This window comes from Paenibacillus tundrae (genome assembly GCF_030812775.1).
Lineage (GTDB): Bacteria > Bacillota > Bacilli > Paenibacillales > Paenibacillaceae > Paenibacillus > Paenibacillus tundrae_A.
Genome location: NZ_JAUSTI010000002.1, coordinates 346027 through 461369, shown reverse-complemented (window position 1 = coordinate 461369; position 115343 = coordinate 346027). Strand labels below are relative to the sequence as shown.

The following is a 115343-nucleotide window of genomic DNA, read 5'->3' as shown; positions in this document are numbered from 1 at the left end:
TTAACTCGCGGAAACGTTTCAAATTCTTTTTAATTTTCCGAAATGACTGGGATTGGATCCTGAATCGCTGCTTGACCATCTAGTAACTGAGTGACCCAATTACACCATTCAAGGCCGGTTTGAGCGTTCATTAAACCCTTCTGCACGAGAATATAGCTCCCGAACTCTCGACTTCCCACACGCAAATTGTCCTGAGGGATGCGAGATTTCAAATCTTCAAAATAACGTATTCGCTCGTTAAACCAGTTTTTACGCTCATTCAGGATGCGTCTCATGCTTCCGTCTTCTGCAATACCGACACACAATATGCGAAGATTGAATTCATCGCGTGTAACGGGCGCAGTAACGGGTGTGATCATCCATCCAAGCAGTTTTTCAATACCTTTGTCCGTGACTGCGTACATTTTTTTGTCCGGTTTGTCAGACTGTTGCACCCAGCGGGAAGATAATAACTCTTCGTTTTCCATCTTGGACAGGAGGGGATAGATCTGACTATGCTTAGCCTGCCAGTGTGGCTGGATTTTAAGCATCAGATCATACCCTGAAGACTCCTCGCGGGTAAGCAGCCCGAGCAATCCGTAGGAAAGTATGTTCATGCACATGTCTCCTTAATATTAGGGCTGAGCCAGAGAAAACAATACAATTGTAATCTTTGACCGCTTTCATAAAAGTGTACACTGAAACTGTATGGTTTGACAACCTGACAGCTAAACTGCCTTAATTTAGACAAAAAAGAGTGCGAACCTAGAAGGTTCGCACCCAAAAGCATATGAGAGAGATGTCTACACGCTATACCCATCAGCGACAAGGTCAAGTTTACCCGTATGTGGGTCAATCACCAAGCCGTGGACAGGTGCGTTAGGTGGAAGTAGTGGATGTTTCTTAATCACTTCCACAGTATGTTTTACCCCTTCTTCAACACTGTCAAACCCGCGCAACCACTTGGTTAGACGGATGCCAGAGTTTTCAAGTGTAGACAATACTTCCTCTGATACGCCGCGCTCCAGCATGTGACCAATCATCGTTTCTGCATGTAGGGAAGCCATACCACATTCCTTATGACCAACAACCACAACTTCATCGGCTCCAAGCTCGTAGAGAGCGACAAGCACACTACGCATAACACTACCAAAAGGTTGGGAAATGATCGCGCCTGCATTTTTGATGATCTTTACATCGCCATTTTTCAAGTTCATGGCTTTGGGCAGCAGTTCAACCAACCGGGTATCCATACAAGTGATGATGACCATTTTTTTGGTTGGAAACTTACCAGCCGTATACTTTTCGTATTCTTTTGACTCGACAAATGTTTGGTTGTATTCCAGTATCTCTTGAATGTTGTTCATATCCATTGCCTCCTGTGATTAAATACGATGAGCACGGCCAATTTCATTACGTGTAGCTTGTCCTAACCTAAGCCGTATTGCTTCAATCATTGTACTACTAATACCGTCAGCATCTATCATTATGGCTTCATTAGGTTGTTCAAAAAGTCCGCTTTTGATTACATATGTATGCCTGGCGGCATGATTAGCATCGAATATGGAATTCACCCGAAATGTCCGTTGCTCACGTAGCTTGATCTACGCTCCGCTACTCCATTTCTAGCTTCATCCCATCTTCTCGGTACTGAAAACCAATCTTTTTGAACGAACACTTTAACAACCCTAATTCAATTTGCCTCTGTTAAAAGTTGATTATAGCCATTTCAAAAAGTATCATCAATAGGGAAAACTATTAAATTTGAAGAGGTGAGCGTAACAATGGATCAACAAACACTAGAACATTTGGAATCTTTTCGTCTTTTAGTTCGCAAAATCAAAAGTTATCATGAAGCCATTGGATTGCTTCACTGGGATTTGCGCACAGGTGCGCCTAAGAAAGGTGTTCCGACACGCTCCGAAACCCTTGGTATGTTGTCTACCGAAGCTTTCAAGCTGCAAACTTCTGCTGAAATGAAATCATACCTCGATACATTGACCCAGCCTGACGTATTACAACAGCTTGAGGATCTAGATCGACGCCAGGTGGAAGATTGCAAAAAGGAATACGATCGTAGTCAGTCCGTTCCTCCTGAGAAAGTTCAAGCTTACACTGTACTGACAGCTCAATCAGAAACGGCATGGGAAGATGCCAAGCATAACAGCGATTTTGCTGGATTTTCTCCATATCTGACTGACATTGTTAAACTCAAACAGGAGTTTATTGATTACTGGGGTGTCAAGGATACACGTTACGATACATTGCTGGATATGTACGAGCCTGATCTTACGGTAGAGAAGGTTGATGAAGTATTCGCTCGTCTTAAGGATCGCTTGGTTCCTTTACAGGAGAAGATCAATGCTTCGGATCACAAACCTGACACATCCTTCCTGAACCAGTTGTTTGATACCAAGCAACAAGAGAAGTTCAGTCTATTTATTTTGGAACAGATGGGATATGACTTTGAAGCGGGTCGCTTGGACGAGAGTGTTCATCCATTTGCTACAGGTCTTAACCCAGGTGATGTGCGGATCACAACGAACTATTTGCAGGATGATGTGGCGAGTGCGGTCTTCAGTTCATTGCATGAAGGTGGACATGCCTTGTATGAACAAAATATCGATGATAGCTTGGCAGGCACACTCCTTGCAGAAGGAACGTCGATGGGGATTCACGAATCTCAGTCCCGCCTTTGGGAGAATATGATTGGCCGCAGTCTTCCGTTCTGGTCTCGCTATTACAAGGATCTACAGCAACATTTCCCGCAGCTTAGCGAAGTTGAGCTGGAGGACTTCTATCGTGCAATTAACCGTGTAGAGAGTTCGTTAATTCGGATTGATGCAGATGAGCTGACTTATAACCTGCATATTATTATCCGGTATGAGATTGAGAAAATGCTGTTTAATGAAGGGCTTGAAGTGAAGGATCTACCGGAAACGTGGAATGAGAAATATAAGGAGTATCTTGGTATTACGCCGCCGAACGATGGTGAAGGCGTGCTTCAGGATGTTCACTGGTCCGGTGGAGATTTCGGTTATTTTGCATCGTATTCTCTCGGCAACATGTATGCGGCACAGATTCTACATACGTTGCGCAAAGAGATGCCCGAATTCGATGCCCATGTCGCTGAAGGCAATCTCATACCAATCAAGGAATGGTTGACGGACAAAATTTATCGTTATGGCAGAACACGTACACCTTCTGAATTGATCATGGCAGTAACTGGAGAAGAATTGAATCCAGATTATTTGGCTGATTATTTGGAAGAGAAATACGCTGAAATATATAAGTTGTAGTGCAGAGGCAACAATCACATATATCTGCAAGAGCGGGGCGAACGAGCCTCGCTCTTCTTTTGTGTGCAACTTCTTAACCTTTTGTTGGGCTTCCGCATATGGTTAGTAGAGAAACAATGGAAGCCCGAAAAGGAGGGGAATATGATGAAATACACGCCCTGGTTCATCCGAGCGATCGTTATTTTGCTCATTGTCATCGTTGCACTCACCAGCTGTAATCAAGAAAAAAATGAGTCCAAAATTACAATAGGTGAGGTTACACGTTCAGTCTTCTATGCACCAGAATATGTTGCTGTGGCTCAAGGTTTTTTTGAAGAGCAAGGGCTCGAGGTGGATATTCAAACGACAGCTGGCGGGGATAAAACGATGGCGGCATTACTCGCTGGTTCAGTTGATATCGCCTTGGTGGGAGCTGAAACATCCATCTATGTGTATCAGCAGGGTGCTGAGGATCGGGTCATTAACTTTGCACAGCTTACCCAGACCGATGGAACGTTTCTCTTTGCCCGGAATACAGCGGATACTTTTGACTGGGATCAATTAAGACAAAGCACGTTCTTAGGACAAAGAAAAGGCGGTATGCCACAAATGGCAGGAGAGTTTGCATTAAGCAAACATGGGATCAATGCACATCAGGATCTCGAACTGATACAAAATGTGGATTTTGCTAATATCGCGTCTGCCTTTGCATCGGGTACGGGAGATTACGTGCAGCTGTTTGAACCTCAGGCTTCTATCTTTGAACAAGAGGGACGCGGAAAAGTCGTAGCATCATTCGGAACGGAGAGTGGGAAGCTGCCCTATACTGTGTTCATGACGAAACAAAGCTTTATTAACGATAACCAAGAAGTGGTTCAGAAGTTTACCAATGGGTTGCACAAAGCACAGCTATGGGTTGATTCTCATACCGCAGAAGAGATTGCCGAGGTCATTCTTCCATTCTTCAAAGATATCGATCCAGCGATCCTGATCAGCAGTGTGAATCGGTACAAGGAACAAGGTACGTATGCGACTGATCCGATTATTGATGAGGATGAGTGGAACAATCTACTGGATGTGATGAGTGCGGCAGGCGAATTGAAGGAACGTGTGGATGCAGAAGTGATTGTGGATAATGCGTTTGCAGAACAAGCTGCGGCATCGAAGTAAGAAGGTGTTCAGGAAAGGAAGTGAACGTTAATGCCTGAATCCGAAACGGTAATCCGACTGGAAGGGATCTCGCAAGTGTATGTCAGTGAACGTGAAGCTTCCTTGGTAATTGAGAACCTAAGCCTTCATGTGAACCAAGGAGAATTTGTCAGCTTAGTCGGTCCAAGTGGATGTGGCAAAACGACCTTATTGTCGATCATCGCGGGGCTGCTTACGCCGACAGCAGGTGAGGTTAGTGTCAAAGGAAGATTGGTTGAAGGCCCGTCTTCCCAAGTAGGTTATATGCTGCAACAAGACTATCTGTTCCCCTGGCGAACTATTTTGGACAATGCCCTGATTGGACTTGAACTTACAGGCAGACTGGACGACCGGAGTCGAATTCGAACGCGTGAACTGCTGGCCGACATGGGGCTTGCGGGAACGGAGAATCAGTACCCTTCTGAATTGTCTGGTGGCATGCGGCAGAGAGTTGCTCTTATACGCACACTTGCGACTGACCCAGGAATATTGCTGTTGGATGAACCGTTCTCTGCGCTGGATTACCAGACCAAGCTGCAGTTGGAAGATCTGGTATCTGATATTCTGAAGGACTCTGGGAAAACGGCAGTGCTTGTAACCCATGATCTATCCGAAGCGATTGCTGTAAGTGATCGAATTATTGTGCTTGATCGGAATCCGGGTCGCATACGTAAGGAGTTTGTTGTTCCAACATCAATACGGGAGGCTCAGCCTTTTTTTGCTCGGGAGCAGGAAGGATTCAACGAACTTTTTCAAGCTTTATGGAGCGAGCTTGAACAGTCCGGAGGAGGTGAGAATATCGAGTGAATCAGGCAAAACGAAAGCAGGAAAACCGCGAGGTCTGGATGAAAGAGTTATATCAAAACCACATCCAGCAGGTAGCGAGATGGCGTCGTCAGGTGCTTGCGGTACAGTTATCCCTGCTGGTTGGTATGTTTCTTTTATGGGAACTTGCCGGAAGGATGCGTTGGATTGATGTATTGCTGTTTAGTTATCCGAGTAAAATATTCAGTCAAATCGGCAAGGATGTTGCGAGTGGAGAAATTTGGGTGCATGTTGGGGTTACTGTAGGGGAGACGGCAGTCGGTTTTTTGCTAGGGACACTCGTAGGAACATTACTTGCTGTCCTGATCTGGTGGTCTCCTTTTCTCTGTAAGGTGCTTGATCCGTATATGGTTGTGTTCAACAGTATGCCGAAGGTCGCGCTGGGTCCAATTTTTATTGTGATGTTTGGTGCTGGTTTTACAGCCATCGTGATGACGACGTTATCTATTACAGTCATTATTACGACGCTTGTCGTGTACAACAGCTTTAATGAGGTGGATCGCAATTATATTAAAGTGATTCGCACATTTGGTGGGGATCGCTCTGAAATTTTCACCAAAGTTGTGCTGCCTGCGTCGTTTCCTGCCATCGTGTCTACGCTCAAAGTGAATGTTGGCATGGCATGGGTTGGTGTAATCGTAGGTGAATTTTTGGTTGCAAAACAGGGTCTAGGTTATCTGATTATCTATGGATTCCAGGTGTTTAATTTCACGTTGGTACTCTCCAGCTTATTAATTATTGCTGTTGTCGCCACGGCCATGTACCAACTGGTGGTATACGTTGAACGTAAATTAATAGCAGGCCGCAGATCGATATAGTGTCGCTAAAACAGAATTTTTGGACTATGAAATGATATGTATACAATTTCACAAGAGGTGTCACGTTGCCCGAACAGACAAAATCAAGTACCATACAATTACGATATTCCGCGCAGTCCGGAATACAGATGACGATTGAAATAGAGAGCCTGATGGTTCCGTCGCATGGATTAGCCAGCGTCCTTTTGGGGGCGCATTGTTATGACCGGCATGCCTGTGCATGTCGGTTGATGTCGTTTGTCTTTCAATCATTTGTCTTTCAATCATAACCTTACCATGCATCATTCCTTGTTTTTATTTTTGGGAGAGCGATGGATTGCTGCAAGTTGTGTAATACTAGCATTATCGTTTGTAGCGTTATGCATGCCATCGGTGGGATCTGTTGTATCAGAGGATTGAACGTGTACCAGCGGACAAGCGTGCAAAGCGTTGAATTCCGGAGGGAGACGAGCTGGCTATGAATTTTTTACAGCTTAGAGGAGATGGAATGTTAAATGGGCTTTAGGGTAATAAAAACCGCAATCGCAGCACTAATGGCTGTACTGATTGCGGACTGGTGCGGACTACCTGGTCCGACATCGGCAGGATTGCTTGCCATCCTAGGTGTGGATGTAACCAGAAAAAAAAGTATTCGCACAATATCAGCGCGTTTCTTCGCGTCAGTCGTGGGACTACTGTTTGCCAGTGTGCTTTTTCATTTTCTCGGTTTTCATTATTGGGTGTTGGCAGTATACATATTAATTGCATTTCCGGTCATTGTTCGAGCCGGATTCAAAGAAGGCATTGTGACAGGGTCTGTCGTGGTGTTCCGTGTATTCAGCGGTGGAGAAATGGATGTGCACATTATCTTGGTGCAAGTCGCGCTGTTATTAATTGGTCTGGGTTCTGCGATGATCGTTAATCTGGCTTATATGCCTGCTGCAGATCCGCAGATGTTACGTATACGCAAAAGAATCGATGAACTGTTCTCAGTCATTTTCAAAGAATTTGCAGCTACACTTCGTAATCCGAATGAAGTATGGGCAGGTAAAGAGCTTATTGAAGCAGATAAAGCCGTTCTCGGTGGTATTGAAGCGGCGAAGCGCTCACTCGAAAATCAAGTGATCCATCCTAATGAGGAATGGAGCGTATATTTCTATATGCGAAAAACGCAGCTGGATTCGATCCAGCATATGATGCATCTTGTATCTCAGATATATCAGAAGATGCCTCACGCGGAGATGGTGTCAGAGCTGTTCGATCAGCTCAGTCAGGATGTGCTGACAGAGTCCTACACGGGACGAACCGAAAAACTTCTTGCAGATGTGCAAGAAGAATTCAGACGTATGGAGCTGCCAGATACAAGGGAAGAATTCGAGATTCGATCTGCAATTCTCCAGCTATGCCGCGAACTCGCGCTGTATCTTAAGATCGCGAAGAAGGACAAAGCGCCGTCACCGATTTCGGATCGTTCTCAATCTACAAATGAATAATAGAAAATAGTTGTCACCCTAGACGGATGCCCTGCATACACTTGTAGTGAATGATTGTATGGAGGAGGTTTAAAGATGTCATTGAGTCATAAACATCAATGTAGAGAGATCATCACGAAGGCGATCTGCGGCAAAGGTCGTAAGTTCTCTACCGTAACACATACCGTGACTCCGCCAAATGGTCCGACCAGTATTTTGGGGGCTTGGATTATCAACCACCAATATGAAGCCGTATCAGCGGGAGATGGGATTGAAGTTATTGGTACTTACGATATCAACATTTGGTATTCCTATGACAAAAACTCGCAGACAGATGTAGCCAAAGAAACGGTGTCGTATGTAGAACATGTGCCTCTGTCTTACCTGGATCCGAAGCACCGGGCTTCCACGGTAGAGGTATCTGCGGAATCAACGCAGGAACCAAGTTGTGTGGAAGCCACTGTATCAGCAGGTGGTGGCAGCGTAATTATCCGGGTGGAACGGGAATTCGCTGTTGAGCTGGTAGCTGAAACTAAGGTATGTGTGAAAGTGTGCACGGATGGTTGTGGAGATTATGAGGATAAGGACTACGACTACGGCAGCAGCGATGGAGATTATGATGATCTCGATCCCGATCTGCTGGATGATGAGCTGTAAGTTCATCGTACCTGTTGTTCAACTTTAAGAGGTAGTTCAAAAAGTCCGCTTTTGATTACGAAGGATGCCTGGCGGCATCTCAGCTTCGAATATGGGGTTCAGCCGAAATAAGTGGGATGCTTACGAAGTTTGTTTCCTTCGGAAACAATGTAGTTGCTCACGTAGCCTGATCTACGCTCCGCTACTCCATTTCTAGCTTCACCCCATCTTCTCGGTACTGAAAACCGACCTTTTGAACATTCGCTTTAAGGTATCATATGCGCCGGAAGCGGCAACGAAGAGGGCGTAAGCCCTCTTTTTTTTATTTTATTATGGAGCGCAGAATGAGATTAGGCGATGTGAGGTATGCGTTGTAAAACCAGTTGAAGGGAGGGGACAGGGTGAATGTGATGGAGGAAGCGGAAGAGGCTGTAAGGCGATATCAAGGGATGCTCTCTGGTGAACGGATCAGGCGGCTGGAGCAAGTAGGCGTTGAAGTGGCTTCATCACAGGAAAAGCTGAGGCTTAAGTCTGGACTGCGCGTTCGTTATGAGGTGGAGGTATGCTGTCTTCAGGCTATTAGAATCAAACGAAGAGATACAAGTGGTATGAACAGTACGCAGGAAAGTGTGCTTGATCGTGACGCAGCATCAACGCTGTTCAAACGAATCGAAAGATTAGCGGTCAAAACATTGTATACGCTTGGATTAGATCATGGTGCTGTAAGGCTCGAGGCCTCAGGTAAGACCGGCTGTGCGGTAATCTCGATTGATCCCCGGCCATGGAAAGGAATGACGGATCTGACAACGCTGTACCGTGCAGGTTGGAGCGAGCTTCAGACCGCGCTGGATGAAGAACGTCGTCATCAGGTGATTCCGGTGCTCGGGATGGATCCGGAATTCCTGCTTGTACAGATGCCAGAATCCAAAATCGTTCCTGCCTCCCGATTTCTTGAGCGCACAGGACTTGCTGGGTGTGATTCGGTGACAATCGGTGGTCGACGGATCTATCCTGTCGCGGAGCTGCGTCCATCTCCAAGCGCCGAGCCACGTGAATTGCTCACCCATTTGCTTCGTGCCTTTAATCTAGCCTCACGCAGCATAACGGATCACTCATTGATATGGCAGGCAGGAGGGATGCCACAGCGAGGTCTGCCACTTGGCGGGCATATCCACTTCAGCGGGGTTACGCTAAGCGGTCAGTTGTTACGCGCTCTGGATAATTACTTGGCGCTGCCGCTTGCCTTTTTACAGGATCCTCGGGGAGATGGGAGACGCCCGCGCTACGGCGTTCTTGGGGATTTTCGCGTAAAGTCCTACGGTGGATTCGAGTACCGCACACTTCCAAGTTTCTTGGTGTCTCCATTAGTTGCCAAAGGGGTCGTTGCGCTAGCCCGCCTCATCGCAGGTAACTTTTTGAATCTACGTCAGCGCCCCTTGGCACAAGCTCATGTTCACACGGCTTTTTACGAGGGGGACCGGGATGTGATGCAGAGGTATATTCCTACGCTTCTGGATGACCTGACAAGGCTATCTGGATACGAAAAGGTAGAACGTTACGCAGCGCCCCTCATTCGTCAGCTGAGAGAGGGCAACACATGGGATGAGAGTCGTGATATACGCAAACTCTGGAATATTCGAGCAAGTCATGAAGAATGAATACTTTTTTGTTATAATAAGATTCGATCAGGTTTGGATATAGTTACGGAAGATAGGCAGGCAAGCAACCTGCAGGGAAATGGCGCAAGCCATAACACGAGGCGGAGGCATGATTAGATGCTTTACCGCCTTATTGTTCCTTATAGAGGTCGTTCAAAAATGTGCCAAAAGAACGCGCTGTAAGGATTGATGCCACCCTGACAGTAAAAGCAAACGGATGGAGGATATTCATGGCTCAGTATACGCCAATGATTCAACAATACTTGCAAGTTAAAGCTGAAGCACAGGATGCTTTTCTTTTTTTTAGATTAGGTGATTTCTATGAAATGTTCTTCGATGATGCAATCAATGCAGCTCGTGAGCTTGAAATAACATTAACCGCGCGTAATGGCGGTACAGAAGATAAAATTCCGATGTGTGGTGTACCTTATCATTCGGCTGACAATTACATACAGCGCTTGATTGAAAAAGGATATAAAGTAGCGATCTGTGAACAAATGGAAGATCCAACGGTAACCAAAGGAATGGTTCGCCGTGAGATTGTGCGTGTCATTACTCCTGGTACAGTTATGGAAGGTAAAACTCTCGGAGATAAATCGAATAACTATATGGTGTGTTTAACGGGAAATGCCAATACACTGGCTTTGGCGGCGTGTGACTTGTCCACAGGAGAGTTGTATGTCACATCCGTTCCGTACTCTGCAGAGTGGCTTAAGGACGAGATCGGTATCTACGAACCATCAGAATTTGTGGGGGATGCTGCCTTGCTCGATGTCGTTGCAGCCCAATCGTCACCGATAGGTCGTCCGGTGGTATATACGCCATGGGTGAAGAGCAAGGGAGATCTGGTGCGACAGCAATTCGGTGAGGCGGTATGGGCACGGCTGGAGCCAGAGCGTCAAGAATGTATTGCACGCCTCTTCTCTTATCTAAGTGAAACGCAGAAGCGTTCTCTTGGTCAGCTTACTCAAATCTCGACGTATGAGCCAGAGCATTACATGATCCTCGATCCGTTCACTAGACGTAATCTGGAGCTGGTTGAAACGGTACGGGAACGATCCAAAAAGGGTTCCTTGCTATGGCTATTAGATCGAACGGAAACGTCGATGGGTGCGCGTATGTTACGTAGATGGGTTGATAAGCCCTTGCTGCAAAAAGGCAAAATTAATGAGCGTCTTGAAGCGGTTGATACGCTATACAATCAGTTTATTTTACGTGAAGACCTTCGTGCCGAGCTCAAGGATATCTATGATCTAGAGCGTCTAGTCGGGCGAATTGCATTTGGCAATGCCAACGGAAGAGATCTAAATGCACTGAAGCAGTCGCTGTACAAAATACCTCGCTTGCGCCAGCACTGTGCAGATTCGTCGTCTGCTACCCTTCAACAAATTGCACAGGTGATGGACAACTGTGAGGATCTGCGTGATATCATCGGGCAGGCCATTGTGGATGAGCCACCCGTATCCGTTCGAGACGGTGGATTAATTCGAGCAGGGTATCATGAACGGCTGGACGAGCTACGAGAAGCTTCTGTGAATGGCAAGCAATGGATTGCGGAATTGGAAGCGAGAGAGCGTGAGGCTACTGGTATTCGTTCACTTAAGATCGGATATAACAAGGTATTTGGCTATTATATTGAGATTACCAAATCGAATCTGGCTGCTCTTCCAGAGGGACGTTATGAGCGGAAGCAGACCCTCGCTAATGCGGAGCGTTATATCACACCAGAATTGAAAGAGAAAGAAACCTTAATCCTTGAAGCACAGGATAAAATGGTTGATATTGAGTATGCTCTATTTACGGAACTTCGGGACAAGCTGAATTTAGAAATTGCCAGATTGCAGAAGTTGGCTGAACAGGTCGCAGAGATTGATGTGTATCAATCGTTCGCAGCGATCAGTGCTGAACGTAGTTTCGTTAAGCCTACAATTACGGACGGATACAATCTTGTTGTTGAGCAAGGACGACATCCTGTGGTTGAAGCTGTTATGCGAGATGGGGCGTTTATCGCCAATCAAACTGCAATGAAGAAGGATGAGGCTCGGATTTTGTTGATCACCGGTCCTAATATGGCTGGTAAGAGTACGTATATGAGACAGGTGGCACTCATATCGATTCTAGCGCAGATTGGTTGCTTCGTTCCTGCTGGACAGGCAGAGGTACCGATTATGGATCGGATTTTCACTCGAATTGGTGCTGCTGATGATCTGATCGGTGGTCAGAGTACGTTCATGGTGGAAATGGCTGATATTCAGGTTATGACCGAAAAAGCTACACCACGGAGTTTGATTATTATTGACGAGTTGGGACGAGGCACATCCACGAGCGAAGGTATGGCCATTGCCCAATCCGTTATTGAATATGTACATGACGTGATTGGATGTAAGGCACTTGTGTCAACACACTTCCATGAACTTGCTCATCTGGAGGAGAGTTTAGACAAGCTGGCGAACTACTCCATGGCTGTTCAAGAAAGTGGCGACAAAGTCAACTTCCTGCGTAAACTCATTGCTGGTGCGGCAAGCAGCAGCTACGGAATCTATTGTGCACGTTTGGCAGGATTGCCGGATAGCATTATCGAGCGAGCCAATGGACTGCTGCATGGGTTTGAGCATGCTGCCGCCCAGGTGGCCGTAGGGAGTGAGACTGTAGTCAAACTCAGTGAGCGTGAAGTTTTCTCTAGAGAGGACACATCACGGATCGATACTTCTTCGATCATTCGTGAGGAAAACGTATCTTTGGAGCCAAACGAACCTATCGAGCGGTCTAATCAACGAACCGAGCAGGAGATCCGAAAAGGCAATAAGGCGCAATCAAGTCATAAGTCTCCCGAGGTTGTACAACTTTCTATTTTCGGGGATGAAGAACCGAGTGCAACTCAGGCTCCAGCTGTCCAGGAGATGGATCAATCGACGAAGGAATTCATTCACCATATGAAAGACATTGATGTGATGAATATGACGCCACTTCAGGCAATGCAAGTATTGAACGAGCTCAAATTAAAGGCGCAGCAGTTATCCTGAGAATACGGGAGGGGAGAAACCTGTGGCGAAAATACATGTACTAGACGAACATATTGCGAACCAGATAGCAGCAGGTGAGGTTGTTGAGCGCCCTGCATCTGTGGTGAAAGAGTTGCTAGAAAATGCGGTGGATGCTGGAGCTACCAAAATTGAGGTTGCAGTAGAGGAAGGTGGACTTCTCAGCATTCGCGTCAAGGATAATGGGTCAGGCATAGAACCTGATGATCTAGAGACTGCCTTCTACCGTCATGCTACAAGCAAAATCACCCATGGGCGTGATCTATTTCAGATTACCAGCCTAGGGTTCCGCGGTGAGGCTTTACCAAGTATCGCGGCTGTTTCTAAGGTTGATGTGCTCACTGCGAGTGGAGATGATGGTCGAGGACGTCGCATTATCATTGAGGGCGGAAAGCTCACTTCACATGAGGATGCGACATCACCACAAGGCACGGAATTTATTGTGAAGGAGCTATTTTATAACACACCGGCGCGATTAAAATATATGAAAACCATTCAGACTGAATTGGGGCATATTTCAGACGTGTTATATCGTATGGCGATGTCTCATCCTCATATCTCATTTACACTGCGGCACAATGCCAACGTGTTACTGCAAACGTTAGGTAATGGGGACCTGCTGCAGGTCGTTGCCGCCATTTATGGAACGAGTGCAGCCAAGGCAATGTTACCGATTGAAGGAGAGAATCTAGACTATCGCGTGAGTGGATTAATCAGTCTGCCGGAGTGGACTCGTGCTAATCGTGGTGGGATGTCAACAATAGTGAATGGTCGCTTCATTCGAAATTATGGTCTCAATCAGGCGATTCTTAAGGCGTACCATACCTTACTACCCATTAATCGTTTCCCACTCGTCGTTATTCAACTTGAGATGCATCCATCACTAGTGGATGTGAACGTTCATCCAGCCAAGCTTGAGGTACGCTTCAGTAAAGAAGCTGAGTTATACGAATTTGTAGAAGCGACGGTGCGTGGTATATTACGACAGGAAGTTCTTATTCCCCAGGTCAAGAAGCAACAGATCAGACGTGGAGATGATAGCTCATTTATTCAGGAACAGTTCCTTTTTCCAAGAGGACCAGTTAAGGAATATGGGGATTCTGAAGGGCATAAGCAGCAAGAAACCACAGGAGACATATCAGGAAACGAATTGAAGCAAGGATCGGGAGACGAATCGAAGTTTAGGTCAGGCAAAGGATCGGAGATCAGTTCAAAGCATACTTCGGGGTCAATCCTTCCTTCAGAGGAGGATGATCTAGATGCTCCTGCTGATGTTCAACCTGGTGAGGCTGCTGAACTCGTAAATCAGTTGGCTCCACTGCCTGAGGCACCACCTGAACATGAAGCTTCATATGACCCATTTGCTTCGTTGAGTCCAAATCGTATTAGTTTGAAGCAGGAGAGCGAACAGGACAAACGAGACAATGATTCTAGTTCACAACCATTACAACATGATAAATCGTCTGTTAATCAACATCGCTCTACAGATTATTCTGTTAGAGAAACGCGCTCATCCTACAGTCCGAGTAATACTGCAAAGGGAGAACGGAGCTGGAGAAGCTCCAGTCTGCCGGATACGGCGAAACTGGCTTCTGCCATTCAATCCAATGCGTCGATGCCTGCATTCCCCGATCTTAGTCTGATTGGGCAGCATCATGGTACGTATCTTATAGCGCAGAACGAAGATGGACTGTATCTGATCGATCAACACGCTGCACATGAACGAGTGAATTACGAGTATTATTATGAGAAATTTGGCAATCCAGCAACAGCTTCACAAGAGTTGTTGTTACCAATAACACTTGAGTTTACGCCATCGGAGACGGAAAAGCTGAAAACAAGACTAGCCTGGTTTGAACAGGCAGGTGTTTATTTAGAACACTTTGGCGGACAGACTTTTCGAGTACGCTCGTATCCTTTTTGGTTTCCTAAAGGGGATGAGAAGGACATCATTGAGGAAATGTCTGAATGGGTGCTTAGTGAGCGAAGCATTGATGTGGCGAAAATGAGGGAAGCTGCTTCAATTATGTGTTCGTGTAAAGCTTCCATTAAAGCGAATCAAAAGCTGACCAATCAGGAAGCGGAAGTCTTGATTCAGCGGTTGGGTTCGTGCAGGCAACCTTACACTTGTCCACATGGTAGACCGATTGTCGTTTCATTTTCAACTTATGATCTGGAAAAGCTATTTAAACGGGTGATGTAATCATTTAGGAGGAAGTTATGTATATTACAACCGGTGACACGGAGGCCACTTCTCTCGTGGAACGGGCACGAAAGCTTGCACAATCAACAGGCGGAACTTACGTGCCACGCAACAGAACATCGTTGACAAGAATGCTAGAACGGTACGGAGTCAATGAAATTCTTGTTGTACTGAAAGGTAGAGCTCGTTTATTTCGCAAGGACGCACCCCAACTGGAGTTTCATCCAAGTATGGGGTTTGTTCGTGCGAAGCGTGTGCTTAGAGGAGAGCCTGACCCTATGCTAGACGCAGGCTTAGTTTGCGAAGGAGATACCATCCTAGACTGCACAGCAGGCTTAGGTACGGATGCGATGGTTTTCTCTGTTGCTGCTGGCAAAAGTGGACAGGTGATTGCATGCGAAAGCTCACCAGCCCTTTACGCATTGTTAGTGGAAGGGATGTCTCATTATGAGAGTAACCAGCCTGCAGTAGATGAGGCATTCAGACGTATTGAGCTTCATCATGCCAATCATCTGGATTTACTGCGGTCACTACCTGACCGAAGCTGTGATACGATTTACTTTGATCCGATGTTTCGTGAGCCAATGATGGACTCCAGTGCCATCCAGCCTCTTCGAGGGTATGCGAACGCAAATGCTTTAGCGGAAGAGAGTATTGCTGAAGCGAAGCGAGTGGCACGCAAGCGGATCGTTATGAAGGAAAAGCGCGGCAGCGTTGAGTTTACGAGGCTTGGATTCGAGGTGCTGGATCGAGCGAATGCAAAAACACTGTACGGAGTGATTAATGTTGAAAGTGGAAAATAAGCCGAAATTGCTTGTATTGGTTGGACCAACAGCAGTAGGCAAAACAAGAATGAGCATTGAGCTTGCCAAAGCGTTCCATTGTGAGATTATTTCGGGAGATTCCATGCAGGTATATCGTGAAATGGATATTGGTACGGCTAAAATTACACGAGATGAGATGGAGGGGATCCCCCATCATCTGATTGATATACATGAACCGGAATATCCTTACTCTGTGGCGGAGTTTCAAGAGAGCGCTACACGTTTAATTGGAGAAATTCAAGAACGTGGTAAACTTCCGTTCATTGTAGGCGGAACCGGGCTGTACGTGGAATCGGTATGTTACGGATTTCAGTTCTCGGAGAGCGGCTCCGACGAAGTGTTTCGCGAAGAGCAATTTCGTTATGCGGAGCAACATGGGCCTCAGGCGCTTCACGATAAACTAAGAGCAGTCGATCCTGTGAGTGCAGATCGTTTGCACATGAATGACCAGCGAAGAATCGTACGGGCGTTGGAGATCCATCATTTAACGGGTGAGAAATGGTCAGATCAACTTGCAGCTCAAAAGAAAGAGTCTCCATACGACCTAAGCATCATTGGACTCACGATGGATCGTGCGAAGCTGTACAGCCGTGTGGAGGAACGAATCGACCTAATGATCGAGCAGGGCTTAGTGGATGAAGTGAAGTCTTTGTTAGATCGTGGTGTTGCCAGAGGGCATATTTCCATGCAAGGGCTTGGCTACAAGGAAATTGCTGCATATCTGCAAGGGGAAGTAAGCTGGGAAGCAGCAGTGGAATGGTTAAAAAGGGACACACGTCGATTCGCCAAACGCCAACTGTCCTGGTTCCGTCACATGAAAGATATCGAGTGGGTTGATGTGACAGATACTGAAAATTTTGCAGGTAATCTTGAGCAAGTATCTGGATTAGTTAGACAGAAATTTAGTTAATTTATAACGGAACACTCAGTGTTACAACTTGTGTACCTCTCTCTTTTGAATAAAAAGAGGGAGGTTTTATTATTATCATGGTTAATAAGTTGATATATAGATCTTGGGACATACGTAAAGCTACTCATTGATGATCGAAGAAAGCGAGAATACAGTTCACAGAATCAGCATGCAACAAATTTGAGAGAAGAACAGTGGAATCCAGAAGAAAAGCGTTAACAAACGAACGATTTGTCCCTCTTTTGCAAAACTGGTGAGCGGTGTATAATGGATAAGTCTTCTAGTTATTAATGTGCTTGTAACAAGGTGCAAAATAGCAGACAAGGGGTTTTTGTGGATTATATGAAACTGTTCATGATATAATAGCACGAAAGCTACTCAGCGATATTGAATATTACTTAATTACGAATTCAAATGAACCAATGGGGGTACGGCTAATGAACAAGTCCATCAACATCCAAGATACGTTCTTGAACCAACTGCGGAAAGAAAACATTCCTGCTACGGTCTATCTGACCAACGGCTTCCAAATCCGCGGAACGATCAAGGCATTTGACAATTTTACGATCGTCATTGACAGCGACGGACGCCAGCAAATGGTCTACAAGCACGCCATCTCCACGTTCACGCCGCAACGCAGCGTATCGCTGATGCAGCAAGACAACAACGGCGAAGCTTAAAAAATTACGAAACCTTTTTATCAACCATTTCGTCTACATGTATAGGAATTGAAGCAGAGCAACCTGAATAAGGGTTGTTCTTTTCATTCCGGGCAAAATAAGTTTAATATAAGCTTAGCCAACAGACGAATAGAAATTACGTAACCGAAAGGGAGTCAGGAGGTAACATGCCAAACGATCCGTTGTCGAGGTCTAATAATCGCAATAGCAATAATAAGTCAACCAAAAAAGCGAAACCAAAGACCTCTAAAAAGAAAAAAATTACGGGTAAAAGCGTTGGATGGACACTATTTTTCACAATGGCAATCGCCATTTTCTGTGCACTAGGTGGGTATTTGTTTATTATGGTGAGTGGGCAGAAGCTGCTCGACGCCAATATGGACAAAACTACGATTAATGAAACGTCCAAGGTGTATGACCGTAACGGTCAACTCATGGGCGAATTGTCCATCAAGAAATTAGAACCGGTGGATAGTGATGCTATTCCGAAGTTATTGAAAGAAGCCTTTGTTGCGACAGAGGATAAACGTTTCTATGAGCATCAGGGTGTAGATATCTGGTCGATCGGACGTGCCGCGGTAAAAGACGTCATGGCTCGTTCAATGGTTGAGGGCGGAAGTACGCTGACGCAACAACTGGCCAAAAATATGTTTTTGTCACGTGACAAAACATTTTTCCGGAAAGCAACGGAAGTATCCATCGCAATGGCGCTGGAGCGCAAATATACCAAAGACGAAATTTTAACGATGTACCTGAACCGAATTTTCTTCGGTCATCAGCGTTATGGCATCAAAGCAGCGTCAGAATTTTATTTTGGCAAAAAAGATTTGAATGATTTAGAATTGTGGCAAATTGCAACGCTGGCTGCAATGCCTAAAGGGCCTTCAGCGTACAATCCACTGAGTAACCCTAACGATTCCAAAGCGCGTCGTGCTGTTGTTCTGCAGCTCATGTATGAGCAAGGTTACATTAGTAAAGCTGAGATGGACAAAGCGAAGGCAGTCGATTACGACTATACGCCACCAGAGAAAGAGAAGAAGTATCAGCCATTCATCGACTACGTTCTTCGTGAAGCAGAGCGTGTAACTGGCAAAACAGAAGATGATCTCAATATTGGTGGATACAAAATTTACACAACGATGGATGCTCAGGCTCAAACCGCAATGGAAAAAGCCTTTGCAGATGATAGCTTATTTGAAGAAAGCAAAGACGATCAGAAGGTTCAAGGCTCAATGGTAATTATGAACCATGAAAATGGTAGTCTCGTTGCGCTTCTAGGTGGACGGGATTATCAGACTAAGGGGTATAGCCGGGTAACACAGAGCCGCAGGCAGCCAGGTTCAGCCTTTAAACCGATCGTTTCATATGCACCGGCGCTAGAGACAGGCGATTATAATGCTAACTCTGCTCTAAGTAATGCGAAGCAATGTTTCGGTAATTACTGTCCGAATAACCTACACGGATATTCTTCGACGATTAGTATGACGGATGCAATTACTAAATCAGAGAACATTCCGGCTGTATGGCTGTTGGACAAAATTGGTGTGAACACAGGCATAAACTTTGCCAAAAGTGTTGGTATTCAAATGGCAGATGAGGATAAGAACCTCGCGATCGCCTTAGGTGGTCTGAGCAAAGGTACGAATACACTGGAAATGGCTCAGGCATATAGCGCCTTTGCAAATCTGGGTGAGTACCAACAGGCTTATTCAATTAAAGAGGTCGTAGACAGCACGGATAAACCGATCTATAAGCATGACAAATCAGACACAACTCGTGTTATGAGTGAACAGAATGCGTATCAATTGACTCAAATGCTGCAAAATGTAGTTAATGATGGTACTGGACGTTCTGCACGCTTAGATCGACCGGTGGCGGGTAAAACAGGAACTGTTCAAAGTGGAATCGCTGGCAATAGTGCGAACCGTGACGTATGGTTTGTTGGATATACGCCAGAATGGACGGCCGCCGTGTGGATGGGTTACGACAACCCTGATGCGACGCACATGCTTAAGAACAGTAGTAAACTTTCAGCAGCTTTCTTCGCTAAAGTTATGAGTGATGCGTTAAAAGGTGTACCGGTTAAGGAGTTCAAGGCACCGGCAGGCGGTCAGACACCTATTCCGGAACCAGAACCGGAACAACCGCAACTGTCAGTGAGTGGTTTGAGCGGATCGTATGATCCTACAACGCAAATTGTATCACTCAACTGGACAGGAACAGGGGATTCGAATACACAGTATCGGATCTACCGGAAGGAAACATCTGAAGCACAGTTTACACATCTTATTGATTCCATTGGAGCAACCAGTACGCAGGATCTAAGTGCTCTTCCGGGACTAACCTACGAGTACTATGTGACTGCTTATGATTTGGCTACTGGTGTTGAAACTGCACCTACCAATACCATTTCTCTCATGATTGAAGCGCAGGAAGCGATACCAGATGAAACTGAGCCAGATCCGGATCCAGGATTGGATCCAGGCACAGAGCAACCGGGAGTAGATAATCCGGATGATGGATCAAATGGTAACGGCAATCCTGGGGACAACAATGGTAACGGTAATCCAAATGGTAACAACGGAAACAATGGAAATGGTAACAACGGTAATAACGGCAATAATGGCAATGGAAATGGTGGATCGGATCAAGGCGGCGGTCAACCAGGAGATGGAGGTACTCCTCCGGAACAAGGCACAACTGACCCTGGTAACACTGGTGATGATTCTACAGGTGGGACTGTTACGACGCCTGGTGAAGTAATGAGCCCTGATCCTGGTAGTGACGGCACAAACCAACAGCCTGATGCGCCAGCTAGTACTCAATCAGGAACAGATGGATAATTCGTTACGCTGATTCCAATCTTTCATGCATAAGAACCTACTTCCCGATTAACTCGGGAGGTAGGTTCTTTTTTTGATTTTCTCACAAATGAAAGATAACGATTGAGATGGGTTAAAGCTTAATTTTGAGTGTATAACTCAAATATGGTAAGCTGTAACTATTCGTAATACGCCTGCGCAAAGCCGAATAAGAGCTGGTTGCTCGAAGTTTGGTAAAGGGGCGTATGCATTGTTCACCAATAATAGAGCAGGTCATGACCTGTAGTCGGCAAAGAGGGGTTCGTATGAAACGGAAATTCGGGGATCGCGCAAACTGGCGCCGGATTACGAACCGACAATTTACATGCCGGTTTGTTCAATCCAAAATATTTACAGGATACATCACATTGTATACGATACAGGATCTAAAAGAACCTCTATGGAAAACCTATGGGGGAAGCACATTCTGTATCGCAGATAAAGGTTACTCTTGGTTACAGTATTATCCCAAAGGAGAACACTTTGTCGTCACAGCGATGTTTGATGACCAGGAGCGTATCGTAGAATGGTATATTGACACGTGCCGCAGTCAAGGCATAACGGATCAAGGGGTACCATGGTTTGATGATCTTTACTTGGATGTTGTTGTTTTAAAGGACGGAGAGGTGTTTCTGCTGGACGAGGATGAGCTTGAAGATGCATTGTCTCGCAAGCACATTACAACCGGAGACTACGACTTGGCAAATAAGACCGCTAAGGAACTGCTGCACGCAATTGATGCGCATGTATTTCCGTATTTTCAATTGTCATTGAAGCACCGACAAACGTTGTTCGAAAATGGAGAGTTTAGAAAGAACGTTCAGATTTAATGTTTAACAAGGCTTTATACCATGAAAGATGAGGGCGTGGTTTCATTTTAATGAAGCCATGCCTCTTTCGTATGCTTCTGAAAATGAAAATAAGCGTACAATCTTCCGTCAGATAACTTGGAATTGGTTGCATGAGGTAATCGAGTAATCGCATATACTGTCTTAACGAGGTGATTACTGTGGACGAGAGCGCCAGAAAAATAACTGTAAATGATTCTCGCATTAATATTGTTTTCAAAAGCCAGGATCTCTTAGAGATCACATCCGAGCAAGCGGAAGACATGGCATTAATCAGTAATCATTATGAATCGGCAGCAGATATATTTCGGGATATGCGAGAAATGATTGGGTTAGAAAAAGTTAAAGATCTGATATACGAAATCTACGCGCTGATTCAGGTGAAGAAATTTCGAGATGAGCAAGGACTCAAAAGTAGCAAGCAGGTTTATCATATGATTTTTAAAGGCAATCCAGGAACGGGTAAAACTACAGTTGCGCGAATCATTTCTAAGATGTTGAATCGGATGGGCGTCTTAAGTAAAGGGCATCTTGTTGAAGTGGAACGAGCAGATTTAGTCGGTGAATATATTGGGCATACTGCATTAAAAACAAGAGAATTAGTGAAAAAAGCTATGGGTGGCATTCTATTTATAGATGAGGCTTACAGTCTTGCTCGTGGCGGAGAGAAGGATTTTGGAAAAGAGGCCATTGATTGTCTTGTTAAGGTGATGGAAGATAAAAGTGAGGACCTAATTATTATTCTTGCGGGGTATCCGAATGAAATGGGGGATTTTTTAGAGATTAACACGGGTCTACCTTCAAGATTCCCTATACAAATTAGCTTTGATGATTATTCTACAGATGAACTGATGCTGATTGCGATGAAGATGGCTACGGAGAAGGACTACAATATTACGTCTGATGCCATGATCAAATTAAAAGAACTGATTCAATACGAAAAAGACATTCGTAATCATTTTAGCAATGCAAGATATGTTAGGAATGTGATTGAAAAGGCGATTAGGCTTCAAGCGGTTAGACTCATGGGCAGACCGGGTAACATTTCCAAACAAAATCTGATGGATCTATTAGCGAGAGATATCTCCTCCAAAACGATGGAAACGAGCTTGAACAATCATATTATTTTCCAATAATGCTGACTGGAATATTTGAAGTTTCTGCTAAAGTAAGCGATAATATAATTTTGGATCAGCCGACCGGTTTAACCGGTTCGGCTTAAAGTATGCGATACCAAAACGTTCTGTGAAAATGGGACGAGTTGATGTGGATATAAGGAGTGAGTTGACTAATGACAAGTGGAACACATGATACAGATCAAGTTAAAAAAGACCGCGCTATATTGGTTAGTTTAATTACGGATGAAGTTAAACGATCTGGAATCAATCCAGAGTATTCCTTGGAAGAGCTTGTAAAGCTCGCTGAGACAGCTGGAGTAGAAGTATTGAGTGTGCTCTCTCAAAATCGGGAGACACGGGATACAAAGTGGTTCATCGGTAAAGGGAAAGTGGAAGAGCTTCGTGCAGCAGCAGAGGAGCTAGGAGCTACCACGGCAATTTTTGACCAGGAGTTGTCTGGGGCTCAGGTTCGTAACCTGGAAGAAGCGTTGGATCTCAAAATTATTGACCGTACACAATTGATTCTAGACATATTCGCTCAACGTGCTAATACACGCGAAGGTATCATTCAAGTTGAATTGGCTCAGTTAAGTTATCTGTTACCTCGCTTATCGGGTCACGGTAAAAACTTATCACGGCTTGGTGGTGGAATCGGGACACGGGGACCAGGGGAGAGCAAGCTCGAGACGGATCGTCGTCATATTCGTGGTCGTATAGATGATCTCAAACGTCATCTGGAAGAAGTAACAAGGCACCGTAAATTGCACCGTGAGCGCCGTAAGAAGACAGGTATTGTGCAGGTTGCTCTTGTTGGCTATACCAATGCAGGGAAATCTACGTTGCTTAAACAACTAACGTCAGCTGATGTATATATTCAAGATCAATTGTTTGCTACCCTAGATCCTACATCTCGCACAATGGAACTGCCGAGCGGCAAAGAGATTGTACTTACCGATACTGTTGGATTTATTCAAAACCTTCCGCATGATCTGATTGCAGCATTCCGTGCAACGTTAGAAGAGGTCAATGAAGCAGATCTCATTCTTCATGTTGTAGATGCTTCCTCGGCAATGCGCGATGATCAGATGAGAACAGTAGCTGATATCTTACAACAGCTTGGTTCAGGGGACAAGCCTCAATTGGTTCTCTACAATAAAAAAGATGCATGTACACCTGAGCAACTAGAAATGTTACCTCTGGATAAGGATCACATCAAAGTGAGTGCGCTGGACGAAGCTGATCTTCTGAAAATACGTGAACGTATCCAAGAAGAATTAACGGGCGAAACCAAAAGATTCCGTATTCCTGCGGAACGTGGGGATCTTACCTCGGTGTTATATAAAGTCGGAGATGTAGTAGAAACTACATTTGAAGAGAATGATGTTATTTATCAGGTAGAGCTGCAAACTGGTGAATATGAGAAATACGGATATTTACTTGAAGATTTCATCGAGTCGTAATATTCGTGACACATTCATGTGATAAGTTGACACAATATATGCGATTAAGAGTCAGATTCGAGCAATGAAGGGGAATGAAGTACGATGGTAAGTTTTGATTCAACAATTGTTGAACTTCAACAACAAGTAGAAATTCAGATTGAGCAACAATTGAAAAAGATAGATCAAATTACGGATCATAATCAATGGAAAGTGATTGATGCTTTTCAACGTAGACAAGTAAGTGATTTTCACTTCGCAGGTTCTACAGGCTATGCCTATAATGATCGTGGTCGTGAAGTGTTGGACGAGGTATATGCGGACGTATTCGGCGCAGAAGCTGCGCTGGTACGTCCTCATTTTGCGTCAGGTACACATACCATTGCGACAGCTCTATTCGGTGTACTACGTCCGGGGGACGAACTGTTGTACATCACAGGTAAGCCTTATGATACATTGCATAAAGTTATTGGTAAGCCAGGTGATGGCACGGGTTCTCTTCGAGATTTTGGAATTGGATATCAAGAGACGGCATTGCTTGACGATGGTCGTGTCGATTGGGAAGCAGTAGAGAAGTGCATTACACCAGCGACAAAAGTAATCGGTATCCAACGTTCGCGTGGCTATGACTGGCGCTCTTCCTTCTGCATCGACGAGATCGCAGAGATGGTAGCAAGAGTGAAAGCGATCAAGGCAGATGTCATTGTATTTGTCGATAACTGTTACGGTGAATTCACGGAGCAGCTTGAACCCACGCAAGTGGGTGTAGACCTTATGGCAGGATCGTTGATCAAGAACCCTGGCGGAGGAATTGCTGAGACAGGTGGATACATATGTGGAAAAGAAGAATATGTTAAGCTTGCTGCATATCGTCTGACCGCACCTGGCATTGGTGGTGAAGTTGGTGCCATGTTGGGAACAACCCGGGCAATCTATCAGGGACTTTACATGGCGCCTACGATTGTTGGACAAGCCATTAAAGGAAGTACCTTTGCAGCAGCAATGTTTGCAGCATCTGGTTTCGTGACTAAGCCGGCATGGAATGAACCGCGTACAGATCTGATTCAGGCAGTACAATTCAGCTCTGCAGAGCATTTAATAGCTTTCGTACAAGGGATTCAGCGCGCTGCAGCAGTAGATAGTCATGTGGTACCGGAACCGTGGGATATGCCAGGATATGAACATCCTGTCATTATGGCGGCAGGTACATTTATTCAAGGTGGAAGCTTGGAATTATCAGCGGATGCACCAATTCGTGAGCCTTTTATTGGCTATATGCAAGGTGGATTAACCTACTCCCACGTTAAATATGGCGTTTTGATGGCATTACAAGCGATGAAAGATCGCAAATTATTGTGAGTTTATCTAACACGTCATTGACACTTAGTAACATCTAAATGTACAATAAGGTCAAGAATAGATGACTGGAAGGTTGATGAACATGGGTGACGAAATTCGCAGAAATATGGCCTTATTCCCGATAGGTATCGTAATGAAACTGACGGATCTGTCCGCACGGCAGATTCGTTATTATGAGCAGCACAGCTTGATTGTTCCTGCGAGAACATCAGGTAATCAGCGTTTATTCTCATTTAATGACGTTGAGCGTTTGCTCGAAATCAAGGCTCTGATTGAGAAAGGCGTTAACATTGCAGGTATCAAGCAAGTAATGAATCCAGTATCTAAAGAATCCGAAGAAGCGACTGTGATTACAGCCGATACGGAAGTGAAGCGCAGAGAGTTATCGGATACACAACTGCATCGTTTGTTAAAACAACAATTGGTGTCAGGTAAGAGACCTGGACAAGTATCTCTCATTCAGGGAGAGCTTTCCCGCTTTTTTAATAAATAGTAAGTTCGTATAACCGGGAGGGTAAGAGTAAATCATTCAATTGGCAAGCATGACGCCTTGACCCGTGGAACTTTCTAATGTACAAATATAACAAGCAAGCCAAATACGCAGATAAGAAAGGGAGAGGAATCATGAGTTATACAAAAGAAGACATTCTCCGCATCTCCAAAGAAGAAAACGTACGATTCGTTCGATTGCAATTCACCGACTTGCTGGGGGCGATCAAAAACGTTGAGATTCCTGTAAGCCAGTTGACGAAGGCTTTGGATAACAAAATGATGTTTGATGGTTCTTCCATCGAAGGTTATGTTCGTATCGAAGAATCCGACATGTACCTCTATCCGGATCTTGACTCTTGGCTTATTTTCCCATGGGTATCCGACAACCGCGTTGCGCGCTTAATCTGCGACGTATATCTACCAGATGGCAACCCATTCCCAGGTGATCCACGTGGTATCTTGAAACGCAACCTGAAGGAAGCCGAAGAAATGGGATTCACTTCCTTCAACGTTGGTCCTGAACCAGAATTCTTCTTGTTCAAGACGGATGAAAAAGGAAACCCAACGAACGAACTGAATGACCAAGGTGGGTATTTCGACCTTGCGCCAACAGATCTTGGCGAAAACTGCCGTCGCGACATCGTAATTACACTTGAAGAAATGGGCTTTGAGATCGAAGCATCTCACCACGAGGTAGCGCCAGGTCAACACGAGATCGACTTCAAGTATGCGGATGCATTGAAAGCGGCAGACCAGATCCAAACGTTCAAACTCGTTGTTAAAACGATTGCGCGTCAGCATGGATTACATGCTACATTTATGCCAAAACCATTGTTCGGTATGAACGGTTCCGGTATGCACTGTAATCAATCCTTGTTCCGAGGCAATGAAAACGCATTTGTTGACGAGTCGGACGAACTGGGCTTGAGCAAAACTGCACGTCACTTCATGGCTGGAACTCTGAAGCATGCTCGTGCGTTTGCAGCAATCACTAACCCGACTGTGAACTCCTACAAACGTCTTGTACCAGGTTACGAAGCACCATGTTACGTAGCATGGTCTGCAAGTAACCGTAGTCCAATGATCCGTATTCCAGCTTCACGTGGTCTGAGTACACGTGTTGAGGTTCGTAACCCGGATCCGGCAGCTAACCCTTACCTGGCTTTGGCTGTTTTATTGAAAGCAGGTCTGGACGGCATCAAACGTGAGCTTTCCTTACCAGCTCCAATTGACCGTAACATTTACATCATGTCAGAAGAAGAGCGCGTGGAAGAAGGCATTCCTAGCTTGCCAGCTGACCTGAAAGAAGCATTGAACGAATTGATCCGCAGCGAAGTCATCTGTGATGCTCTCGGCGACCATGCCCTGGCTCACTTCTACGAGCTGAAAGAAATTGAGTGGGACATGTACCGTACACAAGTCCACCAATGGGAACGCGATCAATATATCACTTTGTACTAATCCCCGAATCCCTTGCGCCACATGGCGTGAGGGTTTTTTCTTTTTGTGGGCAATAGATTTATTTGTGGAATGTGTGCAAGTGTTCCCCGAATATTCTCCTCGAATGCCCACGAACATTTGATCGTAGAGCTGACCATAGTGACTCAAACGTTAAAAATAATCCAATAGACTACTGAAAACAGATAGATTAGAGGTCAGTTTAGAATTTAGAGCTAATATAAAGATCAAGTATAGTGATTATGTAATTCAGAGCGTTAGTGTATCAAATGTTACATAAAACAATGTAAAAATATACTATTATTGTATTTGTGATACATAAAAAATACTAGGAGATGATCTTGTGGCTTTGAAAAAAATATTAACTGCTTCTGTTTTGTCTCTTTCCCTCTTGGCAATCTCTGTACCAGCAATGGCAAGTCAAGCCTCTGATATTACTATTATGAATAAACAAAAAAATGTGACGATATATCAAGACTTTCCTTCGTCTGCTGACATTCCTGCGACTAAATTTTATTCTGATGCAGATGGTTATTACGGGATGCTCAGAAGAACTAATATTGTTCAAGTTAGCCCATCCCATGTGAGAGCCTACTACTCAGGAACTGTTGTACAAGATCTGGGCTAAAAGAAATAACCCGCTAACCAAAAAGGTTTGCGGGTTATTGTTTATACTATGTGTTAATTAACCTGCCTGGTCAAACGACTGGGTATTTTGTTGTTGCTGAATTTGTCTTATGTAAGACATCATGTCTGGGTATTGCACTTAAAATGTACCCCTATATCAACAAGTGATGATCATTACAAATGATTAATTTGACTTTTATAATGGCTCAAGACAAAAATATTCAACACGATGTTCAATCAGGGGGAAGGAAACATGAATAATATTATATGAATGTTTCTTCTGCACAAAAGATGTCAGTACTGTGGACGTAGATTTGTTGAAAAGATCACATATAGAATAGTATAGGAGAACTCAACCTACAGCCTATGGCTGATAGGTTTTTCTATTTATATAAGTACAACAGAAGGACATAAAAAAATAAATAATCTATAGACTGGTTACGTATATTTATGGTGAAATATCAAAGAACGGTTCATAGTATGTACTGCTGGTGAGCATTCGTTTATATGAGTGAGAATATCCCAATTAGATGTTCAAATTAGCAGTCAATATAGCATCATAATGTAAAGGGAAGGAGTAACGTTACTTATATCTCAGTTTTACCTGTATACATAGTTGTGTGGATTAGTAGTGTTATATGTATGGTTACGCTCCTACGTTTAAAGGTGTATGCTGTCCTGGGATGGTTAGTAATGACTAATGTAAAATAGTTAAATAGTATTAATATGTTGAAAGTTTCATATAGATACGTTATAATCATTTATGTTTTTAACAATTAAATTTTGTTAAATTAAAAATCCATTAATTGGAGATGTTTATATGAGTCAAGCGAAGCAACTTGTTTCCGAACAACGGACATTTTTCTATACAGGTCAAACTAAAAACGTAGAATATCGTATTCGTGCTCTTCAGCAACTAAGAGTAGGAATTGAGAAATATCAGCAACGCATATTAGATGCATTACGCGCTGATCTGAATAAATCAGAGGCTGAGGGATATGGCTCAGAGATTCGAATTGTACTGGGTGAATTAGATTTTGCATTGGAGCATTTAGAGGAATGGGCTACGCCTAAATCTGTACCTACAGCTACAGCTATACCTGATGGAGTAAGTACCATATACGCTGAACCGTACGGAGTTGCACTGATTATTGCACCTTGGAACTATCCATTCCAACTCGCTTTTGGGCCACTCATTGGAGCGATTGCAGCGGGGAACTGTGCCGTTCTTAAGCCATCTGAATTAACACCAACAGTTTCTCATCTGATCAACGATCTGATTCAGGATGTATTTCCTAGAGAGTACATTGCAGTCATGGAAGGTGAAGTTGATACAAGCACGGAGCTATTAAACGAACATTTTGATTATATTTTCTTTACAGGCAGCACGGGTGTTGGACGCATCGTTATGAAAGCCGCTGCTGAACATCTGACTCCAGTTGCGCTGGAACTGGGAGGCAAAAGCCCGGTCATTGTTCACAAGGATGCGGATCTGAAGCTTACGGCTCAGCGTATTGTACGTGGTAAATACCTCAACGCTGGACAAACCTGTGTAGCACCAGATTATTTATTTGTACATGAACAGGTGCATGATGCATTGATTGCGTTAATTCAAGAAGAGATTCAGGACAAGTTCGGAAATGATGTAATGAAGAATTCTGATTTCCCACACATTGTTAATGCCCGTAACTTTGATCGTGTGTCGAGATTCCTTGAAGATGGTAAAGCGCTGATTGGTGGTCGTTCTGAACGTGATCAACTGCTTATTGAACCGACAGTATTAGGGGATGTTGACTGGAGTTCAGCAATAATGCAAGAAGAGATCTTTGGCCCGATTCTTCCTGTGATGACCTACCAGGATCTTAACCCCGTGTTAGATGAGATTGTTCGTCGTCCAAAACCATTGGCATTATATCTATTCACACAAGATGAGCAATTACAGGAGCAAGTTCTGAATCAAGTGTCCTTTGGTGGAGGCTGTATTAATGATACGCTGTCTCATATGACTTCGCATTACCTGCCATTTGGGGGCGTGGGGGAAAGTGGTATGGGTTCGTACCATGGACAGCAAAGTTTTGATGTGTTCTCCCATCACAAAAGTATTATGAAACGTAGCGTACGTCAAATATTCCATTAGTTAAGAGTAACGAAAAAAAAGAGGTTGTCCTAAACAATAGGACAGCCTCTTTTGTGTATTTCACTTCATGTGTAGAAATTGAAGACTGAGAATCAAACCTTATTAATGAATATCGCGGAAAAGACCAATAACTTTACCTAAGATGCTAACATGCTTCAAACGCAGCGGTTCAAATGTGGCATTCTCCGGCTGAAGACGAATATGATCCTTTTCTTTATAGAAGGTTTTCACAGTAGCTTCGTCATCCTCAGTCATGGCAACAACGATATCACCGTTATCAGCAGTTTGTTGTTGACGTACAATCACATAGTCCCCATTTACAATACCTGCTTCAATCATACTATCTCCTACGACAGAAAGCATAAATACCTTTTGTTCGCCTACATAATGAGTAGGAAGAGGGAAGTAGTCCTCAATGTTCTCGGTTGCTGTGATAGGAACACCGGCAGTTACTTTACCCACAACAGGAATGCGAGCAACGCTGTGAGCGAACTGGTGGGAGTGCTCTGATTCTTCTTGGCTTAACAATTCGATAGCTCTTGGTTTCGTTGGGTCTCTTCTAATAAGACCTTTCTTCTCCAAACGATCCAAATGTCCGTGAACCGTAGAGCTGGAAGCTAGTCCAACAGCTTCTCCAATTTCCCGTACGGAAGGAGGATACCCCTTCAACCGGACTTCATTGCGTATAAACTCCAGAATAGCCTGTTGCCTGCTGGATATCTTCGACATACCGTATCAACCCCATTTAGTAACGTTTGGGAAAATTATAACATAGAACCTCCGTTCGTACAAACATAAGTTCTAAATAAAATGGGATAAAATCAAGAAAATTGCTATAAAAAGATTGAATTTTAAGCATTGAAAATACATCTTGCGACTAAAGGAACAACTTGAGGAAGAATTAAGTCGGAAATAAAGCGAAAAATAAGCGAACAATTGTTCTAAAAAAGTTGTTGAACAAAACAAATGTTCGTGTTATATTGATTTCAACAGATAGGAACAAATGTTTGGAGGTCGATTTTTAATGAGATATTCAACTTATCAAAGTATTTATGAACCAGTAAATTCCGAAGCGGTTAAGACTAACATAGGTAATTTCCAAAAATCATTTGCACAGCTAAAGATGCCAACCTGGATTTTGAAACTGTCTTTGGTGGCTTTCATTATAATCATTGGATGCAGTACAGTGCTCACTGTATTTGCTGGAAATGAGAACGATTTGTTGCCCGGAGGCAAAATTGCAGTTTCTGAAGGTGATACGTTATGGAGTATTTCTGTAGATTACAAACCAGAAAGCATGGACACACGTGTATATATAGAAGCAATTAAGCAAGTGAATCAGCTTCAATCGACTACAATTCGAGCTGGACAAGTACTGGTTTTGCCCCAGATTTCCCAATAAAGAGTAGATTCTAACGAGCCAGCCGCCGCCGACCTTGACAACCCGTCCTGATCATGTCAAAGTTAATATGACTTTGTAATTTTGGAGGGGACAAGATTGGATATAGATAGCCTAGTAGCACGTATTAATGAATTGGCTCGCAAACAAAAATCTACTGGTTTATCAGAGGATGAGCTTGCTGAGCGTGCAAAACTTAGAGAGATTTATTTGAACAACATCCGTAGCAATTTCAGACAACAGTTAGATTCCATCGAAATTGTGGATGATGAGAAGGATCAAGGCCGCCAAGGCAAACTCAAACACTAGAGAAACCTAATGATATCATTACGATATTTAGGTTTCTTACTGTTATTTGAGATTGCTGTTTTTTTTAGATAATTGAATTTATAAGTTTTCAGCGAAGCTGAACAAATCACTTATCGCAAGAAAAACTTCAGCTAAGCGCGGTCTGTCTTCTTTGAAAGTACGTCGATAGACGTTTTTCTTATAAGGGGGAACATTTGGTTTACATTCTTGTAAGCCGATACAAAGACAATAAGGGGGATTCTCATGGCTCGTTCGTTCGAGAGAACGGTTCGGAAAAATTCTAAGCAGTTGAATCAACAACGTAAAAAGAGTGGTCAGCAAGTTTCAGGTACACCAGGAGTCGACATTTTTAAAGGTCGTAGCCTGTTGTTCCCTATATTCTTGATAGGACTTGCGTTTCTGTATCTGTTTATGAGTACATTTCTTGTGAAAGCTCCAATGACAACCTGGGATTGGGTTACCATGCTGCTGTACGTATTTTTGGCTGTGATCTTTCTCCTTCGTCGTCCTTACCTTAAGATTGGAAACAGTACGATAGCGACAATTAAAGGTAACCGTGAACGGTCGATCGGCGTTGACGATATCGTGAAGTTCCGAATTGAGCCTGGCTCAGTTGTTATTGAACACAACGGTCGTGGTAAGAGATGGGTATTCACTAAATTGTTGAACCGTTACGATACGGATGCGATTACTGAGCGTCTTTTGAGATTTGCTAAGTCGCATCAGATTACTGTGGAAACTTACGAGCAAAAGTAATTACTGCATAAAGGGGAAGATGACCGTAATGACGTTAAAAGCGATTTTGTTCGATCTAGATGATACATTGTTATGGGATGAGCGCAGTGTTAGAGAAGCTTTCCATGAAACTTGTCTTGTAGCTGCGCAAGAGACAGGCGTTGATCCGGCTGAACTTGAAGAAGCTGTTCGCAATGAAGCACGGAATCTGTATGAATCTTACGAGACATTTGCGTTCACCAAGATGATTGGAATCAACCCATTTGAAGGTCTTTGGGCCAACTTCACAGGTGGCGATCAACCGGAGTTTCGTCAGTTAGAGCAGCTTGCTCCAGTGTATCGCAGGGATTCATGGTATCGTGGTCTCTTGAAATTGGGTGTGGATCGTAAAGATCTTGCGGACAAATTGGCATCCCAGTTTGGGGCAGAGCGTAGATCTAGACCTCATATCTATGAGGAAACGATGGATACGTTACGTCATCTAAAAGGAAAGTTCAAACTTTTGCTTTTAACGAATGGTTGTCCAGCTCTCCAACAAGAGAAGTTAGATGGTGTTCCTGAGATCGTATCTTTCTTTGATGAAATCATTATTTCTGGTTCTTTTGGTAAAGGTAAACCTGATCCTTCTATCTTCCAGTATGCTTTGGACAAATTAGGTGTTCAACCTGAAGAGAGTATGATGGTTGGAGACAAGCTCACGACGGATATTCGCGGTGCTTTATCAACTGGGATTAAGTCAGTATGGATTAATCGTGAGAACAAAGAGAACTCGGAGACGTATACACCTGATCATGAAATTAAGCATCTCTCGGAATTGGATCGTATTATTGCTACTTTCTAAAGAGATTTGCATTGTTATTTAATTGCCTAACATTAATGACTTGTGTTGAGATGACAATCCATCCAGCACGGTCATTGATGTTTTTTTATTTTTCAGAGAAGAAAGCATGTGCGGAGATCATAGTCAATATTTTTTTTTTTTTGTAAAAGTTATTGAAATAATATTTTACCTGGATTAGAATATAACTAACATACTAGTATGACTAGTATACGGAAGTTAAAGTAATGGTTATTTCGAATTTTGGTTTTATTGAGAAGTTTGAATATACCTTTTTAATTTCGTTTATTTTGTAAGCGCTTTACATAATATTGATTCAGTTAATAAAGGATCACAGATTACAAAAGATTCAAATGCTTGTCTGGGTAAAACGCCCAGATGAGGAACCATCACCTGATGAAATGATATCGCTTACAATTAAGGCTTGTTTATTCCGCAGTGGGGGTGAGATTGGTCTGTTGGTATAGTCTTCAACACAAAGAAGAGGTGGGAATCGTAATTGAAGTTTTGGTTCTCAGTTACATTATCAAGATAGGGATCGGAGTGAATGACACATGGAGTCTGAAACAGCTAAAGCCACACTAACGATGACATCTTTACGTAAAGAGAGCAAGCTTAGAACAATGGGAGCAATGTTCCGCAAGGATTGGCAGTTGTACTCATTGTTAATTCTACCCATTATTTACCTTGTCATTTTCAAATATGGACCAATGATCGGCAATATTATTGCATTTAGACGTTTTGTACCTGGGGGAAGCATCTTTGGAGAAACTTGGGTTGGACTAAGATACTTTCAAATGTTCATCCAAGATCCAACTTTCTGGAAAGTGTTTAGCAATACGTTAATGTTAGGTGGACTCGCATTGCTATTTACTTTTCCGGTTCCAATCATTTTTGCCCTTTTGCTAAATGAAGTGAAAAGCAAACGTTTCAAAAAATTCGTGCAAACGGCTTCGTACCTTCCACATTTTCTGTCGATCGTAATCGTAGCAGGCATGATTCTACAATTGACCTCAGTAAATGGTTCTATTAATAGTCTAGTCTCATTTTTTACGGGTGAGAGCATTCCGTTCATGCAAAGAGCAGAGTGGTTTAGAACCATCTATATTACCTCTGAAATTTGGCAGGGAATGGGTTGGGGAGCAATTCTTTATCTTGCGGCACTGACAACGATCGATGACTCCTTATATGAAGCAGCCCGTATCGATGGAGCAAACCGATGGAAACAAACGATCCATGTTACGATCCCAGGTATATTACCAACGATCGTCACCTTGCTTATATTGAACATGGGTAATTTCTTAGCTGTGGGTTTTGAGAAAATCTTACTCTTATACAACCCACTTATATATGAAACTTCTGACGTGATTTCAACCTATCTATACCGCGTCGGTATGGGAACAGGTAACTTTAGCTATGCAACCGCGATTGGGTTATTTGAATCGGTGATTGGATTGATTCTGGTATTCTCGGTTAACGCAATCTCACGCAGACTGACACAGCGAAGCTTGTGGTAGAGGAGGGACAGCATGATTGAATCTAAATCCTATAAAGTGTTCAAAGTATTTAACGCCATTTTTCTGATCCTTGTTGTATTCATTACGCTTTATCCGTTCCTTAATGTTGTAGCCCAATCATTTAGCAGCGAGTCCTACATTAACTCAGGTAAAGTAAGCTTGTTCCCAAGAGGTTTTAATGTAGAAACGTACAAAACGATTTCCGCGGACAGCATGTTCTGGACCAATTATAAGAATACAATTATCTACACTGTTGTTGGTACGCTGATTTCGATGTTCATGACAACGATCTTTGCGTATGCTCTCTCCAAGAAAAGACTCATGGGACGTAAATTTCTAACGATGTTTGCGGTGTTCACAATGTTCTTTAGTGGAGGTTTGATTCCAAACTATGTGTTGATTAATTATCTTGGTTTCAACAATACGATGTGGGCAATTGTAGTTCCTGGTGCAATTAGTATCTATAACATGTTAATTATGAAGTCATTCTTTGAAAATATGCCTGAGGAGTTAGAGGAAGCCGCAGCTATTGATGGACTGAATACGTATGGAATCTTGCTGAGAATTATACTGCCACTAAGTAAAGCAGTCATGGCAACAATGGTTCTATTTTATGCAGTAGGTCATTGGAATTCCTGGTTTCCAGCATTCCTGTATCTCGATAAAAAGGAACTGTTTCCCGTTACGATATACTTGCGTAATATGATCGCTGGCGCGACCGGTGGAGCTTCAGCAGGTGCTTCTGCCGATAACTTAACTCAAATTGCCGCAAATATTAAATCCGTTACGATGGTACTTACCATTTTACCTATTCTCACGATTTATCCATTTGTTCAGAGATATTTTGTAACCGGTATCATGTTGGGGTCAGTTAAACAATAGTCCCAATTCGATATAGTTCTCATTTGAATTTTAAGGCCAAACTTAAACCACATGCAGGGGGTAACCAAATGAAACACAGACCAGGTAAGCTTGTAGGCAAGATGGTTTTGGCAACAATGATGAGTGTTGTTCTGGCAGCATGTAGCAGCGGGGGTGGTAGTGAAGGGAAAGTAGAACCTGAGACGTTGGGGGCAATGGAATCGTATACTGTCGGTGATACGTTTAAGGCAACGGAACCGTTTAAGCTGCCAATCCTGTACAGTGATCATCCATCGTATCCGTACAATAAAGATTGGCTATTGATAAAAAAGATCACGGAGCTAACGGGCGTAACATTGGATCCAACGATTGTGCCGATGAGTGATTATTCACAGAAAAGATCGCTTCTGATCAGTTCTGGTGATGCGCCATTAGTCATTCCCAAAACGTATCCTGGTGAAGAGTCAGCCTTTGTATCCTCAGGTGCGATTCTGCCAGTGAGTGATTATGTTGATATGATGCCTAACTTCAAGGATAAGGTAGAAAAGTGGGGACTGGAAGATGAGCTTGAAGGATTGCGGCAAGAGGACGGAAAATATTATGTACTCCCAGGTCTCCATGAAGAAGTGTGGCCAGATTATACACTGATTGTCAGAACGGATCTATTTGAGAAAAATAATATTGCTATTCCTTCGACCTGGGAAGAGTTATATGATGCAGCTAAAAAACTTAAAGAAATTTATCCGGATTCCATTCCGTTCTCCGATCGCTTTGAATTCAACAGCACGTTGAACATTGCTGCAACTAGTTTTGGAACAAAAGGTGGATGGGGATTTGGTAACGGGTTAACGTATAAGGCAGATCAGGATGAGTTTGTGTATACTGCAACAACACCAGAGTACAAGGAGATGCTGACGTACTTTAACAAGCTGGTGTCTGAGGGACTTCTGGACAAAGAGAGCTTTACTCAAGACGATGATCAGGCTACGCAAAAATTTGTCTCAGGTAAATCCTTTATCATTAACGGTAACTCGCAAACCGTTGTGCTGCATCGTAATGATATGAACAAAACATTAGGTGAAGGAAACTTCTCTATTGCCAAAATCACCGTACCTGGTGGGCCAAAGGGTCAATTGATGTCCGGTTCTAGACTTGAGAATGGAGTTATGATCTCAGGCAAAATTAAAGACAGCGAATACTTTAAAGCAACGATGCAATTTATTGACTGGTTATATTACAGTGACGAAGGTCAGGAGTTTGCTAAGTGGGGTGTTGAGGGAGAGACATATACCAAGCAAGACGGCGTGCGCAAATTAGCGGATGATGTGAATTACAACGGATTGAATCCAAAAGGAACGAAGGATTTACGTATTGATTATGGCTTTTCAGGTGGTGTGTTTGCCTATGGCGGAACGACAGATCTGCTTCACTCCATGTTTAGCGAGGAAGAGTTAAAGTTCCAAAAGGCTATGAAGGATACCAAGGAAGTCATTCCGGCAGAACCGCCTATCCCATACTCCGACATTGACCGTGAACAGGTTACATTGTTAAACACGCCTTTGAAGGACTACACGGATCAGAATACGTTGAAATTCATCTTAGGAGATCGTGATATCTCGGAATTTGATACATTTGTAGCAGAGTTAGAGAAACAAGGCTTGTCACAGTATATTGAAATCTCTAATGATACGTACAAGAAGTACAAAGAAAATAAACAGTGATGGTATCTAATCTATAATGTACCTATTACCTATTGCCGTTTCACTGATCTAGTTTAAGTGAGACGGCAATTTGTGATAGTATGGGTGGATACGGCTGATAGAAAGAGGTTAAGCGATGTCACTTCACCAGAAGATTAGAGGCTCAACCCGAGCTTATTCATACAACCTCATCAAAGAACGCATATTTCATCTAGAGCTTGAACCTGGAACCAAGATTTCGGAGAAAGAAATTGCTGATGAATTGCAGGTTAGCAGAACCCCAGTACGAGAAGCGTTTATGAAGCTTGCCGAAGAGGAGCTGCTGGATATCATTCCTCAGAGTGGAACCATTGTTTCCAAGATTAATCTGGAGCATGTTGAAGAAGGGCGCTTCATGAGAGAGAAAATTGAGAAAGAAATCGTTACGCTCGCGTGTTCCTCGTTTGATGAAGAATACAAGTTTAAAATGGAAACCAACATTGCGATGCAGGAAGTGAGCGCGGACAAAAACAATTTTTATAGATTGTTTGAGTTAGACGAGGAATTTCACCAGATTCTATTTCTAGCTACAGGGAAAATGAGAACCTGGAAAATGCTTCAGCAGCTCAATATTCCCTTTAATCGGTTACGAATATTGCGGCTCTCTGAGGTTTCCAACGCCAGCAATATCATTTCTCAACATAAGGAAATTTATCAACTGATTACAGAACGCAAGACAGATCAAGCAGTTGAAGTAATGGAGCAGCATCTTCGTCTCGTTGTGGTGGAGCAGGAAACGATTAAGAGTAAATATCCACATTATTTCATATGAAAATACAATTGGTGTATAATGACTTCATACACAAAACCCCCTGTTCCGCGGAACAGGGGGTTTGTTGAGCACACACAATCCTGTATGTGATTAATTTTGAGCTTGTTTAATGAATGTAGGATCTGGATATGGATCAGCAATCCAACCATTCTTCTCGATAAAGAGTCGAACAGCGATAATTTGTTTGTTCTCCATTAATGTGAAGAAATGCGGTGTACTTTCTGGCACAGAAATAACGTCTCCAGGAGACAACTCAACATTAAAATAACCGACATCATCAGTGGCTTTAATAACAAAGATACCTTTACCCGCTACAATTGCACGGATCTCATCCTCCGCATGGGTATGAATTTCTTCAAACTTAGCGAGTTTCTCCTCAATGTCAGGGGTTTGTTCAGATAATGTGATGACATCCCAAATCTGATACCCGCGACGTGCAGCTAAGTCTTTGATTTCATGGTCAAAGGTTTCGAGAACGGCGCTTTTTTGATCATCCGTAAGTGCAAAGTTGTTTTGCAGCTCGGAATCCAATTTAGACGCATCCCATTTTTCGTATAATACTTCATATTTGTCTAAGAAATTTCGAACATTTTCGTCTCCAGTGATACGTTCGTTCGTATTTCGGATTACAATTTCAGCCATGTTCTTTCCCTCTTTTCCACTTGGTTTAATTGATATTATATCGGCTGCAACGAATTTTGTCGATTCACATTTTGTCACCGTGTGCCTGAAAACCGCTTGAGCACGGTTAAAACCGATCTTTCACAATAAGTTAGTTTCTGTTAAACTAAGATTTAACGTTTTGCGGGGGTGAAGATATTGGATAAGCTTAGTCTACACGATGCAATAAAACAACGAATATTAATCCTCGACGGTGCAATGGGGACCATGATTCAACAGGTTGATCTTACCGGCGCAGATTTTGGCGGTGAAGATCTGGACGGGTGTAACGAGATGCTCGTACTTACAAGACCTGACATTATCCAGCGTATTCATGAAGAATATCTGGAGGCGGGAGCCGATTTGATCGAGACCAATACGTTTGGAGCTACCTCTGTCGTACTGGCTGAATACGATATTCAGGATCGTGCCCGAGAGATTAACTTGGAAGCCGCAAGAATTGCTAAAGCTGCGGTGGACAAATTTTCAACGCCTGAGTCTCCACGGTATGTTGTGGGAGCAATGGGACCAACAACCAAAACGCTATCTGTTACTGGTGGTACTACGTTCCAGGAACTTATCGATAGCTATTTCGAGCAAGCTCTCGCTTTAATTGAGGGAGGCGTTGATGCGCTACTGCTTGAAACTTCCCAGGATACTTTAAATGTAAAAGCAGGTAGCATTGGGATTCAAATGGCTTTTGACCAGAGCGGTGTGAAGCTGCCTCTTATGATCTCGGGAACGATTGAGCCTATGGGAACCACCCTTGCTGGTCAGAACATTGAAGCCTTTTATATATCCTTAGAACACCTTAACCCAATTTCGGTTGGACTAAACTGTGCAACAGGGCCAGAATTCATGCGTGACCATATTCGCTCATTGTCTGGTATGGCATCTGTGGCTGTGAGTTGTTATCCTAACGCTGGCCTTCCAGACGAGAATGGTAACTATCATGAATCACCCGAATCGCTTGCGCAAAAAATAGGTGCTTTTGCCGAACAAGGCTGGTTGAACATTGCTGGTGGGTGTTGCGGGACAACTCCTGCTCATATTCGAGCAATGCGTGACACGCTTGACCAATATCCTCCAAGACAAATGAACGGAACTCATCCGCCTGCACTCTCAGGCATTGATCCTGTCTATGTTGAACAAGACAATCGTCCTTACATGGTGGGTGAACGAACAAACGTGCTTGGATCACGGAAATTCAAGCGACTGATCGTTGAAGGAAAATATGAAGAAGCTTCCGAGATTGCCCGGGCTCAAGTAAAAAGTGGCGCTCACATTGTCGATGTCTGCGTTCAAGATCCCGATCGCGAAGAAGCAGAAGATATGGAGAAATTCCTTGAGCTGGTCGTGAAGAAGGTTAAAGTTCCACTGATGATTGATACAACGGATGCTCAAGTAATTGATCTTGCGCTTCAGTACTCTCAGGGTAAAGCGATAATTAACTCCATTAACCTTGAGGATGGCGAAGAAAAATTCGAACTGGTTACCCCCCTCATTCACAAGTATGGTGGAGCAGTTGTTGTTGGCACCATCGATGAGCGCGGTCAAGCAATTAGCAGAGAAGATAAACTTGACGTAGCCAAGCGTTCCTACGATCTTTTGGTGAACAAATATGGTCTTAATCCAGAAGATTTGATTTTCGATACACTGGTATTCCCTGTTGGTACGGGGGATGAGCAGTACATCGGGTCAGCTAAGGAAACAATTGAAGGGATCCGCGTAATTAAGCAAGCTATGCCTGAGGTTCATACGATTCTGGGGATTAGTAACATCTCCTTTGGACTCCCGGAGGCTGGCCGTGAAGTATTGAACTCCGTATTCCTGTATGAATGTACGAAAGCGGGTCTTGATTACGCGATTGTAAATACAGAAAAGCTCGAACGGTATGCGTCGATTCCAGAGCATGAGCGTAAACTATCCGAAGAGCTTCTATATAATACGAATGATGACACTTTGGCAGCTTTTGTTGCAGCATTCCGTAATAAAAAGGTAGAGAAAAAAGAGAAAATATCCAATCTCTCACTTGAGGAACGATTAGCCTCTTACGTTGTTGAAGGAAGTAAAGAAGGGCTAATTCCTGACTTGGAACAGGCTCTAGGCAAATACTCGGCACTTGAAGTTATCAATGGTCCACTTATGCGCGGTATGGAGGAAGTAGGGCGACTGTTTAACAACAATGAACTTATTGTCGCTGAAGTACTCCAAAGTGCCGAGGTGATGAAAGCTTCCGTCGCTTATCTAGAGCAGTTCATGGAGAAAAATGAGACATCAGTCAAAGGTAAAATTATTTTGGCAACCGTTAAAGGTGATGTTCATGATATCGGTAAAAATCTGGTGGAGATCATTCTATCCAACAACGGTTACCGGATCATTAATTTGGGTATAAAAGTACCACCTGAACGTATCATTGAGGCATATCGTGAGGAAAAGGTCGATGCAATTGGATTGTCAGGTCTACTGGTAAAATCAGCACAGCAGATGATTGTCACGGCTCAAGATTTACGTACAGCAGGTATTGATGTACCGATCATGGTAGGTGGAGCTGCGTTAACTCGTAAATTCACGAAGAACCGTATCCGTCCAGAATATAATGGAATGGTTGTATATGCGAAGGACGCAATGGATGGTCTTGATCTGGCGAACAAGCTGATGAATCCTGTAACGCGTGAAGTGATGCAGGTGGAGATGGATGCTGAAAAAGAAGCTGATGCTGCGAATTCAGATAATACACAGCAACTGCCAGAGCTTACCCGGGTAGAGCGTTCTGATATCTCAATTGATCATCCAGTGTTAGTACCTCCAGACCTGGAAAGACATACGCTTCGTAACTATCCGTTATCTCATATTCTGCCTTATGTGAATATGCAGATGCTGTTAGGTCATCATCTAGGCCTTCGTGGTTCGGTAGAGCAACTACTTGCGTCAGGGGATCAGAAGGCAACAGATCTGAAATCTGTCGTTGATGAAATTATGCAAGAAGCTGTCCGTGACGGCATTATTCAGGCACATGCGATGTATCGATTCTTCCCTGCTCAATCCAGTGGAAACAGCGTCATCATCTATGATCCTGAGGATACAAGTAACATCTTGCATACATTTACGTTCCCACGTCAAAAAGTAGAACCTTACTTATGTCTCGCAGACTTCTTGAAGCCCGTCCATTCTGGGCAAATGGATTACGTAGGTTTCTTGGTAGTGACTGCTGGACATGGCGTACGTGAATTGTCAACGAAGTGGAAGGAAGAAGGGGAATATCTCCGCTCACATGCTCTGCAATCTGTAGCGCTTGAAGTTGCTGAAGGTTTAGCTGAGCGGGTTCACCATATGATGCGTGATATATGGGGCTTCCCAGATCCAGCAACGATGACCATGAAACAACGTCATGGCGCTCGCTACCAGGGCATCCGGGTTTCATTCGGATATCCGGCGTGTCCTGACTTGGAAGATCAAGAGCCGCTGTTTAAGCTTATGCAGCCTGAGGATATTGGTGTGGAGCTGACAGAAGGTTTCATGATGGAACCAGAAGCATCCGTATCAGCCATGGTTTTCAGTCATCCACAAGCGAAGTATTTTAATGTAGAAAAGGCATAGTATAATAAAATGGTCAGGCAAAGCCCTCCGCATTGTCGGAGGCTTTTTGCTGGCAGCAGAAAGAGGTGCAATCCAGAGTGGAACTATATTTCCTGGGAACTAACGCTGGTGTACCTACGCTGCAGCGGAATGTAACTTCCATAGGACTTCGAATGTTAGACGAACGAAGAGCGTTATGGTTGTTTGACTGCGGGGAAGGAACACAACACCAGATCTTAAGCTCTCCGCTTAAACTGAGCAAATTGGAGAAAATTTTTATTACCCATCTGCATGGAGATCATGTATTTGGTCTTCCGGGTTTACTATCAAGCAGAGCATATCAGGGTGGGACAACACCTTTGACGTTGTACGGACCACCGGGAACAGAGCGTATGATATCAACCGCTATGGAATTAAGCCAATCTCGTATCAACTATGAGCTTACGATTGTGGAGCATACGGGTGGTAAAATTTTTGAAGATGACAGCTTCATTGTTGAATCTGAGTTATTGGAGCACCGAATTGATAGCTACGGGTACCGCATTACAGAAAAAGACCGTCCTGGCAGCTTAGATTCTGCGAAGCTTGCGGAATACGGATTGAAACCAGGTCCGCTCTTCGGAAGGCTTAAACGTGGTGAAACGATTACGTTGGAAGATGGTTCCTTAGTCCGTCCAGAGGATGTTCTGGGCGCACCTAAACGTGGGAAAATCATTACGATTCTGGGAGATACACGTCCGTGTGATCATGTGCGAACACTTGCTCAAGATGCGGATGTGCTTGTTCATGAAGCTACATTTATGCATGATTTGGCCGATACTGCTCACGAGTACTATCACAGCACAGCTCAAGAAGCGGCTGAAGCGGCAAGAGCATCGAACGTAGGGCAGTTGATCTTGACTCATTTTAGTTCTCGCTACAAAGATGAAGAGCAACTACGGCCACTTTTGGAAGAGGCACAGGAATTATTTCCGAATACGTTACTTGCCATTGAGCATCAACTGATTCCCCTGGCATCGTGGAAGGAAGGACTATAATCCTGTAGCAGATTGATCCATCTAATCAAGCGTGAATGAGGAATTCATGAAGAACCGGGACTGCGGGAAAGTTACTCCCAAGGTCCCTTTTGCAATCTGGCGAGAAAGCGTGTAGGATGTGCAGTATAAGCAGGGAAATAAATCAAATTATTTTCCGGGAAAGCGCAGGAATTGACAAGCTTGTACAGAAGGCGCGCAATGTCATATGTCCGTGTTCGATTCAGTTCGACGTGTTGTGACTCAGTGGGAAAATACTCTGTTTAAGACTTCATACATAGCTTCACGTTGGATTTAAGGTTCTATAGTTAAAGACATGAAATGTTAATGGAATTAAAGAAAGGGCGTGTTATGTGTGGTTAAGGCCTATTTAATTGACCTAGACGGCACACTCTATCATGGTAAGCACCGGATCGAAGGAGCTGACAAGCTCATTCGAACATTAGACAAGCAGGGGATTCCTTATTTATATGTGACGAATAACTCTTCACGAACACCCGAAGGAGTAGCGGAGCATCTGAATGGTATGGGGATTCCTGCCAAAGCTTCTCAGGTGTGTACATCTGCAGTAGCTGCAGCTGAGTATGTTGCTCAAGAATCTCCAGGTGCTAAAGTTGCCTGTATTGGGGAAGACGGATTGTTGAAAGCTATTGCTGGGGCAGGACTTGAGCTTACTGAAATTGATCCACAATACGTCATTCAGGGGATTGATCGTGAGTTTACCTATGCTAAATTAACTAAAGCCTTACGATGGATTAATGCTGGGGCTCAATTTATCATGACCAACCCAGATCTTCAACTTCCTTCTGACGATGGATTAACGCCAGGCGCGGGAACAATTGGAGCTGCCATTGAAGCAGCAACCGGAGTTCAGCCAACGGTAATCGGAAAACCGTCCAGCATTATTATGAGATCTGCTATTCACCGTCTCAATCTAAGAGCGGAAGATGTTGCTGTAATTGGAGACAACATGCGTACCGATATTGCAGCAGGGGTGGCAGCGGGGTGTGAAACGTTGCTGGTACTCACCGGTGTTACGACACGTGATAATATGGATGGACATATTCAAGCGGCGAAGGCGCGTCCTGATCATGTGTTTGAAGATTTGCATAAACTGATTGAGTGGCTGTCGCAGACGACAGGCCAAGCATCCAAGAAGGGGTAGATGTTATCATGCCAGAACTGCCGGAAATGGAAAATTACAGAGTATTACTATCTGAAAAAATATTGGATTTACCGATCACAGGTGTGATTGTTAATCGGGATAAATCCATTAATAAAGAAGTTCAGGCTTTCTCACAAGAGCTTATAGGGAATCGAGTTATTTTTGTCGAGCGTAGAGCGAAGCACCTTATTTTCCATTTAGCTAATGGGAAACGGCTTGTTCTTCATCTCATGTTAGGTGGAATGATATACTGGGGCACGGAAGCAGAGCGTCCAGATCGCTCCACACAAGTCGAGATTCAATTTGGAGAATATACGTTGTTCTTTATCGGCCTTCGTTTGGGTTATCTGCACCTGCTTACTTCGAAAGAAACAGAAGAAGCGATGTCGGATCTTGGCCCAGAGCCACTGGATCGTCGTATGAATGCAGAACGTTTTGCGAATTTGCTGAAAGGAAGAAGGGGTACACTCAAAACTACCCTAGTGAATCAGCATATTATCGCAGGCATCGGTAATTGTTACTCTGACGAAATTGCATTTGCAGCTGGGCTCAGACCAAGCTCCAAAACGCAAAATATTGCTTCTTCGACTGAACTAACGGAGCGGTTATATCACGCGATGCAATCCGTGCTTAGAGAAGCTGCTTCAGAGGGTGGTTATATGGAAATGCCCTTAATGAACGGAGATACGAAGACAGGTAGTTATGATGAACAGTGCCGAGTATATGATCGAGAAGGGGAAGCTTGTCCGCGCTGTGGGGGAACAATCGAGCGAGTAGAAATTACGGGCAAGAAGGCATTTTTCTGTCCGAATTGCCAAAATGAGGCCTAAACAAGGAATCGGTGCACATGTGAGCACGCGGGGAGGTTTTCTTCAAGCAGCTAAGAGGGCGCATGGAATTGGAGCGACAGCTTTTCAATATTTTCCGAAAAACCCCCGAAGTCTTGTACTGAAGGATTTCGACCAGAGTGATGCGAAACAGTGCAGGGAATGGTGTGAGCAGCATGGGATAGCATCCATAGGGCATTCACCTTATCCTACGAATCCAGCAATAGGCATGACCCGAGGAGAGGCGGCGTTTCATGCCATCGTTTCATCGATCCGCAATGATTTGGAAATTGCTGAGGCTTGCGGATCGGTTGGAACGGTCGTTCATTTTGGTCACATGAAGAGCAATAACCCACTTGAGGGTTATCAAAATCTCATTCAATGCCTGGATACAGTTCTGCAAAGTTGGATGGGACAGGCTAAAATACTGCTTGAGAATCAAGCGGGCGATCATGGCCTCATGGGAACCACGATGGAGGAACTAGTACAAATTCGTAAGCTTAGCCAGTTTCCTGAACATATTGCTTTTTGCTTTGACACCTGCCATGCTTTTGCTTCAGGCATGTGGGATCGAGGAAACGAAGGTGCGATGTTGGAGAAAGGCAGACAGCTCGGATACTGGGAATGGCTTGCGGCGGTACATTTTAATGATTCGAAGTATGCGTCTGCATCTTGTAAAGATAGACATGCCAGAATAGGGCAAGGATTTATAGGTCTACAAGGGATGCAGGAGCTGCTCAGCTCGTCTGAATTTCAACAAGCGGTAGTCGTGCTCGAGACGGAATCAGGCGAAGATGGAACGCACCGTGATGATCTTTCGCTCATGCGTTCCTGGTTATAAACAGGGGAGAGGAGCGATTGTATGCATGTATTTTTGGATGATTACAGAGCCTGTCCGAAAGGGTTTGTATTAGCTACAAATGCTGAAGAGTGTCTGATGCTTCTTCGAGAGGGCAATGTGGATATACTATCTCTCGATTATGAGCTGGGGCCAGATTCGCCAAACGGCGGTGAAGTGGCGGCTTCTATTGTGAGAGAAGGGCTGTATCCACGTGAGATCTATTTGCATACATCGAGCATGTATGGCAAACGGCAGATGTATGAAATGTTATATAGCAACAAGCCGGATGCTGTAACCATTCATAATGGCCCAATGACAGGAGAAGTTATGCTTCGAGTGGCTGCTGAGGACAATGCCGTATGAAGCCAATTACATCCAAAATGTTAATGCGCAGTGTATGGGAAGGTGTGCCGCAGGCTGTATTTATATATACGCCTCTATGCGGTACATGTGTTGCTGCGCGTCGTATGCTAGAGATTGCTGAGCATCTGCTACCGGCTGATATTCTGTTTGAGATGAACATTCATGACATTCCTGAACTTGTACAACAATTTCAGATTTCGAGTGTTCCTGCGGTAATGATATTCGATGGAGAGCAGGGTGTGCCCAAGATGGTCTATCGAATGAGTTCAGTAGAGCATTTGCTGAATGAGATTCGGAAGGCGGTGCTAAAATGAGTATAATTAAGATGCAGCAGGTCTCACTTAAACGTGAAGATCTTCAGATTCTTGATAACGTAGATCTAGACATCCGCGAAGGTCAGCATTGGGTCATTCTAGGGCGAAATGGCTCTGGAAAGACAACACTACTTGAAATGATGAATGGATATATGTTCCCTAGCCATGGACGAATAGAAGTGCTTGGTAATTTATACGGACAATGTGATGTTAGAGAAGTGCGTAAGGAAATAGGTTATATCAGTCAGACCTTGATTGAAAAGCTCACGCCGCGAGATCCAGTATGGGAAGTCGTGGCTACAGGTGCGTATGCATTTTTACGCTTTTATCAGACTATTCCAGATGAAGTTAAAGAGAAAGCGTTGAAACTTCTTGACGAGATGGGATTTGCCAAACTAGCCAATCATGCACTTGGAACACTCTCGCAGGGAGAACGGAAAAAAGTCATGCTAGCGCGATCCTTAATGGCAGATCCCAAATTACTAATTATGGACGAGCCTTGTGCAGGCTTGGATCTCTACGAACGAGAAAAAATGCTGGCTGAGATTGATCGTCTACGCAAGCGTAATATAACGGTCGTGTATGTAACCCATCATGTCGAAGAAATCGTACCCTTGTTTACACATGTGGCGTTGATTCGTGATGGTCGTGTTGCTGCAGCAGGACCTAAACACGATGTATTAATAGAAGAAACAATTAAGCTTACGTACGATATTCCGGTCGAGATCCAGTGGGATGATGGACGTCCTTGGATACGCGTACGTTCTGGAGGGTAACACAATTTGAGTACACAGTCGTCTTGGGGAGAAGGAAACTTTTCTCGATTTATATGCACAGCCAATCATGGATTTGCTCCATATGCTCAAGAGGAGCTGCGCCGTACTTTTGGTGCAGTTAAGAGCACAGTCGTCGTACCAGGTGAAATTTTGCTTGCGGGTCTACCTGTCGCTGAAGAAGAAGTATCGAAGAAGCTGTTAGCGGAGTCTCCTACGTTTTTGCGGCATATTCAACCTGTTCAATTCCAAGAAAGTACAGAGAATACAGAGGAAGCGTTGGATAAGTTTGTTGCTTTTGTTCTGAATCGATCTGAATTGACCGGAGAGCGTGTTGTATTGCAGGTTCGCAAAACGGAGTCAGCTTTCTGGGAGGAAAATGCTGCTTCGTTGAAGCAACTGTTAACGGATAAATTGCACGAACTCAATTGCGAATGGGTTATCCGCGATGCTGATTTTGTTATTTCGGTATTTGTCTCAAATGATACGTTATATGCCGGGATTTCTAAGCCTGAACAGAACCTCTCTGATTGGAGTGGCGGAGCGATCCGCTTCCAAAAGGAAGAAGGTCAGATTTCTCGTGCGAAGTTCAAGCTACTTGAAGCAGAGCAGACGTTTGGAATCGACTTTACATCGTTCCGCAAAGCATTAGATATTGGAGCTGCACCCGGTGGTTGGACGTCTTTCTTGCTAGAACGTGGGTTAGAAGTAACAGCTGTTGACCCTGCCAAAATGGATGCAACCCTGCTGCAGTCACCTCGATTGACATTTTTGAAGAAGAATGCAGGGGATGTTCGTTTTCATGACGGAGAATTTGACCTGCTTGTATGTGATATGAGTTGGAGTCCTAAGTTGATGAGCCGCCTTGTATCTGACCTTCTATATAGTCTACAATCAGGCGGAACCGCTGTTGTTACAGTGAAGTTGCTGCATAAGAAGCCACTTGCTCTGATTAAGGAAGTTATTGCTACGTTTGAGCGCTCACGTATGCAGATTCAACGCTCTAAACAACTGTTCCACAATCGGGAAGAGATTACACTTTACATGATTAAGTATTAACGTAAACGTTATAGAGTGAATTGAAATTTAAGAGGTTGTTCAAAAAGTACAATTTTGATTACGAGGGATGCCTGACGGCATCTCAGCGTCGAATATGGAATTCAGCCGAAATGTCCGTTGCTCACGTAGTTTGCCTACGCTCCGCTACTCCATTTCTATCTTCATTCCATCTTCTCGGTACTGAAAACCGTCCTTTTTGAACACGCACTTTATGTTGAAACGATCCAGTACGTGAACGAACTTAAATTTTTTAGCTTTACAATCTATTATTGCATGTACTATAATGATACCAATATTAACCATAACGAATTGAAGGGAAAGCATCCCGGAGTGAATGAACCAATGATTTTGGTTCGTAACTTCGGTGAAGCTTTCCCTTTTTTGTTGTGTCAGAGAGGAGTGTGGCATATGAGACATCCGGCCAGACTGGAGCATGGCAGCCTGCTGGGCGGAAGATACCGGATCGTGTCTGTTTTGGGTATAGGCGGAATGAGTCATGTATATAAGGCTGAAGACTTGAAGTTGCCAGGTAAGTTCTGGGCAATCAAAGAGAGCATAACAAGCGTCTCTTATGAAGGAAGTATGGAGGCAGAAGCGGCGTTGTTAACGTCACTGAGACATCCTCGGCTTCCACAGATTGTTGATTTTTTCGTTCAGGTTGAAGAGGGATATACTTATCTGGTCATGGAATACATTGATGGCGAGACACTTAGTGAGTACTTTAAGAAGTGCAAAGGCAATCTCCCGATGGAACAATTGACTGCATTCATATTGCAGCTTCTGGATGTGTTGAGTTATCTTCACGGGCTGAATCCAGCTGTGATTTATCGAGATCTGAAGCCGTCAAACATTATGATCATCTCGGATGATGAAGTGAAGCTGATTGACTTTGGCATTGCGCGGAGCTATAAGTCTAACCACGTTGAGGACACCGTCAAGCTGGGGACGGCTGGTTTTGCTGCCCCTGAACAATATGGTTCTGGACAGACGGATGCGCGCTCAGACTTGTATGGCTTAGGAGCATTGATGCTATATTTAATGACTTCTGGTGCATATACGGAGTGGATTCAAGGGGTTGAAGGTGCGATTCGTAGCGATGTTCCTCGTACATATATCCCTGTCGTGAGGCGGTTGCTTAGGCTGAGCCCGGATGAGCGATTTCAATCTGCGGAGGAAGTGCGTAAAGAGTTACTTCGTAGACCCGGTATAGCAACTTCGGGGGGAGAAACAACGCTGACAATGAATGGAGGAACAAGGGTAATTGCTCTGACCGGAGCTTCATCAGGTGTTGGAGTTACCCATACAGCTATCGCGATTAGTCACTATTTAGAAAGACAAAATTTCAAAGTTGCTGTAATCGAGATGTCTCCACGCTCGCAATCATTTTCACGAATTCAACAGATTATACAATCAGGTAAGTCGTTATCATCGGGAAGACAGTTTGAGGTTGATGGTGTGCACTATTGGAAACAATCCGGACGAGCTGATATTTTGTCTTTACTTGGTGGAAGTTATCAATTCATCATTATGGATCTCGGGAGTGGACAGGATCAGAATCGACTTGAGGAGTTTCTTAGAGCTGATCTACCTATTGTGATTGGTTCAGGAGCCGAGTGGAGACAAGCGGAGATTCATGCGTTTGTCCGTTCAAATCATCGTTTTCCAAGAGACAAATGGATATACTGTCTGCCACTAGCATCGTCGGATGCTGTCCAGCGTATTCGAAAATCACTGGATACGTCCAATGTATATAGTTTGCCGTTGAACATTGATCCATTTGACCGAGAACCACATATGGATAAAATATTTGCTCACATTTTCACCCATATGATTGGGCAGTTGCCGAAGAAGCGTTCATTTTTTGCACGAAGAAGAACAGGAGTCTGAGAATAGAGATATGAAGCATATTTGAGATTAGATATTTTGAGGAGATTTTGAGAGGAGAGCCCTTTTTTGTCTAAATTAAGAAAGCAAAGTCGTCAACTCATCTATGCCAGTCTTACTGGAGCCGGTGTGGTAGGTTTGTTGTTCGGTGGATATGTGATCTACAACATAAAGACGATGAGTGACACGAGGACTCAGATGGAGTCCCACTATTTATCTGCGTATGAACAAAAGGAAGCTGAATTATTACAGCAATGGAATTCAGGAGCACAGGGATGGGTGACAATCCGTGATGTCGAGGCAGGCGAGAAAATTATGTCTGAGGATATTAAGCTCGTTGCCGTTCCCGATGCACAGGCTCCACGTAATCTATGGTCTAGCACGAAGCAGATGGATGGTCAAATTGCCAAAATAGAGCTTAAAAAAGGAACAGCCATTACGACGGAAATGGTGTATAAAGATACGCCAGCACCTCCCGATCTAAGAAACCGTGAACTGCAAGTTGTTCTGTTACCTTCATCACTTGCTAAAGGAGATAATATTGATATTCGGATTCAGTTTCCGACAGGTCAGGACTATATCTTATTATCTAAGAAGAAAGTAGAGCGTCTAAATGCAGCAACGTTATGGATCACGATGACGGAAGAGGAGATATTGACCTTGTCCAGTGCGATCGTGGATGCCTATTTACATAAAGCCTCAATATACGCTCTGACGTATGTTGAACCTCAATTCCAGACCGCAGCGATCCCAACATATCCCGCTAATAGTGAGGTGTTGAAGTTATTAGAAAGTGATCCGAATATTGTTCGTCGAGCCGAACAGGAGTTATCAAGACAGGTCAGGAATTCGCTAGAGAGCTCTCTAGCAGCTTCGATGACAGCACCTTCACAAGGCGTGGAGCAGGATGTTGCGCAGTCATCAGTCTCTTATAACAGTAGACCGGGAACCAACAGTACGGCTAATGATGTCATCTGGAATGATGGATCAGGTAGTGTGGGGAATGACAATTCGTCGAACCCTGCCACAAACAAGAATTATACTTCTGGTGTAACAGAGTACGATGAGCAGAAGAGCCTTCTGACAGGTGGAGACTAAGTAGAGGAATCTGAATGAAGAGAGAATCTGAAATCAAAAGTAGAAATCAAAAGCCATATCCAATATTAGTTTCTCCTAACAACGAATTATAGAGTGGAGAAAGGGGTCGTGAGTTCATTTGCAAACATGGATTTTTGCTGGGTTATGTGAGAAAAACGACTTGTTATTATATTTATCTAAAATCTTGGCTGCTTCAGGTAAACGGGTCCTGCTTGTGGACGGAACATTGCAGCAAAAGTATGGCTACTGGACAGGTGAAGTACAGCATTCATTACGAATTACCGAGTTTGAAGGGTTCGATATCGCCAGTCATTTTGTGACATCTAATGCGGTGGAGACTCATCTTGAAGCAAATGGAGAGAAGGTCGAATCGTACGATTATATTATTTATGATATTGAAACCTCTCATTTTGCATCCAGAGATCTGTGGTTAGCTGCTGATATTCGTGTCTGGGTAAGCAATTACGAACGTTACAATCTGGAACGGGGCAAGTTGTGGTTGAAGCAACTTCTAGAAGAGCAGTCTTTGCCGGTAGAGCTTTCATTTCAACGTATTTTAATCAATGCGGTTGACTGTAAGCTTGAAGAACGTTACTTATGGGCGTATCTGGACGGAAGTCCATTTGTGTGGACAGGGGATGCGCTGCTTCTTCCGTGGGACGAATTGACGGCAGCAGTGAAATTGGAGAACGAACATCATCGCCGCGTGTTACTTGCACCTTTGTCTAGAAACTATAAGAAATCATTATGCCGGCTGGTAGAGCAGCTGACGGGTTGGGAAAGTGTCCATAGCCGTCGGACGATGAAGGAAGCAGAGAGGATGAGGGCATGAGTATTATTTCATTTTGGAGTCCATTTGCGGGTACTGGCACGACTTCAAATGCATTAGTAGGTGCGTACGCTATGGCGCTCCACTATAGAACCAGAATATTGTTAGTTAATACAGGTTCGACGGGTAGTAGTATTGAAGCTGCACTACCAGCAACTGAGATTGAGGATGCGGATTCACTGTTTAGGTTTGAGGAAGGGGGATGGGATGCAATTGAACGTTTGTACATCAGCGGAAGTCTGAATAAGCATAATCTGCGTGATTATACGAAGCCTTTGCTTAAAGAACGTTTGGATCTGTTGACTGGCAGAATTAATCAGATCGAAAGATCTCCTAAGGAACATAAGGAAACGTTAAAGACTTTACTCCAGGTTGCAAATGAGTATTACGATTTGGTGCTCCTGGATGCAGGTAGCTCAGCCGTGAATGAATCCTTATTGCTGGAGCAGGCCGACTATATCGTAGTAAACCTATCTCAGAATATGAGAGAGCTAGAGATGTTCTTTGAACATATTTTGCCGAACCACTTGAGTGATCAGAAAATACATCTGGTGTTGAACAAATATGATCCAAACGCTAAAGCATCAATAAGCAACATTCGCAGACGTTTTCGATACAAGGGTTCGATTTCTATTCTTCCTTATACAACCGGATTTTTGGATGCAGTCAATCGGCGTGATGCGGCAGCATATTTACATTTGGAAGGTCTAAGTGACAGTAAGAATGTTCGAAAAGGAAGCTTCACAGCGAGTATGGCTGAACTTGCTCGCCTAATAATGGACGGCGCAGGGATGCGCACGGCTCTGAAGAGGCTAGAAAGGGGTGCCTGACCCTAAATGTTATGGAACATCATCGGTATAGGATTAATTATCGTTGCGGGTCTTGGTTATGTAGTGTTCAGATACCGCGCTTACCATCGAGAACAACGTACAGATGTGACTGAACCGGGCGGCTTCACGATTGAAAGTTTAACCGAGAAGGTGAAAAATTCACTTCATGAACTAAGCCATGGTCAGCTTGCGGATGCTGGATTGCATGAAGAGGAATATCGGAGAAGGATCAATCAGCGAGCTGAAATGCGAAAGGCACTGAAAGGTTGTGTCTCAGGTAGTATCAGTGACAAAACCTATGTCAAAAATCTGATAAGTGATCTGCTAACGCGCAGCATAGGACTGAATAAGTCGAATGTGGATGAAGTTATTCCTTTTGCAGAACCGGAACTGCTGACAAGTCAGGATCAATTTGAAATTGTCTTTTACCTCTACCAGCAGCAATTTGGCATGGATGCGTTATCCCGTCTAATTGATACGTATGATCTGGGTAGACTGCGAACGGAAGAAGGTATCCAGGATGGGGGAGGCTTTTATATCTCTGAAGAAGATATTCAATATGTGTTCGAATGTGAGTATCGGGAGCTTGGATTCAGAGAAAAGACGGATATCATTGTGCAACGCCTCTATCAACACTACAAAGGGTTCTCGGTCGTAGATGAAATTCGAGATCAGCGCATTGACGGCGTGAGTGGTGGTGTTAGCGGCATGCTTGATGCGATGCAGGATGTGCGACTTCGGCAGCCTAGTTCGTGGAATGATTTACTGGAAGCAGGGCTTGAAGATGCTCAGGCGCAGGTTCCATTGAACGGTAATCAGAGTGTATGGATTTTCTATAAAGGGAAGTCGATTCATCTGGCATTTCTGTCATTTGGCAGTATCCGTGAACTCAAAAGGGTATGTCAAAATATTTATAAATATAACTATCCCGGTCAGCTATCCGAAGTGAATGGTTACAAGGTTAATGAAATGAAGGATGGTTCTCGTGTCGTCGTGGTACGTCCGCCATTTGCAGAGTCATGGGCATTCTTTGTAAGGAAATTTGATATTCCTAATGCCTCACTAGAACAACTGATCACAGGTACGAATGCAGAGCTTCCTATAACCATGCTGCAGTATCTGATGAAGGGAAGCCGAATTACTGCAGTAACCGGAGCACAGGGTTCGGGTAAAACAACCTTGTTGATGGCTATGGTGAAACATATCTATGCATCGTATACGTTACGTGTACAGGAAATGGCGTTTGAATTGCAGCTTAGACGGATCTATAGCCGCCGTAACATTTTGAGTTTCCGTGAAACAGAACATATTTCAGGTCAACAAGGTCTCGATCTACAGAAAAAAACGGACGGTACAGTCAACATATTGGGTGAGGTTGCTAGTGATGAGGTTGCTGCATGGATGATTCAAATGTCGCAGGTGGCGAGTTTGTTCACGTTGTTTACGCATCACGCTAAGACGTTTCGTGATCTGGTGTTTTCGCTTCGAAATTCACTGCTCAAAACAGGAATGTTTCAGCATGAGCATATTGCTGAGGAACAGGTAGTAAGTGTCATTAATTTTGATGTACATATGAAAAAGGACGCCGAGGGGCGAAGATATATTGAACGTATTACAGAGTGTTTGCCTCGGGCAGAGCAGAGCGATAGTGTTGAAGAACGCAATGGATTTACGTTCCGAAATGTTGTGGAGTATCAAAATGGAGGCTATGTCGTAACAGCTCCCATCTCGGTCGGAAGCATTATGGATATGCGGGAGCAAATGACGTTACAGGATGCTGCGGAATTCGACCAATTTATCGCACAATATTGGGGTGACCACGATGACCATTAAATCTATACTTATCATCGTATTGGGGATATGTGTCACGGGTTTGATTGTCACTTTTCTTATCCTGAGTTTACTTCGACAGAGAGGAGGTGGATTTAATAAGAATGTAGCCGCAGGGTTGGCACCTGTTAGCAATCGATCATTAAAGCTCACGTCATTCCTATTGCGACTGTATCGATGGGGGATGAAGGTTCCACTGCTATCCTCGTACATTGTACAAGTAAAAAAGCGGATTTCATTCCGACACGTTGGTGATGAACCTGCTCTCAGAAGAAGGACGATGACGGTTGTTCTGATTATTGCCGGAGGGTACGGAAGTGTCAGTCTAATCTTATTCCTCTTGCAGCCAGGCGTTGCTTTTATTATCTTGTCTGTGCTCTGCGGTGTTGTATTAAACAGTCTAATCCTAGATATGTATCTGAATCGACTTGAAAAACGATTATTGGTACAGATGCTGGAACTGTTCGCAGATGTTCGTCATCGGTATCACCAACATGGAATGATTGAGGAAGCACTTTATGAAGCTGGCGAAGTAGGTCATGGAGAAGCCGCAGAGCAAGTTATGCTTATATACGAAGCGCTGACTTCACCTGATCCGAGTGAAGCATTAGAACGATACTATGAAGTTGCACCGAATCGTTTTCTTAAAGGTTTTGCGGGAATTTCCTACATGGTAATGGAATTTGGAGATAAGGATCGAGCACAAGGGTCAATCTACCTAAAGGGGTTAAGCAATCTTACGCAGGAAATTCATTTAGAAATACTGCGCCGGGATAAGTTAGATTACCTGTTAAAAGGTCTAAATATCATCGCGCTTGCTCCTGTGTTGTTCACAGCTCCCATCGAACGTTGGGCCAGAGGCAGCTTTCCAACCATGGATGAGTTCTATCGCAGTAAGATGGGATTTATCACCAAAATATCAATATACATCATCATCATCCTAGCTTACTTGTTATTACAAAGGTTACAGCAGTATGATGAAACTCGCTTTCGAGCTGGTAGAAAACAATCTTTGTTTGCTCGTTTGTTGTATAACCAGCTATTCATTCGTAAATTGGCGATGTTATTCGCTCCCAAACCAGGAAGTACCCAGTACAGCCAGACAGTAAGACTTATGCGTGAGAGTAGCTCTGAATTGAAGTATGAATGGTTAGCGATTCGAAGGTTAATATTGTTCATGACCTGCTTCAGTCTAAGTATAATGTGCGTGTTATTATTGCATCAGGTCGAACGAAATCACATTATGTATGACCCGGTGCGAGATGATCGGATGTTCGGAGCAATGGCTGAAGCTGAGCTGGAGCAGGCCAAGGAAAAAGCAGCTTTGGATCGATCTGTCATGCAAAAGATTAATATGAAACGTTGGGCGAGTTATGATGAGATCGCTTTGGCTTTACAACAGAGCTCACCTGTTCAACTAGACCATGATACACAAACCGAGGTTATTGCGAGAATTATGCAAAAGATGAATTCGTATAACAAGCAGTTCTTGCACTGGTGGGAAGTGGTTATTGCTGTTGCCATCGGAATAGCGGGATTTTATCTGCCAATCTGGCTAATGCTGTTTCAGCGTAAAATGCGCAGTATGGATATGAGACATGAGATTTATCAATTCCAGACGGTTATATCCATCTTACGCGAGATGGATCGAATGTCTGTGGAGGAAATTTTGGAATGGTTAAATCGATTTTCTGTCATTTTCAAGCGTCCGCTTCAAAAGTGTCTACTGCATTTTGAACATGGGCCAGAGGATGCGCTAGAGCAATTAAAGTTAGATGCCGGAATACCTGAGTTTCAGCGGCTAGTAGATAAATTACAACTTGCCCTTGGTAGAATTTCAATTCGTGAAGCGTTCGATGATCTGGATAGCATGATGGCCTTCTATTTTGAGCAACACAAGCAGGAATATACCAAAATGATTGATGCAAAAGCAGCATGGGGACGGATGATCGGATTTACTCCGATGTATGCTCTAATTTTTTTATACCTTGTAATTCCACTTGTAGGGATGAGTTTCTTGCAAATGAACATGTACTATGAACAGATTCAGAAGCTGTGACAAAAAAGTGTTATAAAACTGAAACTGACCTAGCTCTAAATCAGTTTTAGTTGAAGTCAAATTAAAATCTATAATTATTGGAGGATTTATCATGAATAATGCATCAAGTGCTTTAAAGGTGGCAGCAGGGATCTTTTTGACCATTGCGCTCATTACTATCGTGGTTTTGCTTTTTATCTCTGCACAGGAAGCGACCAAGACTGCACAGAACAACTTCGCGGATATCCAGACAGAGTTGTCTCAGGCGGCTTTTACGGTATATGACGGTACTACAATTAGCGGATCACAGGTTACCAATGCATTGCGGAAATACGCAGACAAGGATCAATTCGGCATTCAGGTCATTACGGGTAAAAACAAAGGTGGACAATGGTATGGAAATGAGTTGAATATCTCTCAAGACCTCAATAATGAGAGTTATGGTTCAGTAATTAAGACGAATGAAAAGGTAGGGAATATTAACCAAACGATGAGTGAAAAAGAGAATCAGTATGTGAACCCGAGCGGGAAATTCAAAGCACTGATCGTAAAGGATAAATCGAATGTGGTCAGAGGACTCATTTTCCAGCAATCCTAACAGGGGGCTGACTATAGATGTTCAGAAACGCTCAACAGCTTATGTTGTTCAGTACGGCGGTTGTCCTATTTGTGACAGCCTGCCTGTACGGGCAGCAGTTAATTAAAACGATGACTGATGCTCTTCATAATACGACACAATTCACAGTAGAGATGGAAGGAAGAATGAACACAACGCTCCGTACAACGGAGCCGAAAAGATATAGCGGTGCTGAAGTATTACATACGGTGAGACAAATGACTGGGACATCGATCACGGTGGAAGTGGATGGTCAGGCTCATATCATAGACCCCTTAATAAATCGCAAGAAGACTATTCCCGTGCAACTTAACGGCTCGTACAGACCAGAGTTCATTAGAGATGAAGGGGGAGGATTGATGAGAATCCAATTCTGGAAGGAGGCCAGCGTTCATTGATTAATGCTGCATCCAAGCTACTCGCAGTTATGCTAGCTGTAGTCCTGCTCTATATCTATCCAACAGCTGAAACGGCTAACCGACAGGATGACCTGGCGAGAATGACCGTGAATCAGAGCGTTGTACGTTTTGTAGATGCGGTTAGAACCAAGGGATATATCTCACCAGCCATGTACAGCGAATTGGAAGAACAACTGGCTCGAACAGGTAATGCCTATGAGATTCTAATAGAACATTTACACAAAAAATATGTGCCACACTATACTGATCCAATGAATCAAAGTACCTTCACAGGTACATATGAGACCGTAGAGGATGGATATTACACCAGTCAGATTAAAGAACGGTTATTTCCTGCTGCAGGTGGGCCAACTAAGGATGATCCAGGTCGTAGATATACGCTGGTTATGGGGGATTTTATTACGATTACTGTCCAAAGCACCAATCGCACATCCGGTATGTTGATCCGGGAATGGCTGAATGGAACTCCGACTGCACCTGCTGTGCTTACCACCTATGGAGGTATGGTTCTAAATGAAGATTACTGATTTTGCGATTGTGTTTGTAATTATATTCGTGCCGTTGTTCTGGCTTGTATCTCTTCATACACGGGATGCTGAGGAAGCTCAGCTTCTAAGTCAGAAGTATAAGTCTGCACTGCAAACAGCTGTACTCGATGCAGGAGCGGTAATGCATCAAAATGAAAAGCAAAATAATGAAGCAGGTTATGATTCTACGAAATTTGTGAAGGCGGATAAGGAACTAGCCTTGCTTACATTTACACAAACGATGGCGTTGAATATGGGGATTCAGGATGATCCGGCTGCTATGCATGCGTTATATGATTACATACCAGCAATTGTTGTACTGGATTATGATGGATACTACATTTTAGCGAAGGAAACGGAAATGACAGGAAATGCCGAGCTTTCATTCAAGCAAGTCTGGAGTCCCAAGAAGCCATATACATATGCAGATCCAAATGGCAGCAGCATTAATTTTACCTTGGATGGATATGTATACGCTTATGATGCTATCCAAGGGAAATGGATTGAAGGTTTTCAGAAGGAGTTGGCATCTAACACGCAAATCCCGTTATTACAAGATGCCGACACCTTTGAGCAAGTGAGACGAAGTTGGATTGTGACTAGTGTACAGGAGGATCTTGCTGATATTATTAACCGCCATAATGAATTTGCACGTAGAAATGGTATCGCTTATACGTTTACGTTGCCTTTAATCCCGCAAGAGGATTGGTATAATTCAATTAATGATACAGGTATTATGGCGTTTATCCAAGGTATACCTGTAGGGGATCAAAACGTTAATAATTATGCTATTGGTGGAGGCAGGCTTGTAAAGAAGACGGCTGTGGTCGGAGGAGTAGATCCAGCAACTGGAGTTAAATATTACTATCCTTCTACATGTAACTATGGCTATAGAGCAGAAGAGGTCTTTGGCGACGGAAAACAAGCTGCTGCACAAGGTTATTTTGAGCGTAATTGTTATGTCAGCGGACAAGCTCCATAAGTGAAAAAGTTTGCAAGAAGACATTACTTTCAGAAAAGACAGGTACGTGCTAGAATAGGTCTTTGGTACAATGTCTAAATTAGTGATCAAGTAATGTCAAATAGATAGGAGCAACCTCATCTTATGAGTTTATTGTCAGTTGAGAACGTGAGTCACAATTTTGGAGATCGCACGTTATTTAAAAATGTATCTTTTCGTTTACTGTCAGGTGAGCGAGTAGGTCTTGTTGGAGCAAATGGTGTAGGCAAATCCACGCTAATGAATATTTTGACCGGAAAGTTACTTAAAGATAGTGGGAAAGTTGAATGGACACCTAAAGTTCGTTATGGATATTTGGATCAGCATACTAAACTCACGCCAGGTAAAACGATCCGGGATGTGCTGAAGGATGCATTCTTGCCACTACTTGAATTGGAAAAAGAAATGATGGCAATTACCGATCAGATGGCCGATGCTGATCCTGAGCAATTGGAACAGTTGCTTGAGGAAATGGGCGACATCCAAGAGCAATTGGAGCAGGGCGATTTTTATTTGATCGATGTAAAGGTAGAAGAGATGGCAAATGGTCTGGGTCTGTCCGTTATCGGGCTTGATCGTGACGTTGCTTCACTTAGTGGGGGTCAGCGAACCAAGGTGCTCTTGGCTAAGCTTCTCTTGGAGAAGCCGACAGCGCTTCTGCTGGATGAACCTACGAACTACCTGGATGTAGAGCATATCGAATGGCTGACCCGGTATTTAAAGGATTACCCGTATGCTTTTATCTTGATCTCCCATGATACAGAGTTCATGAATGAAGTAGTTAACGTGATCTATCATTTGGAATTTTCCAAATTGACAAGATATGCTGCGAACTACAACAAGTTTCTGGAGATGGCTGATATGCAGAAGGCTCAGCATATTGATGCTTATGAGAAGCAACAGGAGTATATCAAAAAGCAGGAAGACTTCATCCAGCGGAATAAAGCACGTGCTTCTACATCAGGTCGTGCGAAGAGCCGTGAGAAGCAATTGGGTAAAATTGAACGAATTGATCGTCCGGATGAGGCAGCCAAACCTACATTCAAATTCAAAGATGCTCGTGCCAGCAGTAAAACGGTGTTTGAGGGCGTTGATTTTGAAATCGGATATTCTCATGCTTTATTACCTAAAATGACGATGACCATTGAACGTGGAGAGAAGATTGCTATTGTTGGCTGTAACGGTGTAGGTAAATCTACACTACTAAAAACGATTCTTGGTAAGATTCCACCAATCAGTGGTACAACATTTTTGGGAGATTATCTGGAAACAGCTTATTTCGAGCAGGAGGTACGGGCGGGGAATATCACTCCAATTGAGGATGTATGGAATGAATTTTCGCATCTGACCCAAAATGAGGTTAGGGGACATCTTGCACGCTGTGGATTAAAAAACGAACATATTACTCGTCCACTTAACATGCTCAGTGGTGGGGAGCAAGCGAAAGTGCGTTTGTGCAAGTTGTTAATGCGCGAAAGTAACTGGATTTTGTTCGATGAACCGACCAATCACCTTGATGTAACAGCCAAAGCTGAACTGAAGCGAGCCCTTCAGGAATTTAAGGGTACAGTACTTCTCGTATCTCACGAACCTGATTTCTACGAGGATTGGGTTACGAAGACGTGGGATGTTGAAGCTTGGTCTGAGCAAAATTAGTCTACGTAGCTGAACAAGATTCTGAAATCATCGGTGACAAAAAAAGGACTCTATGGTAATATAGGCTACAACTTCATATGAACACTAGGGGGGCCGCACGATGCGGCTGAGATGGAAGAATGCGATTCCGGACCCTTTGCACCTGATCTGGATCATACCAGCGTAGGGAAGTGGCGCGTTTTCGTTTATTAGAAACAGTACTCTGCATGAATGAGGTAGATGCTTGTTTCTGAGAGAAAAGCATATTGTTTCTATGAGATTTTGCAATGAGGCTAATCGTTGCAATCATAGAACTCCTGTGTATCTTTCAACACTTTATTAAACGAATCAAAGCATATATTTCGCAGCCACTCCCCTACGGGAGTGGCTTTTTTGTTATGTCCTTGTTCAAGAGAGGAGGTTATTGTTTGGTAATTACAGAAGAACATGACTCTGATGTCACAGCTTCTTTTGAACTGCATGTCATTTCTCAAGGCGTAGGGAATTTACACAACTTTGTAAGTGTATCGAAGGATATATGGCCATGGGTCGACTATATTCATATTCGAGAAAAACAACAGCCACCTGAACAGCGTAGGGAGTGGGCAAACCAACTGTATCAATCAGGGGTGCCTTCTGATCGTATTGTAGTCAATGGTGTGCATGAAGTGGGTCAAGGTGAAGGGTTCGCAGGTGTGCATTGGGGTCAGGCAGAGTTCTCACAAAGCACGCTATCTATAGGAGATCTGCGAAAGAGAATTCGCATCGGTGTGTCCGTTCATTCTGTAGATGAAGCAAAGGCTGCTGAGGAACAAGGCGTAGACTATGTTTTATTCGGTCACATCTATAACTCTAATAGTAAACCAGGAATCAAACCCAGAGGACTTAAGCAGCTTGCTGAAGTATGCGCCACGGTGAACGTTCCAGTAATTGCAATTGGTGGCATTGGTAGCGAGCATGTTCGTGATCTTCGCAGTGCAGGAGCAAGAGGCTTAGCGGTCATATCGCATATCTGGGCGAGTGAGCATCCAATTCAAGCGGTTAGTGCACTAAAACAGGCGATTGTGGAATCGGAAGGTTAATCTTGAGCAAGGAGATGAGATGGTGAACGATGGAGCAAGAGTTCGGAGCCGAAGTAGTAACCGAGATTTGCGTAAAACCTTGTCCCGCAGTAGAACCAATACTGGAATCCACGGAAAGCTTCATGCTGAAACGATTGTTATAGGTGGGGGCGTGATTGGTTGTGCGATTGCCTATGAGCTTGCTGCACGAGGACAAGATGTTCTGCTAATTGAACGTGGACGGATCGCTGAGGGTGCATCTTGTGCAGCGGCTGGTATGATTGCAGCAGATAGTGAGCATTTTTCTTCACCAATGATGTTAAACCTGGCAGCAATGAGCAGACGGCTACTGCATGAGCAGTCCGAACAACTGAGTTCCCTGAGTGGGATGCATATTGGGTTTCAACAAAATGGCTTTATCACGCCTATTCGTTTGAAAAATGATTTAAGAAGTGATTCCGCTGTTCCGACACCACGACCACGAGATTCTGAAATTTGGTGGGACAGTATCACGGCACAACAAGAAGCTTCATGGTTAACCAAAGATATCTATGGTGCTTATTATCGACCACTCGAATGTGACGTGCTGCCTGTCAATTTGACTCAAGCTTATGCAAGATCAGCTCAGGCTCTAGGAGCTCGAATTGTTGAGGGCGTTCATCATGTTAATCTTCGAGTGGATGCAAACAGAGTACAAGGCGTGGAAACTTCAATTGGAACGATGACATGTCAACATGTCATTGTTGCTAATGGTATACAAGGCGAAGCGTTAATGAAGCAGGCTGGACTTCAATTACCGATTTTGCCAGTGAAAGGCGAAATTGCAGCAGTGCAGTTCCCAGATCATTCTGGACAGCTTGCCCCAGACAAAACGATCTACGCAGAGGACATTTATATCGTACCTAAAGCCAATGGAGAAGTATGGATCGGTGCGACAGTTCTACCGGGGGAGTCTGATCTGCATGTTACAGCTGCTGGTTTGCAAAAACTGCTTGAACGAGCTGTCAGCTGGGTACCTGGCATAGCGGAAGCACAGTTTGTACGAGCATGGGCCGGAGTAAGGCCTTCAACACCCGATGGATTACCTTACTTAGGCGCATGTGAGAGCATATCAGGTTTGTATACAGCTTTTGGACATCATCGCAACGGAATCTTGCTAAGTGCCGTAACGGGTAGCTTACTCGCTGATTTTATCGAAGGTAAATCTTCGGAGGAACTGAATGTGCAGGGTTGTCGTCCAGAACGCTTTAATAAAAGGGGGATCTTGCATTGAATATTATCGTCAATGGTCAACGAATGGAGATTGAAGACCGCTTGAATCGTGTAGATAAACTACTGCACTCATTTGATCTTCATGTGAAAACAGTGGTTGTTGAGTTGAATCGTCAGATTCTTACCCGTGAACATCATGAGACGACCCATTTAAAAGATGGGGATCGGGTTGAAATTGTACATTTTGTAGGAGGGGGTTAAGTGATGTTGAAAATTGGAGAACATGTCTTTCAGTCTAGATTATTGTTGGGTACAGGTAAGTTTGACGATTTAGAGGTGCAGTCTCAGGCTATTGAAGCCTCTGGTACAGAGGTACTTACGTTTGCTGTGAGACGCCTTAACCTTGAAGAGCGTAACAAAAAGCATTTTCTCGATATGGTAGATTTGGATCGCTACACCTTGTTGCCTAACACAGCGGGGGCTTCTACGGCAGAAGAAGCTGTTCGGATTGCTGAACTCGCCCGTGCTTCCGGACTTTGTGATATGATAAAAGTAGAAGTGATTGGCGATGGAATTACTCTGTTACCAGACCCGATTGAAACGTATAAAGCCTGTGAGATGCTGCTACATAAAGGCTTTACGGTTCTTCCTTATATATCTGATGATGTAATCTTGGCGAAACGGCTTCAGTTACTTGGCGTACACGCTGTGATGCCCGGGGCTTCACCCATTGGGTCAGGCAAGGGGATCATGAATCCATACAACCTCGAGGTAATTATTGAACAGGCGGTTGTACCAGTAATTGTAGATGCTGGGCTTCGATCACCTAGTGATGCTGCTCGTGCAATGGAAATGGGAGCAGACGCTGTGTTGTTGAATACTGCAGTGTCTGGATCCGGTTATCCTGTGAGTATGGCGAAGGCCATGAGACTCGGGGTAGAGGCAGGAAGATTGGCATATGAGGCAGGAATGATTCCAGTTAAGCGTTATGCAGCAGCGAGTAGTCCGGCGGAAGGAATGGTTCATACATGATGAATGAGACGTGTTCACCTGACCAAGGAGATCGATATTCCAGACAAGAGCGTTATGCTCCCCTTGGCAAGGAAGGACAGCGCAAATTAAATGACGGTAGAGTTTTGATCGTTGGTGCAGGTGCATTAGGAACTGGAATTGCGGAGACGCTGGTACGTTCCGGTGTAGGACATGTCACGATTGTAGATCGGGACTATGTAGAGTGGAGCAACTTGCAGCGGCAGCAACTATATATCGAACAGGATGCAATGGAGAGAATGCCCAAAGCGATAGCGGCACAGAAGCATCTCAGTGCAATCAATTCCACAGTTACCGTTAAGGGAATTGTAATGGATGTTAGGGCAGATGAGTTAGAGGATTTAATTCCACATGTTGATCTAATTATGGATGCAACAGATAATTTTGATACGAGATTATTGATCAATGATATGTGCCAGAAATACCGCATTCCATGGATCTATGGCGGATGTGTCGGTAGTTATGGAATTACGTACACATTTGTCCCTGGTGAGACACCTTGTTTGAATTGTTTGCTGGGAGAGGTTCCACTTGGTGGCGATACTTGTGATACCTCCGGAATTATTCCTCAGGCTGTACAGATGGTAACAGCAAATCAAACAGCTGAAGCACTGAAATGGTTAAGTGGCCATCCAGAGGCGTTAAGACGGAAGCTATTATCCTTCGATCTATGGCGCAATGAATACATTTCAATTAACGTGGATGGTGCGAAAAAGGAACAATGTGCTTCCTGTGGTGAAACAGCGACTTATCCGTATCTCTCTGCTTCAAATCTGGAGAAGACGGATGTGTTATGTGGCAGAGACACAGTACAGATTCGCCCGGCACGCCCTACAAAACTTGATCTAGCACATACAGCTGAGCGCTTACGCGGACTTGATGAAGGTCAGGTTGAGGTTAATCCCTTTTTAGTTTCGTTCACAACGGGAGCGCAACGAATGGTTATTTTCCAGGACGGACGTATTCTTGTACATGGAACGAAAGATACAGCAGAAGCGCGAACGCTTGTACATCGTTACTTTGGTTAAATGGTGAATTTACGCGACAAACATTAACAATATGAACTATCTAAGTCCATTCCTAAAGGAATGGACTTTTTGGTTATGCGGCATGATAAGCAAATAACGAAATGTTGTTCTGCATCTTTGTGGTTATTCGTGATCCTTATCCATTGTGCAGAAATATCATGGCGAAGTTTGAGATAAGCCGGGTGAATACTACATGCAAACATCCATCCTTTTGGTGGGAACGACCGAGCGAACCACATCCATTAAAGAAGTATTACTGAATCATTCATATACTGTTGTGGAGCTTAGGTGGCAACAATTGCAACAAGAGCGATTTGCACAGCTGGAATCGATCCGTATGATCATTCTCTTGCATGGTACGGATTCACGGGAAGAACTATCGGAAGGTATTGAGTGGTTAGGTCAAAAGAGTAAGCCTGTCCCAATAGTGGTACTTACATACCAAGCAATGGATGAAGAGATTGTTCATTGGCTTGATCTTGGGGCAAACGATGTAATTTTAGAGCCCGTTCACTCGAGTGTCCTATTGGCTCGGATTCGTAATTTGTTAAGACTATTTGTGAGTGTAGACCAGATGGATGAAGAGGTCATCGTTGTGCATGATCTTAAAGTGAATTTACGTTCTCGCCGAGTGAGCCGTACGGGGGAATATTTGATGTTAACACCTAAGGAGTATGAATTGTTGGAGTATTTGGCTCGTCATGTTAATGAGGCGTGCACGCGTAGTATGATTTTAAGTGAAGTATGGGGATACGAATTTGCAATGGATACAAATGTCGTTGACGTGTACATTAAACATCTCCGCGAAAAGGTAGACAAAGGCAGATCCCAGAAATTGATTCATACGGTACGTGGAGTAGGTTATATGCTTCATACCTGAGTATTGGGTATTGGTCCATAATTACGGATGGTTCTCTCGATACTCTGTAACAAATTAGAACAAAAAACAAAAAGAACCGAATCCATGGATTCGGTTCAATTCAAGTTGTGCTTATCGTTTGCTATGAAGCTCTATAGTACGCGACGAGCTTTGATGTAGGTTCTTTTCCACGTGCCAGAGTTCAAATCTGACAGAGTTACACCTGGAGATCCGTAAGTGTGGAGAATCTTGCCATTTCCTGCATATACTCCGACATGAGTAATGTTAGAACCAGTAGAGCGGCTGCCGCTGGAGAAGAAGACAAGATCGCCTACACGTAGGTTTGCTTTAGATACAGCTTTACCTTCTTTGGATTGCTTCACGGATGTACGTGGCAAGTCAACGCCATATTTCTTGAAAATATACTTCATAAATGAAGAGCAATCAAAATATTTCGTTGTTGTGGTTGAAGCGCCAAATTTATATGGAGTTCCAGTGAACTTTTTACCATAGTTTACAATTTGCTGTCCAGTTGATACCGATGCGGTTGCTGCTTGAGCAACGGGTGCGTTAGTCATAAGAACTGCTCCAAAACCAAGTGTAGCGCACAACCCGACGGTTACGGCCTTTTGGACTAAGATGTTTGTTTTCATGTAAGTACCTCCAAAATTCGTTTTCGTTAAGTTGCTAGAGCTACTATAACAGGTTTGTAACAGCCTAGAAATTGGATAGGCGTGCACAATCCCTTGTGTCGCAAAGCATTGGATATCATTATTAAAAAACAATTAAAAATGTCAAAAAATTAATCGTTGACGGATGCCAATTTGGAGAAAAATAAAAAAGACCCTTGATATTCAAGGGTCTTTACGGATTCCACTTAATTTAGATTTGAATCATGGGTTACAAAAACGTAACTATTTAAGATTTCAATCTAATCTTTGCTCTGGATAATCAGCAATAATCCGCTATCTATAGAGACGGTTCCAGACTTACCTAACAATTTGTTGCTGATCCCTAATGACTGACCCATTCGCAGAGTGGCTTCCTGCAGTGGATATTGGAATCCTTCTAAGTTAATCCCTGTTACTTCTGGTGTCAAAGGTAACAAAGAGACATACTCATAGCCATGGTCTTCCACTACGGCTTCGGATGTCGTTAACATCATGAGGTTATTTTTGTCTTGCAGCGAACAGGAGATATGACGTTGCATCGCACGAACCATAATATGTACGTTTGCCAAAGTGTGATCCATGCGTGTCCCTGTAGCACCTAACATTAGAATATGGGCTGGCTCGTGATCCAAGGCTGTCTCAAAAGCCATCTCTGTATCTGTCCAGTCTTTAAGTACAGGATCCACCACAATCATCCGTCCACTTTTTTCACGAACTAATTGTTGTTCCTCTTCTGTAATGGAGTCAAAATCCCCAACAGCGATATCCGGCGTAATCCCATGTTCAATGAGGAATAACGCCCCGCGGTCTGCTGCGATAATCATGTCATCCTTATGAAGCGCTTCTAAGAACTCAGGAAACAGCTCCCCACCTGTAAAAATGACAATACGTTTCATGGTCATTCTATTCATCCTTCCTTCTAATGAAGAAATTATATCATTTTTTTATGTTAATTCGAAACTCTCCTATAGATGTAGCTATACCTCATTTTGTCTCATATTTTTAGAAGAAAGCTCATGTGAGGGCTCTTAATTCAAAAACACAACTGCGAAATGTTGGAGCACATCGGTCTAGATATGCGGATATTTATAGAGCAGACACATCGTAATATGAACAAATTGATTTATTTTTAGTGATTTAAAGGCTAATTGAGTTCGTTTTCAACAAAATACACGTACATTTGACAAAATGTTGTTGCTTAATTTTAGTACTCGCGGATACAATGGGTAGAGCGACATGGAGATGACTTGAAAAGTGAGGTTTGAACAGGTTGGACTTACACATTTTTGAAGTGTTCAGTATTATAGGGACGATTGCGTTTGCGATGTCCGGTGCTTTTGTGGCGATGGAAGAGGAGTATGATATCTTAGGAGTGCTGGTACTGGGTCTTGTGACAGCCTTTGGCGGCGGAATTATCCGTAATGTGCTGATCGGAGTGCCGGTAACTACTTTATGGAGTCAAGGCGGGCTTATTATGCTGGCACTCGTATCAGTTGCCATTGCATTTATTCTTCCTTTGCAATGGATTAGTCATTGGAAGCGAACGGAAGCGTTGTTTGATGCGATCGGACTTGCGGCATTTGCGATTCAGGGTGGTTTATACGCTGCCAAAATGGGACATCCCGTGAGTGCAGTAATTGTAGCTGCGGTGATGACTGGTATTGGTGGGGGTATTATTCGCGACTTGCTCGCAGGACGGAAGCCGCTCGTATTACGTGACGAAATATATGCTGTGTGGGCAATGGCCGCTGGATTTACGATTGGAATGGGTTGGTTCACAAGCAATATGGGGCTACTAATCTGTTTCGCAGGGGTTGTGTTCTTCCGGATGTGTTCTGTACATTATAAGTGGAAACTGCCACGCCGTTCACTTGTTGCATCGGACAGCATCCAACCACAGACAACACAGACTGCGTTAAGTCGTACGTTAAGCAAGGGGGAATAATTAAAATGATTCGAGTTTTATTCGTTTGTCTTGGCAATATTTGCCGATCACCTATGGCTGAAGCTGTGCTGCGCCACAAAATTGAAGAGCGCGGACTAGCACAGCAGATTGAAGTTGATTCAGCTGGAACAGGGGACTGGCATGTAGGTAAACCTCCTCATGAGGGAACTCGTAAACTGTTAGATAGTGTTCAGATTTCGTATGCCAATATGGCTGCAAGACAGTTCGCAAGTAATGACTTCGAGCAATTCGATTATATTGTCTGCATGGACAACTCTAATGAAGCGAATGTTCGCAAAGTTACAGGTGGTGCAGCTGCAGATATCATCAAACTGATGGATCTGCTACCTGATGAAGTGCTGCGTGAAGTTCCAGATCCATATCATACTGGAAATTTTGAGGAAGTGTATCAATTGGTTGATGCAGGCTGTAATGTACTATTGGAACGAATTATTGCAGAACATGCATTGGCTTAAGGTTTTGTAAGGCACTTTGTACAAAAGTAATGGAAGGAATTCAAGTAGAGCTGGGTTAAAGTAAAAATCCAGCTTTTTGTTTGCAGATTTATGTAAGCGGTAACATTAAAGGGTGAAACTAAAGCGGCATTTCAGCCGCCTGTTCAGTTAAATACAATATTAATTTTCTTGAAGAAAGTATAACAGTGCTTCTGGCAGTTCCTTTTGCCAAAATCCCCATTGGTGGTTTCCTTCTTTCTCTCTATAGGAGACGATCGCACCACGTTTCTCCAATAAATCACGTGTATCTCGGTTCAATTGAACAAAGTCATAAGTTCCTGTGTCTGCTTCAAAAGCTGTTTCTTGCAAACCAACGATCATCCAGATAGAAAGCCAAGACAAATTCTCTTCTGCGGCATAGATTTCTTGGGAAGCTGAATAGAAGGCTCCAGACAAGCTAATGACGCGATGGAACAGATCGGGATAGAGTAGGGCAAGATGCAATGATACACTGCCGCCGAGTGAGTCGCCAGCCAAGACACGTTCTTGCGGTGAGCGGCGCACGGGATATTTCTCTTCTACATAGGGAATAATCTCTTCAGCGAAGCAAGCGGTATAAGACTTAAACCGATCTCCGAAGGGAGCGTACTCCTGTGTCCTTACAGAAACGTCAACCTGAACCCCAACGATGATGAAAGGTTCAGCGCCCTCATCTAGGATAATGCGGTTTGCTGTTGTAGCGATTCGTCCAAAATTAAAAAATTCTTCGCCATCCTGACAATAAACGACAGGATAACTGAGCAGTTCATTGTAGCCAGGCGGAAGATAAATTCGTAGAGTCCGCTTCTCTCCGAGATAACGACTTTCAATCTCTTCCTTTACAATTGTGCGTTTCAAATAGCGAGAATCCGTCATAAAACGTCACCTTTCTCGGTTTTATTTTTGCATTCGACCGCGCAATACGGTAAGATTAACCTTATGCGGGTTTAGGTAAAAAACGCAAACATGTACTATGCTGTTATACCAATATTACTACCCTGTTATACATACAATCCGAAAGAAAATATAAAAAAATTACGGATATCTTTGACGTATGCAGTGAAACAGGTGTATAATAATATTATAACAGCGGAACTTGATATTCAAATTTTTTGTTGAGGTGAAGAAAAAAATGAGCAAGGTTCCTTATGAAGTATATACGGAGGATGTAGAAGCTCTGTCCGTGCTGTCTCCTGACGGCGAAATTGTTAACAAAGACATGATGCCTAAGCTTTCCGACGATCAATTAAAAGAAATTATGTACCGCATGGTATTTACCCGTACTTGGGATGACCGTGCAGTAAACCTGGGCCGTCAAGGTCGTCTTGGTTTCTATGCTCCAGTATCTGGTCAAGAAGCTACAATGGTTGGTAGTGAATATGCACTTGAAAAAGAAGATTTTGTTGCTCCAGGCTATCGCGACATTCCGCAACTCGTGTGGCACGGACTTCCTCTTTATCAAGCGTTCTTGTACTCACGTGGACACCAACATGGTGGACAAATTCCAGATGGCGTTAACGTATTGATGCCACAAATCATCATTGGTGCACAAATTCTGCACGCAATGGGTATCGCTATGGGTTACAAATTGAAGAAACAAAAACAAGTAGTTATTACGTACACAGGTGATGGCGGTTCTTCTGAAGGTGACTTCTATGAAGGTCTGAACTACGCTGGTGTATACAAACTGCCAGTGATCTTCTTCGTACAAAACAATGGTTATGCCATCACAACTCCTTTTGCTAAGCAAACAGCAGCTCTGTCCATCGCTCACAAAGCGGTAGCAGCAGGGATCAAAGGTGTTAAAGTTGACGGTATGGACATCTTCGCTGTTATCAAAGCTGTTCAGGAAGCTGCTGAACGTGGTCGTAACGGAGAAGGCGCTACATTGATCGAAGCGGTAACTTACCGTTTCCGTCCTCACTCCCTTTCTGACGATGCTTCCAAATATCGTACAAAAGAAGAAGAGGCTGAGTGGAGCGTAAAAGATCCAATCGCACGTTTCGCTAAGTATCTGGAGAAAAAAGGTCTGTGGACTGAAGAAGATACAGCTCGTGTGAAAGAAGAAGCAAAAGCTAAAGTAAACGAAGAGATCAAAAAAGCGGAAAAAACCGAGAAAATGACGATTTCAGGCTTGATCGACAGCATGTTCGAACAAACGCCTAAGCACTTGGAAGAGCAAAAAGCTGATTTCCAATAAGTTTTTTCCGATAAAGCATAAACATCCGGCGCCTGTTATGGTGTCTCGGTATACATGTATGAATTCAAATGTGAACTGTCAATGTTTAAGGAGGAAATGAAGCAAATGGCACAATTGAACATGAAAGAAGCAATCCGTGATGCGCTTCGCGTTGAGTTGAAACGTGATCCTAACGTTCTGCTTTTCGGTGAAGACGTAGGTAATGTAGGCGGCGTTTTCCGTGTAACGGAAGGTCTGCAAAAAGAGTTTGGCGAAGAGCGTGTATTTGATACTCCGCTGGCTGAGTCCGCTATTGGTGGTCTGGCTGTAGGTTTGGGTATCCAAGGCTTCCGTCCAGTAGCTGAAATCCAATTCGTTGGTTTCATCTTCGAAGCACTTGACCAAATGGTAGTTCAAGCTGCTCGTATGCGTTTCCGCTCCGGTGGAAAATACAATTCTCCAATCGTATTCCGTACACCATTCGGTGGCGGTGTAAAAGCGGCAGAATTGCATACAGATTCTCTGGAAGGTTTGCTCACGCAAACTCCGGGTATTAAAGTAGTAGTTCCATCTAACCCTTACGATGCAAAAGGTCTGATGATTGCTTCTATCCGCGACAACGATCCTGTATTCTTCATGGAGCACTTGAACCTGTACCATGCTTTCCGTGCAGAAGTGCCTGAAGAGGACTATGTTGTTGAACTGGGTAAAGCGAACGTTGTTCGTGAAGGTTCCGACGTTACGATTATCACTTACGGTATGATGGTTCACACTTCCGTTAAAGCAGCAGAAGAGCTTGAAAAACAAGGAATCAAAGTTGAAGTAATCGACCTTCGTACGATCAGCCCGATCGATATCGATACAGTTATTGCTTCTGTTAAGAAAACAAATCGTGCAATTGTTGTACAAGAAGCTCAAAAGAGCGCAGGTGTTGCAGCTGAAGTCATTGCACAAATCAATGAAAAAGCAATCCTGCACTTGGAAGCACCGGTACTGCGTGTAGCAGGTCCGGATACTGTATATCCTTTTGCACAAATCGAAGATACATGGCTGCCTAACCCAGCACGTATTGTTGCTGCGGTTAACAAAGTCGTAAATTTCTAATTTAATCATCTGACATGCCGCAAGGCGCAGTATGGTGATTCACACCGCAGCGTAGGCTGCACTGTAAACAGCCATTAGCCCCTTGAGTAACAGTTATTTGCATTAGCAGTAACAGTTGGTTCTTGGAGTTAAGGGTTGTTTTCAGGATTGAGCACATAATCAAGGAGGTTTTTCAGTTGGCTAAATTTGAATATAAATTCCCTGAACTAGGCGAAGGCCTTCACGAAGGCGAAATCATCAAGATGCACATCAAAGTTGGGGACAAGGTAACTGACGACGATATCATCATGGAAGTACAGAACGATAAAGCGGTAGTTGAAGTACCTTGTCCGGTTAACGGAACAGTTACTGAAGTATTCGCTAAAGACGGTCAAATCTGCCACGTTGGTGAAGTTGTAGCAATCATTGACGCAGAAGGCGAACTTCCTGAGCAAGACGACGCTCCTGCTGGCGATCAAGGCGAGCAAGAGAAAGATGCAGCTCAAGGTGGAGCTGACACTAGCGGTTCTTCTGCAGCAGCTTCCAGCCCGGATGCAACTAAAGAAGGCGGCAATAACAGCGTACCAGCAGTACCTGCTAAAGACGTTCTGGCCACTCCAAGCGTGCGCAAATTCGCTCGTGAACAAGGTGTAGACATCGCTCAGGTTAACGGTACTGGCAACAACGGTAAAGTAACTAAAGAAGATGTTGAATCCTTCAAAAATGGTGGCGGTTCTTCCGCAGCGGCATCTTCCGAAGCACCTGCTCAAGAAGAGAAAAAATCCGCAGCACCAGCTGCTGCAGCTGATCAACGCCTTGAAGAAGAGCGCGTACCGTTCAAAGGTATCCGTAAAGCGATCTCTAACGCAATGGTTAAATCGGCTTACACAGCACCTCACGTTACAATCATGGACGAAGTTGACGTAACTGAATTGGTTGCTTTCCGTACTCGCATGAAACCAATTGCTGAGAAAAAAGGAACAAAAGTTACTTACTTGCCATTCATCGTTAAGGCATTGGTTGCGGCTTCCCGCCAATTCCCTGCTCTGAACGCAATGATCGATGAAGAAGCTAACGAAATTGTTTACAAAAAATACTACAACATCGGTATCGCTACAGATACAGACAACGGCTTGATCGTTCCTGTTATCAAAGATGCTGATCGTAAATCCATCTGGATGATCGCTGACTCTATCCGTGATCTGGCAGCTCGTGGTCGTGAAGGTAAACTGAGCGCGAACGAAATGAAAGGAAGCACAATCTCCATCAGTAACATCGGTTCTGCTGGCGGTATGTTCTTCACTCCGATCATCAACTTCCCTGAAGTTGCTATCCTCGGAACTGGACGCATCAGCGAAAAAGCGGTTATCAAAAACGGCGAAGTTGTTGCAGCACCAGTAATGGCTCTTTCCTTGAGCTTCGACCACCGTATCATCGATGGCGCAACTGCACAAAACTTTATGAATTACATTAAACAGCTGCTCGCTAACCCTGAGTTGCTTGTTATGGAGGTGTAAGATATGGTAGTAGGCGACGCTTCTCTCAATATCGACACATTAGTAATTGGTGCAGGACCTGGCGGCTATGTAGCTGCCATCCGTGCTGCACAGCTGGGCCAAAGCGTATTGATCGTAGACAAATCAGAGCTAGGCGGCGTATGTTTGAACCGCGGATGTATTCCATCCAAAGCTCTGATCTCTGCTGCACACCAATATGAGTCTGCACTTCACGGTGAAGCATTTGGTATCTCTGCTGAGAACGTTAAAGTGGACTTCAGCAAAACTCAAGAATTCAAAAACGGCGTTGTTAAGAAAATGACTGGCGGCGTAGCTGGTTTGCTCAAAGGTAACAAAGTTGAAGTTTTCAACGGTGAGTGCATGTTCATCAACGAAAACGAAGCTCGTGTATTTAACGATCACGAGTCACCACGTTACAAGTTCAAAAATGCAATCATTGCAACAGGTTCCCGTCCAATCGAACTGAAACCTTTCCCATTTGGCGGACGCATTCTGTCTTCAACAGAAGCATTGAACTTGCCTGAAGTACCAAAAAGCATGATCGTAATCGGTGGCGGTTATATCGGCGCTGAGCTTGGTCAAATGTACTCCAAATTCGGTGCTAAAGTAACAATCATCGAAGGTTTGGATACTGTACTGCCAGGATTCGATAAAGACATGACTAGCCTCGTGGCTAAAAACATGAAGAAAACAGGCATCGAAATCGTAACGGGTGCAAAAGCTGAAAGTGCTGAGCAAACGGATAAAGATGTAACTGTTAAATATTCTGTAAATGGTGAATCCAAAGAAGTAACTGCAGATTACCTGCTTGTTACTGTTGGACGTCGTCCAAACACAGACGGTGAGCTTGGTCTTGATATGATCGGTGTTGACGTTGACGAGCGTGGATTCGTAAAAGTTGACCACCAAGGTCGCACTAGCATCCCGCACATCTTCGCAATTGGTGATATCGTATCTGGTCTTGCTCTGGCACACAAAGCTTCTTATGAAGGTAAAGTGGCTGCAGAAGCAATCGCAGGACAACCATCTGTAGTTGACTACAAATGTATGCCAGCTGTTGTCTTCACAGATCCAGAATGCTCCAGCGTAGGTTACACTGAAAAAGAAGCTAAAGAGAAAGGTTACAAAGTAAAAGCAGGTAAATTCCCTTATGCGGGTAACGGCCGTGCAGTATCTTTGAACCATGCTGAAGGCTTCGTGAAAATCGTCGCTGACGAAGAGAGCGGCCTTGTACTTGGTTGCCAAATCGTTGGTCTGGAAGCTTCCAACCTGATTGCTGAGCTTGGTCTTGCAATCGAGATGGGCGCAACTTTGGAAGATCTGGCGCTTACGATCCACGCTCACCCAACTTTGGGCGAAATCGTGATGGAAGCAGCGGAATTGGTTATGGGTCACCCGATCCACATCATCTCCCGTTAAGATCCTCTAAGCTTCGGATTCGTCCGGCATCATACGTAGATCAAAGAGGTGAGTAGTGCGTTAGCGCTACTCACCTCTTTTTTTCTGAGTATATGAGACTTCTAGAAGGGAATATCATGCACTTAGTGTTGTAAAACGTGGGCAAAATTGAATGTGGCTCAACTCTTTTTCCATCGTGTACAGTGTGATAAACTGTTAAGATGGTCAGACATGATGTAATTCAAGTCAATCTGGAATTGAGTGGAAACATATAGAGATGCGAGGGGAAATCAATTTGAAAAACTATCTCGATTTATTACAAGATATATTAGACAATGGCGTACACAAAGGAGATCGCACCGGAACGGGGACACAGTCCGTATTTGGTAGGCAGCTTCGTTATGATCTTTCTGAAGGATTTCCACTTGTAACAACCAAACGAATTCATCTTAAATCGGTGATCCATGAGCTTTTGTGGTTTTTGAGTGGGGATACAAACATCGCTTACTTGAAAGAAAACGGCGTGAAAATCTGGGACGATTGGGCGGATGAAAATGGTGATCTTGGACCTGTGTATGGCTCACAGTGGCGTACGTGGGAAGCACCAAATGGAGAGAAGATTGACCAGATCGCGGCAGTGATTGATTCGATCAAAAACAACCCGGATTCTAGGCGTCATCTTGTAAGTGCGTGGAATGTGGCTGAAATTAACCACATGAAGCTTCCGCCATGTCATTTTGCGTTTCAGTTTTATGTTGCAGAGGGTAAATTATCATGTATGCTTACAATGCGTTCTGTAGATACGTTCCTGGGTCTTCCGTTTAACATTGCCAGTTATGCGCTTCTAACCCATATGATTGCGCAGCAATGTGACCTTGAGGTGGGTGAGTTCATCTGGTCAGGTGGAGATGTGCACATCTATTCAAACCATGTAGAGCAGGTCAGAACTCAACTGACGCGTGAACCTTTTGCATTACCCAAATTGGTGATTAAGCGCAAGCCGGAATCCATTTTTGACTATAAGTTTGAAGATTTCGAATTTGAGAATTATCAGCACCATCCAGGTATTAAAGCTCCAATTGCAGTATAAAATGCAGAAGCGGAATCGATTTTGATTTTGGATCGAAGGAGTGTATAATCTTTGAGCATTGAACTTGTATGGGCAATGGGTGAGAATGGCGTGATAGGCTTAAATAATTCGCTACCATGGCATTTACCCAAGGATATGGCCTTTTTCAAACAACAAACGTTAAACAAAACCATTATTATGGGACGTAATACGTGGGAATCTTTTGGCGGCAAACCACTCCCTAAACGTCGTAATATCGTCGTAACAAGAGACTTAGACTACACAGCAGAGCAAGCGGAAGTGGTTCACACCATCGAAGAGGGTCTAAGTGTAACGCAAGGGGAAGAGTTATGTGTAATCGGTGGTTCACAGGTTTATCGTGAATTTTTACCGTTTGCCGACCGTCTTGTTGTCACCAAGATTCATGAACATTTTGAGGGAGATACGTTTTTCCCTGAAGTGGATTGGTCTGAATGGGAGCTAATTAAGCAAATTGAAGGCGAACAGGATGAGAAAAACGTTCACGCGTTTACCTTTGAGTTTTACGAACGTAGACAATAAGATTGAACCTAGCTTCAATCCATTTATTACGTTTTGAAGTGAATTTATAAAAAAAATGTTGAGGCGCTGATTACGAAATATTCGTAAACAGCGTTTTTTCAATTCTTCAGAATATTTTTAGCCTGCAGAAAATGGGATATAACATTTATGTAACATAAAGCATGGGGTATTTTGTATAATATACATATAGATCTGCAGGGATAAGACAAAAAGTGTAAAAGATGTAGGCATTCAACGTTGTAAAGCCCTAAAATAAGCCTAATATTCGGAAATCAGCTTCAAGTGGATACAAATTAGTTGATATCAATGGCAAATTATCTGACATTTACGTGACGTTGCGAACTTTGGAAGGACTAACACACGCCTGTTTTTATGTTGAAATAACACATATTGCACCAAAATTAGGGGATTGACCCTGAGTAGATTGAGACGATATGATGTATAAAATACAAATAATTATGCGGATAATCCATTTAATATTCAGATGTCGAAATGCTACTATAATTGAAATATCTTCGAGAAGATTTTGTGATACAATAGACAAAAAACTCAGATCATGAGTAATCCATTTCATATAGAATCGTACAGATGAAGGGATTAAGACAAGAACGGATGGGGGAAAACGTAAGATGTCTACACCTACTGGATTTATGGAATACAAACGGCAATTGCCAGCGGATCGCGAGCCAGCCGAGCGGATTAAGGATTGGGAAGAGTTTCACAAACATATGGCGGAAGAAGAGCTCAGAACACAAGGTGCACGATGCATGGATTGTGGTACCCCGTATTGCCATACAGGTATAGATATGATTGGTGGCACATCAGGATGCCCCGTGCACAACCTGATTCCGGAATGGAACAACCTTGTCTACCGCGGATTGTGGAGAGAAGCACTTGAGCGTCTTCACAAAACGAATAACTTCCCTGAGTTTACAGGTCGTGTATGCCCAGCGCCTTGTGAAGGATCTTGTACCGTTGGATTGATTGGTCAGCCTGTAACGATTAAGACGATAGAAGAAGCAATTATTGAAAAAGGTTTTGAAGAAGGCTGGGTAGTTCCTCAACCTCCAGAGAAACGCACGGGTAAACGCGTAGCTGTTGTTGGTTCGGGTCCGGCAGGACTTGCAACTGCAGCTCAGTTGAACAAAGCAGGTCACACTGTAACAGTATACGAGCGTTCTGATCGTGTGGGTGGTTTGTTGATGTACGGTATTCCAACAATGAAATTGGATAAAAAAGTAGTTCAACGTCGTGTGGACTTGCTTGAAGCAGAAGGCGTCCAATTCATCACGAATACAGAGATCGGTAAAGACATTCCTGCACAGCAGTTGATAGACGATTATGATGCTGTTGTATTGTGTGGTGGCGCAACCAAACCGCGTGAGTTCAACATTGAAGGTAGTGACCTGAAAGGCGTACACTACGCTATGGACTTCCTCAATAGCAGCATTAAGAGCTATTTGGATTCGAACTTGGAAGATGGTAACTATCTGTCTGCACAAGACAAAGATGTTATCGTTATTGGTGGCGGCGACACTGGCTCTGACTGTGTAGCTACATCGCTTCGTCATGGTTGTCGTACGATTACTCAGTTTGGTACTCACACCCAAGCGCCTATGGAGCGTGACCGGATTAATAACCCTTGGCCACAGTTCCCTAATGTGTACACATTAGATTATGCTCAAGAAGAAGCCAAAGCGTTGTTTGGTCAAGATCCGCGTGAATTCTCCATCATGACAACGAAATTCGTTGGTGACGAAGAAGGCAACTTGAAAGAGTTGCATACCGTTCAGATTGAGCGTATCGTGGATGAGACAGGTCGCAAAATCTATCAACCAATCCCTGGAACAGAGCGCGTTTTCCCTGCTCAAATGGCGATGATTGCAATCGGTTTTGATGGGCCTGAACAGACACTGGTAGAACAATTGGGACTTGCAACAGACCGTCGTACCAATGTTAAAGCCCGCTATGGTAAGTACAATACGAACGTTGATAAAGTATTTGCAGCAGGCGACATGCGTCGTGGACAAAGTCTTGTTGTATGGGCAATCAATGAAGGTCGCGAAGCGGCTCGTGAAGTTGATAAATATTTGATGGGAGCTACGGTTCTCGTATAACTCTTATCGTTATTGCAACCCTCGCCATGTTGGCGGGGGTTTTTATTTGTTCTACTTTCTACGTGCTTTTTAGCTGGTTCTTTAATTGTTTTGAAGAATATAGGACCACTTAGATCCACTTAGATCCATTACTTAGTTAATAGGCAGTTAAGACTGTGTCGTTTGCGTTTTTTTAGTGTAAGTGTGAGATAGAGCATTGCTTTTTATTCTCTAAAGATTTATTATTATATTATAATAATTATAAATAAGAGATTTTTAAAATATGAAAATCAATGACGTGAACATATAATATTCGGAGGTGCAACCAACTATGGCAACGAATCGGGACAAATGCATTTCAGACCAGATTTATGATATTAAGAAGCAATTGGTTGAGAAAGGATACAAGTTGACTCAACAACGTGAAGTGACCGTGCGTGTGTTACTTGAGCATGAAAAGGATCATTTTAGCGCCGAAGAAGTCTTCTTGCTTGTGAAAGAACAATTCCCTGAGATTGGCCTTGCCACGGTATATCGTACACTTGAATTGCTAAGTGATCTGCAAGTGGTAGAGAAAATTAATTTTGGAGATGGAGCTGCGAGATTTGATCTACGTAGTACGGACGGGTCTCATCATCATCATCACCTCATTTGCACAGACTGCGGTAGTGTAGAGGAGATTATGGAGGATGGTTTGCTACGTTTAGAACAGCAGATTGAGCGGCAATATGGATTTGCTGTTACAGATCATCGACTTGATTTTCAAGGCGTATGCAAGGAATGTAGACAAAAACGAGCTTTAAATGAGCCGGCTGCTGGTTAATCCCTCGTGGAGGGATGCTCCCGGACTCAAAATCTGATATAATATGTTTCAGAAGCAAGGGGCTTCCGTGGGCGGAAGGCCCCTTTTTGCCGTCATGCGGACGGTGAAGGAGGAGAGATGGACGGATGAAGACACTGGTTATAGCGGAGAAGCCTGATATGGGTCGAACCATTGCCGCCGTCATAGAACCAAAAGCCAAGAACAATCGCAGTTACCTTGAAGGGGAGCATTATATCATCACTTGGGCGATTGGTCATTTGCTCGGATTGGCTGAACCAGATGCATATGATACGAAGTACAAGCGTTGGAACATCGCTGACTTACCCATCATTCCGGATCAGTTCAAGATCGTACCTAATCCCAAAACGAAGGATCAATTGAAGATCATCGGAGAACTTTCCAAACGCGCCTCTGCTATTGTCAATGCATGTGACGCAGGGCGTGAGGGTCAGTATATTTTCGCGCTGATCCAGCAGCAGTTGAAGCTTCGTCAGCCGGTTAAACGATTATGGATATCGGATCTGACTGCCGCTAGTATCCAAAAAGGATTTGATGGGCTGAAGGATGCATCGGAGTTTGAAAATCTTACACATGCTGCTCGTGCACGAAGCGAAGCGGATTGGCTGATCGGAATGAATGCTTCACGCGCTTTCACGACACGGCACAATGCGCTGTTGTCTGTTGGACGTGTTCAGACACCGGTACTCGCACTGATCTATGATCGAGAAATCGAGATTGAAGCTTTTCAGTCGCAGACCTTTTATGAAGTGGCGGCTTGGTTTCGTCAGGAAGGTGTTGAATATCGTGGCTTGCGTCAAGGAGACAAGCTCACTGATCCAGAGGCAGCGGAGGCAATTGCAGCCAGCGTGAAGGGTAAGACAGGACGTATTACCAAATATGAAGCAAAACAAACGAAGGATTATCCCTACCGGTTGTACGATCTCACACTTTTGCAGCGTGAGGCGAATGCGAAATTTGGTTATGGTGCGAAGAAAACGTTGGACATTGCCCAAGCTTTATATGAAAAACATAAGGTAATCTCGTATCCACGTACGAACTCCAACTATGTGACGGAACAGAATATTGAAGGCATGCACAAAACGCTGAATTTATTGAAAAATGGAACGTACAGTGAGCTAGCTCAAGGAGCTAAGCCTGAACTGGTACACAAAAATAATAAAGGGGTCTGTAACCCAACACGGGTTGAAGATCACCATGCGATTTTGCCAACGTTGAAACGACCGGGTTCACTATCCAAGGACGAACAGAACATCTATGATTTGATCGTTAGACGTTTTTTATCTCATTTCTACCCACCAGCTGAGTATAAACAGCACACCGTACTTACAGAGGTTGAACAACACCAGTTCAAAACGTCTGTGAAGGAGTTATTATCATTAGGTTGGAAAGTTGTACTTTCTTCATCAGATCAGGACCAGGGTGGTTCTGGGAAGAAGAAAAGCAAAAAGAATGGTAATGAAGAAGAGGAAGCGGAGGAGTGGACGGACAAGTCCTTCTCCGTTCAGCCTGAATTACCTGTTCAATGCACGAAAAGTGAATTCAAGGAGAAAGCTACCCAGCCTCCAAAAAGTTATACCGAAGGTACATTGCTCAAGGCGATGGAGAGTGCCGGAAAGCAGATCGAGAACGAAGAGCTTCGTGATGCCATGAAAGACAGTGGATTAGGAACACCGGCAACGCGGGCTGCTACGATTGAGCGTCTCAAAAATGTTGGTTATATCACCATGCAGGGCAAAAAAATGCAACTTACGCTCAAAGGGCGAACGGCTATCGAATTAATCCGGCGAGCAGGTGTAGATCTCTTAACATCTCCAGAAATGACAGGGCAATGGGAACGTAGATTGTACCAAATCTCCAAAGGAGAAGCGGGGCAAGACAAATTTATGGAGAACGTGAAGAAGTTTACTATGTCGATTATCGATAAGGTTAAGGTGCAAGCTCCTGCGCCAGCAGATGCATTTGGTGAAGATGCTCGCAGCGGTCGAGGTAAAGGCAAGAGCGCTAGTAGCAAAGGGAACAGTGCTAAAACTTCAACCAGAGCAGCGGCTAGTTCTTCTGCATCAACGTCACGTTCATCTTCAGGAGCTTCTGGCAACGCCCGTAGCGCCACTGGTACAGCGGCTAAAACGAAGACGACCGTTGCTGTTTCTAATCAGTCTAGTGCTCGTGAGCTGTTGGCTCCGTGCCCTGCACCAGGTTGTACGGGTCAGATCATTGAAGGTAAAAAAGGTTATGGATGCACACGATTCAAAGAAGGCTGTGGCTTTGTTATCTGGAAAGAGTACATCGGCAAAAAAATAACGAGTACGATGCTGAAGTCGTTGATCGACAAAGGAAGCACACAAGTGCTGGCGTTCAAACGAAAAGATGGCAGTACCGTTAAAGCTCGTATTGTGTTGCAGGACATGCTTACCGGAAAACTGACAGCCGAGAAGATAGAGACGTAAAAGCTCTGTATCTGGACTCTCTTGTATTGATAAAAGAAACATAGGTAGTGAGTATTGTAATGAATACAGCACGAAAAAGGCCCTGTAAGATTACAGGGTCTTTTTGTATTGTTGCTCGATATTCTCTTGTATAACTTTCGGTACCTCTTCAAGTGCCGTAATCGTATATAAAGCGCGTTCGGGATTAGGTTTAAGCTCCACGATATTGTATTGCCATTCATTAGGCTGCTTAATATATATACTGTGAATTCCAGCTGTTACAGCAGGCATAATGTCTGTTCGTAAAGAGTTGCCAATCATCCACGTGGCTGTACGGTCAAACGTGCCTGAAGATAGAATGCCTTCCAGAGCTTCAACGTTTTTGTGTTGCCGTATATAGATGCGATCATCGAAATATGCAGATAGCTTCATCTGATCAATCTTACGTTGTTGAATGACAGTTTCCCCACCAGTGTAGAGATAGAGGGCATGTCCAGCGGACTGCAGGTTCTCCAACGTTTCGACCATATGAGGATAAGGTTCTACCTCTTGATCGTACACACTCATTCCAAGTTTACTTAAGTAGTTCTCCTCTTTGGGGGAGGTAGATCTTGCGAACTTTTGCGAGAAGTAACGATACGTATCAATCAGAGATTGAGGGAAGTGATGACTTGCGAACCCCACTTTATTAACTCCAGTTACGTCAATCTCTAGTTGCTTCTCACGAATCTGTTGAATGGTTAGATCATCACCGTCAAACCACTCCTGCATGTTTTCGAAGAATTCACCCAGAATAAGGTTGAAGTATTTGTTACAGTATACAAGCGTATCATCCAAGTCGAACAAAATGTGTTGTTTCGTGTTGCTCATATTAAAATCACTCCTTGCAGCCGGCAACCTCAGTTTAGTGCATTATATGCGAATGTAGGATTCTAGGAACATGTTCAATTCAGACACGCCATCCGGCCGAATACTATATTTCTCTTTACGGTTGCTTCCAAGAAGATGAGTTCTCAGCAAGCCCGCGATACGTAGTGCCATTACCTGGTCCTTGACCATGTCTTCATCCTTATCGAGTTCCTCACACATTTCAGCTAGCGATTTCGGCTCACCCGAAACGTAACGTAACAAGCGAAGTCTCTCGGGATCAGCCAGAGCATGAGTGAATCGCAGCAAGCAGGTTGGCGGTTGATCTTCATCTTCCTCAGGTGCATCAATCGGATATTGCATAATCATCATGCCTTCATAGAAGCAGTACATATTAATAGGTCGATTATGGATGGTTGGAAAAAGAATCACTTCGTTCAGTCCAGGCATCGGTTCAACAATGACACCTGCTGTCGCGTATTCAATTAACAGTTCTGGTCCCATTTTGTCCAACAGAATCTGTTTTTCCTCCGCATCCTCTTCGAGCCAGGTACGATAATCTTCGCTGATATTCTGGCAGTAATGTTCATCCCACAAGCGCAAAAGCGGAACATAACTGTCCCGTATCCGTGTGGACTCTTCCATTGTAATGGAAGGTAGTAAAGGTGAGATCTGTGCAAATAATTGTTCTGCCGACATATCCGAAAGCATGTTCAGGAAATCCTGATTCTCTGAATCACAGTTTCGATATGCAGCCCATGCAAACAATACGTCAAAATCATCAAATGGCCACGTAGCGGCTGGAGCCAGCGCAGCTCTTACGTTGGAGCTTAGTTTGCCTTCGACCTCAAGGATCCATTCTGGACCAACGTCCAAATGTTGGATCCACTTCTTGGTGACATAGACCAGAAAACTATTAAGCATTTCATATATCGGTGAAACATCAATTTTAACTTGATAAGGCATATGATGTAAAATCCTCCCGTCACATCTAATATACACAGCGACTTATGTACTATTATGGCTTGTTTTGCACGGCGTTGTCCACTATAATGTTCAAGTCCCGGCCAAATGTCCTGGGATATCTGTGCTTGAGCAAAAGAATATGAAGATCATACGAAAAGTCGTCAGTGATGGCGATTTTTCTTTGTATGCTTGCAGGAGGGAAACCATTTCGTGTCATCTATTCATACTACTAAACCATCACATTCCATATCCAACTACCTGATTTTGATAACAGTTATTGTTGTGGCTGGGATTAGCCAGGGGCTTTTATTACCTGTATTGTCCATCTTTTTGGAACAAAAGGGTGTATCTCCAGGTCTTAATGGACTTAATGCTGCCGCATTATATGTAGGATCTTTTGCTATGACCCTAGTGGCAGAGCGTTTATTAGGAACATTTGGTTTCAAAAAATTAATCATTGGCGGGCTCATCTTTGTTATGATTCCCTTAATCTTATTTCCTTATTTTCCGGATATCAAAATATGGTTCATTCTACGCCTCATCGTTGGTGTTGGAGATAGTGCTCTGCACTATGCCGCCCAGCTCTGGGTGCTTCTTGTGACGGCTCCAGAGAAAAGAGGGCGCTACATATCCTTGTACGGGATGTCCTATGGATTAGGATTCAGTATTGGTCCGCTCGGGATCAAGCTGCTGGGATTCGGTCAAGCGGTTCCATTCTGGGTACTTTTCATCTGTATGGCAGCTGTGCTCGTACTTGTATTAATGAAGCTTCCGAACTCTAGACCTGAGAAGGTAGAACAGGGGCAAATGCCGGAGCGTCGATTCCGTCGCAGTTTGACCTGGGCATGGTATGCGCTAATACCAGCACTTTTGTACGGTTATATGGAAGCGGGAATGAACAGTAACTTCCCAGTGTACGGTCTCCGCATTGGCATGGATGAAAGTCAGATCTCTTCGTTGCTCCCATTTGTCGGAATAGGTGGACTGTTCCTGCAGTTCCCGCTTGGGATGTTAAGTGATCGATTGGGTAGAAAAAAGGTGCTCATGTCTGCTGGAATTGCAGGAGGAATTACGTTTATGCTCATTCCGGCAGCCGGAACCCATTTCTGGTGGACGCTAGTGTTACTAACAATTGCAGGAGGGCTCGTGGGGTCGTTTTTCTCTCTAGGACTGGCTTATGCAGCAGACATTTTGCCAAAAGCGCTGTTGCCAGCGGCTAACGTCGTAGCCTCTTTCTATTTCACAATCGGTAGCATTATTGGACCTAACCTCGGCGGTCAGGTTATTAACTGGTTCTCACCAGGAAGCATGTTTGTATGGATGGGTTGCATGTATCTTCTGTTTGGCGTTGCAGGTGTGTTCTTTAGACGTAAACCTGAGCTTCAATCTGTGGTAGAATAGAAGCTGGTGTTCGCATGGAAATTGATGTCCGTTTCCGAGTACACTATGGAGTAGGGAAAACCTTGGACAAGGGGAGACATCGCGATGATCAGAGTTGAGAACTTAAGTAAATCCGTAGGAGCGGACAGAATTCCGGTTTTGCGGGATATTCGATTTGATATGCAACAAGGAGAAATGATCGCTGTTGTAGGTTCAAGCGGCAGTGGTAAGAGCATGCTGCTTAAATGCCTGGCGATGATGGAGAAATGGGATAGCGGTCGCTTAACCGTAGACGGAGCCGAAATATTAAAAGAAGGTATGGCTGGTAAACGGAGAATAAAGCGTGAATGGGCATACTTAGAACAAAATCCTGAATTATTTCCAAGAAGAACAGCGCTCAAAAATGTGTTGATTGGTCGTTCAGGTCAGACACCCGTATGGAGAATGGTCACGGGTATGGTTCGTTCGGATGATTATATGGGGGCTATGGATTATTTGGAGAGTCTAGGCCTTCTCGATAAAGCGCATCAGCTCGCTGAAAAGCTTAGTGGTGGAGAGAAGCAGCGTGTAGCTATTGCCAGAGCCCTGGCTCATGGTGCTAAAGTGATTTTGGCCGATGAACCGGTTATTGGACTGGATCCACATACAGCTGATGCTGTTCTGGAAACGTTGCGTAAATTATGTGAAGAGGAACGGGCAACCATCATTGCGGTATTGCCTATTGAACTTGCGGAGAAGCACGCGACGCGGATCTGGGGACTAGCAGAGGGCAAGATTGCTTTTGATATACGTGGACGGCGGCTGACACAGCAAGAGAAGAATATGATCTAATACATGTTTACTGTTCGAAGAATGATTATTATCTTAGTGAATTTGAACCACCTCTTAAACTATTGAAAAGAGTGATGAACTTGCTTAACTCACGTTGGGGACGCTTGATAGCAGGTGGAGCGATTGCTATGTTGCTGGGCTCAGTATTGAGCGGATGTACGGTAATCAGTGACCCCAAGATTTTAATGCGTAAACCGATGATGTCAACAGATAAAGAAAAACTGTACAACGTCGTGCAGCTCGAGCAGCCTCCCGAAAGTGAACTCATTCGTCCGAAAGATCTGAGTAATACGAGCATGATCCGTGTGGAAGATCTTAATGGAGATGGGACAAGGGAAGCCATTGCTTTTTATGAGACGCCGAATGAGAATGTTCGGATTCACGGATTATTGCTGGAGGAACAAGGCGGCGCATGGGTAAAAAAATTAACGTTTGATGTTCCAGGTAGTGAGCTGCAGTCCTTCAAGCTGCTGGATATTACGAATGATGGCAATCCCGATATTATATTAGGTGTAAGCTTGCAGGATCAAAAAGCCTTAACGGCATACTCCTATAAAAATGGGGCGCTCGAACAGGTATTAGGCGGCGTACCCTACAATCAATTTATTATTGATGATGCACAAGGCAATCCGCTCGATCTGAATGGTGACGGGAAAAGTGATTTCACAATAGTTTCTCTGAATAGCAGTGGATTCGCAACGATTGCACTGTACCAATACGATGAGGGTAGCTTCAAGGAAGTTGATCGGATGCAGACGGACTATACGGTAAAAGAGATTTACAACGCACTTGGAGGTCAGATTGCCAAGGATCAGCAGGGGATTGTTCTGGATGCCGAGCTGGATGATAAGAGTTCATTCTCTCAGCTTATCTATGTGAAGGATAACAAACTGGTGAATGCGTTCAAATCTCCGGATCAAACGTATAGAGATGACAAAATTTTAAGCGGTGATTTCAACAATGATGGTATTATTGAATTTGGGCTTAAAGAAACCCCAAAAGGTTGGGAGCATTACGTTTTTGATTCGCGTATGTGGTTCTACACCTTTTATCAATGGGATGGCAAGGACGGCAAGGAGTTTGTTTCATTCCAATATCGGGATGACGCCGACTTATTCCATTTAAATCTCAAGTCTGAGTGGTATGGTAAAATTACCATTGATACCCGATCAGAAAAAGAAAAATACATTCGCTTCAAAATGATCGATACCGATGAAACGGTAGCTGAAATTAAGTACTTTACACTGTCCCAGTGGGAACAGGAAAAAGGAAAACGGTGGAAAGAGATTACACGAACGAACGATCGAGTTATTGCTTCACGTGTAGCTCAACCGAATACTGATGGATTACTAGATAACATGTCGCAACTGAACAGAAAGGACGAGCTAAATGAGTAAAGTACTTATTTTGGAAGATGAAGAATCCATCCGCAGTTTTATCGTCATTAATCTGAAAAGAAATGGATTTGAGGTGCTTGAAGCAGGAGATGGTCATGAAGCACTGCGAATTCTGCAGTCCGTGCCGGATATTGACTTGGCGCTTTTGGATGTCATGGTACCGGGCATTGACGGATTCGAAGTCTGTCGACGCATTCGTGAGACCAATGAACGCTTAGGTATTATTTTCCTAACAGCTAAAGTACAGGAGCAGGATAAAGTATATGCATTATCGGTCGGAGCAGATGACCATGTGAGCAAGCCTTTCAGTCCAACCGAGCTGATTGCTCGTATTCAGTCCTTACTGCGTCGTGTCAATGTGCACCGGGAGACAGCGGCTAAGGTGACTTTCCAATCTGGTCCGTTCTCGCTAGACCTCATCTCGAAGCAGTTCAAGAAACAAAATGAACTAATTGAGCTAACACCTACAGAATTTTCATTGATTCAATTTTTCTTAGAGAAGGAAAATACACCGCTCAGTCGAGATTTGCTGCTGGATCATGTCTGGGGCAAAGAATACATGGGTGACCCCAAAATTGTGGATGTAAATATACGTCGCTTGCGCCAGAAAATTGAGAACAACCCTTCCGAACCTGAATACCTGCAAACTGTATGGGGACACGGGTACAAATGGAAGGGCAGGGAGCAATGATAAAAAAAGGTATTACGCGGCAGATTGTATTACACTACTTTTTCGTCGTTTTTCTAGCTCTGCTGCTGGTGGAATTTGTATTTATGCTGGCGGTGCAGCGATATTACTACGAGAGCATCTATAACACCATAAGTACTCATATTTCAAATTCCAAGGATTTTTTTGAGCCAATCTCGCGGGCAAATAATGCTGAGGATGGTAACAATCTGTCTAGATTACTTGAAAATCTGAAATTATCCAATACAGAATTGCAGATTCTTGATCTGAATGGACGTGTATTGGCAAGCTCAACCGCTTTTGAATCCGATCGTGCTGTGTTGCAAACGAGTGATATTTCTCAGGCGCTTAATGGTGCAATGGGACGATGGGTAGGCAGGGAACCTTCGACAGGTGAACAGATTATGGCTGTTTCGCACAAATTCGATCTTGGTGGAGATCATACGTATGTCATCCGATATATGACAGCACTCACTATGGTCAACTCGAAATTGCTGGTTATGGGTTTGCTGGCTAGTGCAGTAGGTGTAGCTGTGCTTGCTATCGTATTAATTATAAGTATAGGTATGGCGAATTCCATTGTTCGTCCGATTAATAATATCACTGCTGTATCTGCTCAGATGGCACGTGGGCGACTGGATGTTAGGGTCAAAGGCAATTACAAGCATGAACTAGGTGAGTTAGCCTCAACATTGAATTTCATGGCACATGAGATCGTACGAAGTAATCAGATTAAGGACGACTTCATATCATCTATCTCGCATGAGTTGCGCACCCCTCTGACAAGTATCAAGGGCTGGAGTGAGACATTGGACTCCGGAGGTTACGATCCAGAGGAGACACGAATCGGGATGAGCATCATTTCCAAAGAAACGGAGCGATTAATTGGGCTTGTTGAAGAGATGCTCGATTTCTCCAAATTGCAACAGAATCAGATGAAGCTGGTGAAGGGAACAGTCAGCATTCGTGAAATTGTGCAAGAAACGATGCTGAATGTCTGGGCCAAAGCGGAACAAAAGCAAATTCATCTGAAGCTGGATGCTGATGAAACGTATCCGTATAACGTATTTGGTGATGGAAACCGTCTGAAGCAAGTATTCCTTAACATTGTAGATAATGCGATTAAATTCTCACATGAGAACTCCTGGATTTACTTGTCCGTAAAAGAAGAGAATGGTCAGATTATTGCCGCCATTCAAGATACGGGGATCGGGATTAGTGAGGAGCACCTAATCAAAGTACGAGACCGCTTCTTCCAGGTGAATCATCAGAACGGGGGAACAGGGCTCGGACTTGCCATCACACAGGAGCTCGTGGAACTGCATGAAGGTACGATTACCATGCAAAGTGAACTTGGATCAGGTACAACGGTTACCATTACGGTACCGGCTCTCATGGAAGATACGAATGATAATGGAGCAGAGACCCAATCGAGTGATGGATCAATTCCAAATTGATAACACAAAAAAGGTGGATTCCTTGAGGAATCCACCTTTTTCTATATTATGAGGAGAGCTCTCCCGCACGCAAACGGCCTGTTTTTTCGTATACTTCTTTGAATATACGTGTAGGTTGAGTACGTACAGCCGGTTTAGCAGCCACAACCTCATTAGGGCCAACAACCATAATTTCTTCAGCAGTGCCTTTAACGATCGCGCCGTCTTTAATAATGGCACCTTCCCCGATAATTGCACGCTCGATGTGAACGCCACGACCGATGCGGGCATTCGGCATTACCACGCTGTCAAGCACTTCAGATCCTTTACCAACCTCAGCTCCGCAGAAAATGACGGAACGATCTGCATGACCTTCAATGGCGCAAGAATCATGAATCAAGGAGGAGAGATGTTCAATCCGGCTATTGCGAGCTTTGTACACACTTGGTTTTGTTCTCCATTCGCGTGTGAACATTGGCCAGTGATCTTTTTGCAAGCTCCAGTTCTCTTCGTTATGAAGCAGATCCATGTGTGCATCCCACAGGCTTTTCACAGTACCAACATCTTTCCAATATCCATCAAAGTTATAAACGTAAAGAGGATTGTTCTCATTCAACATCTGTGGAATGACATCTTTACCAAAATCATGACTTGATTCTTCGTTTGCAGCGTCAATCAGCAAATGATGTTTCAGATAATCCCACTTAAACATGTAGATACCCATAGAAGCTAAGTTACTTTTTGGTTCAACAGGCTTTTCTGCAAATTCGGTAACACGTAAATTCTCATCGGCAGCCATAATGCCGAATCGATGTGCTTCCTCCCATGGGACTTCCATTACGGAAATAGTTGCTGCTGCACCATTCGTGATGTGAGCATCCAACATTTCGCGATAATTCATATGATAAATATGGTCACCCGACAAAATCAGCACATTTTCGGGGTTTTGTTTGTCAATATAGTCAATATTTTTGTAAATGGCATCCGCCGTTCCCAAGTATTCGTCATTTCCTGTATGATAAGATGGAAGCAGGGAGATGCCTGCATCAACCGTATTACCAATTCCCCAAGGCTCTCCTCCACCAATGTGATCGTGCAAAGAGTCAGCTTGGTACTGCGTAAGCACACCAACAGTGTCGATGCCTGAATTAACGCAGTTGCTGAGAGGAAAATCGATAATACGGTAGTGCCCGCCAAACGGTACAGCGGGTTTTGCGATACTTGAAGTTAAGGGGGCTAGTCTTTTACCCTCTCCTCCCGCCAACAGCATAGCGATGCAATCTTTATTAAACATGATCGTTTCCCTCCCAAGATATTTTTCTAGTGTAGTAGATACATAAACGCAACGTGGAGCCATTGAAACGATATATACTGTAAAAATTCTGAAAATATACAACATTTTTTTAATCGCGTCATTTTTCTTTTCAAGTTGGCTAGAATGGGGTAATGGTTGTTGTTATGACTATTTTCTTAGGAAGAAGGTGATCTCTTGGCTATTCAACCATTAGCAAGTCCGGTTATTTCACCGGAAGATATTTATTTGTTTCATGAAGGAAGCCTTCATCACAGTTATCGTATTTTAGGTGCACAGCCTGCGACCGTGGATCGCCGTCAGGGGTACCAGTTTACTGTATGGGCTCCGAATGCCAAAGAAGTAGGGCTGGCTCTAGATCGTAATGGATGGAACGGTCAACAGGATCCTCTATATAAGATACCCGATTCTGGATTTTGGACTCGTTTTTTTCCTGAAATCCATGAAGGAACTTTATACAAATATCGTATATTAACGGAAGACGGGACGGAATTGCTTAAGGCAGATCCATACGCCTTTGAGGCTGAGGTCAGACCTCAGACCGCTTCTGTAACGAGTTCCATTCAAGGTTATAAGTGGAATGATGGGGCATGGAGACGCAAACAAAGAGGCGTCTATAATAAGCCTTTACATATTTATGAGATGCATATTGGAACTTGGAAGCGCAAAGACGATGGCACGCTTTATACCTATCGGGAAATGGCTGATCTTCTGGTTCCATACTTATTAGAAATGAAATATACCCATGTGGAGATGATGCCCCTAAGTGAGCATCCATATGACCTTTCCTGGGGATACCAAAATACGGGTTTTTACGCCCCAACTAGTCGTTATGGACATCCAAAGGATCTGATGTATCTTGTGGATACTCTACATCAGGCAGGGATCGGTGTATTGCTGGATTGGGTTCCGGCTCATTTTGCCAAAGACGCACACGGTCTGCGATTGTTTGATGGAACACCTCTATATGAGTATGCAGATCCGTTGTTAGCAGAGAAACCGGGCTGGGGGACACTTAGTTTTGACTACTCCAAACCTGAAGTTCGCTCATTCTTAATCTCCAATGCTTTGTATTGGATGGAAATGTATCATTTTGATGGTCTACGCGTAGATGCGGTAACGAGTATGCTGAAACTTGATTTTGAGAAAGGGCCAGGTCAATTCCGTCCTAATGTAGATGGTGGATTGGAGAACCAGGAAGCTGTAGCGTTCCTCCAGCAATTGAATCAAACGGTATTTCAATACTACCCTTATGCACTGATGATGGCTGAAGAATCAAGTGCGTGGCCACTCGTGACCTCTCCGGTCGACGTGGGAGGGTTAGGCTTTAACTACAAATGGAACATGGGTTGGATGAATGATACGCTGGATTATATCGAGTCTGATTTCCATGAACGTCCATCCAAACATCATTTGCTCACATTTCCTGTCGTCTACTCCTTCTCTGAAAATTATGTGCTTCCTCTCTCCCATGATGAGGTCGTGCATGGCAAAAAGTCATTGCTGGACAAAATGCCAGGAACGTATGAGCAAAAGTTTGACGGGATGCGTGCTTTCTTAGGATACTTTATGACGTTCCCTGGTAAAAAACTATTGTTCATGGGAGGAGAGTTTGGCCAGTTCATCGAATGGAAAGATGAGGATCAACTGGACTGGTTCTTACTAGACTATGACAGTCACCGCAAGCTTCATCAATTTGAGCGGGATCTGTCTGCGCTTTACTGCAACGAGAAAGCGTTGTGGGAGCTTGATCATTCCTTAGACGGTTATGAATGGATTGCTCCAGATGATCATGCACAGAGCGTCATTTCATATGTTCGCAAAGGAAAAAAACCTGCGGATACACTCCTTGTGCTCATTAACTTTCAACCAGTCAAGCGGGAGCGTTACCGGATTGGCGTCATGCGTCCCGGTATGTATACCGAAGTTCTGAACAGCGATCATTCCGATTACGGAGGATCAGGTATACTAAATGATATGCAGTTGCCTACAGAAAAGATTCCTTTTCACGGGCATCCACATAGTTTAGAAATTGTTTTACCTCCACTGAGCTTGGTTATTCTAAAAAAGACGACGCGCCGGAAAACGGATGAGACATCGAACCAAGTCACTTCTGTCAGACAGAGAACGATTGAAACAACAGCAAGCACCCCGTTCAAAACAAGAAGGAGGAAAAAGGCGTGAACATTTTATTTGCTGCCGCAGAGGCACATCCATTTATCAAAACAGGAGGACTTGCTGATGTGATTGGAGCTTTGCCTCAAGCCTTGCAAAAGGCTGGGGCAGATGTTCGGGTCATTTTACCCAAATATAAAGGTATACCTGATGAATACAAAGAGGCCATGCGACCTGTTATTGTGACGGATGTGCCACTCGGCTGGCGCCGGCAATATTGTGGAATCGAAATGATGGAATATGAAGGTATCCCGGTGTACTTTGTAGATAACGAGTACTATTTTGGACGGGATGGCGTGTATGGTTATATGGATGATGGGGAACGGTTTGCGTTCTTCAACCGAGCTGTGCTTGAAGTATTGCCGCTTCTCGAATTCAAGCCTGATGTGCTGCATACGCATGATTGGCATGCAGGTATGATTCCTCTGTTGCTGCAGGCACATTATGCCCACGATGCGTTTTATAGTGAGATACGAACGGTCTTTACTATACATAATTTGCTGTATCAAGGCGTATTTCCACACTCGTTGTTCAGTGACTTGCTTGAACTCGATGATCGGTACTTCACTATGGATGGCGTGGAATATTACGGTAATGTGAATTTTCTGAAAGCAGGCATCGTCTATGCGGATCATGTTACTACCGTAAGCCCAACGTATGCTCAGGAAGTACAAACTTCTCATTATGGTTACGGGCTAGATGGACTGCTTAGTTCGCTGGGGAACCGCTTCAGCGGAATCGTCAATGGAATTGATACCAACAGCTATAATCCGGCAACCGACAACAAAATCGCTGTGAAATATCGAACAAGCCTATCCAAGAAAATTGAGAACAAAGTAGAATTACAAAAGGAGCTTGGTCTGCCTGTTCGTCCAGATGTTCCTCTGATGGTAATGGTAACCCGTCTTGTCGATTCAAAAGGGCTAGACCTCGTCTGCCGTGTACTTGATGAACTGCTGTATTACGATGATATTCAATTTGCAGTGCTTGGCACAGGGGAGTCCGATTATGAGCATTGGTTCCGTGAGGCAGCCAATCGTTTCCCGCTCAAGATGTCTGCTCAAATTACGTTTAATGATGGATTGTCCAGGCGCTTCTATGCAGGAAGTGATCTCTTCTTAATGCCTTCACGATTTGAGCCATGTGGTATCAGTCAACTGCTTGCTCTTCGATATGGCAGCATCCCTCTCGTGCGCGAAACGGGCGGATTGAATGATACGGTGCAGTCTTATAATGAATTTACTGGTGAAGGGAACGGATTCTCATTCACGAACTTTAACGCCCATGACATGATGAATACGATTCGGCGTGCTCAGGAGTTCTACAGGGAGAAGCAGCATTGGAAGACGATTGTGAAAAATGCGATGAGTGGGGACTATAGCTGGGGTGTCTCTGCCGAAGAATACATGGATATCTATCGGGATATTACAACGGATAAGTAATATTCAACTTGATTTATTTCGTAAGGAAACAAAAAAATGCTCCAACTTGTGTAGCTAGATCTACGCAAGTTGGAGCATTTTGGCTTTTACAGCCACAAACAACAGACTGCCTTATGCTAATCAACCCAAGTGGTAGAAAGGTATCAGCCATGCGGGCAGTGTATCACAAGATACTATGGTTTTACGTTGTATAGACCTCTTGAGTCAATGTTCTTAAGTATCAAGCAGTCGATATAAAATACGATAGCCGTAAGGATCAAGCTTGATATGCATGATACCATCGGTAGGAACGACCTCTTCCTCGGTAAGAGCATCTTTCCAATCCTTGGTTTCCATAGGGTGTGATAGTGTTCGACTCTCTGGCGTGTTGTTCATCCACACGGTGAAATGAAGACGTTCATCCATGCGCTCGTAAACAATACAGGGGTCATGCTGGTCTGCTTTTAAGAAGCGAAACCGACCTTTACGTAGCGCTTCATTACTTTTTCGCAAATCAATCATTAATCGGTAAAAATCATATAGCTCCCGATCTTGTTTCGCAGGGTTCCACTCCATACATTTGCGGCAATCTGGGTCACCGTCACCACTTATGCCAACCTCATCTCCGTAGAAAATACATGGGGTTCCAATGTAAGTGAAAAGGAAAACGACCGCAAGTTTCAATCTTCGCTTATCTTGTCCACTTCTGGACAACAGACGAGGGGTGTCATGGCTGCATAACATATTGAAAATGACTTCGTTCGTTTGCTGAGGGTAACGCATGATGAGCGATCCCATCTCGTTTGCAAAATTGTAACCATCCATCGACCCACAGAAGAATTCCAGCACCTTGTCGGCAAAAGGGTAATTCATCACCGAATCGAACTGATCTCCCATGAGCCAGGTCAAGGAATCACTCCACACTTCACCTACGATATAGGCATCAGGATTGGCCGCTTTCACCACTTTACGAAAGTCCCGCCAGAAATGATTATCCACTTCATTTGCGACATCTAGTCGCCATCCATCCAGTTTAATTTCTTTGATCCAATATTCAGCAACATCGAGTAAATAAGCTTTAACTTCAGGATTAGCTGTATTGAATTTTGGCATGTTGCCGTAAAATCCGAACGTGTCGTATGAGGGGATTCCGTCCTTGATCTGTACGGGAAATTCATTAATGTGGAACCAATCTACATACTTAGAAGCTTGTCCGTGCTTCAGCACATCTTGAAAGGGAGGGAAGTCTTCACTGCAATGGTTGAATACCGCATCAAGCATAACCCGAATTCCACGTCGATGGCAGGCTTCGGCTACTTGTTTGAGCAATTCATTGTCTCCAAAATGCGGATCTACTTTTTTATAATCAATGGTGTCATATTTATGGTAGGAGTTGGCTTGGAAGAGGGGAGTGAAGTAAATTGCGTTAACGCCTAGGTCTGTTAAATCCTGTAGATGATCCAATACACCTTGTAGGTCACCACCAAAATAGTTATCCAGTTCAGGTTTGCCACCCCAAGGCTTTGTTTCTTCTGGGTTCAGTTTGGGATTACCATTCGCGAATCTTTCGGTCATGATTTGATAAAAGACAGCTTCCTTAGCCCATTCTGGTACCTTAAATACATCGATTTCATGTATATAAGAAAACTCATAATATCCTCCAGTTGGGTAAGGCGGGGTATGATGAAACCCATCGTCAGCCAGATATATATTTTCCGAGCCAGATGTAATTCGAAATATGTAGGACACTCGCTTGAATTTGGGTTTAACGGCAATCTCCCAATAATCGAACATGCTGTCGGCAGCAGCCTTTTCAAGTTGAATTTCACGGAAGGTACCTGACCAATCATATTTGTCACCGGTGAGTGCAGTCACGTACTGTACATCATTTCTCTTGGTGCGCACACGCAGATGGATCGTAGACGGATCGTAAGCATAAGCCCATTTGTCTCGAGGAACGTGGTACAACGCTTCAAGCAGCATGACAGCACCTCCTGAAATTATAAGATAAGGTATGTGTATATAACCAAGTTAGCGAGCGTTGAATCGTTTTTCTGCATGAATTGTGGAAATCATGCATTCTTTTTCAATATTTTCAGTATCCTTTTCACAGCATTTCCAGGTTAGTGGTCTATATACATTCTCTACATAAAGAAAGAGCCTACTCTTGACTCCCTAATCAAGGGAGTGAGTAGACTCTGAACAGTAAGATTTAGTTCATCTTAATGTTTAAGCTGCTTAAACTCGGACTGGATCGCTTCCAGTAATGAGGGCTGAGTTAGTACATCGTAAGCGGTTGTTGCAAGCGCCTTGGCACCTAGAATCATGCCGTCTAGCGCACGCTCCTGTAGAGCCAAATCACGGAACTCAATGGAATGCAGGGTATGAACTTCATCCACAACACGAATGTAAGGGTGAATCGCTGGGCAGCGAAGGGATACATTACCAATATCCATCGAGCCATGATCATTGCCACTTACGATCTCTTCTTGTGGAATACCGAGTTGAACTAGGTTTTCGCTAAATGTGTTGGATAAGCGCTCGTTGGTTACCATCTCATCGTAAGAAGTTTCATAGTTGGAGGTGACCAGCTTACATCCAGTCTGCAATGCCGATCCTTCTGCAATTTGAATGACCCGCTCGGTGAGGATATTCAGTTCTTTACGAGTGGCAGCCCGTACATAGAATTGAGCAGAAGCATAATCTGGGATAATATTCGCAGCTTGTCCACCATGATTAATTACACCGTGGATTCTGACTGTGCTTTTGACCTGTTGCCGGAACGCATTAATGCCATTAAAGGTTTGAATGACTGCATCGAGTGCATTGATACCTTCGTGCGGGCTAGCTGCAGCATGAGACGATTTGCCATGGAACTCAAACTGCACGGCATCAATCGCGAGCGAGCTTCCTGATCTCTCATAGGCATAGTAAGGGTGAGCCATGATGGCAATATCACAGTCATCGAACATGCCTGCCTCGGCCATAGGAACTTTGGCACCACGCGTCTCTTCGGCAGGTGTACCGAACACTTTAAGGGTTCCTCCCACTTCATCGAGGATCGACTTGAGACCTACAGCTGCACCGAGACTCATCATACAGATGAGGTGATGTCCACAGGCATGACCAATCTCAGGTAAGGCATCATATTCGCACAATAAAGCGATGGTTGGCCCAGGCTTAGCAGCGGTGTAAGTTCCAATAAAAGCTGTATCAAGTCCGAGAATCGGTGCTTCTATTTCGAAGCCATGATACGTTAATTCTTCTTTTAAGCGAGCGGAGGCAAGATACTCTTCGTTGCCAAGTTCGGGATTTGCACCGATGTATGATGAAATTTCTTTAAAACGGGAAGCATATTGGTCAATAACCGTTAAAATTTGAGATTTGGAATGTGTCATAATAGGCTCCTTCTGCAAGAAAATAAAAATAGTGACATGATTATATCATGTTTGCTCTCATTTTTCAGAAACAAGTCAAGATTTGTAAAACAAAATGCATTGCATAATCATGCATTGTACTTTATAATGACTCAGGCATCGATATGAGGCTTGTGCATCATTTTTATGGGCAGCTTCTCAAAAGCAGATATATCGAGTGAAGTAAAACCATGGTCAAAGTCGTATACAAAGTATTGTAAGGGGAGAACAGGGTTGAAATTGATTAGTCGTTATACCATGATGCTGCTAGCCTTTGTACTGATGTTGACAGTTGCTGTACCGACGGTACTCGCAAGCGGCACTACGGACAATTCAGGCGGTAAAAAATTGGTGCTCGGCACAAGTGCCGACTTCGCACCATATGAATTCCATAAAGTTATTGATGGAAAAGATGAAATTGTTGGATTTGATATTGAAATCGCAAAAGAAATCGCTGCTGATCTAGGAGCGGAGCTTGTCATTGAGGATATGGGATTTGACGGGCTTCTACCTGCACTCCAGAGTGGTCGTGTAGATTTAGTCATCTCAGGCATGACACCAACGGAAGAGCGTAAGAAAAGCATCGACTTCTCTGATACGTATTATAAATCGAAGCAAGTCATCATGATTCGCACGGAAGACACAGATAAATATCAAACGATGGCGGATCTGCAAAATGAAAAAATCGGGGTTCAAAAGGGATCTATTCAGGAAACCATTGGACAGGGAATCCCAGGAGCTCAATTAACGGCACTGGATAAAATCTCCGACATCGTTCTGCAATTGCAGACCAAGCGTATAAATGCAGCCATTGTAGAAGATACCGTAGCTGCTGGTTATCTAGACGATGCCATCGGTCTTGCACCGATTGTGGTGGATGAAGAGCAGGTCGAGGCTGCAATCGGGATTCGCAAAGGCAATACAGAGTTGCTGAATGCTGTAAATAGTACGTTGGAACGGCTGAAGAGCGAAAATAGAATTGAAGAAATGGTAACCGAAGCAAGCCAATTGATGGCAGGTAAAGATACCAAAAATATTTTTGAAGTATTCTGGGCGTATAAAAGCTTCTATGCGAAAGGTATAGGTTATACCCTCTTGTTATCTGCACTCGGTGTATTATTTGGGGTAATCATCGGTTTGATTATCTGTATGTTCCGTATGCATGATATGGCTATTCTGCGTTGGATCGGTACAGCGTATGTTGAACTTATTCGTGGTACGCCAATGCTCGTGCAATTGATGATTATCTATTATGGTTTGTCACTGACCTTTGGAATTAACTTCTCGGCGTTACAAGCCGGTGTAATTACACTCTCCATCAACAGCGGTGCTTACCTTGCGGAGATTTTCCGTGCAGGGGTACAAGGTGTAGATCGTGGACAACTAGAGGCTGCTCGTTCACTTGGTATGGGTAGGGGTGCAGCGATGCGCTACATTATATTGCCACAAGCGTTTAAGGCTGTCTTGCCGGCAATCGGTAATGAGTTCGTGACGATTATTAAAGAGTCTTCCATTATCTCGGTTATTGGTATGGTCGACATTATGTATCAAGCAAGTGTGGTCAAAAATATTACGTACCAAGGGATGAATCCATTCCTTATTGCAGCAGCTATTTATTTTGTAATGACCTTCATATTGTCCAAGCTGCTCGGACGACTGGAAAGGAAGTTGAATGCAAGTGATCGACGTTAGTCAATTATATAAATCTTATGGAAAAAATGAAGTGTTAAAAGGTATTGATGTCACGATTGGAAAAGGCGAGGTTGTCGTTGTCATCGGACCATCGGGTTCGGGTAAAAGTACATTTTTGCGTTGTCTGAACCTGCTTGAGCAGCCGACTTCAGGCGAGATCCTATTCGAAGGTGTTTCAATTACAGAACCGAAGCATAACATCAATGCTACGCGTGAGAAGATGGGTATGGTGTTTCAACATTTCAACCTGTTTCCTCACAAGACGATTCAGCAGAACATCACGATTGCCCCAATCAAAGTAAAGAAACAATCGGTACAGGAAGCAGATCAGATTGCAGCCGATTTGCTTAAAACGGTTGGCCTTTCTGACAAAAAAGATGCATACCCTAACCAGTTGTCAGGTGGACAAAAACAGCGTATTGCGATTGCGAGAGCCTTGGCGATGCAACCACATGTAATGTTGTTTGACGAGCCAACTTCAGCACTCGATCCAGAGATGGTTGGAGAGGTGCTTGATGTCATGAAACGCCTGGCAGAGGGTGGAATGACAATGGTCATTGTTACACATGAGATGGGCTTCGCTCGTGAAGTAGGAGACCGAATTCTGTTTATGGATGGCGGAGTAATTATTGAGCAAGGAACACCTGATGAAGTGTTTGGTGCACCTAAGAATGCTCGTACACGTGATTTTCTTGCCAAAGTTCTATAGTCACGTGATCATAAGCTGCCGAGCAGCTGAGGATACACTATTGAATGAAGAGTGACAAACAGCCTTGTCGACATCATTGTCGGCAGGGCTGTTTTTATTTGTTTTCTGGAGAGACATAATTGGAAGGATCGATGGCATAATAAGTAACTTTTTTGTTACTTATGTAGAAGACATATATGAATTGTTAATATAATAAAAGCTTATTTTATTAACCGATTTTGAAGTGGTGCAAACGTATTGGTAAGATTTACTACAACTATAGGTTACAAGATTGTGATATATTGTTCCTGCCGAAACTTCCGAGGAGGAAGTGCGGGGGATGTAACGATGCAGAAACGAGGATTGATATTCTCTTACTGCTAGGGGTGAATTAGGCGTACATAACGTTAATGGCATGTGATTGAACCTATAGGGTGGTTTCCTCCATCCGAATCCGACAACTAACCTCGCAGGCATAATGAGGGAGGAAGACCATGTTTAACAAGAAACGTATTGCGAAAGCAGCAACAGCATTGCTGACAGCAGCTATGCTCATTCAGGCCGTTCCAGCTTACGCTGACTCTGTTCATGTGGCCAAAGAGGGGGATACATTCTATACTTTATCCAAACAGTATGGTGTAGGTATGGAAGCACTCATTAAAGCAAATACAAATATTTCACCTTATAATATCTATGGTGGGCTGAAAATTACTGTACCTGGACAAGTTAATACCGTCTCAGCAGCAGCGGCTCCAGCAGCCAAAGCAGAGGCTAAAACGATCACAACAGCGAGCTTGGATGTCAATGCAGATCGCAAAGTGGTTGAAGCCTGGGGCAAAACATTTGATTACAGCAAGTCCATTGAAGTGAAGGCAACCGCGTACTCTGCTGATCCATCCGAAAACGGAAAATGGGGTGCTGTTGATTACTTCGGTAATCCGCTTGAATTGGGTACAATCGCTGTAGATCCAAGTGTGATCCCGCTGGGAACTAAAGTGCTCGTGACAGGTCACACACACCCAGGACTGCCGAAACAAGCGTTTGTAGCTACGGCGCGGGATACAGGCGGTGCGATTAAAGGTAAACGCGTTGATATTTTCATTCCTGGTAGTAAACAATCCGTGAGCACATTCGGTTTCCAAGATGTTGAGCTTTACATTCTAAAATAAACGACATGCAAACAAATTGAAAAAGGGTGTCTTCCATTCACAGTCTGATGTGATTAGAGGACGCCCTTTTTAGTTTAACGTTGGAACAGACGATTTAAATCCAGCTATACACTAATCATTCATGCTTACCGAGATTCCATTACCAGAGCGATCTCTTAAAGCGATATGCTAGAATTACTTGCTCTTAGAGATGTTTAACATCTCGTCCAGTGTTACAAGGCTATATCCCCGTGCTCGAAGATCCTCAATGATCTCTGGTAACGCATCAATCGTTCCCTGTAGTTTAGAGCCCACTCCGCCTCCTGCATGTTGAAGAACAATCGACCCTGGTTTAACAGCCGACAAAATATTCTGTTTCACTTCATCTTTGGTAAGACCTTTCCAATCGAGTGAATCGACATTCCAGTTCACAATGCTATATTGCTGCTTCTGAGCCCATTGAAGCTGCTTTTCATTAATATCCCCGTAAGGTGGGCGAATCATTTTTGGCGTATACCCGGTTAAATTGTGAATGATATCCCCGGTATGTAAAATTTGTTTGCGAAAATCGTTCATCGTCAGCTTACTGAATTCAGGATGACTGTAGCTGTGGTTACCAATGATATGACCTTCACGAACCATGCGTTTGACTAGAGCGGGATGTTTCTCTGCCCGTTTGCCTACAATAAAAAAAGTCACTTTGACGTTATACTTTTTCAAAACATCCAATACCTGTGGAGTGAACCTTGGATCAGGAACGTCATCAAAAGTCAGAGCAACTTGTTTGGTCGAAGGCCCATTCGTCTTGAACGTATCAGCATATTTCTGTCTTAGTTGACCTAGCGTGAGCTGTTCATCGCCTTGTGCGTCAACCTCCGTGACAGGTGAACTGGCTTGGTTCGGTTCAGCTGACATATGAGCAGGAGCGAAATTTCCGCTCAAGAGAAAGACGATAAATGATATTGCGATGAGGCGAATACGCATAATAGCAGCCCCCTTTTCCCAAAATGCGTTCTCTATGGTATGCCCGATGTCATCTTGATTTATTCGACTTGTGAGATGTTTCATTGTCAGTCTCTCGAATCTTGTTCATAATTCGGACCATAACATGAGATAGAGAAAAGGATAGGTGGATTAGCATGAGTAAATATGATTTGAGTTCTATTCGATTACAGGTTGTAGAAGTGGGGCAGGACAAAGTATTCATGGTTACAGGCGGCGATGCACATATAGGGGCGGTGGCAACCTATTATGTAGATCACGATCGTCTTAGTGGAGCTACATTTCATGTCCCAGGGCATAAGGAGCAGGAGTTATGCGAGAGGCTTGCGCGCAAGGCGGCACATCAGTTGAAGGTTACGGTGACGGTCATTATGGGCATTCATTTTGATGCGATCACACGCATGCAGATTGATGAAATCGTGCAGACTGCAGAGAGGCTCCTTGATGAGCATTTGCTGATAAAAGGTCAATTAAATGAATAATTTTACATGAAGAAGAAGTTTGTTTTGATTTTTTTTGCTAAAATTGAAACGGGTTGAAGATTATCACGTATGTATGATTATATACAAGGATGTAATATCGACTAGGAGGAATAACATAATGTCCATTTTCAAACGTTTACGAGATCTAACGATGTCCAACATTAACTCCATCATTGATAAGGCAGAAGATCCGATTAAAATGACAGACCAGTATATCCGTGATATGCAAGAGGATTTGCAAGATGCGGAGAAGGCTGTAGCAGCACAGATTGCCATTGAGAAGAAGTTCAAGCAGCTTTATGAAGAGCAAGAAGCTTTAGTGAAGAAACGCGAAGAGCAAGCGCACACTGCAGCTCGCGCACAAAATATGGATTTGGCTCGCCGAGCGCTTGAAGAGAAGAAAACAGCTGAAGAAAAAATGGCTGAATACAAAACAAGCTATGACCAAAATAAAGCTTCCGCTGACAATCTGCGTGGTAAGTTAGATGAGATGCGCAAGCAGTTAACGGAAATGAAAAACAAACGTGAGACTTTGGTTGCTCGTTATAATGCAGCGAAGGCTCAAACTGAAATCAATAAAGCGCTGAACGGATTCAGTTCCGACACAGCAAGTGCTGGAATGAAGCGTATGGAAGAAAAAATGATGCAAATGGAAGCACAGGCTGAAGCAAGCAATGAAATGTCTTCCAAAGGAAAGTCCTTGGATGATGAATTTGAGAAGCTTGGTAAAGATCAGGCGGTTGAAGATGAATTGGCAGCACTGATGAAGCAGTACGAGAATAAGAACTAACCTTTTGGATGAGGTAAGGAAATTAGCGGAGAAGAGACATGTGTTTCTTCTTCGCTTTTAAATGCGGTTCATGTTGAAATGTGGGGGCTGTTGAAATGGATTTGAACATTTTGGCAATGCTGGTCTGGACGTTATCGGGTTCGGTTTTGCTGTTTGTCTTGATGTATGTGGATTCATTGTTTACGAAATATAAGGATTTTGCTGAAGTAAAAGCTGGCAATATGGCAGTAACCACTCGAATGGTTATGAAGCTGTTTGCCCAAGGTTATGTACTTGCGACCTCCATCTCAACTGCTGGTCATCTAGGTGAGGCGCTCCTCGTATCCGTAGTATCTTTCATTATTTTGCTGATTCTGGAGAATGGCGTGCATTATATGATTCGTACAAGAGCCAATCTTGATCTGGATACAGGCATACAGCAAGGGAAAACGGGATATGGTCTCTTCTCAGGTGCATTGCATATTGTCGGCGCATTAATTATTGCAGCTTGCTTATAAATTGAGGGTCAACTAACCTCTAGAAGAAATAGAACGGGAGTTAATGGGCATGAGTGTATGGAAACGGATTAAAGGAATACTAGCTAAACCCGAACCGCCTCGGGCCGAGAAGACGATGCTACAGCTTGAACCTGGTGATATCTGTGAAGTCTCTCTTGTGACATATGAGGTTGTTGGGCGGGTACATCATCGTTCGAGAAATGCCGTCGTATTAACATTGCAGGATGGTACAGCTTTCAGACACTTGCATATTGAGGAGCGTGAATTGACGCGTTATGCTCTCTACACACCGATTGATGGTCGTTTAGATGCGCCAGATGAGGTGCCAACCTTATTAGATCTAGATGGACGCGCATACCACCTGGAGGAAGAATATGGAGGTATGGTAACGACTGCAGGCAGAACACCATATGGCCAGGCAGGAGAGCAGCTCGTATGGCAGTATCAGTCTGATGATCACATGCTACTTCGTGTAGAGTGGCAAGACAGACGTTTTACACTTTATGAGGGTGAGGTTATCCTTCCTGCGGATATCAAAGTGATTCGTTCGAGCTAGGAGAGGTTCCCATGAAAAAACGCATGGCACATAGTTTGAAATTAATGTTGGTTCTTAGCCTTGTGATGTCACTGTTATCCGCTTGCGGTGCACCTACCGTACAGGACACCTACCCACTTGAATCTGTGAGTGGTAGCGGTAACACCACATCCTACGTATACCGGGCTGCTGAGCGTACCGTTCCAGAGGTTGCCCAGGAATTGTCTGAGCAGCGTCAGCCCGATCAGATTTCGGCTGAGAGTACCGAGCGGATGTTCCTGGTGTATCAGGATCAATATTACCATTTACAGCAGGATCCCAATAAAGCGGAAGACACGTTAATTGAAGTCGATTCCAAAGAATACGTTCGTCAGAATTACGATTCTTCCTTTTTACAGGGATATTTAACCGCAACGTTAATCGGAAATTTGTTTGATTCCTTTGGCGGAGGCGGAAACGGGAAATATCGTGGTTATACAAACAAAGATACGTACAAACCAAGGGAAGGCACGTATCGTGCGCCTACAAGTAATGACAAAAAGCTTGCTCCACCGATTACCGTGGAACGCAAAGGCTCAATTACTAGACGTGGTGGCGATACGAACACCAGTGTAGGTTCTGGCGGAGGTTTGTTTAGTCGTAAGAAGGAACCAAGTTCAGGTAAGATTGATCGCGGCAAAAGTGGCGGATTATTCAACTCACCCAAGAGCTCTTACAAGAAGCCAAAAACAAGGGTGGGCGGAGGACGAATCATGCGGCGAAGGTAGCACAGACTTTCCTAATCATTACATTGTAACGCACAAGAAGAACAGCGAAGAGGTAAGGTGGAGTAGTGCTCTATCCACGTATCAACCTCAGACGCTGTTCTTTTTTTGCTTCAGGAATTACGAACATGATTCGATTTGCGGATACGCGGGATCGTTGTTGCGGGTTGTTTGCGAATCCAGCGAATAAACGGAGCCATGCGTTCATGCTCTCGAAGAGCCTGAAGGGTAGTTAATCCCAGCGTCATAATATCTCGATTTGTGAAGAGGGAATGAATTTGTTTGTGGCACGCAATACATAGATTCGCAGTAGGCATGAAGCTGCCTCCCATCTGCTTAGGTGTAAGATGATGGACAGTTGTTTCGACAGGCTCTCTACCACATAATTCACATCGATCATTCACATGGGATTCCTCCATTTCTACAGCATATTATGGTCAATCCATGAACAAATGATGTTATATCCGTTACAGAATAGGGATAACGCTTGTCACCTTATCACTTTCAAGCTACACTTTTAGACATAGAGATTGCTCACGAGGAGGCTCGACTGCATTGAAATTAAACTCGCATACTGATGATATGACACATGCTAAATTCAATCGAACGGCTGTACAGGTTCCTGATGCTCAAGCTAAAATTGCTGCTCATGTAAGACCAGGCGCAATCGAGAAAGTGTCCTTAGAATCGGCACATGGACGCACGCTTGCAGAGAAGATCGTTGCACCACATCCTTATCCGTTCTTCCGCAGATCAGGAATGGATGGCTACGCCATACGAAGCAGCGACACGCTTCATGCTAGCAGCGAACAGCAAATCTGGCTTCGTGTTGTAGATGAAATTCCTTGTGGATATACATCGGATCAGACGATTACGTCAGGTACAACAGCACGAATTATGACCGGAGCACAGGTGCCAGAAGGTGCTGACGCTGTTGTGATGCTTGAGATGACCGAGAGCAAAACAGAGAATGGGGTGCAATGGATCGGCTTGAAGCGACATATACACGCAAAGGCTAACATTACGCCAATTGGGCTAGAAGTAGAAGAAGGCCAGTTGCTGCTGGATGCAGGCACGCTGATTCAAGCAGGTGAACAATCCGTATTAGCTACATTTGGTGTAGCGGAAGTACCTGTATTTCGACGGCCGAAGGTGGCGATCTTCGCAACAGGAACCGAATTGTTAGCTTTGGACGAGCCATTGCAGCCTGGACGGATTCGTAACAGTAACAGCTATTTGCTGCGTTCACTCGTTGTTGAGGCAGGTGGTGAGCCGATCATGTACGGCTCCATTGCAGATGATATTGAAACCGCACGTAAGACACTCGCAGAAGCAGTTAAGCACAACGATATAGTTGTCACAACAGGCGGCGTGTCTGTAGGTGACTATGATATTATGGGAGATCTGGTGCGTGAAGACGACATCGAAATGCTGTTTAACAAAGTGACCATGAGACCAGGAAGTGTCACCACCGCAGCCATCGTGGATCAAAAAAATCTATTTGCATTATCAGGCAATCCAGGAGCATGTTTTGTTGGATTTAACTTATTTGTTCGACCTACGATTCGCATGATGCAAAATGATCCTCATCCTTATCTGCAAGAATGGACAGCGATATTGGATGAAGGATATACAAAGGTCAATAACTATACCCGTTTTGTGCGGGGACGAATAGAGGTTCGAAATGGTGAGGTTCACGCATTGCCAGCAGCAGCCCGGGTTGATGAATCTAGTGTAATGATCACGATCAAGGATAGTGAATGTTTGATTATTATTCCACCTGACAAAAAGGGCGTTCCTGCGGGTGAACTAGTGCGGATTCTTAAGCTGCCTACAGGTCTTGTGAGATAGGCTATGTCAGATATCCAAACAAAGCAACCTCATATCGTGCAGATCGTGGGATATAAAAACTCAGGTAAAAGTACGCTGACAGCAGCGTTGACTAAACAACTGACCTTGCTTGGACGCAGGGTCGCCGTCATTAAACATGATGGACATGATCATTTCCAGATGGATCATGAAGGTACGGACTCATATAACTTCACTGCGAATGGAGCCTCGGCTATCGTTGTGATGTCCGATACACGGACGGCCATCATTGAACAACGAGCTACAGAGCTTCGTGACATGGTTGAATATTTAACCGAGTATGACTGGATTCTGATTGAAGGGCACAAGCAAGCGGCATATCCTAAGCTTCTGATGATCCGAGAACCCGAAGATTTTATGTTGTACGAACAATTACAGGGAATCATAGCCGTGGTTACAAGGGCACCAGTAGGTCGTGACGATGTAGCTTGTGAGCAGTTAGTTTGGCACGATATTCAGCAGACAGAGCATATCGGTAACTGGCTGTTACAACGTATTGAGGGGATTTAAGATCGAAGCATGCTGAGTTCGATTATAATATTGATTATGTTCTAGTATGTGAAATAGAGCGAATGATCCTAGGAGTTGAGACTTTAGGATCATTCGCCCTATTTTTATTTTGCCATAGATCATGCTAGGTCGTGTCTGAAAACTCGCTGAAGTGCATCTTTTACCACCTTTTAGCCCCCTGCTGCATCACTTTCCCTTGACGTGCCCCGGCACGCCTGCGGAAAACTTCCTGGCTTGGAACGAAAATTCGGTAAAATCTGCGTCCTTCGGAATTTACAGACACTCCCTAGTTTAAGAGCCAGTACCTTCATTACGGCGTTCAATCGCCTCGGACATTGTTTTGTCGGTGAGATGGGCATAAATTTCGGTAGTCTCTGTAGAGGCATGCCCTAGTTGTTCTTTCGTTTTGTATATATCGTTCTGTAAATAATAATCGGTAGCGAAGGAATGGCGCAACTTATGTACAGTCAAATAAGGTTTGCCAAACCGCTTAGCGTATTTCATAATCATAGCTTGTATTGCGCGCTTCGTCATTCGACTTCCCTCAGATTCCCCATTGCGCAGAGCAATGAACAAAGCCTTCTCCCGTTTCGATGTACGGTACCTCGTCTGTCTAAGGCTAGTATAGATGGCAAGCTCGTCTTTGGCCTGTTCTCTAAAATAGACAGGAGTCTTGTACGTTTCGTCATTGTTACCTTTGCGGTAAACATATAACAGCTTATTATTTAGATCCAGATCATCCAAGTTAAGATTTACGATTTCTGAAACCCGTAAGCCCGAGTTCAAGATGAGACTGGCGATACAAGCATCTCGTTCCTTGTTTAACTCATGTGCATATAGCGCTTGTTTATTCTTCTCCACATCCACCGCATACCCTTCCAAAATGTATCCGATAAATTCCAGCAATTCTTCATCTTCAAGAATTTTTCCTTTTAGCTTGGCAGCAGTATCCTTCGGTTTATGCGTGCGCTTAATTTCAATTTTGGCCATAATATTGCGTTTGAGTAAGGGGTAGAAATCTTCATCTTCGGCAATTTGGCTTAAATAGTGAAATAGTGAACGTAGAGAAGATAATTTCCGAGATACCGTAATTCTAGAATTAGCTCCCTCACGCTTGGTTGTAAGGAATAACCGATACGCGGTTACGGAATCCATTCGGAGCACCTCTAGCTCAATCAATGTAACCTCTGCATTGGTGCTAGCTGCAGACAGGCCTTCTGCACGGAGCCAGCTAAAGAACGTATCATAGTCTCGCAGATACTCCAGCAAGGTGGAGGGAGAGAGATCCGGTAATTTATAATCTATGAATTGCTGAACGAACCAGGGCATGGTAGGTAGCTTCTCATCCAGCTTGCGTCGGTCAATTTCTTTTTGAACATTAGTCAATGTCGGCACCTCCAAGATCAAGCATTTCTTAAGATAGTCTATGCTTAAGTGTACCATAATTTACATGGTCACAGTCTGTTCACGAACGTCATGTAGGTTGGTTCGTCATTCTTGCCCTTCCGCGATCAAACCTTTAAAGTAATAAATATAGTCATAAATCGTGGAGCAGGGGAGATGAACCGGATGAATATGAAACTGGAGCTGGTTCCCTGGGAACGTCGTCAGGTAATTCGGCATTTAATGCAATTCTATCTGTATGATTTCACCAAATATCTTAATATTGATGTTGACCATAATGGAGTGTTTCCAGAATACCCTGGATTGGATGCATTCTGGACAGATGAAGGACGCAAATTCCCATTCTTGATAACGAGTGATGGAGCGCCAGCTGGATTCGCTCTGGTAGAACGCTTTGAACCAGGAAATATCGACAATGATTATTACTTAACTGAATTTTTTGTGATGCAAAAATATCGGCGCAGCGGAGTGGGGACACAAGCGGCGCATGAGTTGTTTGAACGGTTTCCTGGTCGTTGGAAGGTTACACAGGTACGTAACAACGTAGTCGCTCAGGCTTTCTGGCGCAAGGTTATTGGAGCCTACACAGGCGGACGCTTTCGAGAAAAGTTCCATCCAGAGCTTGGCAATCCCAGTCAGTTTTTTGTAACGTAATGGATAAATAAAAAAAGAAACTACGTATTGTAAACTAGATAAGGAGTGTATGAAATGAACATGCCGGAATTTCATCTGGAGGGACAAACGGCACTGGTGACAGGTGCAGGCAGAGGGATTGGTAAGGCGATTGCCATAGGGCTTGCTGAGTCGGGCAGTGATGTCGTGTTGGTATCACGGACTTTCAGCGAAATTGAGGAAACCGCAGCCTACATTCAAGAACACACAGGGCGCAGAGCGATAGCTCTTACTGCCGATGTAACGTCCAGAGAGCAACTCGAAGAGACATTCAGAGAGGCCATTGCTGCGATGGGAAGGTTGGACATTCTTGTTAATAATGCAGGTATGAACATCCGCACACCTGCACTCGAGGTAACAGACGAGCAATGGGAAACGATTATGCAGACGAATCTGAAATCGGCTTTCATGGCGTCACAAATAGCTGGTCAACATATGAAGGATCAGGGCGGTGGAAAAATCGTAAATATCTCCTCCGTTGGCGGGCATACAGCCCTTCGGACTGGTGTTGTGTATGGATCGACGAAGGCAGCCATGATACATATGACGAAGGTGCTTGCGATGGAGTGGGGGAAATACGGAATACGTGTCAATGCAGTTGGCCCGTGGTATTTCCGCACACCACTGACCGAGAAGCTACTGAATGATCCCAAATACCTTGGAGAGATCATTGATCGCACCCCACTTCAGCGCGTCGGTGAGCTACATGAGGTAGTGGGGCCGGTTATATTTTTAGCATCCGATGCGGCAGGCTATATTACCGGGCAAACGCTCTTAGTGGATGGTGGAATGTCCATTTATGGGTTTTAAAACCAGTTGGAACGGGTAATAGTTCTGGTTAGGCTTGTCTTCATTAACGATATTACGAAGTTTGAGGAGGAATCATCCATGGAACGACGTGAATATGGGAATACAGGTATGCAAGTGAGTACACTTGGATTTGGTGGAGCTGAGATTGGACAGAACGTTTCTAAGGAAGATGTGGCGACATTGTTAAACAGTGCGTTAGATGCAGGACTTAATATCATCGATACCGCTGAATGTTATGGGGATAGTGAGGCATTGATTGGAGAGGTGTTGTCCCATCGCCGAGATGACTATTATTTATTTACCAAATGTGGACATGCCGCCGGGATCGAAGGGCCGAATTGGGATGCTAAAGTGCTGGAGCAAACCATTGACCGGAGTCTGAAGCGTCTAAAAACGGACTATGTGGATGTCATTCATCTACATAGCTGTTCTGAAGAAGTGCTTCGGCAAGGGGCAGTTATAGAAGTTCTTCAGCGTGCGAAGCAAGCTGGGAAAACCAGATTTATTGGGTATAGCGGGGATACGAAGGATGCAAGGTACGCAATAGAGACTGGGGTATTTGACAGCCTGGAGACCTCCCTAAATATTGCTGATCAAGAAGCGATTGAGCTGACTTTACCCGAAGCACGTAAAAGAAACATGGGGGTAATCGCCAAAAGACCGATCGCGAACGCAGCATGGACACATGAGACGCTTCCGGAAAAGGATTATTCCTATGTGTATTGGGAGCGCTTGAAGGAACTAGACTATGCTTTTCTCAAAGATACTGACGTGCAGAAAGCGGTTGAAACGGCCTTACGCTTCACATTGAGTACAGAGGGTGTGGATACAGCAATTGTCGGAACCGCTAAACCGAATCGTTGGCAACAAAATGCGGATCTCGTATCCAAAGGCGCATTGCCACAGGATGTCTATGAAGAGATTAGAGCGAATTGGAAAAAGGTTGCCAGACCTGATTGGACAGGACAAATATAAGAGACAATATCGTTCTTTAAGAATAAAGGATATTCAGGTGTACAATCGATTTCGTGAAAATGATGTTAAGCCAGTATGTTCTTAATATAAGTCAAAAAGGCCGCCGATGGCGGCTTTTTTTGTATTCTTTTCTCTATCTGATGATAATGAAATACGATGGAAAGCCGTTAGTAATTGATATGACTTATTTTCAATACATGAAAAATTCATAACAAAAAACCGAATTGTCCAACATTAACTCAGAAACAACAACCTTAGTATCTTTAGCTAATGAAAAAGTTGATTGGATTATTTCAACATATGAAAAATTCATAACAGAAAAACCAATTGTACTTAGCTTCTGTTTATCGCCGCGGTACTATCCCGCTCCCTAATTAGAGAAAAAGCAAACCATTCCTGAACCTCATAGTCAACCTTCCATTTTCAAAATAAGATCCATCCGTTTGGTAATCAGCTTGAATTTCTAGAAAGGATGTCTGCATAAGTTTTGATTGCTAATAAGCAAGATATGTGTATAATAGGTTGGACAATAGAATTACATGAAAGTTTTCTAGGGTTCCGCGACAGAGATGTCGGTCTGGTCCGAGAGAAAACTCACAGCCGTTTGGTTGTGTCACGGAAGGACAAAAGCCTGGGAGATAAACTGCGTAACTGCAGTTTGTTTCCCAGGCTTTTTTTGTTTTGACTGCATGTAATTTTATTGCAAAATGCCACTTATGAAGAAGGAGTGTGACAAGAATGAACAAAACTTGGTTATCCGTAATCGTAGCGGCCATTTTTGAAGTGGGCTGGGTGATTGGTTTGAAGCATGCGAGTGGAGTATTGGAATGGGGGTTAACCCTGATTGCAATCATCGTAAGTTTTACCTTGATGATTGCAGCTTCACGTTCGCTTGCTGTAGGAACGGTATACGCTGTATTTGTTGGACTTGGCACAGCCGGTACTGTACTTGCAGAGATTATTCTATTTGGTGCCGCAGTGCAGACGGGTAAAATGTTACTCATTGGATTACTCTTGCTTGGTGTGATCGGTCTCAAAATGTTAAGCAAAGAGAAAACGAAGGAGGTGCATCATTAATGAGCTGGATATTTCTAATTATGGCCGGAATATTTGAGATGATCGGAGTGCTTATGATCAATAAGCTGCACAAAGACCGAAATTTGATTTCATTGATTCTGTTAATCGCAGGCTTTGGTCTGAGCTTCTGGTTGTTATCTCTGGCGATGGAGACTCTTCCAATGGGAACGGCATATGCTGTGTGGACGGGAATCGGAGCCTCTGGCGGAGCGATTTTAGGCATGATTTTCTATGGGGAACCCCGAAACGCACTACGAATTGTATTTATTACGATGGTGCTCGGCGCGGCAGTAGGATTGAAGCTAGTGAGCTAAACGATTTATAGCTTGACTTGTAACCCGTTACAGCCGATACACTCAACTCATGAAATAGTTTTAACCTAGGAGTGTGTTCCAACACATAACGCCTTTCATGAGGGGGAAGTAAGAACATGAGACAGGATCAACAACGTAAAATTATATTTATTGATATCGACGGTACACTTGTGACGGATGATGGCAGTGTACCGGAGTCTGCCCAAACTGCTTGTCGTTTGGCGAGAGAGAACGGTCATTTATTGTTTCTATGCACAGGACGTTCAAAGGCTGAAATATATGATGAGATCTGGGATCTGGGATTTGACGGGCTGATTGGTGCAGGAGGCGGCTATGTGGAAGTGGACGGAGAGACCCTCTATCATAAAAAAGTACTTCCAGATGACGTACTCGATATGGTTAATTTCTTCAATGAGCATGGTATTAATTTCTATCTTGAATCGAATTCGGCATTATACGCAAGCCCTAATCTGAAGACTCACCTGGAGAGATTGTTGCATGGAGATGTAGAGAATGATCCTGCGGCACGGCAACAAATGGAGGCATCACCACATCCGTTTATCACTCAACTCACTTATGGGGAAACGGATTGGAACAAAGAAGATGTCAACAAAGTGTGTTTCCTAGAGAGCGAGGTTCCTTTTGCAACAATTCAACAACGGTTTGAAGGGAAATTCCAAGCTATTCAGTGTACAGTCCCAATCTTCGGAGAAGACAGTGGAGAATTAATGCTGCCTGGCATTCATAAGGCCGTTGCGATTGCAGATGTGCTACATCATCTTGGTTTGCCCGTGGAACATACGATTGGAATTGGAGACGGGATGAACGATGTTGAGATGCTGGATTTTTGCAATTTAGGAATCGCGATGGGCAATGCCAAGCCTGGACTGAAAGAAATCGCAGATGATATTACAGATGATCTAGAGAATGATGGGCTGTACAAAAGTTTTGTGAAGCATGGTCTCATTTCCGTTTAAACGATTTATGGATTTATGGATATACGGATATTCTATCTGATGTAACATGTAACATCATAACAAGTGAACAGATCGAGAAGTCGCCGATTGGCGGCTTTTTGAGCTTTAAATAGAAACGGATCGTCGCTCATGTCATATAATCGTGTCTATAACAGGTAGCCAGTTCAGAATGACTACCTGTTTTTTGATTATTACGTTACGTGGATCCATTCTCGACGAACATATCCTTTTGATTTTGTTTTCGAAAGCTACGCGGAGACTCACCAACTGTTTTGGTGAACAGAATTGTGAAGTAGTTTGGATTATCATAGCCAACGAGCTTGGCAATTTCCCATACTTTTTTCTTGGTAGAGACTAATAACCGGGTAGCTTCTCCCATTCTACGCTGGATCAAGTAATGATAAGGAGACGTACCATAGTGTTTGGAATACATA

At 43.8% G+C, this 115343-nt stretch carries 106 protein-coding genes and 3 riboswitches (1 of these 109 running past the window's edge); of the genes, 89 read left to right on the top strand and 17 right to left on the bottom strand.

The features are described 5' to 3' along the window. Window positions 1-29: 29 nt before the first annotated feature. Entirely contained in the window at window positions 30-596 is a 567-nt protein-coding gene (locus J2T19_RS05375) for a PadR family transcriptional regulator (RefSeq protein ID WP_145411232.1), read from the bottom strand. A gap of 186 nt (window positions 597-782) precedes the next feature. Next, window positions 783-1346, bottom strand: coding sequence for a beta-class carbonic anhydrase (locus tag J2T19_RS05370; RefSeq protein ID WP_307213871.1), 564 nt, complete (start codon window positions 1344-1346; stop codon window positions 783-785). 417 nt (window positions 1347-1763) lie between these two features. Between J2T19_RS05370 and J2T19_RS05365 the strand changes: the two genes are divergently transcribed. The 4 genes from J2T19_RS05365 to J2T19_RS05350 all read left to right on the top strand — a co-directional run bounded on the left by J2T19_RS05365 (window position 1764) and on the right by J2T19_RS05350 (window position 6088). Beyond that, on the top strand, window positions 1764-3278 hold the full coding sequence (locus J2T19_RS05365; protein ID WP_307213869.1) for a carboxypeptidase M32: 1515 nt from the start codon (window positions 1764-1766) through the stop codon (window positions 3276-3278). 144 nt (window positions 3279-3422) lie between these two features. Then, a complete protein-coding gene (locus J2T19_RS05360) occupies window positions 3423-4427 on the top strand; it encodes an ABC transporter substrate-binding protein (RefSeq protein WP_307213867.1) in 1005 nt (334 codons plus the stop codon). 30 nt (window positions 4428-4457) lie between these two features. Then, window positions 4458-5252 (top strand): ABC transporter ATP-binding protein, encoded by a 795-nt coding sequence (locus J2T19_RS05355; RefSeq protein ID WP_307213865.1) that lies wholly within the window; start codon window positions 4458-4460, stop codon window positions 5250-5252. A 38-nt stretch (window positions 5253-5290) separates the two neighbouring features. Beyond that, the gene (locus J2T19_RS05350) at window positions 5291-6088 is read left to right on the top strand and encodes an ABC transporter permease (protein WP_307214046.1); all 798 of its coding nucleotides are present in this window, start codon (window positions 5291-5293) and stop codon (window positions 6086-6088) included. 60 nt (window positions 6089-6148) lie between these two features. On the opposite strand, the gene J2T19_RS05345 is transcribed toward J2T19_RS05350, so the two are convergent. After that, window positions 6149-6340 carry a hypothetical protein gene (locus tag J2T19_RS05345; RefSeq protein WP_307213863.1) on the bottom strand — a complete coding sequence of 64 codons (192 nt, stop codon included), beginning with the start codon at window positions 6338-6340 and terminating at the stop codon, window positions 6149-6151. Between the two features lie 242 nt (window positions 6341-6582). Between J2T19_RS05345 and J2T19_RS05340 the strand changes: the two genes are divergently transcribed. The 17 genes from J2T19_RS05340 (at window position 6583) to J2T19_RS05260 (ending at window position 29830) form a co-directional block, all read left to right on the top strand. Further along, entirely contained in the window at window positions 6583-7560 is a 978-nt protein-coding gene (locus J2T19_RS05340) for an aromatic acid exporter family protein (RefSeq protein WP_145047254.1), read from the top strand. 75 nt (window positions 7561-7635) lie between these two features. Then, window positions 7636-8196: an outer spore coat protein CotE gene (locus tag J2T19_RS05335; protein WP_145411226.1), complete on the top strand. Its 561-nt coding sequence runs from the start codon at window positions 7636-7638 to the stop codon at window positions 8194-8196. Between the two features lie 389 nt (window positions 8197-8585). After that, on the top strand, window positions 8586-9833 hold the full coding sequence (locus tag J2T19_RS05330) for a putative amidoligase domain-containing protein (RefSeq protein WP_307214044.1): 1248 nt from the start codon (window positions 8586-8588) through the stop codon (window positions 9831-9833). Between the two features lie 230 nt (window positions 9834-10063). After that, a complete protein-coding gene (mutS, locus tag J2T19_RS05325; RefSeq protein ID WP_307213859.1) occupies window positions 10064-12856 on the top strand; it encodes a DNA mismatch repair protein MutS in 2793 nt (930 codons plus the stop codon). Window positions 12857-12878: 22 nt separating this feature from the next. Next, a complete protein-coding gene (gene mutL / locus J2T19_RS05320) occupies window positions 12879-15077 on the top strand; it encodes a DNA mismatch repair endonuclease MutL (RefSeq protein WP_307213857.1) in 2199 nt (732 codons plus the stop codon). Window positions 15078-15094: 17 nt separating this feature from the next. After that, the gene (locus tag J2T19_RS05315) at window positions 15095-15880 is read left to right on the top strand and encodes a class I SAM-dependent methyltransferase (protein ID WP_307213855.1); all 786 of its coding nucleotides are present in this window, start codon (window positions 15095-15097) and stop codon (window positions 15878-15880) included. Continuing rightward, complete coding sequence (miaA, locus tag J2T19_RS05310) at window positions 15861-16811, top strand: tRNA (adenosine(37)-N6)-dimethylallyltransferase MiaA (RefSeq protein ID WP_370874806.1); 951 nt, start codon at window positions 15861-15863, stop codon at window positions 16809-16811. Before J2T19_RS05315 ends, miaA begins: the two co-directional genes overlap by 20 nt. Window positions 16812-17248: 437 nt before the next feature. Then, on the top strand, window positions 17249-17491 hold the full coding sequence (gene hfq / locus J2T19_RS05305; RefSeq protein ID WP_056689929.1) for an RNA chaperone Hfq: 243 nt from the start codon (window positions 17249-17251) through the stop codon (window positions 17489-17491). A 167-nt stretch (window positions 17492-17658) separates the two neighbouring features. Then, window positions 17659-20334: a transglycosylase domain-containing protein gene (locus J2T19_RS05300; protein WP_307213852.1), complete on the top strand. Its 2676-nt coding sequence runs from the start codon at window positions 17659-17661 to the stop codon at window positions 20332-20334. A gap of 284 nt (window positions 20335-20618) precedes the next feature. Continuing rightward, entirely contained in the window at window positions 20619-21182 is a 564-nt protein-coding gene (locus J2T19_RS05295; RefSeq protein ID WP_056689934.1) for a ribonuclease FAU-1 family protein, read from the top strand. Between the two features lie 179 nt (window positions 21183-21361). Continuing rightward, entirely contained in the window at window positions 21362-22336 is a 975-nt protein-coding gene (locus J2T19_RS05290; protein WP_307214041.1) for an AAA family ATPase, read from the top strand. A 155-nt stretch (window positions 22337-22491) separates the two neighbouring features. Then, entirely contained in the window at window positions 22492-23778 is a 1287-nt protein-coding gene (hflX, locus tag J2T19_RS05285) for a GTPase HflX (RefSeq protein ID WP_128101716.1), read from the top strand. Window positions 23779-23862: 84 nt separating this feature from the next. Next, a complete protein-coding gene (locus J2T19_RS05280; RefSeq protein WP_307213848.1) occupies window positions 23863-25116 on the top strand; it encodes a methionine gamma-lyase family protein in 1254 nt (417 codons plus the stop codon). An 82-nt stretch (window positions 25117-25198) separates the two neighbouring features. Next, window positions 25199-25609, top strand: a complete 411-nt coding sequence (locus tag J2T19_RS05275; protein WP_145047238.1) for a MerR family transcriptional regulator — start codon at window positions 25199-25201, stop codon at window positions 25607-25609. A gap of 131 nt (window positions 25610-25740) precedes the next feature. After that, window positions 25741-27069 carry a type I glutamate--ammonia ligase gene (glnA, locus tag J2T19_RS05270; RefSeq protein WP_090916813.1) on the top strand — a complete coding sequence of 443 codons (1329 nt, stop codon included), beginning with the start codon at window positions 25741-25743 and terminating at the stop codon, window positions 27067-27069. Between the two features lie 340 nt (window positions 27070-27409). Beyond that, window positions 27410-27694 (top strand): hypothetical protein, encoded by a 285-nt coding sequence (locus J2T19_RS05265; protein ID WP_307213846.1) that lies wholly within the window; start codon window positions 27410-27412, stop codon window positions 27692-27694. A gap of 819 nt (window positions 27695-28513) precedes the next feature. Then, window positions 28514-29830, top strand: a complete 1317-nt coding sequence (locus tag J2T19_RS05260) for an aldehyde dehydrogenase (RefSeq protein ID WP_307213844.1) — start codon at window positions 28514-28516, stop codon at window positions 29828-29830. A 102-nt stretch (window positions 29831-29932) separates the two neighbouring features. Here J2T19_RS05260 and lexA read toward each other — a convergent pair whose 3' ends face one another. Next, window positions 29933-30559: a transcriptional repressor LexA gene (lexA, locus tag J2T19_RS05255; protein ID WP_056689962.1), complete on the bottom strand. Its 627-nt coding sequence runs from the start codon at window positions 30557-30559 to the stop codon at window positions 29933-29935. 295 nt (window positions 30560-30854) lie between these two features. Between lexA and yneA the strand changes: the two genes are divergently transcribed. The 8 genes from yneA (at window position 30855) to J2T19_RS05215 (ending at window position 38000) form a co-directional block, all read left to right on the top strand. After that, on the top strand, window positions 30855-31232 hold the full coding sequence (yneA, locus tag J2T19_RS05250; protein ID WP_307213842.1) for a cell division suppressor protein YneA: 378 nt from the start codon (window positions 30855-30857) through the stop codon (window positions 31230-31232). Between the two features lie 96 nt (window positions 31233-31328). After that, window positions 31329-31538: a DUF896 domain-containing protein gene (locus tag J2T19_RS05245; protein ID WP_307213840.1), complete on the top strand. Its 210-nt coding sequence runs from the start codon at window positions 31329-31331 to the stop codon at window positions 31536-31538. A 243-nt stretch (window positions 31539-31781) separates the two neighbouring features. Then, on the top strand, window positions 31782-32294 hold the full coding sequence (locus J2T19_RS05240; protein WP_056689969.1) for a hypothetical protein: 513 nt from the start codon (window positions 31782-31784) through the stop codon (window positions 32292-32294). A gap of 28 nt (window positions 32295-32322) precedes the next feature. Continuing rightward, window positions 32323-33114 (top strand): HAD family hydrolase, encoded by a 792-nt coding sequence (locus J2T19_RS05235; protein ID WP_307213837.1) that lies wholly within the window; start codon window positions 32323-32325, stop codon window positions 33112-33114. A 584-nt stretch (window positions 33115-33698) separates the two neighbouring features. After that, window positions 33699-34628, top strand: coding sequence for an ABC transporter permease (locus J2T19_RS05230; protein ID WP_370874815.1), 930 nt, complete (start codon window positions 33699-33701; stop codon window positions 34626-34628). A gap of 12 nt (window positions 34629-34640) precedes the next feature. Further along, the gene (locus J2T19_RS05225; protein ID WP_239291372.1) at window positions 34641-35510 is read left to right on the top strand and encodes a carbohydrate ABC transporter permease; all 870 of its coding nucleotides are present in this window, start codon (window positions 34641-34643) and stop codon (window positions 35508-35510) included. Between the two features lie 68 nt (window positions 35511-35578). Beyond that, window positions 35579-37210 carry an ABC transporter substrate-binding protein gene (locus tag J2T19_RS05220; protein ID WP_307213832.1) on the top strand — a complete coding sequence of 544 codons (1632 nt, stop codon included), beginning with the start codon at window positions 35579-35581 and terminating at the stop codon, window positions 37208-37210. Window positions 37211-37325: 115 nt separating this feature from the next. Beyond that, complete coding sequence (locus J2T19_RS05215; protein ID WP_307213830.1) at window positions 37326-38000, top strand: GntR family transcriptional regulator; 675 nt, start codon at window positions 37326-37328, stop codon at window positions 37998-38000. A gap of 90 nt (window positions 38001-38090) precedes the next feature. On the opposite strand, the gene mtnD is transcribed toward J2T19_RS05215, so the two are convergent. Further along, a complete protein-coding gene (mtnD, locus tag J2T19_RS05210; protein WP_056689982.1) occupies window positions 38091-38642 on the bottom strand; it encodes an acireductone dioxygenase in 552 nt (183 codons plus the stop codon). Window positions 38643-38879: 237 nt separating this feature from the next. Between mtnD and metH the strand changes: the two genes are divergently transcribed. From metH to J2T19_RS05080, 26 genes are all read left to right on the top strand, one after another. After that, complete coding sequence (gene metH / locus J2T19_RS05205) at window positions 38880-42260, top strand: methionine synthase (protein WP_370874805.1); 3381 nt, start codon at window positions 38880-38882, stop codon at window positions 42258-42260. Between the two features lie 77 nt (window positions 42261-42337). Next, window positions 42338-43276, top strand: a complete 939-nt coding sequence (gene rnz / locus J2T19_RS05200) for a ribonuclease Z (RefSeq protein WP_307213825.1) — start codon at window positions 42338-42340, stop codon at window positions 43274-43276. A gap of 352 nt (window positions 43277-43628) precedes the next feature. Further along, a complete protein-coding gene (gene nucF / locus J2T19_RS05195; protein ID WP_307213823.1) occupies window positions 43629-44438 on the top strand; it encodes a 5' nucleotidase NucF in 810 nt (269 codons plus the stop codon). An 8-nt stretch (window positions 44439-44446) separates the two neighbouring features. After that, the gene (locus J2T19_RS05190) at window positions 44447-45268 is read left to right on the top strand and encodes an Fpg/Nei family DNA glycosylase (protein ID WP_307214039.1); all 822 of its coding nucleotides are present in this window, start codon (window positions 44447-44449) and stop codon (window positions 45266-45268) included. Beyond that, entirely contained in the window at window positions 45258-46106 is an 849-nt protein-coding gene (locus J2T19_RS05185; protein ID WP_307213821.1) for a deoxyribonuclease IV, read from the top strand. Before J2T19_RS05190 ends, J2T19_RS05185 begins: the two co-directional genes overlap by 11 nt. A gap of 21 nt (window positions 46107-46127) precedes the next feature. Further along, window positions 46128-46469, top strand: coding sequence for a cyclic-phosphate processing receiver domain-containing protein (locus tag J2T19_RS05180; protein WP_307213819.1), 342 nt, complete (start codon window positions 46128-46130; stop codon window positions 46467-46469). Continuing rightward, window positions 46466-46783, top strand: coding sequence for a thioredoxin family protein (locus J2T19_RS05175; RefSeq protein WP_307213817.1), 318 nt, complete (start codon window positions 46466-46468; stop codon window positions 46781-46783). Before J2T19_RS05180 ends, J2T19_RS05175 begins: the two co-directional genes overlap by 4 nt. Continuing rightward, window positions 46780-47559 carry an ABC transporter ATP-binding protein gene (locus J2T19_RS05170; protein WP_370874803.1) on the top strand — a complete coding sequence of 260 codons (780 nt, stop codon included), beginning with the start codon at window positions 46780-46782 and terminating at the stop codon, window positions 47557-47559. Before J2T19_RS05175 ends, J2T19_RS05170 begins: the two co-directional genes overlap by 4 nt. A gap of 6 nt (window positions 47560-47565) precedes the next feature. After that, the gene (locus J2T19_RS05165) at window positions 47566-48615 is read left to right on the top strand and encodes an SAM-dependent methyltransferase (protein ID WP_307213815.1); all 1050 of its coding nucleotides are present in this window, start codon (window positions 47566-47568) and stop codon (window positions 48613-48615) included. Window positions 48616-49023: 408 nt separating this feature from the next. Beyond that, a complete protein-coding gene (locus J2T19_RS05160; RefSeq protein ID WP_307213813.1) occupies window positions 49024-50502 on the top strand; it encodes a serine/threonine protein kinase in 1479 nt (492 codons plus the stop codon). A gap of 66 nt (window positions 50503-50568) precedes the next feature. Further along, window positions 50569-51597 carry an SAF domain-containing protein gene (locus tag J2T19_RS05155; protein WP_307213811.1) on the top strand — a complete coding sequence of 343 codons (1029 nt, stop codon included), beginning with the start codon at window positions 50569-50571 and terminating at the stop codon, window positions 51595-51597. A gap of 118 nt (window positions 51598-51715) precedes the next feature. Beyond that, a complete protein-coding gene (locus J2T19_RS05150; RefSeq protein ID WP_307213809.1) occupies window positions 51716-52429 on the top strand; it encodes a hypothetical protein in 714 nt (237 codons plus the stop codon). Then, entirely contained in the window at window positions 52426-53256 is an 831-nt protein-coding gene (locus J2T19_RS05145; protein WP_307213808.1) for a CpaE/TadZ family protein, read from the top strand. Before J2T19_RS05150 ends, J2T19_RS05145 begins: the two co-directional genes overlap by 4 nt. Window positions 53257-53262: 6 nt before the next feature. Beyond that, the gene (locus J2T19_RS05140; protein WP_307213806.1) at window positions 53263-55089 is read left to right on the top strand and encodes an ATPase, T2SS/T4P/T4SS family; all 1827 of its coding nucleotides are present in this window, start codon (window positions 53263-53265) and stop codon (window positions 55087-55089) included. Beyond that, window positions 55079-57145, top strand: coding sequence for a hypothetical protein (locus J2T19_RS05135; RefSeq protein ID WP_370874802.1), 2067 nt, complete (start codon window positions 55079-55081; stop codon window positions 57143-57145). The genes J2T19_RS05140 and J2T19_RS05135 overlap by 11 nt, the downstream gene beginning before the upstream one ends. Before the next feature lie 91 nt (window positions 57146-57236). Beyond that, complete coding sequence (locus J2T19_RS05130) at window positions 57237-57722, top strand: hypothetical protein (RefSeq protein WP_056690030.1); 486 nt, start codon at window positions 57237-57239, stop codon at window positions 57720-57722. A 17-nt stretch (window positions 57723-57739) separates the two neighbouring features. Then, entirely contained in the window at window positions 57740-58138 is a 399-nt protein-coding gene (locus J2T19_RS05125) for a hypothetical protein (RefSeq protein WP_307213802.1), read from the top strand. Further along, window positions 58135-58686 (top strand): hypothetical protein, encoded by a 552-nt coding sequence (locus J2T19_RS05120; RefSeq protein WP_307213800.1) that lies wholly within the window; start codon window positions 58135-58137, stop codon window positions 58684-58686. Before J2T19_RS05125 ends, J2T19_RS05120 begins: the two co-directional genes overlap by 4 nt. Beyond that, a complete protein-coding gene (locus J2T19_RS05115; RefSeq protein WP_307213799.1) occupies window positions 58673-59668 on the top strand; it encodes a hypothetical protein in 996 nt (331 codons plus the stop codon). The genes J2T19_RS05120 and J2T19_RS05115 overlap by 14 nt, the downstream gene beginning before the upstream one ends. A 123-nt stretch (window positions 59669-59791) precedes the next feature. Then, window positions 59792-61342, top strand: a complete 1551-nt coding sequence (gene abc-f, locus J2T19_RS05110; RefSeq protein WP_307213797.1) for a ribosomal protection-like ABC-F family protein — start codon at window positions 59792-59794, stop codon at window positions 61340-61342. A 76-nt stretch (window positions 61343-61418) separates the two neighbouring features. Further along, window positions 61419-61528: riboswitch (TPP riboswitch) on the top strand. A gap of 221 nt (window positions 61529-61749) precedes the next feature. Next, on the top strand, window positions 61750-62403 hold the full coding sequence (locus J2T19_RS05105; protein WP_307213795.1) for a thiamine phosphate synthase: 654 nt from the start codon (window positions 61750-61752) through the stop codon (window positions 62401-62403). Beyond that, the gene (gene thiO, locus J2T19_RS05100) at window positions 62384-63655 is read left to right on the top strand and encodes a glycine oxidase ThiO (RefSeq protein ID WP_307213793.1); all 1272 of its coding nucleotides are present in this window, start codon (window positions 62384-62386) and stop codon (window positions 63653-63655) included. The genes J2T19_RS05105 and thiO overlap by 20 nt, the downstream gene beginning before the upstream one ends. Then, window positions 63652-63855, top strand: a complete 204-nt coding sequence (gene thiS, locus J2T19_RS05095) for a sulfur carrier protein ThiS (RefSeq protein WP_056690049.1) — start codon at window positions 63652-63654, stop codon at window positions 63853-63855. The genes thiO and thiS overlap by 4 nt, the downstream gene beginning before the upstream one ends. Before the next feature lie 3 nt (window positions 63856-63858). Next, a complete protein-coding gene (locus J2T19_RS05090) occupies window positions 63859-64626 on the top strand; it encodes a thiazole synthase (protein WP_307213790.1) in 768 nt (255 codons plus the stop codon). After that, window positions 64626-65672 carry a ThiF family adenylyltransferase gene (locus tag J2T19_RS05085; RefSeq protein ID WP_307213789.1) on the top strand — a complete coding sequence of 349 codons (1047 nt, stop codon included), beginning with the start codon at window positions 64626-64628 and terminating at the stop codon, window positions 65670-65672. The genes J2T19_RS05090 and J2T19_RS05085 overlap by 1 nt, the downstream gene beginning before the upstream one ends. A gap of 193 nt (window positions 65673-65865) precedes the next feature. Then, the gene (locus tag J2T19_RS05080; RefSeq protein ID WP_307213787.1) at window positions 65866-66552 is read left to right on the top strand and encodes a response regulator transcription factor; all 687 of its coding nucleotides are present in this window, start codon (window positions 65866-65868) and stop codon (window positions 66550-66552) included. Between the two features lie 131 nt (window positions 66553-66683). Here J2T19_RS05080 and J2T19_RS05075 read toward each other — a convergent pair whose 3' ends face one another. Both J2T19_RS05075 and J2T19_RS05070 read right to left on the bottom strand, forming a co-directional pair. Next, entirely contained in the window at window positions 66684-67184 is a 501-nt protein-coding gene (locus J2T19_RS05075) for a C40 family peptidase (protein ID WP_145047172.1), read from the bottom strand. A gap of 278 nt (window positions 67185-67462) precedes the next feature. Beyond that, entirely contained in the window at window positions 67463-68104 is a 642-nt protein-coding gene (locus tag J2T19_RS05070) for a thiamine diphosphokinase (RefSeq protein ID WP_307213785.1), read from the bottom strand. 368 nt (window positions 68105-68472) lie between these two features. Between J2T19_RS05070 and J2T19_RS05065 the strand changes: the two genes are divergently transcribed. Both J2T19_RS05065 and J2T19_RS05060 read left to right on the top strand, forming a co-directional pair. Continuing rightward, window positions 68473-69147 carry a trimeric intracellular cation channel family protein gene (locus tag J2T19_RS05065; RefSeq protein ID WP_307213783.1) on the top strand — a complete coding sequence of 225 codons (675 nt, stop codon included), beginning with the start codon at window positions 68473-68475 and terminating at the stop codon, window positions 69145-69147. 5 nt (window positions 69148-69152) lie between these two features. After that, window positions 69153-69623, top strand: a complete 471-nt coding sequence (locus J2T19_RS05060) for a low molecular weight protein-tyrosine-phosphatase (RefSeq protein WP_307213781.1) — start codon at window positions 69153-69155, stop codon at window positions 69621-69623. Window positions 69624-69782: 159 nt separating this feature from the next. Here the strand turns inward: J2T19_RS05060 and J2T19_RS05055 are convergent, their stop codons facing one another. Further along, window positions 69783-70517 (bottom strand): alpha/beta hydrolase, encoded by a 735-nt coding sequence (locus J2T19_RS05055; RefSeq protein ID WP_307213779.1) that lies wholly within the window; start codon window positions 70515-70517, stop codon window positions 69783-69785. Between the two features lie 256 nt (window positions 70518-70773). Between J2T19_RS05055 and pdhA the strand changes: the two genes are divergently transcribed. The 9 genes from pdhA (at window position 70774) to J2T19_RS05010 (ending at window position 82835) form a co-directional block, all read left to right on the top strand. Next, window positions 70774-71841: a pyruvate dehydrogenase (acetyl-transferring) E1 component subunit alpha gene (gene pdhA / locus J2T19_RS05050; protein ID WP_128101754.1), complete on the top strand. Its 1068-nt coding sequence runs from the start codon at window positions 70774-70776 to the stop codon at window positions 71839-71841. Between the two features lie 105 nt (window positions 71842-71946). Then, window positions 71947-72924 carry an alpha-ketoacid dehydrogenase subunit beta gene (locus J2T19_RS05045; protein WP_128101755.1) on the top strand — a complete coding sequence of 326 codons (978 nt, stop codon included), beginning with the start codon at window positions 71947-71949 and terminating at the stop codon, window positions 72922-72924. 176 nt (window positions 72925-73100) lie between these two features. Continuing rightward, entirely contained in the window at window positions 73101-74420 is a 1320-nt protein-coding gene (locus J2T19_RS05040; protein ID WP_145047165.1) for a dihydrolipoamide acetyltransferase family protein, read from the top strand. Between the two features lie 3 nt (window positions 74421-74423). Then, window positions 74424-75839, top strand: a complete 1416-nt coding sequence (lpdA, locus tag J2T19_RS05035; RefSeq protein WP_036613658.1) for a dihydrolipoyl dehydrogenase — start codon at window positions 74424-74426, stop codon at window positions 75837-75839. 274 nt (window positions 75840-76113) lie between these two features. After that, a complete protein-coding gene (gene thyA / locus J2T19_RS05030; protein WP_307213775.1) occupies window positions 76114-76908 on the top strand; it encodes a thymidylate synthase in 795 nt (264 codons plus the stop codon). Between the two features lie 51 nt (window positions 76909-76959). Further along, window positions 76960-77448, top strand: coding sequence for a dihydrofolate reductase (locus tag J2T19_RS05025; RefSeq protein WP_145047161.1), 489 nt, complete (start codon window positions 76960-76962; stop codon window positions 77446-77448). A 629-nt stretch (window positions 77449-78077) separates the two neighbouring features. Then, window positions 78078-79565, top strand: coding sequence for a glutamate synthase subunit beta (locus J2T19_RS05020; protein ID WP_307213771.1), 1488 nt, complete (start codon window positions 78078-78080; stop codon window positions 79563-79565). A 310-nt stretch (window positions 79566-79875) separates the two neighbouring features. Beyond that, complete coding sequence (gene fur / locus J2T19_RS05015) at window positions 79876-80367, top strand: ferric iron uptake transcriptional regulator (RefSeq protein ID WP_056690088.1); 492 nt, start codon at window positions 79876-79878, stop codon at window positions 80365-80367. 125 nt (window positions 80368-80492) lie between these two features. After that, a complete protein-coding gene (locus J2T19_RS05010; protein ID WP_307213767.1) occupies window positions 80493-82835 on the top strand; it encodes a type IA DNA topoisomerase in 2343 nt (780 codons plus the stop codon). A 90-nt stretch (window positions 82836-82925) separates the two neighbouring features. Here J2T19_RS05010 and J2T19_RS05005 read toward each other — a convergent pair whose 3' ends face one another. After that, window positions 82926-83684 (bottom strand): HAD family hydrolase, encoded by a 759-nt coding sequence (locus J2T19_RS05005; RefSeq protein WP_056690094.1) that lies wholly within the window; start codon window positions 83682-83684, stop codon window positions 82926-82928. A gap of 42 nt (window positions 83685-83726) precedes the next feature. After that, the gene (locus J2T19_RS05000; RefSeq protein ID WP_145047156.1) at window positions 83727-84647 is read right to left on the bottom strand and encodes an ArsR/SmtB family transcription factor; all 921 of its coding nucleotides are present in this window, start codon (window positions 84645-84647) and stop codon (window positions 83727-83729) included. Window positions 84648-84857: 210 nt separating this feature from the next. On the opposite strand from J2T19_RS05000, the gene J2T19_RS04995 reads away from it, so the two are divergent. The 5 genes from J2T19_RS04995 (at window position 84858) to J2T19_RS04975 (ending at window position 90400) form a co-directional block, all read left to right on the top strand. Beyond that, the gene (locus J2T19_RS04995; RefSeq protein ID WP_307213762.1) at window positions 84858-86048 is read left to right on the top strand and encodes an MFS transporter; all 1191 of its coding nucleotides are present in this window, start codon (window positions 84858-84860) and stop codon (window positions 86046-86048) included. A gap of 84 nt (window positions 86049-86132) precedes the next feature. Beyond that, on the top strand, window positions 86133-86858 hold the full coding sequence (locus J2T19_RS04990) for a phosphonate ABC transporter ATP-binding protein (protein WP_307213759.1): 726 nt from the start codon (window positions 86133-86135) through the stop codon (window positions 86856-86858). Window positions 86859-86920: 62 nt separating this feature from the next. Then, the gene (locus tag J2T19_RS04985; protein ID WP_307213757.1) at window positions 86921-88255 is read left to right on the top strand and encodes a hypothetical protein; all 1335 of its coding nucleotides are present in this window, start codon (window positions 86921-86923) and stop codon (window positions 88253-88255) included. Then, window positions 88248-88946: a response regulator transcription factor gene (locus J2T19_RS04980; RefSeq protein WP_056690105.1), complete on the top strand. Its 699-nt coding sequence runs from the start codon at window positions 88248-88250 to the stop codon at window positions 88944-88946. Before J2T19_RS04985 ends, J2T19_RS04980 begins: the two co-directional genes overlap by 8 nt. After that, window positions 88943-90400 (top strand): sensor histidine kinase, encoded by a 1458-nt coding sequence (locus J2T19_RS04975; RefSeq protein WP_307213753.1) that lies wholly within the window; start codon window positions 88943-88945, stop codon window positions 90398-90400. Before J2T19_RS04980 ends, J2T19_RS04975 begins: the two co-directional genes overlap by 4 nt. A 46-nt stretch (window positions 90401-90446) precedes the next feature. Here the strand turns inward: J2T19_RS04975 and J2T19_RS04970 are convergent, their stop codons facing one another. Then, complete coding sequence (locus tag J2T19_RS04970; RefSeq protein WP_307213751.1) at window positions 90447-91673, bottom strand: glucose-1-phosphate adenylyltransferase; 1227 nt, start codon at window positions 91671-91673, stop codon at window positions 90447-90449. A gap of 195 nt (window positions 91674-91868) precedes the next feature. On the opposite strand from J2T19_RS04970, the gene glgB reads away from it, so the two are divergent. Both glgB and glgA read left to right on the top strand, forming a co-directional pair. Then, window positions 91869-93875: a 1,4-alpha-glucan branching protein GlgB gene (gene glgB / locus J2T19_RS04965; RefSeq protein ID WP_307213749.1), complete on the top strand. Its 2007-nt coding sequence runs from the start codon at window positions 91869-91871 to the stop codon at window positions 93873-93875. Next, entirely contained in the window at window positions 93872-95308 is a 1437-nt protein-coding gene (gene glgA, locus J2T19_RS04960) for a glycogen synthase GlgA (protein WP_307213747.1), read from the top strand. Before glgB ends, glgA begins: the two co-directional genes overlap by 4 nt. 213 nt (window positions 95309-95521) lie before the next feature. Here the strand turns inward: glgA and J2T19_RS04955 are convergent, their stop codons facing one another. Then, window positions 95522-97270 carry an alpha-glycosidase gene (locus tag J2T19_RS04955; RefSeq protein ID WP_307213745.1) on the bottom strand — a complete coding sequence of 583 codons (1749 nt, stop codon included), beginning with the start codon at window positions 97268-97270 and terminating at the stop codon, window positions 95522-95524. Window positions 97271-97509: 239 nt separating this feature from the next. After that, window positions 97510-98685, bottom strand: a complete 1176-nt coding sequence (locus J2T19_RS04950; RefSeq protein WP_307213743.1) for a M20 family metallopeptidase — start codon at window positions 98683-98685, stop codon at window positions 97510-97512. A gap of 252 nt (window positions 98686-98937) precedes the next feature. Between J2T19_RS04950 and J2T19_RS04945 the strand changes: the two genes are divergently transcribed. From J2T19_RS04945 to J2T19_RS04935, 3 genes are all read left to right on the top strand, one after another. Continuing rightward, a complete protein-coding gene (locus J2T19_RS04945; RefSeq protein WP_307213741.1) occupies window positions 98938-100395 on the top strand; it encodes an ABC transporter substrate-binding protein/permease in 1458 nt (485 codons plus the stop codon). Continuing rightward, entirely contained in the window at window positions 100382-101104 is a 723-nt protein-coding gene (locus tag J2T19_RS04940; protein ID WP_186380900.1) for an amino acid ABC transporter ATP-binding protein, read from the top strand. Before J2T19_RS04945 ends, J2T19_RS04940 begins: the two co-directional genes overlap by 14 nt. A gap of 278 nt (window positions 101105-101382) precedes the next feature. Next, window positions 101383-101575: riboswitch (cyclic di-AMP (ydaO/yuaA leader) on the top strand. A gap of 2 nt (window positions 101576-101577) precedes the next feature. Next, the gene (locus J2T19_RS04935) at window positions 101578-102252 is read left to right on the top strand and encodes a 3D domain-containing protein (protein ID WP_370874800.1); all 675 of its coding nucleotides are present in this window, start codon (window positions 101578-101580) and stop codon (window positions 102250-102252) included. Between the two features lie 174 nt (window positions 102253-102426). On the opposite strand, the gene J2T19_RS04930 is transcribed toward J2T19_RS04935, so the two are convergent. Continuing rightward, a complete protein-coding gene (locus J2T19_RS04930; protein ID WP_307213739.1) occupies window positions 102427-103215 on the bottom strand; it encodes a polysaccharide deacetylase family protein in 789 nt (262 codons plus the stop codon). Between the two features lie 155 nt (window positions 103216-103370). Between J2T19_RS04930 and lpdD the strand changes: the two genes are divergently transcribed. The 5 genes from lpdD to J2T19_RS04905 all read left to right on the top strand — a co-directional run bounded on the left by lpdD (window position 103371) and on the right by J2T19_RS04905 (window position 106304). Continuing rightward, window positions 103371-103715 carry a prenylated flavin chaperone LpdD gene (gene lpdD / locus J2T19_RS04925; protein WP_307213737.1) on the top strand — a complete coding sequence of 115 codons (345 nt, stop codon included), beginning with the start codon at window positions 103371-103373 and terminating at the stop codon, window positions 103713-103715. A 118-nt stretch (window positions 103716-103833) separates the two neighbouring features. Beyond that, entirely contained in the window at window positions 103834-104505 is a 672-nt protein-coding gene (locus J2T19_RS04920) for a PspA/IM30 family protein (protein WP_128101775.1), read from the top strand. A 95-nt stretch (window positions 104506-104600) separates the two neighbouring features. Further along, window positions 104601-105002, top strand: a complete 402-nt coding sequence (locus J2T19_RS04915; RefSeq protein WP_307213736.1) for a DUF350 domain-containing protein — start codon at window positions 104601-104603, stop codon at window positions 105000-105002. A gap of 49 nt (window positions 105003-105051) precedes the next feature. After that, window positions 105052-105558: a DUF4178 domain-containing protein gene (locus J2T19_RS04910; protein WP_307213734.1), complete on the top strand. Its 507-nt coding sequence runs from the start codon at window positions 105052-105054 to the stop codon at window positions 105556-105558. A gap of 11 nt (window positions 105559-105569) precedes the next feature. After that, on the top strand, window positions 105570-106304 hold the full coding sequence (locus J2T19_RS04905; protein ID WP_307213732.1) for a DUF4247 domain-containing protein: 735 nt from the start codon (window positions 105570-105572) through the stop codon (window positions 106302-106304). Window positions 106305-106414: 110 nt separating this feature from the next. On the opposite strand, the gene hlpB is transcribed toward J2T19_RS04905, so the two are convergent. Next, window positions 106415-106720, bottom strand: a complete 306-nt coding sequence (gene hlpB, locus J2T19_RS04900) for an HNH nuclease-like protein HlpB (RefSeq protein ID WP_307213730.1) — start codon at window positions 106718-106720, stop codon at window positions 106415-106417. 163 nt (window positions 106721-106883) lie between these two features. Here hlpB and J2T19_RS04895 point away from each other — a divergent pair, with 163 nt between their 5' ends. Beyond that, window positions 106884-108152 carry a molybdopterin molybdotransferase MoeA gene (locus tag J2T19_RS04895; RefSeq protein ID WP_307214033.1) on the top strand — a complete coding sequence of 423 codons (1269 nt, stop codon included), beginning with the start codon at window positions 106884-106886 and terminating at the stop codon, window positions 108150-108152. Window positions 108153-108155: 3 nt separating this feature from the next. After that, window positions 108156-108680 (top strand): molybdopterin-guanine dinucleotide biosynthesis protein B, encoded by a 525-nt coding sequence (mobB, locus tag J2T19_RS04890; RefSeq protein WP_307213729.1) that lies wholly within the window; start codon window positions 108156-108158, stop codon window positions 108678-108680. 291 nt (window positions 108681-108971) lie between these two features. On the opposite strand, the gene xerS is transcribed toward mobB, so the two are convergent. After that, window positions 108972-110066 (bottom strand): tyrosine recombinase XerS, encoded by a 1095-nt coding sequence (gene xerS, locus J2T19_RS04885; protein WP_307213727.1) that lies wholly within the window; start codon window positions 110064-110066, stop codon window positions 108972-108974. Window positions 110067-110249: 183 nt separating this feature from the next. Here xerS and J2T19_RS04880 point away from each other — a divergent pair, with 183 nt between their 5' ends. The 6 genes from J2T19_RS04880 to J2T19_RS04855 all read left to right on the top strand — a co-directional run bounded on the left by J2T19_RS04880 (window position 110250) and on the right by J2T19_RS04855 (window position 114909). Next, window positions 110250-110738 carry a GNAT family N-acetyltransferase gene (locus J2T19_RS04880; protein ID WP_307213725.1) on the top strand — a complete coding sequence of 163 codons (489 nt, stop codon included), beginning with the start codon at window positions 110250-110252 and terminating at the stop codon, window positions 110736-110738. Between the two features lie 54 nt (window positions 110739-110792). Next, window positions 110793-111566: an SDR family NAD(P)-dependent oxidoreductase gene (locus tag J2T19_RS04875; RefSeq protein WP_307213724.1), complete on the top strand. Its 774-nt coding sequence runs from the start codon at window positions 110793-110795 to the stop codon at window positions 111564-111566. A 78-nt stretch (window positions 111567-111644) separates the two neighbouring features. Beyond that, on the top strand, window positions 111645-112541 hold the full coding sequence (locus J2T19_RS04870) for an aldo/keto reductase (protein WP_307213722.1): 897 nt from the start codon (window positions 111645-111647) through the stop codon (window positions 112539-112541). 539 nt (window positions 112542-113080) lie between these two features. Then, window positions 113081-113181, top strand: a riboswitch (guanidine-I (ykkC/yxkD leader). Window positions 113182-113279: 98 nt separating this feature from the next. After that, window positions 113280-113618, top strand: coding sequence for a DMT family transporter (locus J2T19_RS04865; RefSeq protein WP_307213721.1), 339 nt, complete (start codon window positions 113280-113282; stop codon window positions 113616-113618). Next, window positions 113618-113932 carry a DMT family transporter gene (locus tag J2T19_RS04860; RefSeq protein ID WP_307213720.1) on the top strand — a complete coding sequence of 105 codons (315 nt, stop codon included), beginning with the start codon at window positions 113618-113620 and terminating at the stop codon, window positions 113930-113932. Before J2T19_RS04865 ends, J2T19_RS04860 begins: the two co-directional genes overlap by 1 nt. 116 nt (window positions 113933-114048) lie before the next feature. Continuing rightward, the gene (locus J2T19_RS04855) at window positions 114049-114909 is read left to right on the top strand and encodes a Cof-type HAD-IIB family hydrolase (RefSeq protein WP_307213718.1); all 861 of its coding nucleotides are present in this window, start codon (window positions 114049-114051) and stop codon (window positions 114907-114909) included. Between the two features lie 196 nt (window positions 114910-115105). On the opposite strand, the gene J2T19_RS04850 is transcribed toward J2T19_RS04855, so the two are convergent. Beyond that, window positions 115106-115343, bottom strand: partial view of a helix-turn-helix transcriptional regulator gene (locus J2T19_RS04850; protein ID WP_307213716.1) — the 3' portion only. The gene runs 629 nt beyond the window's last position; 238 of the gene's 867 nt are visible here — the last part of the coding sequence; its start codon lies off the right edge, out of view; its stop codon occupies window positions 115106-115108.

What these genes read in the sequence shown, in the direction of transcription:
- J2T19_RS05020 (WP_307213771.1), top strand. Translation starts at nt 78,078, where the DNA reads ATGTCTACACCTACTGGATTTATGGAATACAAACGGCAATTGCCAGCG.
- J2T19_RS04905 (WP_307213732.1), top strand. Translation starts at nt 105,570, where the DNA reads ATGAAAAAACGCATGGCACATAGTTTGAAATTAATGTTGGTTCTTAGC.
- J2T19_RS04855 (WP_307213718.1), top strand. Translation starts at nt 114,049, where the DNA reads ATGAGACAGGATCAACAACGTAAAATTATATTTATTGATATCGACGGT.
- fur (WP_056690088.1), top strand. Translation starts at nt 79,876, where the DNA reads ATGGCAACGAATCGGGACAAATGCATTTCAGACCAGATTTATGATATT.
- J2T19_RS05090 (WP_307213790.1), top strand. Translation starts at nt 63,859, where the DNA reads ATGTTGAAAATTGGAGAACATGTCTTTCAGTCTAGATTATTGTTGGGT.
- metH (WP_370874805.1), top strand. Translation starts at nt 38,880, where the DNA reads ATGGGGACCATGATTCAACAGGTTGATCTTACCGGCGCAGATTTTGGC.
- J2T19_RS05085 (WP_307213789.1), top strand. Translation starts at nt 64,626, where the DNA reads ATGAATGAGACGTGTTCACCTGACCAAGGAGATCGATATTCCAGACAA.
- J2T19_RS05240 (WP_056689969.1), top strand. Translation starts at nt 31,782, where the DNA reads ATGGCTCGTTCGTTCGAGAGAACGGTTCGGAAAAATTCTAAGCAGTTG.
- J2T19_RS05355 (WP_307213865.1), top strand. Translation starts at nt 4,458, where the DNA reads ATGCCTGAATCCGAAACGGTAATCCGACTGGAAGGGATCTCGCAAGTG.
- J2T19_RS05115 (WP_307213799.1), top strand. Translation starts at nt 58,673, where the DNA reads ATGAAGATTACTGATTTTGCGATTGTGTTTGTAATTATATTCGTGCCG.
- J2T19_RS04920 (WP_128101775.1), top strand. Translation starts at nt 103,834, where the DNA reads ATGTCCATTTTCAAACGTTTACGAGATCTAACGATGTCCAACATTAAC.
- J2T19_RS05295 (WP_056689934.1), top strand. Translation starts at nt 20,619, where the DNA reads ATGAAACGGAAATTCGGGGATCGCGCAAACTGGCGCCGGATTACGAAC.
- J2T19_RS05340 (WP_145047254.1), top strand. Translation starts at nt 6,583, where the DNA reads ATGGGCTTTAGGGTAATAAAAACCGCAATCGCAGCACTAATGGCTGTA.
- J2T19_RS05235 (WP_307213837.1), top strand. Translation starts at nt 32,323, where the DNA reads ATGACGTTAAAAGCGATTTTGTTCGATCTAGATGATACATTGTTATGG.
- J2T19_RS04865 (WP_307213721.1), top strand. Translation starts at nt 113,280, where the DNA reads ATGAACAAAACTTGGTTATCCGTAATCGTAGCGGCCATTTTTGAAGTG.
- pdhA (WP_128101754.1), top strand. Translation starts at nt 70,774, where the DNA reads ATGAGCAAGGTTCCTTATGAAGTATATACGGAGGATGTAGAAGCTCTG.
- J2T19_RS05130 (WP_056690030.1), top strand. Translation starts at nt 57,237, where the DNA reads ATGAATAATGCATCAAGTGCTTTAAAGGTGGCAGCAGGGATCTTTTTG.
- J2T19_RS05300 (WP_307213852.1), top strand. Translation starts at nt 17,659, where the DNA reads ATGCCAAACGATCCGTTGTCGAGGTCTAATAATCGCAATAGCAATAAT.
- yneA (WP_307213842.1), top strand. Translation starts at nt 30,855, where the DNA reads ATGAGATATTCAACTTATCAAAGTATTTATGAACCAGTAAATTCCGAA.
- J2T19_RS05125 (WP_307213802.1), top strand. Translation starts at nt 57,740, where the DNA reads ATGTTCAGAAACGCTCAACAGCTTATGTTGTTCAGTACGGCGGTTGTC.
- hfq (WP_056689929.1), top strand. Translation starts at nt 17,249, where the DNA reads ATGAACAAGTCCATCAACATCCAAGATACGTTCTTGAACCAACTGCGG.
- J2T19_RS05370 (WP_307213871.1), bottom strand. Translation starts at nt 1,346, where the DNA reads ATGAACAACATTCAAGAGATACTGGAATACAACCAAACATTTGTCGAG.
- hflX (WP_128101716.1), top strand. Translation starts at nt 22,492, where the DNA reads ATGACAAGTGGAACACATGATACAGATCAAGTTAAAAAAGACCGCGCT.
- J2T19_RS04875 (WP_307213724.1), top strand. Translation starts at nt 110,793, where the DNA reads ATGAACATGCCGGAATTTCATCTGGAGGGACAAACGGCACTGGTGACA.
- J2T19_RS04870 (WP_307213722.1), top strand. Translation starts at nt 111,645, where the DNA reads ATGGAACGACGTGAATATGGGAATACAGGTATGCAAGTGAGTACACTT.
- lexA (WP_056689962.1), bottom strand. Translation starts at nt 30,559, where the DNA reads ATGTCGAAGATATCCAGCAGGCAACAGGCTATTCTGGAGTTTATACGC.
- J2T19_RS05145 (WP_307213808.1), top strand. Translation starts at nt 52,426, where the DNA reads ATGAGTATTATTTCATTTTGGAGTCCATTTGCGGGTACTGGCACGACT.
- J2T19_RS05185 (WP_307213821.1), top strand. Translation starts at nt 45,258, where the DNA reads ATGAGGCCTAAACAAGGAATCGGTGCACATGTGAGCACGCGGGGAGGT.
- glnA (WP_090916813.1), top strand. Translation starts at nt 25,741, where the DNA reads ATGAGTTATACAAAAGAAGACATTCTCCGCATCTCCAAAGAAGAAAAC.
- J2T19_RS05175 (WP_307213817.1), top strand. Translation starts at nt 46,466, where the DNA reads ATGAAGCCAATTACATCCAAAATGTTAATGCGCAGTGTATGGGAAGGT.
- J2T19_RS04910 (WP_307213734.1), top strand. Translation starts at nt 105,052, where the DNA reads ATGAGTGTATGGAAACGGATTAAAGGAATACTAGCTAAACCCGAACCG.
- J2T19_RS04860 (WP_307213720.1), top strand. Translation starts at nt 113,618, where the DNA reads ATGAGCTGGATATTTCTAATTATGGCCGGAATATTTGAGATGATCGGA.
- J2T19_RS05190 (WP_307214039.1), top strand. Translation starts at nt 44,447, where the DNA reads ATGCCAGAACTGCCGGAAATGGAAAATTACAGAGTATTACTATCTGAA.
- J2T19_RS05335 (WP_145411226.1), top strand. Translation starts at nt 7,636, where the DNA reads ATGTCATTGAGTCATAAACATCAATGTAGAGAGATCATCACGAAGGCG.
- lpdD (WP_307213737.1), top strand. Translation starts at nt 103,371, where the DNA reads ATGAGTAAATATGATTTGAGTTCTATTCGATTACAGGTTGTAGAAGTG.
- lpdA (WP_036613658.1), top strand. Translation starts at nt 74,424, where the DNA reads ATGGTAGTAGGCGACGCTTCTCTCAATATCGACACATTAGTAATTGGT.
- J2T19_RS04880 (WP_307213725.1), top strand. Translation starts at nt 110,250, where the DNA reads ATGAATATGAAACTGGAGCTGGTTCCCTGGGAACGTCGTCAGGTAATT.
- J2T19_RS05045 (WP_128101755.1), top strand. Translation starts at nt 71,947, where the DNA reads ATGGCACAATTGAACATGAAAGAAGCAATCCGTGATGCGCTTCGCGTT.
- J2T19_RS05275 (WP_145047238.1), top strand. Translation starts at nt 25,199, where the DNA reads ATGGGTGACGAAATTCGCAGAAATATGGCCTTATTCCCGATAGGTATC.
- J2T19_RS05230 (WP_370874815.1), top strand. Translation starts at nt 33,699, where the DNA reads ATGACATCTTTACGTAAAGAGAGCAAGCTTAGAACAATGGGAGCAATG.
- J2T19_RS05350 (WP_307214046.1), top strand. Translation starts at nt 5,291, where the DNA reads ATGAAAGAGTTATATCAAAACCACATCCAGCAGGTAGCGAGATGGCGT.
- J2T19_RS05010 (WP_307213767.1), top strand. Translation starts at nt 80,493, where the DNA reads ATGAAGACACTGGTTATAGCGGAGAAGCCTGATATGGGTCGAACCATT.
- J2T19_RS05005 (WP_056690094.1), bottom strand. Translation starts at nt 83,684, where the DNA reads ATGAGCAACACGAAACAACACATTTTGTTCGACTTGGATGATACGCTT.
- J2T19_RS05000 (WP_145047156.1), bottom strand. Translation starts at nt 84,647, where the DNA reads ATGCCTTATCAAGTTAAAATTGATGTTTCACCGATATATGAAATGCTT.
- J2T19_RS05345 (WP_307213863.1), bottom strand. Translation starts at nt 6,340, where the DNA reads ATGATTGAAAGACAAACGACATCAACCGACATGCACAGGCATGCCGGT.
- J2T19_RS04915 (WP_307213736.1), top strand. Translation starts at nt 104,601, where the DNA reads ATGGATTTGAACATTTTGGCAATGCTGGTCTGGACGTTATCGGGTTCG.
- J2T19_RS05135 (WP_370874802.1), top strand. Translation starts at nt 55,079, where the DNA reads ATGACCATTAAATCTATACTTATCATCGTATTGGGGATATGTGTCACG.
- J2T19_RS05080 (WP_307213787.1), top strand. Translation starts at nt 65,866, where the DNA reads ATGCAAACATCCATCCTTTTGGTGGGAACGACCGAGCGAACCACATCC.
- J2T19_RS04970 (WP_307213751.1), bottom strand. Translation starts at nt 91,673, where the DNA reads ATGTTTAATAAAGATTGCATCGCTATGCTGTTGGCGGGAGGAGAGGGT.
- J2T19_RS04975 (WP_307213753.1), top strand. Translation starts at nt 88,943, where the DNA reads ATGATAAAAAAAGGTATTACGCGGCAGATTGTATTACACTACTTTTTC.
- J2T19_RS05225 (WP_239291372.1), top strand. Translation starts at nt 34,641, where the DNA reads ATGATTGAATCTAAATCCTATAAAGTGTTCAAAGTATTTAACGCCATT.
- J2T19_RS05375 (WP_145411232.1), bottom strand. Translation starts at nt 596, where the DNA reads ATGAACATACTTTCCTACGGATTGCTCGGGCTGCTTACCCGCGAGGAG.
- J2T19_RS04950 (WP_307213743.1), bottom strand. Translation starts at nt 98,685, where the DNA reads ATGACACATTCCAAATCTCAAATTTTAACGGTTATTGACCAATATGCT.
- J2T19_RS05140 (WP_307213806.1), top strand. Translation starts at nt 53,263, where the DNA reads ATGTTATGGAACATCATCGGTATAGGATTAATTATCGTTGCGGGTCTT.
- J2T19_RS05070 (WP_307213785.1), bottom strand. Translation starts at nt 68,104, where the DNA reads ATGACCATGAAACGTATTGTCATTTTTACAGGTGGGGAGCTGTTTCCT.
- J2T19_RS04895 (WP_307214033.1), top strand. Translation starts at nt 106,884, where the DNA reads ATGACACATGCTAAATTCAATCGAACGGCTGTACAGGTTCCTGATGCT.
- J2T19_RS05360 (WP_307213867.1), top strand. Translation starts at nt 3,423, where the DNA reads ATGAAATACACGCCCTGGTTCATCCGAGCGATCGTTATTTTGCTCATT.
- J2T19_RS05170 (WP_370874803.1), top strand. Translation starts at nt 46,780, where the DNA reads ATGAGTATAATTAAGATGCAGCAGGTCTCACTTAAACGTGAAGATCTT.
- miaA (WP_370874806.1), top strand. Translation starts at nt 15,861, where the DNA reads ATGTTGAAAGTGGAAAATAAGCCGAAATTGCTTGTATTGGTTGGACCA.
- mutS (WP_307213859.1), top strand. Translation starts at nt 10,064, where the DNA reads ATGGCTCAGTATACGCCAATGATTCAACAATACTTGCAAGTTAAAGCT.
- J2T19_RS05160 (WP_307213813.1), top strand. Translation starts at nt 49,024, where the DNA reads ATGAGACATCCGGCCAGACTGGAGCATGGCAGCCTGCTGGGCGGAAGA.
- J2T19_RS05055 (WP_307213779.1), bottom strand. Translation starts at nt 70,517, where the DNA reads ATGACGGATTCTCGCTATTTGAAACGCACAATTGTAAAGGAAGAGATT.
- J2T19_RS05060 (WP_307213781.1), top strand. Translation starts at nt 69,153, where the DNA reads ATGATTCGAGTTTTATTCGTTTGTCTTGGCAATATTTGCCGATCACCT.
- J2T19_RS05220 (WP_307213832.1), top strand. Translation starts at nt 35,579, where the DNA reads ATGAAACACAGACCAGGTAAGCTTGTAGGCAAGATGGTTTTGGCAACA.
- J2T19_RS05330 (WP_307214044.1), top strand. Translation starts at nt 8,586, where the DNA reads ATGGAGGAAGCGGAAGAGGCTGTAAGGCGATATCAAGGGATGCTCTCT.
- J2T19_RS04935 (WP_370874800.1), top strand. Translation starts at nt 101,578, where the DNA reads ATGTTTAACAAGAAACGTATTGCGAAAGCAGCAACAGCATTGCTGACA.
- abc-f (WP_307213797.1), top strand. Translation starts at nt 59,792, where the DNA reads ATGAGTTTATTGTCAGTTGAGAACGTGAGTCACAATTTTGGAGATCGC.
- J2T19_RS04990 (WP_307213759.1), top strand. Translation starts at nt 86,133, where the DNA reads ATGATCAGAGTTGAGAACTTAAGTAAATCCGTAGGAGCGGACAGAATT.
- J2T19_RS05315 (WP_307213855.1), top strand. Translation starts at nt 15,095, where the DNA reads ATGTATATTACAACCGGTGACACGGAGGCCACTTCTCTCGTGGAACGG.
- J2T19_RS05215 (WP_307213830.1), top strand. Translation starts at nt 37,326, where the DNA reads ATGTCACTTCACCAGAAGATTAGAGGCTCAACCCGAGCTTATTCATAC.
- mobB (WP_307213729.1), top strand. Translation starts at nt 108,156, where the DNA reads ATGTCAGATATCCAAACAAAGCAACCTCATATCGTGCAGATCGTGGGA.
- mtnD (WP_056689982.1), bottom strand. Translation starts at nt 38,642, where the DNA reads ATGGCTGAAATTGTAATCCGAAATACGAACGAACGTATCACTGGAGAC.
- J2T19_RS04980 (WP_056690105.1), top strand. Translation starts at nt 88,248, where the DNA reads ATGAGTAAAGTACTTATTTTGGAAGATGAAGAATCCATCCGCAGTTTT.
- hlpB (WP_307213730.1), bottom strand. Translation starts at nt 106,720, where the DNA reads ATGGAGGAATCCCATGTGAATGATCGATGTGAATTATGTGGTAGAGAG.
- J2T19_RS05365 (WP_307213869.1), top strand. Translation starts at nt 1,764, where the DNA reads ATGGATCAACAAACACTAGAACATTTGGAATCTTTTCGTCTTTTAGTT.
- J2T19_RS05180 (WP_307213819.1), top strand. Translation starts at nt 46,128, where the DNA reads ATGCATGTATTTTTGGATGATTACAGAGCCTGTCCGAAAGGGTTTGTA.
- J2T19_RS04930 (WP_307213739.1), bottom strand. Translation starts at nt 103,215, where the DNA reads ATGCGTATTCGCCTCATCGCAATATCATTTATCGTCTTTCTCTTGAGC.
- J2T19_RS05260 (WP_307213844.1), top strand. Translation starts at nt 28,514, where the DNA reads ATGAGTCAAGCGAAGCAACTTGTTTCCGAACAACGGACATTTTTCTAT.
- J2T19_RS05280 (WP_307213848.1), top strand. Translation starts at nt 23,863, where the DNA reads ATGGTAAGTTTTGATTCAACAATTGTTGAACTTCAACAACAAGTAGAA.
- J2T19_RS04955 (WP_307213745.1), bottom strand. Translation starts at nt 97,270, where the DNA reads ATGCTGCTTGAAGCGTTGTACCACGTTCCTCGAGACAAATGGGCTTAT.
- J2T19_RS05075 (WP_145047172.1), bottom strand. Translation starts at nt 67,184, where the DNA reads ATGAAAACAAACATCTTAGTCCAAAAGGCCGTAACCGTCGGGTTGTGC.